This is a genomic window from Thalassovita mediterranea (assembly GCF_001458435.1).
Taxonomy (GTDB): domain Bacteria; phylum Pseudomonadota; class Alphaproteobacteria; order Rhodobacterales; family Rhodobacteraceae; genus Thalassobius; species Thalassobius mediterraneus.
Window position 1 is genome coordinate 111,666 of record NZ_CYSF01000012.1, and the last position, 114,577, is coordinate 226,242.

Here is a 114,577-nt window from a genome sequence, read left to right on the forward strand (position 1 = left end):
CCACCGAAGAAGCCTGTGCTGTCATTTCGATGGGTGGTGCGGCAGATGTGGACGCCGCAGTTGCCGCGGCCAAGGCGGCTTTTCCGGCGTGGATGAGCACCCCGGTTGAGGATCGAATCGCTCTTGTCGAGAAATTCGTCGAGATTTACCAGCGCCGCAACGACGAGCTGGGTGCAGCCATTTCCATGGAAATGGGCGCCCCGATTGATATGGCCAAAGCGTCGCAAGCGGCAGCTGGGTCCTACCACGCGGTGAACTTCCTCAAGGCGGCCAAAAACTTTGATTTCTTCAAACCGCTGGGCGATCACGCACCGAACGACCGCATCGCGATGGAAGCGGTTGGCGTTTGCGCGCTGATCACCCCGTGGAACTGGCCGATGAACCAAGTGGTGCTGAAAGTGATCGCCGCCGCGATCGCAGGCTGCACCATGGTTCTGAAACCGTCCGAGGAAAGCCCGCTGAACGCCATGCTGTTCGCTGAATTCATGGACGAGGCAGGCTTCCCCGCTGGTGTGTTCAACCTGGTGAACGGTGACGGTGTTGGTGTTGGCACCGCACTGACCGGCCACAAAGACGTGGACATGGTGTCCTTCACCGGGTCCACCCGCGCTGGTATCGCCATTTCGCAGAACGCCGCGCTGACGCTGAAGCGCGTGCACTTGGAACTGGGCGGCAAAGGTGCAAACCTGTTGTTTGCGGACGCAGATGAGCAGGCGGTGAAGCGTAGCGTCCGTCGCATGATGGAAAACTCTGGCCAAAGCTGTAACGCCCCCAGCCGTATGATGGTGGAACGCAGCATCTACGACCGCGTTGTCGAAGAAGCGGCCGAGGTTGCGGCAAACACCAAAGTGGGCAGCGCCCACGAAAGCGGCCGCCACATCGGTCCGGTCGTGAACGAAGCACAGTGGACCAAGATCCAAGGTCTGATCCAGAAAGGCATCGACGAAGGTGCCCGCGTGGTTGCCGGTGGTCTGGGTCGCCCCGAAGGTCTGAACAAAGGCTACTACGTGCGCCCCACCGTGTTCGCGGATGTGACCAACGACATGACCATCGCACAGGAAGAGATCTTTGGCCCCGTCATGGCGATCATTCCCTTCGACACCGAAGAGGGTGCCGTGGAAATGGCGAATGACACCGTCTATGGCCTGACCAACTACATCCAGACGCAGGATGGCGAACGCGCAAACCGTATTTCCCGTCAGCTGCGGTCTGGCATGGTGGAAATTAACGGCAACAGCCGTGGCGCAGGTGCGCCCTTTGGCGGGATGAAACAATCCGGCAACGGCCGCGAGGGTGGCACTTGGGGCATCGAGGACTTCCTCGAAGTGAAATCCATCGCGGGCTGGACCGAGGCGTAAGCTTTAGGTCAATGAGATACAGGAAACCGGGGCGGAAACGTCCCGGTTTTTTGTTGGCAAGGGGCTTGAAAAGGACTACGGGGTAACGAAATCTTCACTTTCTGCCGTAAACTACCTATATAATATAGCGTTAGGAGAGCAGCACACCCATGTATGACGCGAGGCAAATCGCAAACTGGTTTGTTGGCCGGTTCGCCCAAGAGGGTAAGAAAGCGTCGATTATGACGCTCCTCAAGCTTGTCTATATTGCGCATGGGTGGTTCTTAGAAACACGCCTGCGTCCAATGTTCCCGAACCAAATTCAGGCTTGGAAACATGGCCCCGTCATTCCCGATATCTATCGTGAGTTTCGATCGCAGGGCATTGATATAAAAAGTAAAATCCCCAATTTCGATGACTGTTCGATTGCAGATGAGGATGTGTGCCTCTTAGAGGATATTTTCCGCATCTACGGCTCTATGAGCCCGTTTGTGCTATCAGACCTTACGCACATTCCGGGCGGGCCTTGGGACATCGCAACGAAGCGCGGTGGCAACTACGCTGAAATTACCAACGATCTCATCTTGGCTCATTACCAAGCGAAACGCTCTGCTGCTCAGAAGGCGTCAGCTTAATGGCAACCGACGATCGGATTCCCGATTATGACCCAGATACTGAACTATCTGATTTCCTGAACGACGGATGGGATTATCGTTTCCAGAAAGCACAGTATGATAATCTTCTAGCGGAAACGGCCCTCGCAAAAGAGCAAAAGCGAGAAATCGGTCAGCGTATTTGGATACGTTGGCTGGCAGTTCTGCTTTCTACAGCCGTTATCGGAGCCATGTTCTGTGCATTTTACCACATCCTGCATCAGATTTTCGGGTTCCGTTACACGTTCATGCAGACAGGCGCCATGATTGCCCTTGTGGTGGCACCTGTCGTGTCCATCTCTGGTATAACCATCGCGCTGCTATTTGGGGTCTTTAGAGGATACAAAGATGCAGACGCTGCTGCCGCAAGTGCTGCAGTTGCAGCCTCCGTAACGGCAGCAAAAGGCAGCTAATCACTAAAACGGCGCCTTGGCCCTAAACGACATGCCCTTCCCACTTTCGGGATGGTTCACCCGCAGTTCTTCGGAGTGCAACATCAGGCGGGGGTGATCGGCGGCCTCGCCCGTCGCGTAAAGCGGATCACCTAGGATCACATGCCCCAGCGCCAGCATGTGAACGCGCAACTGGTGACTGCGGCCCGTTTTCGGCGTCAGGCGCACGCGGGTTTCCGTGTCCGATGCTTTCAGCACCCGCCACAGCGTCACCGCCTCTTTGCCCGTTTCATGGCAGACCATCTGGCGCGGGCGATTGGGCCAGTCGACGATCAAGGGCAGGTCAACGGTGCCTGTCTTCTCCTCGATCCGGCCATGAACGCGGGCGATATAGCTTTTCTTCGTCGTGCGCTTTTCAAACTGCATCGACAGGTTGCGCTGCGCATGTGGGGTGAGGCCAAAGATCATCACGCCGGATGTGTCGCGGTCCAACCGATGCACCAGCAACGCCTGCGGGAACACCGCCTGCACGCGGGTCAGCAGGCAATCGGCCAGATGTTCACCGCGCCCCGGCACGGACAGCAGGCCAGAGGGTTTGTTGACCACCACGATCTCATGATCCTCATGCAGGATCTCCAGCGGGTCATTTGGCGGGGCGTAGGGTGTGATTTCCATAGCCCGCTGATACGACGGCGCGCAGGCGCAGGCAAGTTAGCCGCGTGATTTACGCAAGCTGCGCACCATCGGAACGGTATAGACCACTAGCGCTGCCCAGATCAGCGGAAATGCGATCATTCGGGCCCGGTCAAAAGGTTCATCAAACAGGAAAACGGCCACAAGGAAGATCATCGTCGGGGCCACATATTGCAGGATACCGATGGTGGACAGCTTCAGCAGCTTTGCGCCGTTCGCATATAGCAACAGCGGCACTGCGGTAATGATCCCCAGCCCAAGCAACAAAGCGGTTGTGCTGAGGGATTCACCCAAATGCCCTTGCCCAGTCGCTGTCAGGTATCCCAGAAATCCCAGACCAAAGGGCAACAGGATCAGAACCTCCAGCAGGAAGCCTTGGTTGGGGCCGATGGGCAGGGATTTCTTGAAGAAAGCGTAGAACCCCCAGCTGACGGTCAAACCTACTGCAGGCCAGGGCAGGGTGCCGGCGTCATACCACAGTACGCCAACCGCAGCGGCTGCCAGCAGGATCGCAACCCACTGCGCGCGGTTCAGCGTTTCACCCAGCAGAACGGCGCCAATGGCGACGGAAAACAATGGGTTGATGTAGTAACCCAGCGCCGCATCCAATGCCCGATCTGCAGAGATGGCCCAGATGTAAATGCCCCAATTGGTCGAAATCAGTATGGCCGTCACGCAGGCCATTGCGAGCATACGTGGGGTGCGCAGGGCGGTGATGAGATCCGCAGTGCGGCGCCGATAGAACAGCAAGGCGGCGGCAACCGGCACGGCCCAGATCACGCGGTGCGCCACCACTTCGATCGCGGGGATATGGTCCACGGCCTTCATGTAGATTGGCAGAAAACCCCAGATGAAATAGGCGCCAAACGCATAGAGTAGCCCCTGCGGGGTATCGACGTTCTGTTGAGTGGGGTGTGCCATGGGTGGTCCTTTGCGCGGGCATGCTGACGGTGTCAGGCTGCCTATCGGCCTATCCCGTGTCCCCCAAAAAGAAAAGACCGCATCACTGCGGTCTTTTGCTGGATTTGATCAGGCTTCGCGGCGCCGGGTTGGGTGGCCTTTGATGCCGAAGGCTTTGCGCGCGGTGACCAGCCTCAGGTCGTCGGGATCCATGCCCATAGACAAGATGGTTTTCCGGTCAAAACGTTCTTTGGCGGTTTCGCGGTCATACGTCGTGCCAAACAGACGATCGATCCATCCCATGCCGAAGCTGACGTGGAATGTGGCCTCATGGTCGTTGAAGTGGTGGCGGAGGTGGGTGCGGGTGATGCGTTCCCCGAACCAGCCCTTGGGCACGTTTAGATGGGCCAGCGTGTGGCAGTATTCATAGAAGGCAAAGGCCGTGACCGACCCTACAGTCAGCGCAATGAACGGGAACAGCAGCGCCATCTGCCAGCCAACAAAATACCACAGCACGACAAAATGCACTGCCAACGATTGCGCGGCAAATTTCACCGGATACCAGTGTTGGTCGCCAGTGAAAAACTCGGGGTCGTTGGGAAATTCGTGGTGGCCGATGTGACTGCGGTACAGTTCATTGAACGGGCTTTGGTCGGTCGGAGGTTCGCGGTGCAGCAGGAAGCGGTGCATCGCATATTCGACAAAGAACTGCATCAACGCGCCATAGACAATCGCCAGCAGGAACCACGGTGTCCAGAACACCACGGTCAGAATCAGGCCAACAATCCACAAAGGCAGCAGCCGGTGCAGCGTGCCCATATTCATCAGTACACGTAGGGTGGGTCCCATGATCATTCCTCCTCTGATCATCTTCCTGGGGCCCATTTTAGCACGGTTGTGCAAACTGTCAGTGGGGGACCCCACGTAAAGCTGACGTGAACGTCAACGCGTAGCGCTTAGTGCTGTGAGCTGGGCAATAAAAAACGCCCTCTCCGGCAGGAGAGGGCGTTTCTGGATCAGAAAGATCCGAAAACCTTAGCGACGCAGGCCCAGACGTTTGATCAGGTCAGCGTAACGGGCTTCGTCTTTGCCTTTCAGGTAGTCCAGCAGCTTACGACGCTGTGCAACCATCATCAGCAGACCACGGCGGCCGTGGTTGTCTTTCTTGTGGGTTTTGAAGTGCTCGGTCAGGGTCGCGATGCGCGACGACAGGATAGCAACCTGTACTTCGGGCGAACCGGTGTCGCCTTCTTTGGTTGCGTATTCTTTCATGACGCGTGCTTTTTCTTCAGCAGTGATCGACATCGGGGATCTCCTAAGTCTAAGGGTTCAGGGCACAAGCCGGGATGTCGTCCAGACAAGGTCCTATGGAGGAATCGCTAGGGTTAGGCCCAAGCGATGTGTGCTGTTACGGGAAAATTCCCCAAAAGGAAAGGGGAAAGACCTGCTGGCATTGGTGGTCGGGTCTGTGGCCGCCGGATGGCTCTAGGTGCCGCGCATCAACGATATGCTGTCGGTACAATAGAAACCGGCGCAAGGGCCGAATGGGGCACAACCTGAATATCTGTGCCTGCGTCGTCGTTGATCCCGCGCAGCAATGCAACCTGCGTATCGTCAAGCCAGACCTCTAACCCACCGGCGGGGCCATCGCGATGGCGCAGGTCCAGTTCGGGCACACCACTGTCGAGGCTATCATCATAGATCAGGACCAGCGTGTCTTCTTTAACGTCGAAATCCATCACTTCAGCAGTTTCGGTATCTGTTGCGGCGATCAGTTGGTCTGCCCCATCGCCGCCAGTCACAACATCCAGTCCGCCGAAATGCACAATGTCATCGCCCGCGCCGCCGTTGAGGAAATCCTGTTCCGCGGCTGTTTCACCCACGGTTCCCTGTAGTACGTCATTCCCTAATCCACCGAACAGCACATCCTGCCCTGCGCCGCCGGTCAGTGTGTCATTCGCCAACCCACCTTGCAGCCGATCATTATCCTGCCCGCCCTGCAGATCATCATTGCCATCGCCACCAAAAAGCTGGTCCTCTCCTGCTCCGCCTACAAGGGTATCGTTATCGTTGTGGCCAAACAGTTGGTCATGTCCGCTGTCGCCCTGCAGCAGATCATCGTCTTCCTGCCCGTGCAGGGTGTCGTTGCCCGCGCCGCCAGCCAGCGTATCATGGCCAGTGCCGCCAAATAGATCATCCCGTCCGGATCCGCCCTCTATCAGATCGTCACCGCCATAGCCGTTTGCCTGATCGTCCCCGCCTTGGGCCAGAATGCTGTTATCGTCTGCGTCGCCAGCAATGACGTCGTCGCCATTGCTGCCGTTCAGAATGGCCGTCAGCGCGTCCCCCGGGGAAACCTCTGTTTCAGTTGCGGTGAGTGTTTCAATGGTGGCGTCGATGTCCTCAGTTTCAGAGGTGGGGTCATCAACATCCTCATCCAGTGGCATCGCAACCAGGCCCACCAGCGCAACACCGGCCATCATCGCCCCTAGCATTCCTGCCATCATCAACATCAGATCACCCGCCCGCGCTACCCAAACCAAACAGCGACACAAAACCACTAGACGGCGTGTAGTGTGCGCGCCTGATGTGATTGGGTCAAAGCAGATCGGTCGCTATGGTTAATGGGGGCGTTGCAGGGCGGTTAGTTTCCTGTGCTGGTGCCGACCGCGCGTTCAAATTCGTCGGACAGGATAACCATCCAGTCGCCGATCAGTGGCAGGAATTCGAACTGAGACAACCACCATCCGATCATCGAAACCAGTAGAGACGCGCCGATGACGGACCCTAGACCAAAAGCCAAACCGCGCATGAATTGGAACCCCAACAGGCGCCACCGTGAATTCTGTACTGCGATAAAACGGTGGTTGTTGAACCGTTCGACCTCTGCCGTCAGGCGACGGATCGCTTCTTCTTGGCTGTTCTGGGGGGCGGTTTGTGGTGTGTCCGTCTGTTGATCCATCAGGCATTCCCTTCTTGTGCTGGGATGTCCCACAATTCCGGCTGTTGGGTGTAGGCGATGTACAGCGGGTGTTTGGGGTGCCCTGCCTTGGTCAGACCCAATGCGTAGACCGGCTTGCCCGTGGCGCGCAGCAGGCTTGCGACGTGGGCGCCGTGGTTCAAGTGATCGCCATGACTGCCCCATGCGGCGATGATTTGATCAGCCCAGTCGCATCCTTCTAGGATCGCGGCGTCATTGGCGGGACCGATGGGGTCTTGTGCGGCGCGCATCGCCTTAGGGTCCGTGTCGCGCCAGGCAAAGATGTTGGTCACGCGAAACGCCCCAAACCCCAGCGCCCGTGCCCGCCGTTCGCAGCGTTCCACCGTTGGATCATTCTGCTCCTCTGTCGCCGTCGACGGGTTCAGCATCACAAACAGCGCCTTTTGCCCCCCCGAATCCCAGATTCGCGTCAGCTGATACCTGTAGCGTTCACAGTCAGAGTAGGTGGCGGTGGACAGGGCGTCGCCCTTTTGGAAATCGCGTGTGATCATCCGCTTTATTGGCCATATTTCTGACGTTAGTGCAATTGGTAGAGAACCTTTGCCTTATAAAACAGGGCGACACTGGACCTAGGTCCTGTTGGTGGCGCGTCATTCGTCGTCAGTTAGATGACTCATACCTCCCATAGGGATGTGCTAGGTTTATCCCATAAGTCGACCACGACTACCGATGTGAGGTTTAACGATGACACTCTTGATTTTGCTCAGCGCGATGATGGCCGGGACTTTGAGCTTGGTTGATACCAACGATGCAGATCAGGTTGATCAAGATGCCCAATCGGATGACGTGGATGCGCCAGAAACGGCTCAGCAGGACGACCAGCAAATCATGGGACTGGACGAACTGCTAAATGGCGGCCGTGGTGACGACGTTCTGGGTGGGGGCACCGGGAACGACACACTGTTTGGCGCTGACGGAGCAGATACGCTGAACGGCGGTCAAGGGGACGACCTGCTGTTCAGCGGCTCCAGCGACTATTTTTCTGATGATTGGAACCACCAGCCCGGTGAAATCAGCCTGACCGACAACGACGGTGACGTCATGAACGGCGGCGAAGGCGATGACACCCTGTATGTTGGCCCGAACGCCACGGCCACCGGTGGTGAGGGTGCTGATACCTTCAAAGCCTATGCAGACAACTACTTCGGCGACAATGAAGCCGCAGTGATTACCGATTTCACAATCGGTGAAGACAATCTGGAAGTGGACTATGCGCTGCATCAGGGCGTCTACACCACCGACTTTGACACGCAGGACGCGGTCGATACCTTCATGATCACCCATGACGCCGAAACTGATACTACCATTGTTGAATTGGATGGTGATGAGGTGCTGCGCATGAACGGTGACCAAACCGCGATGACCGTTGCGTTCTATGACGCCGAAACCAATGCCGACGCACCCGTTTGGCTGGATGTTGAAGGTAACGAAATCACCGCAGCAGAGGGCGAAGCTGCAGATCTGGTTCTGACCGCACGTCCGCTGGACGCTCTGATCGGTGAACGCAGCTGATCCGGATATCAAACGGAATTAAGCGAAAATTCATGTAAATCTGTTCTTCTCATAGCAATCAGGTTTGTTGTGTGAGGTTCTATCATGTCCCCTTGGTTGCTGTTGTTGCTGGCTGTCCCGCTGGCAATTGGTGTGTCGGTATCCCAATCCATATTGAGTTTTGTCGAAGATCTGGAAGCGGCCGCAGATCCGGATCGCACCGGTGGTGAGGGACGTGTGGATGATCCTGATGATGATGACCCGGTTGTGGTGGCTGTTCCGGACCCGACATACGATCTGTTGTCACTGGTGTCGTCCACGCCCTTAGCGGGGGCCGACACGTTGGCCGGTGAAGAGGAGATGGCAGGCGGGGCAGCGCTGGATCTGTTGCTCTCCAGCGAAGATGCGGAACAAGAAACGACGCTTTTGTTTGATTTAGACACTGATTCAGAGATAGAACTGCCCACAGATCAGCCCGTGGATTTTACCGCCGGAGAGGACCAGTTGACGATCTACCTGACCGAGGGAAAGACAGGCGCGGCACAATCAATGCTGCCAAAACTGATGTTCGACTATGATGGCGCGCAGGATCGCACGACGCTATCCGCGGGGGACCATCCGCTGACCACGCTGACGGGGAATCAACGGGGACTAAGCGTTGCGTTTTATGAGGCTGGAAATGGCCCCCTCTGGCAGGATTCACGAGGGGAAGAGTTGTCCTCAGAAGATGGGGAGGCGGCAGATATCATTCTGGCTCTCATCACCATGAAGGAGATGTCGCAGGCGGCATGAACCTGAGCGTGTTTGTCTGCGCGTGGCGGCTTTCGTCACGCCGCCGCCTAGATCATTTACACTGCGCCGCTTGTACTTTTTGGGCCCGATTTCCTAGCGTCGCTTCTTTTAGCGAAGCCTGCCAGAACCTCGTGGCGCTTGATTTGGTTTGCGTATCGAGAGCTTGCTGAGGGAAGGCGCCCCATTGGCACAGGGCCAGACTGCATTGAGCTGGCTCTGCGGATTGGGCAGGCGGTTGGCGGGCTCTTAGCCGCGCACAAAGACGCGGCTGGGGTGTAGTTCGCCTGCCTTGAATACGCCAACAGCAACCGCTTCGCCGTTCAGGCTGGCCCAGCATTCATCGCCGTATTCCACGTCCGTCGCGATCACCAGACCGGGGTTGCCGTTGCGCAGTTTTGCGGCGCCCTGTTCAGTGGTCTTGACCTCTGGCAGGTCAGCCAACCCCTGTTCCAGAGGTAGCAGATGATCGTCCAGTTCGGGGGTGCGTGCCAGCTCTTCGATCTGTTCATATGTCAGGCCATCCTCTGCCTCAAACGGGCCGGACCAGATGCGGCGCAGGTGCAGAACGTGGCCATGACATCCCAGTGCCGCGCCCAGATCGCGGGCGATGGAGCGGACATAACCGCCCTTGCCACAGACCATTTCCAGTTCGACATGATCGGCATCGGGACGGTCGGTCATCACCAATTCATCCACCCAGAGGGGGCGGGCGGCAATTTCAAAATCTTCGTCACCGTCGCGGGCCAGCTTATAAGCGCGCTCGCCGTCGATTTTCACCGCAGAAAACTTCGGCGGCACCTGCATGATGTCGCCAAGGAAGCCACCCAGTGCTGCTTTGATATCCTCATCGGTGGGACGGTCAGCGCTTTCGGCGATGACTTCGCCTTCGGCGTCGTCGGTGTTGGTTGCCTGACCCAGACGCACCACAAAACGGTAGGCTTTCAGCGCGTCGGTGATGAAGGGCACGGTTTTGGTCGCCTCGCCTAGGGCGACGGCCAGAACCCCGGTCGCTTCGGGATCAAGGGTGCCTGCATGGCCGGCCTTCTTCGCTTCCAGCGCCCAGCGGACCTTGTTCACCACCGCGGTCGAGGTTATGCCTGCCGGTTTGTCGACCACCAGCCAGCCCGAAATGTCACGCCCCTTGCGCTTGCGTCCCATGATGATCCCCAATCTGTCGTGAAAACTAGAGTGGCGCGCCAGTTACCGCAGCGGGGCGGGTGTGTCAAATTGAGCCTTTTAAATTGAGCCTGTCAAAATAGGATGGGGTCACTCTCCTAACGGCACCGTTACCCCGATCATCGGACCCACGGGAAACCCGATATCCGCGCGGCCCTGCGCGGGGATGTAGATGCGTGACACCTTCCCATCCAGAAATAGTGCGTTGGGCAGTTTTAGATGATCGCGGAACAACAGGCCGAAATCGTGAAAATTCACCCGCGCATCCGAAATCGCAAAGACCACACGCCGCCCGTCGGCAGAGGTGCCAACACCATTGCGCAGAAAGCGAGAAGTGCCATCGGGGATGAAGCGGGGATGCAACTGCCCGTCAATCACCAGCATCGGCCCTGATTGGGTGGCATAGCGGCAAATGGGCCGTTCATCGGCAAAGCGTAGGGTTTCCAGCACATCGGCGCGGCCATCGCGGATGCAGAACACGCCATTGGGCAACAGGCCAAAGTTGCCATCGCTGGCACCCGTTAACAGGCGGGTTTGTTCCACCCCATCCTCAATATACAGCCCGACAGGCGCGCGGTCGGGGTGATACATGCCGCCGTTCATCGCAAAGCTCAGCACGCGTCCCTCATTCGCCAGCATCTGATCAATGCGACCATAGCTGCCCAGCAGCCCACGGGAATCACTGTGAAACAGGCGCAGATCGTCAGAGGCAGGATCGACCTCACACACTGTATAAGGCGTGCCCAAATAAGAAAGGCGCTGGCAATCCAGCGCCCTTGCAGGGGATGCAATAACAGTGAGCGCCAGCATCAACAGGGGAAGAAACCGGCGCATCCCAGCTTAGCTTTCGTCTGCTTCGCCGTCAGTGTCGCTATCCGGCTTGTCCAGATCGCGGCGCACGTCTTCGCGGTTCAGCAGCGCGCGGGTTTCATCCATCCGGTCAAAGGAGGTGTCGACCTTGAACCGCAGTTCCGGCGCGTGTTTCAGGCCACATTTGCGGCCGATCAGGCGGCGCAACTCGCCCTGGTTGCGGGCCAGAATTTTGACCGCCTCATCCCCGTCTTTGCCGCCCAGTGGCAGCACATAACAGGTCGCGACGCGCAGGTCCGAGGTGATCTGCACCTCGCCCACCGTGATCGACATGCGGGCAAGCGCATCATCATGCACCTCACCCCGCATCAAGAGGTCAGACATCGTCCGGCGGATCAACTCGCCGACGCGCAATTGCCGGGTGCTGGGCCCGGCGCCATATGAATTTCCTTTGGCCATAGGCTGCATCTAAGGCGTCATGGCCCCTTTGCCAAGCGGGCAATGCTGGTCTATGCAGGCAAAAACCAAGTTTTCAGGAGTTTCGAAGTCATGACCAACTTGCCGGGAATCGTCATCACGGGTGCATCGGGCCGTATGGGGCAGATGCTGATCAAGACCGTGCTGGACAGCGACAAGGCCAAGCTGGTCGGCGTGGTGGAGCGCACTGGCCACGATTGGGTGGGCCGCGATGTTGGCGCTTGCATGGGTGGGGCAGACGTTGGGGTGAGTGTCACCGATGACGCGCTGGCGGCCTTTGCACAGGCGCAGGCGGTGATTGATTTCACCGCGCCTGCCGCGACGGTGGAATTTGCCGCATTGGCTGCGCAGGCGCGTGCGGTGCATGTGATCGGCACCACCGGTATGGACGACGAACACCTCGCCAAACTGAACGCCGCATCGCGTCATGCAACGATCATCCGCGCGGGCAACATGTCGCTGGGTGTGAACCTGCTGGTGCAGCTCACGAAAAAGGTTGCCGCCGCGCTGGATGAGGATTTCGATATCGAAGTGATCGAGGCGCACCATAACCAAAAGGTCGATGCACCCTCTGGCACCGCCTTGATGCTGGGTGAGGCCGCTGCCGAAGGGCGCGGCGTGGATCTGGCGGATGTGCGCGATTCGGGCCGTGACGGCATCACCGGCGCGCGCAAGAAAGGCGATATCGGCTTCACCGCGATCCGTGGTGGCGACATCGTTGGTGAACATGACGTGCTGTTTGCCGCTGCGGGTGAACGCATTGTGCTGCGCCATCTGGCCACCGATCGCGCCATTTTTGCCCGTGGGGCGCTGAAGGCGGCGCTTTGGGGGCAGGGCAAGGCGCCCGGTGAATATGATATGATTGACGTGCTGGGCCTCTGACCCACCGCGTACACAACTTGGCACAGATCTTGCGGGGTGGGGGCGATGTTCCTCACCCCGTGGTTTTTCCAAGATGCTGCGCACCTGCCTGTTTCTGCTAAGCTTTGTCCCCCTTGCTACCCTCGTGCTGCCGCCGGTGCCGCAGGCGCAGGCCGAAGGGTTCTTTACCATGAAGGACCGTGAGGATTTCCTGCTGCAAATGTCGGGGAAATATATCAGTCAGACCGGCCTATGGATGCGGTTTGACGATCTGGGGCAGGTGAAGGGTCGTGTTTGGGGGCGGCCTTTGCTGGGCAATTGGGAATGGCGCGACGGGCAACTGTGCAAGCGTGTGTTCCACGGCACCATTGATCAGGGCGAGACCTGCGGAATTGTGCGGTCTAGCGGCGCGACGCTGTATATCGTGCCAGACAAGGGACAGGGCGAGCGCGAACGCTATAGCATTGGGATGGATTGATCCCGATACGCCCTGCGCCAGCGATTAGAAATCGACCGCGATGCCCTTCTTTTCCCAGTCGCCATAGCGCACGGGTTCAGGGCCATCACGCCCACCCAGCTCTTTGGGCAGCGCCTCGGCTTCGGCGGCTTTCTTGCGGCGCTCTTCTGCCTCGGCCAGCGCGCGCTGGGCGGCGGGGGGCAGGTTTTTCTCAATCTCGCTCATGCATGCGTCCTTTCTAAGGAACTATAGCGCTGATATACGCCCCTCACGCGCCAAGGCAAAGAGGCCGAAGGATTATCATATGCCCAAACCCCCAGAAAACCGTCGCTCCGGCACTCTCACAAGCCGCCCTCAGGGCAAGGCTGCTGGTAAATCCCCCAGTAGATCTCCTGCCAAGACGTCCGGGAAAGGGCCCGGAAAACCCGGTAGACCTGTTGGCGACCCGTTTGGCAAACCGCAGGGGAAGCGGCCTGGTAAACCTCACGGTAAATCCATGGGTAAACCGATGGGCAAGTCCAGCGGCCGGCCGGGTAACCGGCCACAGCGCAAGCCGCAAACTGAGCGCGTTGAGCGTAGCGAGGGAATGGTGCCGACCTTTGTGGGCAAGCCAACGCCGCGCGCTGCTGCGCTTCACCTGCTGACGCAGATCCTGGGCGAGGGGCGTTTGCTGCCGGAACTGTTGGGCGCTGGCGCGCTGGACCGGTTGGAACCCGCAGATCGCGCTCGTGCCCAGCGTTTGACGCTGGAGGTGTTGCGCAATCTGGAACGGGCGGATCGTGTGCTGAAGAAACACCTGCGCAAGGCACCGCCGCTGCGGGTGCAGAATATCCTGCGCATCGGCGCGTTGGAATTGTGTACCGGCGGTGATGCTCACGGCGTGGTGAATGAGGCCGTGGCGCTGACCGCTGCGAACAAACGTACCCTTGGCCTGAAGGGTCTGGTTAACGCTGTCCTGCGCAAAGTCGCGGGCGAGGGTGAGGCCGAATGGGCCAAGCTGCGCACGCCGCGCCTGCCGCGCTGGCTGCGCGATCCCTTGGTGATGGCCTATGACGCTGAGGTGGTGTCGGCCATGGAGCGTGTGCATCTGACCGGTGCCCCACTGGATCTGAGCGCTAAGGGCGATGCGGCCCAATTGGCAGAGGCGGTGGGTGGTACGCTGTTGCCCACCGGATCGGTGCGGCTGGACAACGCGGGTCAGGTCTCGGCCCTGCCGGGGTATGAGGCGGGCGATTGGTGGGTGCAGGACGCCGCCGCCGCGCTGCCTGCGAAACTGCTGAATGCACAGGCGGGTGAAACCGTGCTGGACATGTGCGCCGCGCCGGGGGGCAAGACCATGCAGCTGGCCGCCGCTGGCGCCAAGGTCACGGCGCTGGACCTGTCGGAAACCCGCCTGGCGCGGGTTAGCGAAAACCTAGCGCGCACGGGACTGAGTGCTGAAGTCGTCGCAGGCGACGCGCTGGAACATCAGGGCAGCTATGACGCGGTATTGCTGGACGCGCCGTGCTCCGCGACCGGAACCATCCGGCGCCACCCCGATCTGCCGCTGGCGAAGGATGGGTCAGAATTCGGTGCGCTGATGGACCTGCAGGTGCAGATGATTGATCACGCCATGTCGTTGGTGAAACCGGGCGGACGGCTGGTGTTTTGCACTTGTTCGCTGCTGCCCGATGAGGGCGAATGTCAGGTCGAAGAGGCGCTGGAGCGGAACCCGGACTGGCAGGTGGACCGCAGCGCACTCGACCAGCCCGGCATCGACCCCAGCTGGATCACCGAAGAAGGCGGCCTGCGCCTGCGACCCGACTATTGGGCCGATCAGGGCGGCATGGACGGATTTTACATGGCCAGCCTGCGCCGCAAGGCCTGATCCCCTATTAATCGCATGAAAACAAAAGCCCCGCGTCGCAGAACCGACGCGGGGCTTTTTATTTGGCCTTTCGCGCTGGGCTTATTCGATCCCCTCGGGCTGACCAACAACTACAAAGGTTAGCGTGTCAGGGTCCAGCAGCCGTTTGGCCACGCGGTTTACATCCGCCAGCGTCACGGCATTGACCTTGTCGTTGCGGGTTTCGATGTAGTCCAACCCCAGACCCGAGGCCTGCATGCCTACCATGATGTTGGCGATGGAGGCGTTGCTGTCAAAACGCAGCGGGTAGGCGCCTGTCAGATAGGTTTGCGCATCGCGCAGCTCTTTCTCTGTGACGCCGGTCGCTGCCGCTTTGGCCCATTCATCGCGGATCACGTCGATCGCTTCGCCGACGCGGTCATTGGCTGATGCGACAGACCCCATCCACAACACCGCCTGATCTTTGTCCACCAAGAAGGTCGAAACGCCATAGGTCAGTCCACGTTTTTCGCGCACTTCCTGCATCAGACGGCTTTCAAAGGAACCACCGCCCAAAATGTGATCCAGCACAAAGGCGGCAAAGAAATCAGGGTCATCACGTTCGATGCCCGCCTGCGCAAACAGGGCCACGGATTGCGGCGTTTCAAATTCCACCACTTGCGCGCCGCCGGGCAGGTTGGTCGCCGCTGGCCCCGGCAGGGCAGTTTCGGCCTTTGGCAGATCCCCCAGCAGGTCATCCATCAATTGTGCCAGCTCCGGCGCGGTGATGTCACCAACCGCGGAAATATAGACGCGATCACGGGTCAGCGCATTTTTATGCGCGGTCAGCAGATCATCGCGGCTGAGGGCCGCAACTGTGTCCAAGGTACCCGATTGCGGCAGGCTGTAGGGGTGATCGCCAAACAGCAGTTGATCCATTTCACGGCTGGCAATGTCGCGCGGTGATTTCAGATCAGATCGGATGCCTGACAGCACCTGTTCGCGCACCCGTTCCACCGCATCCTCGTCAAATCGCGGCGCCACGAGGGATCCACGCAGCAGCGCCAGCGCCTCGTCCTTGTTTTCGCTCAGGAAACGGGCAGAGACGGTGACCGTATCGTCATAGGCGCCATAGTCGAAGGAGGCAGCCAGCCCTTCGACCGCGCGGGCAAAACCGCGGGCGTCCAGATCACCCGTGCCCTCCTCCAGCAGGCCGACCATCAGGTTGGTGGCACCGGTTTTGCCGGGCAGGTCCAGCGATGTGCCACCCTGAAAGCGTAGTTCCAGCGCGACAAAGGGGATCGAGGGCTCTTCGACCAACCAAGCGGTCAGGCCACCCTCAGAGGTCACAGGTTTGATGTTGACCGCTGCAGCAGCGGGGGTGACGAGGGCAAATGTTGTGATCAGGCTCAGCGTTAGTTTGCGCAGCATGGGTTCAACCCTCCTCTGCCATCAGCCATCCGGTAACGGATGTTTTGGGATTCAGCACTTTGCGGGCGGCTTCCATGACATCTTCGGCGGTGACCGCCTGTAGGATCTCGGGCCATGCCTGCACATCCGCAACCGTCAGCCCTTGGGTCAGGGCACGGCCGTAGCGGTTGGCCAGTCCCTGCACGTCATCACGGGCGTAGATTTCAGCCGCGCGGATCTGGGTTTTGATCCGCTCCAGATGGGCTGGATCAACGCCTTCGGTCAGGAAGTCCGCCAGTACGCGGTCCATCGCCTCCTCTGCCTCTTGCAGGCTTACACCGGGGGTGGGCACCACCACCATGTCGAAGGTCGTCGCATCCAGCGATTGCCCGTTGTAGAACGCGCCCGCATAAACGGCGGTCTGGGTGTCGAACTGTAGCTTTTCGGCCAGCACGGCGGTTTGTCCGCCGCCCAGAAGGTCCGCCAGAATGCGCAGCGCGGCGGCCTCTTTCTGATTGCCAGCGTTGCGTTCTGGCGCCAGATACGACCGGCTGACATAGGGCTGCGCCACACGCGGATCCGCAAAGGTCAAACGGCGTGCAGCGGTTTGCGGTGGTTCCTGACTGCGCAGACGTTCCTTTGGCAGGTCGGGGTTGGCGGGGATCACACCATAGTAGCGGTCCGCCAGCGCACGCACCTCATCAGGGGTGACATCGCCAGCGACGACCAAAATGGCGTTGTTCGGTGAGTAGTAGGTTTCATAAAATGACAAGGCATCCGCGCGGTCGAGGCTTTCCATCTCATGACGCCAGCCGATGATCGGCACGCCATAACGATGGTTCAGGTACTGCACGGCGCGTTTTTGTTCGCGAAACAGGGCGCTGGCGCTGTTTTCAACGCGTTGATTGCGTTCCTCTAGGATGACATCGCGTTCGGTGGCAATGTCTTCTTCGCTGAGGCGGATGTTGACCATGCGATCGCTTTCCATACGCATCATCAGTTCCAGACGATCGGCAGCAACACGTTGGAAATAAGCGGTGTAGTCAAAGCTGGTGAAGGCGTTGTCGCTACCGCCGTTTTGCGCCACGGTGGCGGAAAACTCGCCGGGGGCCAGGGTATCGGTGCCCTTGAACAGCAGGTGTTCCAGAAAATGGGCCACGCCTGACTGACCGACCGGTTCATCGGCGGATCCGGCGCGATACCACAGCATGTGAACAACGACGGGGGCGCGGTGGTCTTCGATCACCACCACCTCCAACCCGTTGTCGAGGGTGAAGTTACTGACGTGATCAGTCACATCCTCGGTTGCCGCCTGAACGGGGGCGCTGAAAACAACTAGGGCCGCCAGCGCGGCTGCGAAACGCTTCATCAAGCAATCCTCCTATGCTTGCGGTTAAGATACGCCGCAAACCCGCCACTGCAAGCGCGTGGCATTGCTGCTGACGCGGACGTGAGCCAGCGTCAGGTTAAAAATCTAGCAAGAAATCAGGTATGGATACGCCAGCTAGCTTAGTTGTTTGCTGGCGGTGCGGTTGGGGTCTGCACGCCAAATTCGCGCCATTTGCGTACTTCGACACTGGGATCGAGGGCAAAGTCACGATAGGCGCGGGCATAGCGGTCGGTTCTGACCAGCTTCAACTTCGTAAAGCGCGAGTTGAAGCGACGGAATTCTTCATCCTCGGCGGCCAGTACACCGCGGATGTCATCAGACATGCCATTGCGGCTGACGTGGTTCACCAGCGCAGAATCAACAGCTGGAATGCCATCGGCCTGTGCCAACGCAGTGGCGCGACCACCCAGAGCAGTGACGCCATCAGCCAACGGCGTGGCATCGGTCAGGTTGCTGCCGCCGGGCGTTGGGGTGGGCAAAGAGGCATAATCGGCAGGTTGCTGCAGCTCTTTGGACGGCAGCACCATAAATTCATCCGGTCCATCTGTGAACGAACGCAGATCACGCAGACCAATATCGCGGTTCTCACCCGAACACGCGGCCACGGTCAGTACAGCCATCAAACCTAGCAAAGCTCGCGGCATTGCCACCCTCCTGCAATTACTGTCCCTGTCTTAGCCGATGAAACTGCCGCCGTCACGTAGCCTTTTGTGAGCCACCCCAAAGGACCAGCCCAAAAGCGCCGATGAAAATGGCAATATCGGCAACATTGAACGCATAAGGGTTCGAAATCCCGCAGCATGTCATGTTGAGGAAGTCGGCAACCGCACCGTAAAGGAACCGATCCACCACGTTGCCCAGTGCGCCGCCGATCATTAGGCCAGCAGCGATCAAGCCCATGCGTCCCGGGCGATCTTTGTGCACCCAATAAAGCACGGCACCACATATCACAAAGGCCAGACCGATCAGCACCCATCGCGCCAGATCGCTGTTGCCGGACATCAGGCCGAAGTTGATGCCGGTGTTCCATGCCATGCGCAAATTCAAGAAAGGTGGCAGCACGTCGATCTCACCGCGCAGGCGCAGGTCGAGGTAATGAACCACGTAGTACTTGCTGGCTTGGTCCAGCAAAAACGTCCAGAAGCCCGTCCAAAATACGGTTGTCATCTGCCTATCCTCAATGTGGGGCCACTTTGGCGGGCCCTCTCATTTTCTATTTGTTTCCGGCAAGTGTACCACAAACCCGCCGGAAACAAGTGCTTTTTTAGCGTATACGTTTTTCCGCCTAAGGGGAATTTAGTGACGGAAGTGACGCATACCGGTCAAAACCATCGCCAAACCAGCCTCATCGGCGGCGGCAATCACCTCATCATCGCGCATCGAGCCACCCGGCTGGATCACGCAGGATGCACCTGCAGCGGCCGCTTCCAGCAGGCCGTCCGCGAAGGGGAAGAAGGCGTCAGACGCCACAGCGGAGCCTTTGGTCAGCGGTTCCGGCAGACCCATTGCGTCAGCCATACGCTCGGCCTTTTTCGCAGCGATCAGGGCACTGTCCAGACGGCTCATCTGACCGGCACCAACACCAACGGTCGCACCATCTTTGACGTAGACGATGGCGTTGGATTTGACGTGTTTCGCCACCTTCCACGCAAACAGCAGGTCGCGCATCTGTTCCGGCGTCGGGGCCAGTTTGGTCACAACCTTCAGGTCATCCATACCGATGAAACCGTTGTCGCGGTCTTGTACCAGCATCCCGCCCGACACCTGACGGTAGGCCAGACCTTTATCGCTGGTATCTGCCAGCGCGGGGGTGGTCAGCAGGCGCAGGTTCTTCTTCTTGGCGAAGATTTCACGCGCTGCGTCGTCGGCACCCGGGGCGATGACCACCTCGGTAAAGATCTCAGTGATCTTTTCAGCGGTGGCGCCGTCCAGCGGCTGGTTCAGGGCGATGATGCCGCCAAAGGCAGAGGTGCGGTCGCAATCAAACGCTTTGGAATAGGCCTCTTCCAGCGTCGCGCCGCGTGCGACACCGCAGGGGTTGGCGTGCTTGATGATCGCACAGGCGGGACCGTCTTTGGGCAGGAATTCCGACACCAGTTCAAACGCGGCATCGGTGTCGTTGATGTTGTTGTAGGACAGTTCCTTGCCCTGATGCTGCTGGGCAGCCGTAACGCCCGGACGGCCAGACCCATCGCTGTAGAACGCGGCACCCTGATGGCTGTTTTCACCGTAGCGCAGACCCTGCACGTAGGTGCCCGCGAACACGCGGCGGCGCGGGGTTTCTTCGCCAATTGCGCTGGCCATCCAGGTGGAGACAGCTGCGTCGTAGGCACCGGTGCGCGCATAGGCGATCTGGGCAAAACGCTGACGGAAGGCGTAAGTGGTCGCGCCGTCGTTGGCGTCCAGTTCCGCGATCAGATCGCTGTAATCTTCAACATCCACAACCGTGGTGACGAAGGCGTGGTTCTTGGCGGCGGCGCGGATCATCGCAGGGCCGCCGATGTCGATGTTTTCGATCATCTCGTCATAATCGGCACCACGGGCCAGCGCGGCCTCAAACGGGTAGAGGTTCACCACCAGCAGGTCGATGGCGCCAATGCCGTGTTCGTCCATCGCCGCCACATGCGCATCGTTGTCGCGCAGGGCCAGCAGGCCGCCGTGCACCTTGGGGTGCAGGGTTTTCACCCGACCGTCCATCATTTCAGGAAAGCCGGTCACATCAGCCACATCCACAACGGGGATGCCTGCGTCGCGGATCGCCTTGGCGGATCCGCCGGTGGACAGCAGTTCAACACCACGGTCGCTTAGCGCTTTGGCCAGGTCAATCAGACCGGTCTTGTCGGATACGGAAATCAGCGCGCGGCGGATGGCGTTGGGAGATGTCATAATTTGGGTAGCTCTCTGCTTGTTCAGGTCAGGTCCAGCTCTTCCCGGTTCAGATCGCGCACACTGATCGGCGTGTCTTGGGCCTTGGCAAGCGACCACCGGATGCGTGTCGCATAATCCATTGCGCGCCCAGATAAAACGATTTGTTTTGTTGCACGGGGCTTCAAACGCCCTTTTTCGAGGTAAACTGACGGTTCAAGCGCCATTTGTAGCGTGCCATCATGTCTGAACACCCACAATTCGCCGCTTTTCAGCGCGAGTGAGATTGCGCTGCCGCCCATGTCGACGGTTGCGTCTACTTCGGGATGCAGGTGGAACCGGATTTGGAACGGAATGCCCTGTAGGGTCACGCGATCCATTGCCTTATCAAATCGCTGTTTGTCGGCGCCTTCCAGCGCGACCAGCAGATCTTCTCCCGCCATGCCGCGACCATCAAAGGTCAGTTCAAGTGTGCGTGCATGGGTCAGGCCGTGGGTGCGGCCATAGCCGTCATGCCCGCCCTCGAACCGGATACCGTCCGGTGCCTGAGAAATTTGAACCGGTACACGGTTGGGCATCGCATCCAGCAGTTCTTCTCGGCCCGCGCGCGGTGCCAACCGTGAGGATGAGTATCCTTCGAGCGATAGGGTCGAATGACTGGGCGTTGCACGTCCGGCACGCCGCCAATCGCTGCCGAAGACGGCCCCTGATCCGCAGTTCACCACAAGCGGTCTGCGCCCGGAGGTGAGTTCCAGCGCCAATGTTGAAGCATGGCCATTGCCAGAGGCTTTGCCGTTTGGCGGTGGGGCTGCATCGACAATCACCGATGTGCGTCCGGCGCTAAGTCGGGCATAGCCCATCGAAAGGCCGTCGGGCATCCGTTCTTTGACACCAGAGGCAGCAAGCGCACCATCTAGCCGCCCGTCCAGCCCGCGTCCGCCACCGTGAAACCGCGCCAAACCGCCATCAGCATGTCGAAGGGTGCGCAGGGTTGGTGCGATGCGTTCGATGGCTGCTTGATGGTCTGGGTCGACAGGTTGCCCACTTTCCGAAAGTGCTGCTGCCGCCCAGCTGAGCAGGGTAAACACCTCCAGCAGTTCTTCGGGGTTGCGGGTCGGAATGCCGCCTTGTGCATCGACCTGTGTGCGGCATTCTTTGGCCAGCGCTTTAACTGCAGGGGCGACCTGTGCCTCCATCCCTTCGAGCGAGAGGCCTGCATATAGAAGTCCGGTCAATGCCTCAAACCGTGGCAAGCCGGGGGTGGTGGTGTGCCAACGGCGGCTGAGGAAAATCGCCTGATGGGCCAGTGTGCGGTAAAACGCCTCTGAGGCTTCGGCGTCCTGCCCGCGCAGTAGAAACAATGCGTGGTGTATCCAGCGTATGATCCGGCGGCCGGTCAAATCAGGTGTCCAGCCGGGGCCTGTGCCTTGTCCATAGGCGTCAATCCACGCCCAGACCCATTTAGCGGCCAAGTCACGGGTGCGCGGGTCGCCCACTGCGGCCAGATCATCCAGCCAGACACAGCCCTGCGTTTCCTCTTGCCACATTTGATCTGGGGGCGGGACGTCCCACAGTGTGGTGCCCTGCGCTTCGACAAGATGGCCTGCAAATAGGTAATTGCCAGCAAGCAGTTGTCGGCCACGTGCAAAGGTGCCGATGGTGCGCGGCTCGGGTTGGCTGACAAACCCTGTTGCGGGACGCGCGCGGGTTGCGCGGCGGGCATGCCAACGGTGCATCAACCGCGTATAGCGGGCGCCAAAACTTTGGGGGGGCTGGGATGTCGCCGCGTGCTGCTTTTGCGTCCGGTCGGACATGTGGTTTCTGCCTCTTGCGCCTCTGCCGTCACGAAGGTGGGGTCGTGAATTTTGCCTCACGATAACGCGCATTTGGCGCACCTGTCACCGCACAATTGCGTTTGATTGAAAAAGGGTGGGCAATCCGCCCACCCTGTTGATTTTTTGCCGTTTGCGAGTGCAGTCGGGTTTATTCGCCGTAAGGAATCCAGATGGTTTTCACCTCTGTCGCCGCCTCAAGGAAGGGTTTGCCCTGCCCGTCGGCGCCCAGCCAGTCGCGGCTTTCGCCGTTGTTGACCCAAGTGCGTTTGAGGTTGCTGGCACTTTCACGTTCCACCATTTCCGACAGGTCGGAGGAGGAGAAGCACCAGACAGCATCCACATCCATGTGCTTCGCCAGCGTGTCCGCCAGATCCGCGTGCGGGCCGGTCAGGATGTTGACCACACCACCCGGCACATCAGACGTGTCGAGGATCTGATAGAAATCCGTCGCCGCCAGCGGGAATGCCTCGCTCGCCGCTAGAACAACCCGGTTGCCCATCGCAATCGCCGGTGCCATGGCCGAGATGAGGCCCAGAAGAGGCGCTTCATCAGAACAGATCGCACCGATCACACCCACCGGTTCCTTCATCGACAGGGCGACACCACGGATCGGCACGCCTTTGGCCGCGCCATCGTATTTGTCGGCCCATGCGGCATAGGTGAACAGACGTTGGATCGACGCCTCCACCTCTTGCGCACCATCCTTGCCGCCGGTCAGATCGTTGATCCGTTTGGCAAACTCCTCAGAACGGGCGGAGAGGTTTTCGGCGATGTAATAGAGGATCTGCGCCCGCAGGTGACCGGTGGTTTTACCCCACGCCTTGGCACCACGCGCAGCCTCAACCGCGTTGCGCACGTCCTTGCGGCTGGCAATCGGCACCTCGCCCAGATGTTTACCTTGTTTGGACCAGATATCGCGGGAATAGCCGCTATCAGGACGTGCCTGCTTGCCACCGATATAAAGCTTCGCCGTGCGGTCCACGCCCATTGGGGCAACCTCGGATCCGGTGAACGCTTCGACCTTTTTCAGCGGTTTGGTTTTGCGGATCGGTTTGGTGTAGGCGCTCAGACCTTCCCAGCCGCCTTCACGGCCAAAACCACTTTCGCGCACACCGCCAAAGCCTGCGGCGGCATCAAACATGTTGGTGCCGTTGATCCAGACCACGCCAGCGGCCAATTTCGGGGCGATGTCTAGCGCAAGGTTCACGTTTTCGGTCCACAGCGTCGCCGCCAGACCGTAGCGGGTGTTGTTCGCCAGCTCGACCACCTCTGCCTGCGTGCGGAAGGTGGAGGTGACCAGAACGGGGCCAAAAATCTCTTCCTGCATCAGCGGATCAGCGGGGCTGAGGCCGGAGATGAGCGTCGGCGGATAATAACAACCGTTTGCAGGCAGATCACCCGTAGCGCGGTAAACCTCACCACTGTCGCAGGCATCAACCATCGACGTCACGGTCTGCAACTGCACCGGATCGGCCAAGGCGCCCATGTCGATGCATTTGTCCATCGGATTGCCAACGCGCAGCTTGTCCATCCGCGCCTTCAGCTTGGTATGGAACTGATCAGCGATGCCTTCCTGCACCAACAGGCGCGATCCTGCACAGCAGACTTGGCCCTGGTTAAACCAGATCGCATCCACCAGACCCTCGATCGCGCTATCAATGTCAGCGTCGTCAAAGACGATGTAGGGGGATTTTCCGCCCAGTTCCAACGTCAGACCCTTACCCTGCCCAGCGGTGGCGCGACGGATGTGACGGCCAACAGAGGTGGAACCGGTGAAGGCCACCTTGTCGATACCTGCGTGCGTGGTGATCATTTCGCCCACCGCGCCGTCGCCGGTCACGATGTTGACCACACCCTTGGGCAGGCCTGCCTTGCGGCAGATATCCGCAAAACACAGAGCGGTCAGCGAGGTGTATTCGGCCGGCTTCAGCACCACGGTGTTGCCCATCGCCAATGCCGGCGCGACCTTCCATGCCAGCATCAACAGCGGGAAGTTCCACGGGATCACCTGACCACAGACACCCAGCGCCTCACGGCCCGGCAGCTCATCCGCCATCAGCTGCGCCATGCCCGCGTGGTGGTAGAAATGACGCTGCACCAGTGGAATATCGATGTCGCGCGCTTCGCGGATCGGCTTGCCGTTGTCCAGCGTTTCTAGAACCGCCAGCAGGCGCGAATGTTTCTGCAGCAGGCGGGCAAGCGCATACAAATGCTTGGCGCGGCCATGGCCGCCCAGCTTGGCCCATTTCGGCTGTGCCTTGCGCGCAGCGGCAACGGCAGCGTCTACATCCGCTTGGGTCGCTTGGCTGAGCGTGGCAAGGGTTTCGCCGGTGGCAGGGTTCTTACTGTCAAACCCATCGCCCGGCGTGGTGAAGGTGCCGTCGATGAAGTGGCCAAAGCGGTCGCCCTGATCCACCAGCCATGCCAGCGCGTCAGCGGCGGATTCTGGGGCGGGGCCGTAATCCATGGTTTCAAAGATCTCTTTAACGGTCATTGTTGTGACTTTCTGTGTCGATCTGGGGCACGCGGCCCTTATGCCATTGCGTGACGGTTGCTGGCCGAATAGGCGCCGGTGACGTGGTGTTCCAACTGGCGTTCAATGTCGCCAAGGAGGGAGGAGGCGCCAAAGCGGAACAGGTCCGGTTGCAGCCAGCGATCGCCCAGCTCTTCCTTGATCAGGGCCAGATAGGTGATCGCGTCCTTGGCCTTGGAAATCCCGCCAGCGGGTTTGTAGCCCACGCGGTAACCAGTGCGGTCATAGTAATCACGGATCGCGCGGATCATTACCAGTGACACGGGCAGCGTCGCGTTAACACTTTCCTTCCCGGTGGAGGTTTTGATGAAATCAGCCCCCGCCATCATGCAAATGAGCGAGGCACGCGCAACGTTGCGCAGAGAACCTAGTTCGCCCGTAGCCAAAATTGCCTTCACATGCGCCTCACCGCAGGCTTCGCGGAAGGCCACCATTTCATCATACAGCGCCTGCCAGTTCTGGCTAAGGACATGACGGCGGGAAATGACGATGTCGATCTCCTTCGCGCCAGCCTTCACGCTTTCACGGATTTCTTCGACCCGCAGGTGGAACGGGGAAAGGCCAGCCGGAAAACCGGTGGACACGGCGGCGACCGGAATGCCGGTGCCTTTCAGGGCGGCAACAGCGCTTTCGATCATGTCGTGGTAGACGCAGACCGCACCGGTGGTGATGCCCTCAACACCCAGTTCATCCAGAATGTCGGCGCGTACTGGCGTTTTCGCCTTGGCACACAGACGGGCGACCCGGCCCACGGTGTCATCGCCGGACAGGGTGGTCAGGTCGATGCAGGTGATCGCCTTGAGGAGCCACGCGGCCTGATAGTCTTTCTTGACTGAACGGCGACCGGGCAGGCTGGCGCAGCGGCGTTCGATGGCAGAGGTGTTGGCCTGCACCCGCGCGACCCAATCAAGGTCAAGCGGCATGCCGGGGTTGCGGGGTTCATGCAGCTGCGGCAGTTGCGCATTGGACTGCGCGTCCAGCTGATCTGTGGTCTGTTCTTGAGCTGTTGTCACCTTGTCCTCCGTGGACTGCGGTTGGGGATCAATTCGGGAATAGGGTCTTTGGGGCGCTTAGCCGTCAGCGATTGCGCCGTTACAGGCGATCATGCCCTGTTGTTGCAGGTCGTGCAAATCACGGTGTTCCATCATCAGGTGCTGGCTGGCAAAGGCCGCTTTGTATGCGGTGCTGAGGGGACCTGTGGCAATCAGCGCCACCCGTTGGCCCAGCCAATACGGTCGTGTCGCCGCCAGTTCCGCGCCCAGCAAATGGCCCAGAGTGGCGGCGGCATCTTCGGCCACCTGTGCGCTGGACAGTTGCGTTGCCAACCGTTCGGGCCGTGACAGCGTGTCGCTAAGAGCATCAGTGTCGAGCGTTTCACTACCCTCTGCGCCAAGGCTGCGGGCGAGCGATGGGGTCAGGTAGCTTTGGAAACTCACCGCCTCATCGGCGCTGATCTGGACCCAGTGACTTTGATCGCCATCCACCACACAGGCGACGCCGTCAAAATCCTTGGCCGCGCGACACAGACCGGCCAGCGCCAACCGGCTGCTCATCGGCAATAGGCCAAGCGGTTGTGTCTGGCTCAGCGCGCCACCGGGGGCGGGGCAGATCACTTTGGCCGGAACCGGCTGGCTGGCCGCACCACCGAAGGTGATGATCTGCGGCGCAGAACTATCCGCGCGCGCCACCCCCTGCGGGGTATCGCCCGAAAACCGCCACGCGAGGCGGGTGTCGTGGTCTGCAACCACACCGATCCAGTCTGAATTCTCCATGTATCGCTCTTATGTTTTATTGACCAAAGGGTCAATGTTTGCGCTGCCAAACGGGCACGGGGCCGGAAAACCCCACACTCTACAATGACTTTTGTGTCGTCCAAATAACAGCTTGGCACGCGGCTGTTCGACGGCGAAAATTGCCTGTTGGCAGCGCCAGCTTAGCGGCTCGATGTCAGTTTCAGGAATACATCTTCCAGGTCTGCTTCTTCGATCCGCAGGTCGCGAATCTGGATTCCGGCAGAATGCGCGATGTTAAGGACCGCTTCGGCGCTGGTTTGTTTGGCATGATAAGACAGTGCCAGCGCGCCATCGGGGCGCAGTTGGGTAGTGACGTCGGGGTGTTCGGGCAGCGTGGTGATCGGCGCTTCTGGGTGGATCACCATGGTTTTGGCATCAATTTGGCCCATCAGGTTTGCCTTAGTATCGCGGGCAACCACTTCGCCCTGATTGATGATGGCGATTTCATCACACATCTCCTCGGCTTCTTCGAGGTAATGGGTGGTCAGGATGATGGTCATGCCCTGTTCATTCAGCTTGCGCACGTTGGACCACAGCATCTGGCGCAGCTCGATGTCTACGCCCGCAGTTGGTTCGTCCAGCACCAGTACATGCGGCGCATGTACCAGCGCCTTACCCAACAACAGTCGCCGTTTCATCCCGCCAGACAGGCTGCGGGCATAGGCGTTTGCCTTATCCTCCAGCCCGATCAGGCGCAGGATTTCGGCTGTGCGGCGTTCGTTTTTTGGCACACCATAAAGGCCCGCCTGCACCTCAAGCGAGCCGCTCGGGGTAAAGAATGGGTCCATGTTCAGTTCTTGCGGCATCACCCCGATAGAGGCGCGCGATTGTCGTGGGTTCACATCCTGATCAAAGCCCCAGATCGTCACCTGACCGGATGTCTTGGTCACCAGACCTGCCAGAATATTGATCAGCGTAGATTTGCCCGCACCATTCGGACCCAGCAGACCAAAGACCGACCCACGCGGCACGTCCAGATCAATGCCCTTCAGCGCGTGTTTCTCTGGCGCACCTTTGCTACCGCGATACGTCTTGGTCAGATTGCGGATTTCAATGGCGTTGTCGCTCATGGCTGGTCTTGCCCCTGCTGGTGGTATCGCTCATAACAGCACCTAGTAGTTTTGCAGCCAAAAGGAAACGTCCCCCATGACGACCCAAGCGCCAGAGACCAAAATCGTCGAAAAGTCCAAGATCGCCTGTGACGGCGGCGAAGGGGCATTGGGACATCCCCGCGTCTGGCTGCAAATCCCTGAGGCTGACGGTTACGTCGAATGCCCCTACTGCGACGCGAAATACGTGCTGAAAGGCGGCGCGGCTGATCAGGGCTAAGGTTCTGTTCACCCTGCGGCGCCTTGTCAGAGGAGGTGTCGCTGCAGCAGTTGCGCTTTGCTTCTGCGTCGTTGGTTATATTGCGGCAGCAATGATCGGTGGCGCAGTCACATGGCAAGCCCAAACAACGCCATCCGCTGCGATGGTTGGGCAAGATAGTGATGCGGTGACCATTGGTCTGGTTTCCGGTCCCATCCATAACGATTTCCTTCTGCCCCTCGACGATCAGACCCGCGATAGGTTTTCCGATCTGGCTGCGTTTCATGTGCCTATTGATCATCCGCAGGCGGAATGGCTGATGATCGGGTGGGGCGCACGTATGTTCTACACAACCGTTGGCGACTATCAGGACGTGAGCGTTCAGGCCGTGTTGCGCGGTGTATTTGGCGACCAGTCCGTGATGCGGGTTGAGGTGCTGGGACCTATCGGCAATCCAGATATGGTGTCCTGGGTGCAGGTGACATCGGCGCAATATCAGTCTCTAATTGCTGCAATAGACTCTGATTTTGGGCCCGAACGCCGCACCGTGAAAACAGATGGTGCGCTGCGCGGAACGTTTTTTGCCGCCAAGGATCGCTTTCACATCTTCAACACCTGCAATGTCTGGGTCGGGCGAAAATTGCGGGACGCTGGTGTGCAGTTCGGCGCGTGGACATCCCTGCCTGCTTCGATCAGTCTGTCAGTGTGGCGTTTCCATTCGCCATGAGTGAACGGCAAAATTGATCCCCGACCCCCTGTTCCCTGATCCCAATCCATGCGATCACGGCAGGTATAGAAAATGCCCAACCCTCAACGCGCGGAGAGTTCGTATGACCACCCAATTCGGCAAAGGCTGTCACCTGCATCTGATCGACGGGTCCGCCTTCATCTTTCGCGCCTACCACGCCCTGCCGCCGCTGACGCGCAAATCTGATGGTCTGCCGATCGGCGCTGTTTCGGGCTTCTGCAACATGTTGCAGCGCTATGTTGAGGGCAACACAGGCCCCGATGCGCCGACCCATGTGGCAGTGATTTTTGATAAGGGCAGCCATACGTTCCGCAATGATCTGTATGATCAGTACAAAGCCAACCGCGAAGCGATGCCAGAGGATCTGCGCCCGCAGATGCCGCTGACCCGCGAGGCCACCCGCGCCTTCAACATCGCCTGCAAAGAGATGGAGGGGTTTGAGGCCGACGATATCATGGCCACCCTCGCCCATCAGGCGCGTGATGCCGGTGGCCGTGTGACGATCCTGTCCAGCGACAAGGATTTGATGCAGCTGGTTGGCGACGGCGTGGAAATGCTGGACCCGATGAAAAACAAACGCATCGACCGCGATGGCGTGTTTGAGAAGTTCGGCGTGGGGCCGGAGCGGGTTGTGGATGTGCAGGCGTTGGCGGGCGATTCTGTCGATAACGTACCGGGCGCGCCGGGGATCGGGATCAAAACCGCCGCGCTGTTGATCAACGAATATGGCGATCTGGAGTCGCTCTTGGACCGCGCGGGCGAGATCAAGCAGCCCAAGCGCCGCCAGACCCTGATTGAAAAACGCGATCAGATCGAACTGTCCAAGAAACTGGTGCAGCTTGATTGTAACATGACCCTCGACTTCACCCTCGATGATCTGGAGGTGAAGGATCCTGTGGCCGAGGATCTGGTGGGTTTCCTCAGCCAGATGGAGTTTCGCACCCTGACCAAACGGGTCTCTGACCAGTTGGGGGTTGAGGCGCCGGCGATCAATGACACCCCGCAATCCGGCGGCGCGGCGGAGGCGGCAGAGGAACCCGCCGATCTGCCCTTTGACGCGGACGCCTATGAATGGGTGAAGGACGCCGAGGCACTGCAAACGTGGATCGATGCTGCCTACCGTCGTGGCTATGTGGCGGTGGATACGGAAACCACCGGCCTTGATGAAATGCGGGTGGATCTGGTGGGCATCTGCCTTAGCTCCAACGCGGGTCAGGCGTGCTATGTGCCGCTGGGACACAAGGCGGGCGCGGATGATCTGTTTGGCACCGACCAACTGGCCGAAGGCCAGATGCCGATGGATCAGGCGCTGGCGGTGCTGAAGCCACTGCTGGAGGATGAAAGCATCCTCAAAATCGGCCAGAACATGAAATACGATGCCAAGATCTTTGCCCGTTACGGCATTGAGGTGGCGCCGATTGATGACACCATGCTGATTTCCTACGCGCTGCATGCGGGCATGCACGGGCATGGCATGGACGCGCTGTCAGAACGGTATCTGAACCACACGCCGATCCCGATCAAAACCCTGCTGGGGTCGGGCAAATCCGCCATCACCTTTGACCGCGTGCCGATTGAAGATGCAGTGAAATATGCGGCTGAGGATGCGGATATCACCCTGCGTTTGTGGCAAAAGCTGAAACCGCAACTGCATCAGCAGCAGGTCACAACCGTCTATGAAACGCTGGAACGCCCGCTGGTGCATGTCCTGAAGGATATGGAAATGACCGGCATTCAGGTGGACCGCGATGTCCTGAGCCGGATGTCCAATGCCTTTGCCCAGAAAATGGCGGGCTATGAGGCGGAGCTGTATGAGCTGGCAGGCCACGAATTCAACGTGCAAAGCCCCGCACAGGTCGGCAAGATCCTGTTCGAAGAGATGGAGCTGGAAGGCGGCAAGAAGACCAAGACCGGTCAATGGTCCACCCCCGCCGACGTGCTGGAGGATCTGGCGGCAGAACACACCTTTGCCCGCCGCGTGCTGGATTACCGTCAGCTGCAAAAGCTGAAATCGACCTACACCGATGCGCTGCAGGACCACATCTACCCTGATACGGGCCGCGTGCATACGTCCTACCTGCAAAGCGGCGCGAACACGGGCCGGATGGCGTCGAACGATCCGAACCTGCAAAACATCCCCGTCCGCAGCGAAGAAGGCCGCCGCATCCGCGAGGCATTTGTGGCGGGTGAGGGCAAAGTCCTACTGTCGCTCGACTACAGCCAGATCGAATTGCGCATTCTGGCGGAAATGGCGGGCATTGATGCGCTGAAACAGGCGTTCAAGGATGGCCATGACATCCACGCCATGACCGCGTCCGAGATGTTTGATGTGCCGATGTCCGAAATGACGCCGGAAATCCGCCGTCAGGCCAAGGCGATTAACTTCGGTGTGATCTATGGCATTTCGGCCTTTGGTCTGGCGCGCAACCTGCACATTCCACGCGGTGAGGCGCAGGACTTTATCACCCGGTACTTTGAACGCTTCCCCGGTATCCGCACCTATATGGAAGAGACCAAGGCCTTTGCCAAGGAACACCTGTATGTGCAGACCCTTTTCGGCCGTAAAATCCACATGCCAGAGATCAACGCCAAAGGCCCGCGTGCTGGTTTCGCCCAACGTGCCGCAATCAACGCACCGATCCAAGGCACAGCGGCTGACGTGATCCGCCGCGCAATGATCCGGATGCCTGCCGCCATTGCGGGCCTGCCGGCCAAGATGCTGTTGCAGGTGCACGACGAACTGATTTTTGAGGTGGATGAGGCCGCCGCCGATCAGGTCGTGGAACGCGCCCGTGAGGTAATGGAGGGCGCCGCCGCGCCTGCGCTGCACATGTCAGTGCCGCTGGTGGTGGATGCTGGTCGTGGTGCCAACTGGGCCGAAGCGCACTAAGCTTAGACTCTATCCTTCGGTTCTGATCACAAGGGGCTAGGCGGCAACCGATCAGTTGCCGCCAAATATGCCGCGTAGCAGGTCATCAATACCTGTGCGGGTATCGTCGATGAACGGATCCGGTGCAGCATTGCGTGCAGGCCGCCCACCACGCAGCATGGGCAGCGGACGGGGTGTCATGCCCTGATGCACGCGGCGCATGGTTTCGTGCCAGATTTCAGCCGGTAGGCCCGATCCGGTCACGCCTGTCAGCGGTGTATTGTCATCATACCCCATCCAGACACCCGCCACATAATCAGCGGTGAAGCCGATGAACCACGCATCTTTGGCACGTTGCGAGGTGCCGGTCTTACCCGCCACTTCCCAGCCAGGGATGTTGGCGCGTCGGCCGGTGCCTTCGCTAGCAACCACATGCATCATCCACGTCAGTTCGCGCGCGGCGTCTTCGCTGATCACCCGTTCCCCAATGCCACCGGTGGAGGTCATCAGCGGATCACTGTCGCCCTGCATTTTCAGTTCTACCAATCCATAAGGCCGCACTGAGCTACCGCCGTTCAGGATGCCCGCATAGGCGCCGGTCACTTCCAGCAGGCTGGTGTCCGACGCGCCCAAAGCCAATGACGGACCCTTGGCCAGATCGGATCCGATGCCGAAATCAGTGGCGACCTTGCGCACGTTTTCCAGCCCCGCCTCTTGGGCGATTTTCACCGCTGGAATATTCAGGGATGTGCGCAAGGCCTCGGTCAGGGTGACCGTACCGTGGAACTTGCGGTCATAGTTTTGGGGCGACCAAGGCGAAGACCCAGGGATATTGATTGTGATAGGCTCATCGACAACCAGATCATTGGCTGACCAGCCCAGCTCCAACGCAGTGGCATAGACAAAGGGTTTGAACGCCGATCCAGTCTGACGTTTTGCCTGTACCGCGCGGTTAAAGGCGCCTGTCACCTTGGTCTTGCGACCGCCGACCATGGCGCGCACGGCACCATCGGCAGACATGACCACAATGGCTGCCTGCGCTTTCGATCCTTTGCGCACCTTTTCAGAGAAGATGTGGTTCATCGCATCCTCAGCTGCCTGCTGGATGCGTTGATCCAATGTGGTGCGGATGATCACATCAGAGGTCGAGTTGCGGGTGAAAAATTCGGGCCCCGATGACATGACCCAGTCAGCGAAGTAGCCGCCAGCGCGCGCCTGTGCGGCGGGCGACAGGGTTGCGGGGTTGGCGCGGGCATTGTCCGCAGCCTTGGACGACAGATAGCCCTGATCCTGCATCAGCCCGATGATGACACCGGCACGGTTCTGGCTGCGTTGCAGGTTGCTGGTCGGTGCCAGCGACGACGGTGCGGTCAGCAATCCGGCGATCATCGCCCCCTCTGCCGGCGACAGCGCGGCAGCGGGTTTGCCGAAGTAGCGTTGCGCGGCGGCCTCGGACCCATAGGCACCACCGCCCATGTAGGCGCGGTTCAGATAGATCGACAGGATCTCATCCTTGGAATACTTGGCCTCCATCGCCAGCGCATAGATCGCTTCTTTGCCTTTGCGCCACAAGGAGCCTTGGCGACAGTCCGCCTCGTAGGCGGCTTCGCTTTCCCATTGGGTTTCATCATAGACCACGCCCAGGCACAGCAGTTTCGCGGTCTGTTGGGTAATCGTTGACCCGCCGTGCCCGGACAATGGGCCGCGGCCTTCACGTAGGTTGATGCGTACTGCGCTGGCAATGCCGCGCGGCGACAGGCCGAAATGGCGATAGAAGCGTTTGTCTTCGGTGGCGACCACAGCGTTTTTCAGATGTGGTGACACGGTGTCGGCTGTCACGACGCCACCGAACTGATCCCCGCGCCAGGCAAAGACTTCTCCGCGGCGGTCGGTCATCACGACCGATCCGTTGGCGCGCCCATCCAAAAGGGCGGTGAATTCCGGCAGGGTGGAGTAGACGTAGCTGACCGCCAGACCCACAACGAGGCCCGCCATCAAGGCGATCCGCCAGGTAAAGGCCCAGATCAGACCGAACACCCAGCCAAAGATCGCCCGGAAAAAGCGCACAATTGGATTGCCGCCGCGCTTGGTCTTACTGCCCCTTGCTGTTGTTTTACGCGCTGCGGGTTTGCGAGCTGCGGCCTTTTTGGGCTTTGGTTTGGCTTTGGTCTTGGCTTTGGGTTTGCCCGCGGGTTTCGGGCCATAGCGACGATCTGCCACCAACGGCTGCGCCTTGCGACCGGATTTGCGCCCTGAATCACTCATATCAATGTCCTGCCCGAAACATGCTTTTCGTTAATCTTATCGTGCCACGCCCCGATTGTTGAGACGGTGATTCCGTCTCAGGCAGTTCTTTGCGCGACTATTTTTTGTGCAAATTTCACATAACGCTTAAATTTTGCGCAACGCCGTTGCGGAATTCCTGTGCAGTTGCAGCATTTCCTTCACCCAACACCCCACCCTGCTGTTGGTTGAACCCGTACTTTCGCGGGACAGCACGCCCTACTTAAGCGTCGCACCCCCGCTGGAATTCGACAGGTTACTGAAGGGGAACAAGGTGAAACTGATTATTGCAACGATCAAACCGTTCAAGCTGGAGGAGGTCCGCGAGGCGCTGACCGAAATCGGTGTACGCGGCATGATGGTCACTGAAATCAAGGGCTTCGGCTCGCAATCCGGGCACACTGAAATCTACCGCGGCGCTGAATACGCGGTGAACTTCGTACCCAAAATCAAACTGGAAATCGTGGTGAGCGCTGCAATGGTCGACCAGACCGTTGAGACCATCACCAACACCGCCCGCACCGGCAAGATCGGTGACGGCAAGATCTTCGTGCTGGACGTGGCACAGGCCGTACGTGTGCGTACCGGCGAAACCAACGACGACGCCATCTAAGCGCCGAGGGGGAAAGGACAATGCAAATGAAACGTATCACCAAACTGGGCCTCGTCAGCGCCGCCGCGCTGCTGCCGACCCTGGGCTGGGCCGAAGAGGCCGCCCCCGTTGCCGGCGTAGATGCCGCCAGCGACACCATCTTTATCCTGAACTCGCTGCTGTTCCTTGTGGGTGGCTTCCTGGTGTTCTGGATGGCTGCAGGCTTTGCGATGCTGGAGGCCGGTCTGGTCCGTGGCAAAAACGTAACCATGCAGCTGATCAAGAACATCTCGCTGTTCTCGCTGGCTGCGATCTTCTACTACCTGATCGGCTACAACCTGATGTACCCGCTGGGTACTTGGTCGGTTGACGGTATCCTGTCCGGCGTCTGGGGCCCCGGTGTTCTGGAAGCTGTTGGCGTTGGCCGTGATGGCGCTGATGACTATGGTTATGCTTCGACCGGTTCGGACTTCTTCTTCCAGCTGATGTTCTGTGCAACCACCGCGTCGATCGTTTCGGGCACCCTGGCCGAGCGTATCAAACTGTGGCCCTTCCTGATCTTCACCATCATTCTGACCGCTATCATCTACCCGCTGCAGGCGTCGTGGAAATGGGGCGGCGGTTTCCTGGATCAGGCTGGCTTCCTGGACTTCGCTGGTTCGACTGTTGTGCACTCCGTAGGTGGCTGGGCCGCTCTGACCGGCGCGCTGATCCTCGGCCCGCGTATCGGTAAATACAAAAACGGCAAAACCATTCCGATCCCTGGTTCGAACCTGACCCTGGCAACTCTGGGTACGTTCATCCTGTGGCTGGGTTGGTTCGGCTTCAACGGTGGTTCGCAGCTGGCCATGGGCACTGTGGGTGACGTTGCAGACGTAAGCCGCATCTTTGCCAACACCAACACTGCTGCCGCAGGTGGCGCCATCGCAGCGCTGATCCTGACCCAGATCATGTACAAAAAGCCTGACCTGACCATGGTTCTGAACGGCGCGCTTGCTGGTCTGGTGTCGATCACCGCTGAACCGCTGACCCCGTCGCTGGGTGCTGCCACCCTGATCGGTGCCGTAGGTGGTGTGATTGTGGTCTTCGCTGTACCGATGCTGGACAAGCTGAAAATCGACGACGTGGTTGGCGCCATCCCGGTCCACCTGATCGCCGGTATCTGGGGCACCATCGCAGTTGTGCTGACCAACTCCGACGCGTCGCTGGGCACTCAGCTGTACTCCATCGTAGTGGTAGGCGCCTTCACCGTGGTTGTTTCCGCAGTGGTCTGGTTCGTACTGAAAGCGATCATGGGTCTACGTGTCGATGAAGAGACCGAAATCAACGGTCTGGACATGGCAGAACTGGGCATGGAAGCATACCCTGAGTTCTCCAAGGGCTAAGCTCTAAGGAACCCAAGATGTAAAAGACCGGGGCCTTTCGGGGCCCCGGTTTTATTTTGCCTAGAAGTTCGGCTTGCAGCACAGATCTGCTAAGATCTCTGGTGTATCAGCTGTTGAGCCAGTTGCGCAGTTCATCCAGTGTTGCGCCCGCATCAACCACAGCGCCGCCGGTGAACTCTTCCAATGCCGTGATATTGGCACCGTTGACACCCACCAGTACCGGCACCTCTTTTTCCAGCGCCAACGCGATGGTGGAGCGGAAGCCGCGCCCGTCGGCCTCATGCTTGCCGAACTTGTTGATGATCACCAGTTTTGGCGACGCATCAGACAATTGGGCTTCGGTGATCCCCACCGCCTGTTCCAGCGCGACGGTATCCAGTCGGCAGCCGCGGGAATCCCTGCCAAGGTTCTGCGAAATGCGCACGACGGGGCCTGTGGGCAGAATTTGCAGGTCCATATCGCATTTCTCCTGCGGGGCGCATTCGATGTCGTGCTGTACAGCACCAGCCAGCGCGACGCCGTCAGCGGTCAGCTCTTCGGCGAAGGCAGCTAACAGGCGGTTTAGTTCACCGCGTTCCGCGATCCGTACATAGCCGATTTTCATCGCGGCTCTCCTTTAGCGTTTCTTCATCGCATCCATCAGTGCGGCACCCAGCGCGCCAGTGTCATTCCCTTTAGATTGGGGCTTGGCGCTGAATTTACCACCCTTGGGTCCTCTTAGTGTGCCACCTTTGGGACCGCCACGCGGCCCGCTCTTGGCATCACGATCCCGACCGCCAGCAGCCCCGCCGCCATCTTTGCGCATCGACAGACCGATGCGATTGCGCGGCACGTCCACCTCGGTCACGCGGACCTTGACCACATCACCTGCCTTCACCACCTCATGCGGATCTTTGACGAAGCGATCTGCCAATTGGCTGACATGGACCAGCCCATCCTGATGCACGCCAATGTCAACAAAGGCGCCGAAGGCCGCCACGTTGGTCACCGTGCCCTCCAGCGACATGCCGGGTTTCAGATCTTTGATGTCATCAATGCCCTCAGCAAAGCTGGCGGTTTTGAAATCGGGGCGCGGGTCGCGGCCGGGCTTTTCCAGTTCCGCCAAAATATCGCGCACAGTGGGCAGGCCGAAGGTGTCATCCACAAACTCCTCCGCCCGTATACGGCGCAGCTGGGCCTCATCCCCCATCAAATCGCGCAAGTCACGACCGCAGGCGGCAACGATCTTGCGCGCCACACCATACGCCTCTGGGTGAACAGACGACGCATCCAGCGGTTCCGCCCCATCCGCGATGCGCAGGAAGCCTGCACATTGCTCAAACGCACGCGGGCCAAGGCGGGAGACGTCCAGCAGATCCTTCCGCGTCTTAAACGCGCCATTGATGTTGCGGTGGCTCACGATTGCCTCGGCTAAGCTTTCCCCCAGGCCGGATACCCGCGCCAGCAGCGGGGCGGAGGCCATGTTCAGATCAACGCCAACGGCGTTCACCGCATCCTCAACCACTGCATCGAGCGAGCGGGCCAGTTGGAACTGATCCACATCGTGCTGATATTGGCCAACGCCGATGGATTTCGGTTCGATCTTCACCAATTCGGCCAACGGGTCCTGCAAACGGCGGGCAATCGACACCGCACCACGCAGGGAAACATCCAGATCAGGAAACTCCCGCGCCGCCAGTTCCGAGGCGGAGTAGACAGAGGCGCCGGCCTCACTAACAACCACCTTGGTCGGCTTCGCCCCCGGCAGTTCGCGCAGCAGGTCGGCAACCATCTTTTCGCTTTCACGGCTAGCGGTGCCATTGCCGATGGCGATCAACTCGACGCCATGTTCCTTGATCAGCTTCGCCAGTGTCACCTGCGACCCGCGCAGGTCATTTTTCGGCTGGAACGGATAGATCGTATCGGTCGCCAGCACCTTGCCCGTGGCATCCACCACCGCGACCTTGCAGCCGGTGCGGATACCGGGATCAAGGCCCAGTGTCGCCTTCGCCCCCGCGGGCGCGGCCAGCAGCAAATCCTTGAGGTTGCGGGCAAAGACTTGAATGGCTTCATCCTGCGCCCGTTTGCGCAGATCACCCATCAGATCCAGCATCATCGACAGCGACAGTTTCACCCGCCACGTCCACGCCGCCGCCTTGCGCAGCCATTGATCGCCCGCTCCATTGCCGCTGACGTTCAGCGACGCTGCCACCATATCAGGAGCGCGATCTGCATCCTCCTCAGCCGGTGCGATATCGACGCTCAACACGCCTTCATTGCTGGCCCGCATCATCGCCAATGCACGATGGCTGGGGGCGTCTTTCCATGCCTCTTGGTGATCGAAATAGTCCGAGAATTTGGCGCCTTTGGCTTCCTGTCCTTCGATCACCTTGGCCTTGATTAGCGCGTTTTTCTGCATGAAATCACGCAGGGATCCGATTAGCGCTGCATCTTCGGTCAGACGTTCAGCGACGATGTCGCGGGCACCGTTCAGCGCAGTTTTCACATCTGCCACAGCCTCACTCACATAGCCAGCGGCCAGCGCCTCTGGATCAGCACTACGATCCGACAGGATCGCATCCAGCAGCGGCTCCAACCCATTTTCACGGGCGATCATCGCTTTGGTGCGGCGTTTGGGTTTGTAGGGCAGATAGAGGTCCTCTAGCTGCGCCTTGGTATCCGCACCGGCGATGGATTTCGCCAGATCATCGGTCAGCTTGTCCTGCGATTTGATCGAGTCGAGGATGGTTGCGCGGCGCTGTTCCAACTCTCGCAAATAGGCCAAACGATCAGACAGGGTCCGCAGCTGGCTGTCGTCCAACCCGCCTGTCACCTCTTTACGATACCGCGCGACGAAGGGCACGGTTGCGCCCCCATCCAGCAGCGTCACCGCCGCGCCCACCTGACTGGCGGCAGCGCCGATTTCTTTGGCAATTGTCTGGTTGATGCGCAGATCGGTTTGGGGCGCCATCGGGATCCTCTCATTCTCAGGGAGGGTCACCATAGAAGCGGCTGCGCGGGAGGGGAAGGTGGAATTGCGCGCATATCGCCTGCTGGGCGCGCATCCGCACAGCCGGCGATGCGGCCTCAACAAACTGTCACCATTGCCCCCTACCGTTGGGGCGTCAGAAGTGGCATGTTGTGCCATTGTTTCGCGGCCGGAAGGAAAAGATGATGAGCACCAAACAGACAAGCACACTGTCAGATCGTATCGCACAGGGGCGCGGCGTCGCGCAGGCGGATCTGGTGCTGAAGGGTGGGCAAATCTTTGACCTGATGACGGGCGTTATGCTGTCAGGTGATGTGGCGATCTGCGGTGACCGCGTGGTTGGCATCTGCGCCGACTATGAAGGCAAGCGTGAGGTGGACGTGACCGGCAAGGTGCTGGTGCCGGGGTTCATCGACACGCATCTGCACATTGAAAGTTCGCTGGTGACACCGTTTGAATTTGACCGCTGCGTGCTGCCGCGCGGGGTGACCACCGCGATCTGTGACCCGCATGAGATTGCCAATGTGATCGGCCCCGACGGCATCCGTTACTTCCAATCCGCGTCAGACCGCACGCTGATGGATATCAAGGTACAGCTGTCCTCCTGCGTGCCCTCCACCGATATGGAAACTGCAGGCGCCACCATTCTGGCTGAGGATCTGAGGCCCCTGATGGGTCATCCCAGCGGCATTGGTCTGGCGGAATTCATGAACTTCCCCGGTGTGTTGCACCAATTGCCCGATGTGATGGAAAAACTGGCCCTGTTTGAGAATGCGCATATCGACGGCCACTGCCCGCTGCTGCGGGGCAAAGACCTGAACGGCTACATCGCCGCGGGTATCCGCACCGAACATGAGGCGACTACAGCCGAAGAGGCATTGGAGAAGCTGCAAAAGGGTATGCGGGTGCTGATCCGTGAGGGGTCGGTGTCCAAAGACCTGCACGCCCTTGCGCCAATCCTGAACGATGTGACCGCACCCTATCTGTGCCTGTGTACGGATGACCGCAACCCGCTGGACATCGCCGAACAGGGGCATCTGGACTATATGATCCGCACGCTGATCAGCCTTGATGTCTCACCTCTGGCTGCTTACCGCGCCGCCAGCCTGTCGGCGGCAGAGGCGTTTGGTCTGAAAGATCGCGGTCAGATCAGCCCCGGCAAACGCGCCGATATTGTGATCCTGAATGATCTGCAAACCTGCGATGTGGCCGATGTGATCTGCGGCGGCACTTGGGTGGATGAGGCGGCTTTCGCGGCCCGCGATGTGATTGATCCCGTCGGGCGCAATTCGGTCAATGCGCCCAAGGTCGGCCCGCAGCATTTCCGCACCGCTGGCAACCGCGAAGACACCGATGTGATTGGCATCCTAGAGGGCAAGATCATCACCGAACATCTGCATGAGGTGATGGCGATCGAGGATGGCGATAAACGCCCTGACCTTGAGCGCGACCTGATCAAGATCGCGGTGATCGAACGGCATGGCAAAAACGGCAACATGGCCACCGGATTTGTGCGCGGGTTCAACCTGCAACGCGGCGCGATCGCATCGACCGTGTGTCACGACCACCACAACATCGCTGTGGTGGGGGCAGATTACGACGACATGGCGCTGGCCGCGAACCGACTTGGTGAGATTGAGGGCGGTTTTGTCGTGGTCGAGGGCGGCAAGGTGCTGGCCGAACTGCCGCTGCCTGTCGCCGGTCTGATGAGCCTAGAGAGCCATGAGGTGGTGCATGACCAACTGGTCGCCCTACGTGCCGCCGCCCGTGATTTGGGCGTCACACTGGAGGAGCCGTTTTTGCAACTGGCGTTCCTTGCCCTGCCTGTGATCCCGAACCTGAAAATCACCGATCGAGGATTGGTCGATGTGAACAAGTTTGAGATCATTTCATAGAACACCTCCGACACGCGGCCATTGACCGGATCATATGTGCCGATCATAGTTTCCGTAGGGTCAACTCTTTCTGAGGGCACAAGACCCGTCCTCTCAAGATCGTTGATCCTGAAAACGGAGGGTAATATGAATATATTTCAAATATTTGGGGCGGCTTTGACCGCCGGTGTGCTGGCGGGCACTGCATTTGCTCAGGACCCCACACCAGAAGTTGGCTACGGCTGGGAAGATAAGGATTCGGTCATTGGGTCCAAATTCATGGTTTCAGCGGCAAACCCGATTGCAGCTCAGGCGGGTTATGATGTTTTGGCCAAGGGTGGCACTGCGGCGGACGCGATGATTGCGGTGCAGCTGATGCTGAACCTTGTGGAACCGCAATCTTCGGGCATCGGCGGTGGGGCGTTTATGCTGTACTGGGATGCGTCGTCCAAAACACTGAACACCTTCGATGCGCGGGAAAAGGCACCTGCGGCCGCGACGCCAGAACGGTTTCTTGATGAAAATGGTGAAAGGATCCCTTTCTCACGCGCGATTTCTGGCGGTCAGGCAGTGGGTGTGCCTGGTATTCTGCGCCTGATGGAAACCACCCATGCGCTTTACGGCAATCAGGATTGGGCTTCACTGTTTGAATCGACCATCCGTCAGGCAGATGCAGGGTTCGAAGTGTCGCCGCGCATGGCCAATTCGATCCAAAGCACGATTGACCGCGAACGCTATCTGGATGTCTTCCCCGGTGCGAAAGAGTATTTCTTTGATGCAGAGGGCAAGCCGCTGAAGGCGGGCACGCTGCTGAAGAACCCGGAATTTGCCAATACGTTGCGCATTCTGGCCACTGAGGGCGCGGATGCGTTTTACCATGGTCCGATTGCCGATGATATTGTGGCGGCGGTTGCGTCAACCTCGATGGTGGAAAACAACATCACCGCGCAGGATATGGCGGATTATCGGGTCAAAATCCGCCCGGCGGTTTGTGCCGATTATCGCGGCTATGATGTCTGCGGCATGGGCCCGCCGACCTCTGGCGGTCTGACGGTTGGTCAGATCCTGGGAATTTTGAACAACTTCGACGTTAAGTCGATGGGCTGGAATGCGGACTTTGCTCACCTCTATGGCGAAGCGGCGAAATTGGCCTATGCGGACCGCGCGCTGTACATGGCGGATTCCGATTTTGTGGATGTGCCGGTGAAGGGTCTGCTGGATCCTGATTACCTGAAGATGCGGTCAGAAATGATTGACCTGACGGCGGCTAGCGAAAAGCGCACCGCAGGTGAGCCACCGCATGAAGATGCGGCGCTGATGCATCCGTCGCAGAACCCAGATCGCCCCGGCACCAGCCATATCGTGATCCGCGACATGTATGGCAACGCCCTGTCGATGACCACAACGATTGAAACCTTCTTCGGTAGCCGTGTGTTTGTACGTGGTTTCCTGCTGAACAATGAGCTGACCGATTTTGACCGGCAGCCTGAGGTGAATGGTCGTCTGGTCGCCAACCGTGTGGAAGGTGGTAAGCGCCCGCGCAGCTCTATGTCGCCGACCATCGTGATGAAGGATGGCGCGCCTTATCTGTTGATCGGATCGCCCGGTGGTAGCCGCATTATCAATTATGTGGCCAAAACCATCATTGCCGTCCTGGATTGGGACATGGACCCGCAGGACGCGATTGAAACTGGCCACTTCCTGCACCGCAACACCAGCAGTATTGATGTGGAACAAAACACCGCCGCCGCCGAGTTCGAAGGGCGGCTGAGCGAGCTGGGCCACAAGGTCAGCGTTCGCGATCTGAACAGCGGCTTGCATGCCATTCTGATCAAGGACGGCCAGCTGATCGGTGCGGCAGATCCACGTCGTGAAGGCGTTGCGCTGGGCGAATAACCTAACGGAACGCAACGGAACATAGTTGCTGATAATGGCGCCGGAAGGCATCTGGCGCCATTATTTACTAGGCTTTGCGCTGGTCAGGGTGATTTTCAACCTAATGCCGCATGGCATAGCCACCTCTCAAATTATGGACGCAGAATCAATTCGGCCCTAGCCTACCCCCGAAACGGGGGCGCAGTTTTGCTGCGACCCTGTCCAAGCGCGACGTACAGGGACCAGCGAAATGTCTGAACAAACCGTTATCAACGACATGATCTCTATTGAACGGATCGGTGATATTGCCTTGATCTGCATTGATAACCCGCCAGTAAATGCCACTGGACAGGCCGTGCGACAGGGGCTGTTGACCGCGATCACCGATCTGAACGCAGCGGCGCAAGTGAGGGCTATTGCGATCTATGCAGCGGGCCGCACTTTTGTTGCTGGTGCCGATATCAAAGAGTTTGGCAAACCCTTCGTCGATCCATCGCTACCCGATGTTCTGGATGCGATCGAAGCGAGTGCGCTGCCGGTTATTTCTGTTTTGCACGGAACGGCCCTGGGCGGAGGTTTTGAGCTGGCACTGGCGACTCACGCGCGTGTTGGGATCAAAGGGCTGCGCATTGGTTTGCCCGAGGTTAATCTGGGCCTGTTGCCCGGCGCCGGAGGCACACAGCGTCTGCCGCGTTTGGCGGGGGTGGCCTTTACCTTGGATATGGCGTTGTCGGGCAAGATGGTCCCGGGCGCGGATGCGCTGGCGGCTGGTGCGATTGATCAATTGGTTGAGGGGGCGCCGCGCGATGTCGCCCTATCCGCCGCACAACAGGTGTTGGATGGCGCCCTGAAAACGCGGCCCACTGGCAGTCTGAATGTCGTGGCGGATGCCGCGCTATTGGAACAGACCGCGGACAAGCTGCGTATGACGCAGCCTCATTTGTATTCCCCTCACAAGATCGTCGAAGCTGTCGGCGCCGCCACTTTGCCGTTGTCGCAAGGTCTGCAAATTGAACGTCAGGCATTTATGGATTGCATGAACACCCCACAGCGGGCGGGCCTGATCCATGCATTTTTTGGTGAACGCGCAACATCCAATATCCCAGAGGCTAAAGGCGACGCGCGACCATTGGATCGAATCGGCGTTATCGGCGGTGGAACGATGGGATCGGGCATTGCCACAGCCTGTTTGTTGGCCGGATTGCCCGTGCAGATGATTGAGGTCGCGCAGGACGGACTGGATCGCGGAATGGCCACTGTTGCCCGCAATCTGGAGGGCGCGGTTAAACGCGGCAAAATGACCGAGGCAGCACGCGACGCGGCGCTGTCCAGTCTGTCAGGGTCGCTGCAGATGCAGGACCTTAGCGATGTTGATCTGGTGATTGAGGCCGCATTCGAAAGCATGGATGTTAAACGCCAGATTTTCACCCAGCTGGATCAGGTCTGTAAGGAAGGTGCGATCCTGGCGTCGAATACGTCTTACCTGAACATTGACGAAATCGCCGCCTGCACAAACCGTCCGCAGGACGTACTGGGGCTACATTTCTTCAGTCCGGCCCATGTGATGCGCCTGTTGGAAATCGTGCAGGGAGCGGACACCGCGCCTGACGTGCTGGCGACTGGGTTCTTGTTGGCGAAGCGATTGAAAAAGGTTGGCGTTCTTGCACAGGTGTGTGACGGGTTCGTTGGAAACCGTATTCTGGCGTTTTTCTCCAAGGCCGTGGGGTACATGGTGCTGGATGGCGCATCGCCCGCCCAAGTGGATCAAGCGTTGGAAGGGTTCGGCATGGCGATGGGTCTACACAAGGTGTTTGACCTGGCGGGCCTCGACATTGATTGGGCCGAGCGCAAGCGTCAGGCCGCCGGACGCGATTCCAGTGAACGCTACAGCGGCCTGCATTTGGACCGGATCTGCGAACAGGGTTGGTTTGGTCGAAAGACAGGCAAGGGACTGTATCTTTATGATGGCAAGCACCCTACGCCCAATCCTGATGCGCTGCGCATCATCGATGACGTGCGTGCCGAACTGGGTATCGAACCGAAAGAATTCACCGCCGAAGAGATCGTTGATCGCTACCTCACCGCCATGATTATCGAGGCGACCCGTGTTGTGGCAGACGGCACTGCTAAACGTCCTGTTGATGTGGATATGGCCTATCTGTTTGGCTATGGCTTCCCACGGTTCCGTGGTGGCCCCCTACATGAGGCAGATCAGATCGGTGCATCCGCATTGGTGGAACGGATCGAAGGGTATGCCAAAGAAGACCCCCATTTCTGGCAGGTTCCGCCGTTGCTGCGCGAGATGGCGAGCACAGGAAAAACATTTGCGGATCTCAATCACTGATCCGCAAGAGAAAAGGGCGGGTAAACCCGCCCTTTCTGAATAGATACCGGTAATCGGCTAAGGCAGATTTCAGCCTGCTTTTCTTAGGTCAGAGATCATCTGATCGATGTTGCCTTTGCGTTTGTCCAGCATGGCACCGATTTCTTCGCGTTCTGTCAGCAGCATGTTGATGCCCTCAATGTAGAGGTTGAAGAACAGATCTTTGCCGCTGCGGTCGGACACGTGAAAATCAACTTCGAACGGGGCTTGCGAGGGAACGCGCGCCATCGTGCGGACGCGGTAAAAGCTCTTCAATTTCTTGACGCCTTGCACCTCAAGGCTGCCACCGGCGAAGCTGCGGAATTGTTTGCCGTATTTGCGCGCAATGTAAGAGGTGAACGCCTTTGAGAAGGCCTTTTTCTGGCTTGCGCTGGCGCGACGACCGTCGACCCCCATCGCGTAGGCGGCGATGTAGGACGTGTCGCTATAGCGTTTGAAGATGCTTTCGAACTCGCGGATCATCGCGTTTTCGCTGCGGCCAGATGCAATCACGGCGTTGATTTCATTCACCAGGCTATTGATCAGCGCCTCGGCCTGCGAGGTGTTGAGCGCCCAGGCGGAACCCGGCAGTGCAGCGGTGGTAGCAGCAGCGCCAGCCCCCAGAAGGATTGCGCGGCGGTTCATAAGCGGGGTCATTTAGAAACCTTCGGTGTCAATGTCATTGGGATCTATGTAAGTGTCGTCTGCCTCAATTCCCAGTTCGAAGCGGCGGTTCTGCAGGTAAAGAAGTTGTGTTTGGCTGTAACTGTCGGCGCTTTCATACAGGACCGAGTCAATGGCATCGCCCAACTGCGCACGTTGGCCGACCCGGTCGGCGACGTTGATCCCGGTGCGGATCTGGCGTTCGTCAGTGTTCAGCACATGCGACAGCGGGTTCAGCACCACGTCTACGACGCGCCCTGTAGCATCACGGGTCGAGGACGGGCCCAACAGCGGCAGTTCCAGATAGGCACCTTCGCCACCACCCCATGCGTGCAGTGTTGTGCCGAAATCAGTTTCGTCCTCGGTGACGCCGAATTCTGCGGCCACGTCATAAATGCCGCCCAGGCCTACGGTAGAGTTGATAACGAAACGATATAGCGACTTGGCCGCGCCACCGACGTTGCCCTGCAAGGTGTGATTGATCAGGTTGCTGGGTTCACCCAAGTTGTCGCTTGCGTTCGAAACCATGGTCTGCACGTCATCTGGCACCACGGCGTCATACCCTTTGCTGACCGGGCGCAACACGGCGCGGTCTACGCCGACGTTGAACCGATGCACGGCGCGGTTGGTGTTTTCGAACGGGTCGTTAATACCAGTGAAATCGCGCGGCGTATCCTCGACTGTCGTGCATCCAGCTACGGCAATCGCTGTTGCGGAAAGGAAGACGGTTGCGCGTAGCGCAGATTTCATAGGAAATGACATCACGGAGTTTCACCAAAGGATAACGGTTAGCGCTTATCTAACCCAAGCAGCAGAGTTGCCCAGATCAGAAGCCGGGCGATGGCAATCGACGCAGCGGGATGTGGCAGATTTGAAACAACCGCTTCGCAGGCATCCAGTATATAGAGGGTGCATTCGGATAGGCAACGTGACCACTTGGGTTACGCGGCATACCATTGCAAGCGCGTATTTAACGCGCAAACTGCGTCATCCTGATCGGGCTTAGTTGATTTATTTGAAGGGAACACATGACCGCATCCGCGACATATCAGACCAAGGGGCGCGCCGAATTAAGCGAGGCCCGCCGCGAAAATCGTAGTCTTTTCTGGGCTGTGGCACTGTTTAGTGTATTTGTGAACCTGCTGATGCTGACTGGCCCGCTCTACATGATGCAGGTCTATGATCGTGTGCTTGGCAGTGGATCCGAGGCGACGCTGGTTGGATTGACCCTGCTGATCACGTTTTTGTTCCTGATGATGGGGATGTTGGATTTGGCGCGTGGCCGCATCATGGCGCGTGTTGGCGCACGGTTTCAGGCGCGGTTGGACCAGCGCGTTTTTGATGCAGTGATTCGCAGATCTGCGATGCGCCCTGATCAGCCGCCGGCCAGTGGGCTGCGTGATTTGGAATCTGTGCAGCGCTTTCTTGCGTCGCCCGCTTTTACCTCGATCTTTGATATTCCGTGGACGCCGCTGTTTCTGGTCGGGATCATGGTTTTTCACCCCTGGCTGGGGTATCTGGCGGTTTGTGGTGGTGCAATTTTGATCACCATTGCGGTCGCTAACCAGATTTTTTCGCGTGGGCCTTTGCTGGCGGCGGCGCGAACTTCTTCGCATGCGGATCACATGGCAGGCCAACTTCAGGGTGAAGCAGAGGCGTTGCAGTCATTGGGCATGCGCGATGCAGCATTCCGCCGTTGGCAAACGGCGCGTGATGCGTCGCTGGATCAACAGGTTGCCGCGGCGGATGCCGGGACTGGCTTTTCTGTTCTGACCAAAACCTTCCGCCTGTTTTTGCAGTCAGCGATGCTGGGGCTTGGGGCTTATCTGGTGTTGCAGGGACAAATGTCACCGGGTGCCATGATTGCTGGGTCCATCTTAATGGGGCGGGCTTTGGCCCCGATTGAGACGTTGGTGAACCAATGGGCGGTGGTGCAGCGCGCTTTGAAAGGGTGGGGGGCGCTTGCCGAATTGTTGGGGGAAGTGCCGCCAGAAGACGTACGCACACCGCTGCCAACGCCTGCTGCGCGCCTTGAGGTTCAAAGTTTGACCGTCGTGCCGCCTGGCGCCGCACAGGCCACACTGCGCATGGTGTCGTTTAAGTTGGAGCCGGGGCAGGCGTGTGGGGTCATTGGTCAATCTGGTGCCGGAAAATCCTCTCTGGCCCGGGCATTGACCAGTGCATGGCGTCCTGCCGGCGGCAAGATCCGCTTGGATGGGGCAACGCTTGATCAATATGATCCAACGGTTCTGGGGCAATTGGTCGGTTACTTGCCACAACGGGTCGAACTGTTTGATGGCACAATTGCCGACAATATCGCGCGCCTTTCTCCGAATTCTGATCCGGCCAAGATTGTGGAGGCGGCACGCCGCGCTGATGCACATGAGATGATTCTGAAATTGCCCGATGGGTACGACACGCAGGTGCGCGCGTCGGGCGGGCGTCTGTCTGGTGGCCAGATCCAGCGCATCGGGCTGGCACGTGCGATGTATATGGATCCGGTCATCCTGGTTCTGGATGAGCCAAATTCAAACCTCGATAACGAAGGATCCGAGGCCCTGAACCGCGCGATCCGCGCTCAGAAGGAGGCAGGGAAAAGCGTGTTGATTATGGCGCATCGCCCCGCTGCGATTAAAGAATGCGATACCCTGCTGATGTTGGAAAATGGTGCTGTGCGCGCCTTTGGCCCCAAGGATGAAGTGTTGCGCAATGTAGTGCAGAACCATCAGCAGATTGCGCGCAGCAAGGGCGCCGGAGGTGTGCAATGACACAGTCTTCTTCTGAAAACCGCTTTTCGGCGCGTGCGCCGATGATGTTGGGTGGGGTCGCGTTGGCCTTTCTGCTGGGTGGGTTTGGTCTTTGGGCCACTATGACAGAAATTGCAGGTGCTGTGGTCGCCAGCGGTCAGATCGAGGTGGATCGTAACCGCCAGGTTGTGCAGCATCCTGATGGTGGGGTTATTGCCGACCTCTTGGTCGACGAAGGCGATCTGGTGGCGCAGGATCAACTGGTGATGCGGCTAGATCCAACGGAACTACAGTCGCAATTGGCGATCACCGAGGCGCAGCTGTTTGAAATTATGGCGCGTCGCGGTCGATTGGAGGCAGAACAAAACTCCGCCGACATCCAGTTTGATCCGGAATTGTTGGCGGTTTCTCAGACCCAGCCAGAGGTGCGGGCGATGATGGACGGGCAGATCCATCTGCTTGAGGCGCGCAACGAATCCATTGCGCAGGAAACGCGGCAGCTGGAACGTCGACAGGAACAAATCCGCAGTCAGATTATCGGTATTCGCGCCCAGAAAGAGGCCTTGCGCCAGCAGTTGGAACTGATCCAACAGGAACTCAACAGTCAGCAACGTCTTTTGGACAGCGGACTGTCGCAGGCGACAAAAGTGCTGAATCTGCAGCGGCAACAGGCACGCCTAAGCGGTGAAGTGGCGGAACTGGACGCACAGCAAGCCCAATCCGAGGGTCGTATCACCGAGATCGATATCGAAGTATTGAAGCTGGAATCCAACCGTCGCGAACAGGCGGTGTCGCAATTGCGCGATCTGCAGTACCGCGAATTGGAACAGGCCGAGACTCGTCGTGCGCTTCAACTGCGGCTGAGCCGGATGGACATTCGCGCGCCGGTGTCGGGCATCGTCTATGCGTTGCAATTCACCACACCGCGTTCGGTCGTGCGCCCTGCTGATCCCGTTTTGTATTTGGTTCCGCAGGATCGTCCGCTGGTCATCGCAGCACAGGTGCCGACAACAGATGTGGATCAGGTTTACCCGGGGCAGAACGTTACATTGCGACTGCCTGCGCTGGATCAACGCACCACACCGGAATTGACTGGCACAGTGGCGCAGGTGTCGGCGGATGCCTTCACGGATGAGGCCAGTCGTGCCTCTTACTATCGCGCTGAAATCGCGGTATCGGCAGATGAACTGGCGAAGCTGCCCGCTGGTGTCACCCTGCTACCGGGTATGCCGGTAGAGGCCTATATTCGCACCGCTGATCGCACGCCTTTGGCCTATCTTGTCAAACCATTGTCAGATTACTTTGCTAGAGCCTTCCGCGAAGGGTGACGCGATCGTGTAAGGATGCGCCGCGCAGTGTCTAGGCATTGCGCAGGCGTTCTTGTAGCGTCGCGCCAAAGACCCGTCTGATTGGAGAAGTGAGATGACCGGACAATTTGAAACCCGCCTTGGTGAACTGGGCGTGACCCTGCCTGATGCACCTGCACCTGCCGCAAACTATGTGCCCTATGTGATCGTGGGCGATATGGTCTACGTGTCTGGTCAGATCTCGAACAACGGTGGCGATCTGATCACTGGGAAACTGGGCGACAATATGGACACCGCAGAAGGTGCCGCTGCCGCCAAAACCTGTGCGATCAGCCTGCTGGCCCAGTGCAAGGCCGCCTGTGGTGGCGATCTGGACCGTCTGGTGAAGGTGGTGAAGCTGGTGGGTTTTGTGAACTCCACCGCTGATTTCACCGAACAGCCGCAGGTGATCAACGGCGCGTCTGATTTCATGGTTGAGGCGCTGGGCGACACGGGCCGTCATGCACGCTCTGCCGTTTCCGCAGCCTCGCTGCCGCTGGGTGTTGCCGTCGAAGTCGAAGCGATTTTCCAGATCAAATGACCAAACTACCAGCCGCCTTTCTAAAGGCGCCGATCGCCCACCGCGCCCTGCATGATGTGACTGCAGGGCGTGCCGAAAACAGCCCCGCTGCCATTCAGGCCGCGATTGATGCCGGATATGGTATCGAGATTGACCTGCAACTGTCCAAGGATGGTGAGGCGATGGTGTTCCATGACTATGACATGGAACGTCTGGCCGGGGTCAAAGGGGTGGTTCAAACCCGAACGGCGGCTGAGCTGTCACAGATCCAGCTGTTGGGTGGGACCGACCGGATCCCGACCCTGTCGCAGGTTCTGGATCAGGTGGCCGGGCAGGTGCCCCTACTGATTGAGGTTAAGGATCAGGATGGCCAGATGGGCGCCAATGTTGGCCGTCTGGAAGCTGCCACCGCCAAGGCATTGGAGGGGTATCAGGGTGATGTGGCGCTGATGTCGTTCAACCCGAATTCTGTGCGCGTGTTGTCGGGCCTGTGCCCCGACCGTGCCCGTGGTCTGACGACGGCGGCCTACAACGTGACCGAATGGCCGATGCTGCCCAAGGGCACACGCGAAAAACTGGCGCGCATCCCTGATTATGACGCGGCCAAGTGTAGCTTCATCAGCCATGATGCGCGCGACCTGAACAGCGCGCGGGTGGCCGAGCTGAAACAGCGCGGAGCTCATGTGCTGTGCTGGACGATTACCTCTGCCGCGGCCGAGGCTGAGGCGCGCAAAGTGGCGGAGAATGTCACGTTTGAAGGCTATCTAGCGGCGCAGCCTGCAGCATAACTGCTTGATTAATATCCCTCACGCCCCAAATACTGCCCCTTAAGGGCAGGCGGGCGTGAGGACAGGATCATGACAGGGTCAGATCAGCAAACCATAGACATTCAGCTGTTCGGCTCACTCGACCAGATCGCGGCGGCTGATTGGGATGCCTGTGCCTGTCCCGAGGTGGCGGAAGGCCGTGCAATAGATCCCTTCACCACCTACCGTTTTCTGCATGCGTTAGAGGTCAGCGGATCCGTCGGTCCTGGCACGGGCTGGCAGCCGCAGTATCTGAGCGCCACACAAAACGGGCAGATGATTGCCTGTGCGCCGCTTTATGCAAAATCGCACAGTCAGGGCGAATACATCTTTGACCACAATTGGGCGCATGCCTTTGAAAACGCAGGCGGGCGCTATTATCCGAAACTGCAGATCGCCGTGCCCTTTACCCCCGCCACGGGGCGGCGGTTTCTGACCCGTCCGGGGTTCGAGATGGCGGGCACCTCTGCCCTGATCCAAGGCGCGGTGCAGGTGGCGGCGGAAAATGAGCTAAGCTCGCTCCACATCACCTTCTGCACCGAGGATGAGGCGCTGGCAGGCGGCCAGATGGGCCTGATGCAGCGTACAGGTCAGCAGTTTCATTGGGACAATGCGGGCTATGGCGATTTTGACGATTTCCTTGCCAGTCTCAGCAGTCGCAAGCGTAAGATGATCCGCAAGGAACGGCGTACGGCCAACGCCTTTGGTGGCGAGGTGTTGATGCTCACCGGCGATCAGATTGAGCCGTGGCATTGGGATGCCTTCTGGCGGTTCTATCAGGACACCGGCGCGCGCAAATGGGGCACGCCCTATCTGACACGGGGCTTCTTTGACATTGCGCATGAAACCATGCGCGATGATATGCTGTTGGTGCTGGCGATGCGCGACGGGCAGCCGGTCGCGGGGGCGCTCAACTTCATTGGGCGCGATACGCTTTACGGGCGCTATTGGGGCTGTGTCGAAGATCACCCCTGCCTGCATTTCGAATTGTGCTACTATCGCGCGATGGACTTTGCGATTGCGCAGAACATGGCCCGTGTAGAGGCCGGCGCGCAGGGCGAACACAAACTGGCGCGCGGTTATCTGCCGGTTACCACCCATTCACTGCATTGGGTTGGCCATCCGGGCTTTGCTGATGCTGTGCAACAGTTTCTAACGGCGGAACGGGCGGCGGTGGCAGAGGATATTGAAATCCTAACCGCCTACGGCCCCTTTCGCAAAGAACAGCGGGAGGAAAGAGAATGACCGAACTGCTTAGCGATACCGGACGCAAAACCATGCTGGCCCCTTTGCTCGAGGCAGGCTGGACTTTGGACGCGGATCGCGATGCGATCTGCAAAACTTACGTCTTTGATGACTTCACCGCAGCCTTCGCCTTCATGACCCGTGCAGCGCTTTGGGCTGAGAAGTGGAATCATCACCCAGAGTGGACAAACAGCTACAGAAAAGTGCATGTGACGCTCATAACGCATGATGTGGGTGGCCTTAGCGCATTGGACGCCAAGCTGGCCCGAAAGATGGATCAATTACTGACATGACACTTGCTGATATTTTGAAAACAGAGGTCTGGAATGGCCAGAGCCTCGCCAGTCTTTTGACTTTGGACGCGCTGACCGGCGCTGCGCTGTCGGTGACGGGCGCGGTGGTGATGCTGCTCCTTGGTTTTGTTGTGGGCGGCTGGGCCCGGCGGCGGATCACCAAGCTGGGGCTGCAATATGAGGCGCTGGATGACACGCTGTTCATCTTCCTCGGCAATATCAGCCGTTATGTGATCATCGGTTTTGCGCTGCTGTTCGTTCTGAACACCTTTGGCATTCAGACCACCTCGATTGTTGCGGTTGTTGGTGCGGCGGGTCTGGCTATTGGTCTGGCGTTGCAGGGCACGCTATCGAATGTCGCGGCGGGCGTGATGATCATTGTGTTCCGTCCGATCAAACTGGGCGATTTTGTTACCGTGGGTGGTCAAAGCGGCACGGTGAAGTCCATTTCGCTGAACTACACCGAACTGGCCAGCGCCGATAACGTGCAGACGATCATCCCCAACGCCAATGTTTGGGGAAATACGATCACCAACTTCTCGATCTACGAAACCCGTCGGGCAGAGTGGATTTTCGGCGTCGCCTATGATGCCGATCTGAAAAAGGCTGAAGAGGTTATTCGCACCACGTTGATGAGCGACCCGCGTGCGCTGCAGGATCCTGCACCTTATCTGCAGGTGAACAACCTCGGTGACTTCTCTGTCGATTTCTTGGCCCGTGTCTGGGTTAAATCGTCAGATAACTTTGCCTATCAGGCGGACATGAAACGTGCGGTCAAAGAGGCGCTGGATGAGGCAGGGATTGATATTCCTTTCCCAACCCAGACCCTGTTGCAGTCGAAGTAAGGTGCGACAGAACGGTTGAAACGAAAAAGGGACGCCTGAGGCGTCCCTTTTGTTTTGTGTGTTCTTTGGCGGATCAGTCGATCAGCCCAGCCTCGCGGAACAGCGCGGGCAGGTTTGCCTCTGGCCGCGCGCCGTAGTGGCCGATCACCTCGGCGGCGGCGACGATGCCCATACGGCCCGCAACCTCCAACGAGGCGCCGGTGGCGTAACCGTAAAGGAAGCCCGCGGCGAACTGATCGCCTGCGCCGGTGGCGTCAACCGGTGTCACCTCGGTCACCGGAACAGATACCTGTTCGTCGCCACGCAGCAGCACAACGTCATGACCGCCACGGGTGCAGACCACCATGCCCGCGTCCTTCGCCGCCAATTCCAGCGCGGTGGACAGATCAGTTTCATAGAGCGACGCCCATTCGTGTTCGTTGCCGATCACGTAGTCCAGCTCTTTGACCAACCGGCGGAAATCGTCGCGGTGGCGATCCACACAGAAGGGATCGGACAGCGCGATACCCGCTTTGCCGCCTGCGGCCTGACACAGCTTGGCCGCACGTTCAAACGCCTCTTTGCCCTTGGGCTTGTCGTAAAGGTAACCTTCGAGGAACAGGATCTCTGCCTCGCCCGCCACATCGTCGGACACGTCATCCGGCCCCAGTTCGGACGAGATGCCAAGGTAGGTGTTCATCGACCGTTCGCCATCCGGCGATACAAAGATCATCGAGCGCGAGGTGGGCAGTTCACCACCCTCAACCGGCGGGTTCACGAAGGTTGATCCGCCCTTGGCCATTTCATCGGCATAAAACCGACCCAGTGCGTCATCATGCACACGACCGATAAAGCCGGTGGTCAGACCCAGATTGCCGAGACCCGCCAGCGTGTTGGCAACCGATCCACCGGGCACCTGTTTGCGGTTTTCCATCGCACCATAGAGCAGCTCACCGCGCTCACGCTCAACCAGTTGCATGATGCCTTTCTGGATGCCCATCAGGTCCAGAAAGCTGTCATCGGATTGGCTGATCACGTCAACGATGGCGTTGCCGATGCCGACAACCTGATAGTCCTTCATGGGGTTTTATCCTCGAATTGGCACAGGTCACGGACGTGGCATGCGTTGCATTTGGGCTTGCGTGCTGTGCAGATATAGCGCCCGTGCAGGATCATCCAGTGATGGGCGTGTTGTTGAAAATCGACGGGAATGTGATCCTCGATCGCGCGTTCGACCGCAACCACATCTTTGCCCGGACAAACGCCCGAACGGTTGCCGAAGCGAAAGATATGCGTGTCCACCGCCTGTGCGGGGTACTGCCACCACATGTTCAGAACCACATTGGCGGTTTTGCGGCCCACACCCGGCAGGCTTTCCAATGCGGCGCGGCTGCAAGGAACCTCTCCGCCATAGTCATCTACCAAAATGCGCGACATCTTCATCACGTTCTTGGCCTTGTTGCGAAACAGGCCGATGGTTTTGATGTGTTCGATCAGCTGCTCTTCGCCCAGATCCAGCATTTTTTGCGGGGTGTCGGCGATTTTGAACAGCTCTGCCGTAGCCTTGTTCACACCCTTGTCCGTGGCCTGCGCAGAAAGTGCAACGGCGACCACCAGCGTGTAGGCGTTCACATGGTCCAGCTCACCCTTCGGTTCTGGCTCTGACGCCTGAAAGCGGGTGAAAATTTCGCGGATCGTGTGATAGTCGAGCTGTTTGGCCATGGCGGGTTCCGATGCGGTTGGCGTGTGGCTGGCTGGATCAGGGGTGAGGTTTCCCAGTAACCCCTTGGTCCCTGTTTTTCAACGGTCAGACAGCACGCGCAGCGCCTCCCATTCTGCGGGTGTTTCATCGCCGCCTTTGGCAAAGCTGGCAACGGTTTTGCCAGAGGATGGGAAATGCGCCACCAGATTGCCGGAAAACGGTCCTGCACCGGCGTGACCAATCGCCAGACCATGCGCCTGCGTATGGCCGATCATCAGGCCCAGACCGTAGCCTGTTGTTTGCCAGATCCGACCCTGGATCGCCTTTTCGTTCAGGGACAGTTCCATCATCTGCTGCCGTTCTGTTGCCGTCAGCAGATCGCCCTGCAACAGCGCGTGCAGCAGCCGCGCCGCATCTGCGGACGATCCCATCATACAGCCGTGATAGACCCAGCCGGGGTGATAGCCGTCCGCATCCCAATGCAAGCCTTCGAAATCCCCCCGCGTCATTGCCAGACGCGGCGTGCGCAGGGCCAAAGGTGCGATCAGGCGGCGATGGATGATATCGCCCAAAGGCGCGCCTTCGCTGACCTCTAGCGCAAAACGCAGGAACATATAGCCGATGTTGGAATAGCTCCACTTCGTCCCTGGCGCGCCAAGTGGATCGTCAGCGCGCGATGCCTCCAGCAGCTTGGCCACCGGCCACGGGTCTTCCCCCGCGGCGACCGCCTGATGGTAGGGGCCGACCGTGCCGTAGTCGCGCAGACCTGCGGTGTGGTTCATTAACTGGCGCAGGCTGTAGGCCCGCCCCGGCAATGCAGCATCCAAATCCATGAAGCCCTCACGCGCGCGGATCATCACGCAGGCGGAAATCAGGGTTTTGGTAAAACTCCACCACGGCAACAAGGCCGTCGGCGCGTCATCGCGGATCAGCGTACCATCCGCGTCTAGCGCGGCAGAGAGGAAACGATCGGTCATGTAACAGTCATGCGAAGATTGTGCCACTTGCGCAAGTTTCGGGTCGTCTGCACCCGACGGCCAATTTAAGGTCAGTGCAGTCAATATAGGGGCGCACAATGTCAGACGTCGATCAAAGCTACCACTACCAGGTTATGCGCCGCGCCATCGCGCTGATTGATGGGGGATCACCAAACCAGAGCCTTGGCGATCTGGCCGCCCAGCTGGACATGAGTCCCGCCCATTTCCAGCGGCTGTTTTCCCGCTGGGTCGGCGTGTCGCCCAAGCGCTATCAGCAATACCTGACGCTGGATCACGCGAAATCCCTACTGCGCGATCATATGACCACGCTGGAGGTCAGCCATGAAGTGGGCCTGTCCGGCACGGGCCGTTTGCATGATCTGTTTGTCCGCTGGGAAGCGATGAGCCCCGGCGATTACGCCAAAGGTGGCGATGGGCTGACCATCTATCAGCACTGGTTTGACAGTCCGTTTGGTCCTGCGTTGGTCATGGGCACGGATCGCGGCATGTGCGGTCTGGGCTTTGGCGCGGAAATGGGGGCCGAGGCCTCGGTCGCGGATCTACAGGGGCGGTGGCCCAAGGCGCGGTTTGTGGACGATGCCGTCCCGTTGCAGCCTTGGGTCGATACTGCCTTTGCGGAACAGGGGGAAACCCGCCTGCATATGATTGGCAGCCCGTTACAGATCAAAGTGTGGGAGGCGTTGCTGCGCGTGCCTGCAGGGCAGGTGACGACTTATTCTGAAATAGCCCAATCCATCGGCAAGCCCCGTGCGGTGCGCGCAGTGGGAACCGCTGTGGGTCGAAATCCGGTTAGCTGGCTGATTCCCTGCCACCGCGCGCTGCGCAAATCCGGCGCGCTGGGCGGGTATCACTGGGGTTTGCCAGTAAAACGGGCGCTGTTGGCGTATGAGGGCGCGCGATCTGATGTGCGCGAGCAAGAAAGTGCTGCCTAGCCTGCCTCCGCCAAGATGTTCACGTAGCATTGAGCGGAACCCTGCCTAGTTTTTCCCCCTTATCTGGCCTTTCCCTGCTAATATAAGTCTATGATACCGCCATCCCGCACGGGCCATAATCCAAAGGCGGAGAAAAATGAGGCATAGACCATGATCAGAGCATCGAAATTGGCGCTGTTTACTGCCGGCGCATCCCTGTTGACCATGACCGCATGTATGGACACCCGTTATTTGGGGGAAGATGATCCCAACAAGCGCACCCGCGAAGGCGCCATTATTGGCGGTCTGGTCGGTGCGGTGTCTGGCGCGATCATCGCAGACGACAACAAAAAAGGCGCGATCCTGGGTGGCATCGCGGGTGCAACAGCAGGCGGCCTGATTGGTCAGCGTCTGGATGCACAAGAAGCAGAGCTGCGTCAGAGCCTGGATAACCGTGTCAGCATCACCAACACAGGTGATCGTTTGATCGTCACCATGCCGCAGGACATTCTGTTTGCGGTCGACAGCACCTTTGTTTCGGGCGCGTTGCGTGACGATCTGGCCGCTGTTGCGACCAGCCTGAACCGTTACCCCGAAAGCACCGTGCAGGTGCTGGGCCATACCGACAACACTGGGTCGGCGGAATATAACCTCGACCTTAGCCAGCGCCGTGCAAATTCGGTTGCAGCTATTCTGGTGGACAGTGGCGTCAGCGATTACCGTATCCGTCCCATTGGTCGCGGTGAGGATCAGCCGGTGGCGTCCAACCTGACGCCTGAAGGTCGCGCACAGAACCGCCGCGTGGATATCGTGATCCTGCCGAACTAAGGCAAAGATATTAAACGAGAAGGGGGCGCTGCCCCCTTCTTTGTTTTCTATTTGTGCATTCTTGCACAAATCTGTTGCGATCATGCCTGTTTATTTTCATTATCGAACAGTTCATCTTCACCTCAACGCGAAACGCTTTGTAGGAGAATACGATGACCGTCCTGACCATTTCTGGCGCCCTGCGCCGCGACAGTGAAAACCGCAAACTGGTGGCCGAAGCGGCTGTGATCTATGGCGGTGACGTTGTTGAGGCGGACCTGAACTTGCCGCTTTACGACGGTGATCTGGAAGCGGCAGAGGGCTTGCCGCAATCCGTTGTCACGCTGGCCGATCAGATTCTGGCAGCAGAGGCGGTGCTGATCTCCACCCCTGAATACAACAAGGCCCCTCCGGGTGTGCTGAAGAACGCGCTGGATTGGCTCAGCCGTGACAGTCGTGGCGTACTGGCGGGCAAACCTGTTGCCGTTATGTCGGCAGCTGCGGGCCGCACGGGTGGTGAAACCGCGATGTTTGTTTTGCGCCACTTCCTCGCACCCCTTCGCGCAAATGTCGTGGCTGGTCCTGCGGTGAATGTCGCTGCGTCCTACAATGAATTTGACGAAAACGGCAAGCTGACCAACGACCGCTACCGCGCCGGTCTGGAAGAGCTGGTTGCGCTGCTAAAGGCGACTGCGCAGGGTTAATCCTGCGTACTCACCTCAATCAGGTTACCATCAGGATCACGAATATAGATCGAGGTGATGGCGCCGGTGGCCCCGCTGCGGGCGATCGGGCCGTCCTCGATCTCGACGCCTTGTGCAGCCAGATGTGCCTGCCAGTCGGCCAGCGGCGTGGCGGTCAGAAAACATAGATCCGCCGTTCCGGGGCCGGGATGGCGCGCCTTGGGATCAAATTCGGCGCCCGCTTGATGCAGGTTGATCTTCTGCTGTCCAAAATACAACGCCCAGCGGTTGCTGCCGTCAGTTGCGCGAAAACGGCGCACCTCCATCCCCAGTACTTCGGTGTAGAACTTAACGGTTTCGGACAGGTCCGCGACGGTCAGCACTAGATGATCCAATGCGGTCAGTTTTCGTGTCTGCGATGGCATTTTGGCTTACTCCGTCCGGTTCGCACGCCTATGCTGCGTCTATGACTGATACTGGCATAGATGCCCAACAGGGCGAAACCCGTCAAACCGATATGATGGATCCCGCGCGCGCACAGGCGCTGCTGGCGACCTTGGGTAGGCCTGCGCCCGTTCACATGGGCGATGCGCTGCCGCCGTTTTTTCATCAGATCTATTTCTGGCAGTCCCTGCCGCCTGCTTCATTGGGGCGTGACGGGCATCCGGCTAAGGGCGACGGATTGATCCCTGATCTGAGCCTGCCACGTCGTATGTGGGCGGGCGGCCGGTTGGAATTTCACGCGCCACTGCATGCAGGCATCGCGGCTGAGAAGAGGACACGCGTCGCAAATGTCACGCGTAAAGAAGGGCGCAGTGGGCCGCTGGGGTTTGTCACCTTGCAGCATGATATTATGCAGGACGGTCACCTTACGACGCGCGAATATCAGGATCTGGTCTATCGCAATGACCCCGAGCCAGATGCACCCACTCCGACGCCGCCACAGGCACGGCAGGATGAAACCCTGTCTGAAACGGCAGCGTTCGATAGCACGATGCTGTTTCGCTATTCTGCGCTAACCTTTAACGGGCATCGCATCCACTATGACGAAGCCTACGCCCGTGACGTTGAAGGATACGATGGCCTTGTCACCCATGGGCCGCTTTTGGCGCAGTTGTTGATGTTGCTGGCGGATCGTCAGTTGGGTGGGCTGGGTCGGTTCAGTTTCCGCGCCTCATCCCCGTTGATGCACCATGAAACGGCAGAGTTGTGTTGGCGCAAGGATGGCACTTTGTGGATCAGAGCGGCGGACGGTCGCCAGATCATGAGTGCCATGGCAGAACGCGCCATCCCTTAAACGAAACAGGCCCCGAACCTAAGTTCGGGGCCCGGTGTCAGAGAGAGGATCAATCGCCTAGTTTGGCGTGAACCTCATCCAGATCAATCTCGCCAATGGGCATCTTGTTGCCCGGGTTTTCGAAATCGTATTTGAACAGATCGAAATCGCGTTTGTAGATTTCGTAGACCAGATGCATCGACAGATCGTCGAAGTAGTCTTCGACCGGATGGGCGCGTTTGGGGCCGTGACCTTCAGATTCGTTGAACCGTGGGATTTGGTTTAGGTCCACTTCAAACGGCGTTTCGATGTTGTCCAACACCTCTTGCATGCCGCCATTGAAATCCTCGGTCCAGAAGATCTTATCATAGCGCCCGCCATTGGCGATGAAGGTCGACACATGGCCCGACATAGCCGACCAGTGGATGTCAGGATCCATCGGCTTGCGCCAACGGATGGTGTCGCGGGCAAACAACAGGAAGCGGCGGAAGCTGGCGATTTGGTCAAACTCTTGCTTGCCATCATCACCGCCGACCTCGATCCCGTATTTCTGAATGAGCAACGGCACCAGATTGCCGCGATAGCGACGCCCGTTGCGCTGAATGCCGCAGATCTTGTCAAAGAAGCTAGAGAGGATGCGAGTGTAGGGGTTCCGAACGCAGGTAAACGCGTAGGAACGCTGGCTTTCTACGTTTTCGGTGATGGGGCCGTGGCTTTCCTCGAACGCCCATTTGTGCATGCCCGATTTAGCGTCATGAATGTCGCCATCAAAAAACTCGCCATGATCGGAATAAAACATGATCTGCCCGATGGTCGAACAGGCGCATTTGGGAACCACGCGATACACAACACTTTCGCTCTCGGTCATCCAGGTGCCGGGAAAACCCATTTTGCTCTTGCCTCCTTGGCGGTGCCCCAGTTTGGGGGGAACTTTATGCTTTTGTTCACAAAACCAAAGTTAACTGGTTTATTCAATCTCACTTCCGCCGTATCTATGTAAACAATCAACCAGTAACGAGGCGATCGTTTCCAAAAATGGCAAGAATTGCGTTCATCCTGCTGTGTCATAAAGACCCAGAGGCGATCATCCAACAGGCTGAACGTCTGACTGCGGCAGGGGACTATATGTCGATTCACTTCGACGGACGGGCCAAGCCGGAACATTTTCAGCAGATCAAGGATGCGCTGGGCGACAATGCCAATGTCACCTTTGCAAAAAAACGCATCAAGTGCGGCTGGGGGGAATGGTCGCTGGTGCAGGCGTCATTGAACGCGATTGAAACCGCTTTGGATGCCTTTCCACGGGCAACACATTTTTACATGCTGTCCGGCGACTGCATGGCGATCAAATCGGCGCAGTACATCCATAGCTTTCTGGAAAACAACGATCGCGACTATATCGAGAGTTTTGATTTCTTCGAGAGTGACTGGATCAAAACCGGTATGAAAGAAGAGCGGCTGATCTACCGCCACTATTTCAACGAACGCACACAGCCAAAACGCTATTACTGGTCTTATAGCTTGCAAAAACGATTTGGTCTGGAACGCGAAATTCCGCATGATCTGCAGGTGCAGATCGGCAGCCAGTGGTGGTGTCTACGGCGGCGCACGATTGAGTCGATTGTTGAGTTCACCAAGGCGCGCAAAGATGTCATGGCATTTTTCCGCACCACTTGGATCCCGGATGAGACATTTTTCCAGACCCTTGTGCGCCATCTGATTCCAGAGGCCGAGATTGAAACGCGCACGCTGACTTTCTTGATGTTCACGGACTATGGGATGCCGGTGTCGTTTTATAACGATCACTACGACATGCTGCTTAGCCAAGATTTCCTGTTTGCGCGTAAAATTAGTCCAGAGGCGCGGGAATTGCGCGCCCGCCTTGGTGCGCTTTATGCCGCCGAGGGGGTGGATTTCAAAATATCGGGCGAAGGGCGCAGCCTGTTCAAGTTCCTGACAGGGCGGGGCCGCGTGGGGCGTCGTTTTGGTCTGCGGTTCTGGGAAACCGAAAGTTCGCTGGGCCGTGAACGTGAATTGCTGATCGTGATCTGCAAGAAGTGGCACGTCGCCAAACGTCTTGTGGAACAGATCCGCAAACACACAGATATTCCGGCGATTGAGTATTTGTTCAACGAGGAAAGCACCCCGCTACCCGATTTGGGCGGCATTCAGAAAACCATTGGCAAACGCCACCGCCACCGCCGCGCCCTGATGCGGATGTTGTTTGACTATTTTGACACCGATCGCCTGATCATTTGCCTAGATCCAGAGGCGCTGGATCTGATGCGCGATTTCTGTGGTGATCGGTCAACGACGCGGCTGTTGGAAATCGACGTCAACTTTTCCGAGGATTACCTGAAAGGCCACGCCATGCGCATTGGTCTGGCGGGCGAACAAACACCTCTTGAAACGTTGGAACGCCTCTTGCCGACGATCCGCCACGATCTGGCCTTTGAAAGCGATCAGATCCGCGATTCGAACTTTGGCAATCACGACTACCTGCGTGAATACGAAACCCGTGATGACCATGCCCGCGCGGTGTCGCATTTCCTTGCCATTCCTGAGGCCAAGGCGCATGACATTGTGGATATCGACTACCTGTTTTCCGACTGAGGTGCCCCATGGCTTATGTCTATGACGACCAAAACATCTTTGCCAAAATCCTGCGTGGTGAGATCCCGAACAAAACCGTTCTGGAAACCGAACATGCGCTGGCTTTCCATGACATCCAGCCACAGGCGCCGGTGCATGTCCTGGTGATCCCCAAAGGTCCCTACGTTTGCTACGACCACTTCGCATTAGAGGCGTCTGATGCCGAAATCGTCGGTTTCACCCGCGCCGTTGGCGAAGTGTGCAAGATGATGGACGTGCAACCGGGCGAAGGCGGCGACGGGTTCCGCGCCATTTCCAACGCGGGTGAAAACGGCGTCCAAGAAGTGCCGCATCTGCATGTGCACATCCTTGGTGGTCGCTGGCTGGGCCGGATGCTGGCAAAAGCGGACTAACATAAACCACTACCGTAACCACAAGAGGCCCCGGATCATGGTCTGGGGCGCGTCGCGCTGAGTGTGAAGACCCCGCCCCGGCCTCGTGCCGGGGCCTCTTGTGTACGGTAGGTTTACAGTTCCAAGATCGTGATGGTCGTATCCCCGTAGCGGCGTTCATCCAGATAGGTCAGCGCCTCTGGTGCGGTGATTGCAGCGCTTTCTTCCCAGACGATCAGCGCACCGTCGGCAACCCAGCCACTTGCCAGCGCCGCCTCCAGCGCCTGTTCGCCCAGACCCTTGTCATAGGGCGGATCAAGGAAGATCAGGTCATATGGTGCGCCTGTGTTTTCCGGCAGTTTGCGGGCATCGCGGCGGATCACCTGAACCTCGCCCCGCGCGTCGCAGATGCGGATGTTTTCCTTTAGCAGCGCGTTGGATTTACGCCCGTCATCCACAAAGGTCACGTGCGCGGCGCCACGGCTCAACGCCTCTAGCCCCAGCGCACCGGTGCCGGCAAACAGGTCCAGTACGCGGGCATCCTCAATCGGATCGCCAAACCGCCCGCCGCCCAGCATGTTGAACAGGCTTTCACGGGTGCGATCCGTGGTCGGGCGCAGGTGGGCCCCGGGATCCCCCTTGCCCACCGCCGCCAAGGCGCGGCCTTTGAACCGTCCGGCAACAATCCTCATGCGCGCAGCAGGGATTTAAGGTCGGTTTCAGGATCCGCCAACAGATCTGGTGCGGGCGACTTGCCGCCGTCAATCAGACGTTTGCCGACCATATAGGCGCGGGGATCATTGGCAGCGTCTACCGCTAGCAGGGTATCGCCCTGATAATACCAGAAGGACACCGCGCCCTCTTTGTCCCCCGCACGGGTGATGATGCGATCATAACCTGTGGACAGCCCTGCGATCTGTAGTTTCACGTCATACTGATCCGACCAGAACCAGACCTGCGGCACATAGGCCTTGCCCGCGCCCAGCAGGTTTTCAGCGACACATTCCGCCTGATCAATGGCATTTGGCACCGATTCCAGCCTCAACCGGCCATCGCGATAGGGGAAGGATGCACAATCCCCCGCCGCCCAGATCGCTGGATCGGATGTGCGGCCCTCGGCATCGGTCTTGATACCGTTGTCAATCTCCAGCCCCGCAGCTTCGGCCAAGGCGGTGCCGGGGGTGATGCCCACACCAACGATGACAAAATCCACATCCAGCGTGCTGCCATCGCTCAACTCCGCACCACTGACGCGCCCCTCACCGATCAGACGGTTCAGGCCAACACCTTCGCGAATCTCCACTCCGTGCGCGGTGTGCAGCGCGCGGAAATAGTCGGAGGTTTCGGGCGCTGCGACCCGTTGCAGGATGCGATCTGCCATTTCGACCAGCGTGACCTTCAGACCCTTTTTCGCGGCAACCGCTGCTGCCTCCAGCCCGATGTAGCCGCCGCCGACGATCAATACGGATTTACCGGCCTGAAACTCAGGCTCCATCCCGTCCACATCCGATAGGCCGCGCACCACATGCACGCCCTCCAGCGTGCCGCCGATACTGGCGGGCAGATAACGCGGCGCTGATCCTGTGGTCAGAACCAGCGCGTCATAATCCAGCACCTCATCACCAACACGTACCGTCTGCGCGGCAGGGTCAATCGCCGTCACCTCCGTGCCGAGGCGCAGGTCGATGTTGTTGTCGGCGTAATAGCTTTCAGGGCGCAGAAACAGCCGTTCTAGCGTCATGTCGCCTAGCAGATAGGCCTTGGACAACGGCGGGCGTTGATAGGGCGGCACAGCTTCCGCGCCGATCAGGGTGATCTGCCCGTCAAACCCCAATGTGCGCAGTTTCGCCACCAGCGACGCGCCGGCCTGCCCGGCCCCGACCACAACAATCTTTTGCATCCCACACCCTTTCTGCGGAAAACTCTGGCTGCATTTGGGGGCGACCCTATATGACAGAAACAGAGAAACGCAATCAGGGAACCCAAGCGATGACATTGAGTGTAGGTGATAAACTGCCGGACGTAACTTTTCCGATGATGGGCGCAGAAGGGCCTGAGGCGCTGACGCTGTCCGATCGTCTAGCAGGGCGTAAAGTGGTGATCTTTGCGCTGCCCGGTGCATTTTCGCGCACCTGCGATGCGGCACACATGCCGAGTTTTATCCGCACCAAGGATGATTTTGCGGCCAAGGGCGTGGACGAAATTATGTGCCTGTCCGTCAATGATCCCTTTGTGATGAAAGCGTGGGGCGCAACCACTGGCGCGGATGACGCCTCCATTACTATGCTGGCAGACGCCGAAGGTGCCTTTACCAAAGCTGTCGGGATGGAATTTGACGCCCCTGTTGTTGGGTTCTACGGCCGCTCCAAACGCTATGCGATGGTCGTTGAAGACGGCGTGATCACGCATCTGAATGTTGAACCGGAACTAGGCTGCACCGTTTCGGGCGGTGAGGCACTCTTGGATGCAATGGCATAAGCCGGTTTGAATTGAGGATCGGGCCATAGGTTTGGCCCGACCCTGACAGCTTTTAGGTGCCGGACACAATCAGCCCGCCAGCATACGCGCTTGCAGTGCTGCTTGCCTGCGGGCGCTGTCGCGACTGAGGTTTTCCAGAGACAGCGCTGTTAGCTTTGGCATCCCGCGCTGCGGATCAAAGCCGCGCGGCAGGTCCAGCAGCATTTCGGTGCTGCCACAGCAGTGCAGTGATAGCGATTCGATTAATGGCAGATCCGATGCCAAAAGGTGGTCGAGCGATTGCTGCGACAGCGTCGCCTCGGTTGCTGCGACGGGGTCGATCTGCACGTTGATTTCCCTAAGTTTGAAATGACGCACAGGTCGCGATAGGCAAAACGGCCCGTTCAGGTCCAGAATTTCCAACCTTGGGGCGGCTTCGAATATCGGGGTTATGTCCCCTAATGCACACCCCCGCAGATAGGCCGCAGTGCTACCAGCACCGAAAGGATAGCAGTCCCCTAAGGACAGCGATTTCAGTCGCGGCAGGCGCTGACCTTTGAACAGGCTTAGAACGGTAGACATATCAAAGCCATACAGTGCATTTTCCGATGCGTGATAGGCAGGTGTGATACCGATCTGTAGATGGTGAACCCGCTGCGATTCGGGAGAGTTCAGAAAGGCACTGATCAATTCGACCTGGTTCGGGCCGGCCATAAAACCGACCGCACCTGTGAACTTTGGCAGGTGTTTGATGCGTGAGTACAGGCCCTTGGTGGGGCGTACACCAACCAGCAGCGCTTGTTGAAAAACACTGCAGCGGCTCAGGCCATAGGTGCGCAGCGCTGTGCTGAAGCGCGAATATGAAGCCGAGGCGCCGCGGTTGCGAAAAGGTAGGACACCAAAGAAAGACTTAGACGTAATCGAATTCAAACGCATGCTGTCCTCGCACATCTTTAATCAAAGAGTATATGTCAAAATGTGCAGGTATATTAGGAAGTTTTCGCCCTTTTATCTACTCCAGGTTGCTATGGTGGTTTTGGTGCCTATCAAAGGGGCTCTTTTACACGCAAATTAAACAGTTTCCGCCGTTCCGCCGTTTGTTTCTTTAGGAAATGGTATGTTTTGGAATGGAGTGCGGCGATGCATGTGTCCTCTTCGGGAACAGTTTCAAGTCAATTCAGCGCAGTGCAGGTGAGTGCCCGCTATACGAGTCACAACAGTCAGTCGGTGGTGCGACAGGACGTTAGCCCCGCCAGCGATGTGCAGCAGCTGCGCCGAGGTGAAGCGCGCGTTGAAACGAGCGTAAGTATCAGTCTGAGTGAAGCACGCGAAAGCATCGCCGAGCAGCGCGGTGGGCGCGGGATCGGTTGGGCCTATGGCCGACATGCAGGTCCGATGAAACACGGGCACGCAAAGCACGATGATGCCGTCGAGCAGGGTGGTCAGATGACGGCACGTGATCTGCGCAATCAGCTGCGTGCGGATCGACAGGCACCAATTGCGGCCGAACCGCAGGCCGAGGCAGGTAGTGCCAGCAGTGTCGCACAGATCGCCAGCCAGCAGGCCCTGTCACTAGTGTCGGCGACTTCCGTCAGTATCAGCATTGCAGCCGCCTCGTTTGAAAGCTCTGCCAGCTTTGGTGGGACTGTTTCAGGGGATTTGACCCAGCCCGAGCAATTGGCAGCCCCAGCGCCTGAGTATCAAAGTGTGAATGAGGATACGCCAAGCGCCGCAATGTTGGAACTGGCCCGCATTCAGGCTGAACAAGCGGCTGAGGCCGAGGTGGACACGCCTGATGACAGCCCCGAGATCGAGGATCTGGGCGATTTGTTCGAGTTGGCATTCAGCGGCGAACTGGTTGAGATGGATCCGATGGATGTCATTGAACAGGTGGCCGCACTGTTCGGGGTCGAAATGGACTTCGGTGGCCCTGAAGAGAGTGGTGATCCAATGCAGATCGGTGCCCTGTCTGGTGAGGTCGGGGGGAGCTTTGCTGCCTCTGAGGCTTCGCTCGCCGCCTTCAGTCTAGAGGCCAGCATGACCACCGCAACCTTTGCGGATGGCAGTACTGTAACCTCAATGTCGGTGAATTTCAGCGCGATCGCGGCCTATTCCCGTACGATGGAATATAGTGTCTAGAAGCTGGCCTCGGGGCGGAAATCATCGGGGATCTGATCTACGTCGTTCAGGATCAGGTCGGCCATGACCTCTGCCACCTTGGGCGCCATGCCAAAGCCGATTTTAAATCCGCCGTTGGCAATAAGCTGTCCCTGATGGATCGGGTGTTCCCCCAGCACCGGTGCGCGTGAGCGGCTGCGCGGGCGCACGCCGGCCCAGCGGTCGATCACCTCTGCCCCTTGCAGAGCGGGCACTGCGGCGATGGCGCGGTCAATCACGGCGTCCAGCTGTTCATCCGTTGATTTCGGGTCGCCATAGTCGCGTTCGCTGGTCGATCCAATCGCCACGGTGCCATCCGCGTGTGGCACGATATGCACCGTGTCGGCGAACAGTTGCGGCGCGGCTGTCAGGTCCATATCCACCTTTAGGGACGCGCCCTGACCCTTCACACCCGCGCCAAACATACGGGGGCGTATGGCGCTGATCGCCTCCAGATCCGTAATGCCAGTGGCCCACAGGGTGCGGCCTTCATCTGCGGCCTCGGTCACAATCTCCGCGCCCTTGGCGGTGATCGCAGCGACGAGCGCGGCACAGGCGCGGCGGGGGTGCATGCGGGCGGTCAGCGTGTCGCGGATCAGGAACCCGCTGGGGCTGTGCGGTGCCCAATCGCCTGCCTCGGTCGCAGGGATCACTTGCCACGTCGCATGTCCCTGCCATAGATCAGCAGCGGTTCCCGCCCGACCTTGGGCCAATTCCAGCGCATGGTCATCAGCGATGGGTTGCAGTCGCCCCGTGCGTCCATAGCCGGAAGAGACACCGCCAGCGGCTTCTACCCCCTGCCAGAACCCTTCGGCCATGATCAGGCTGTCGAACTGGAACGCCTTCTTGCTGTTCCAGTTTTCCGGCACATGCGGGGCCAGTGCGCCAACGACGCCGCCGCTGGAGCCCGCGCCGGGACCAAAGGGATCCACCACCCGTACCTTGGCGCCACGCGACAGGCAGGCCCATGCGATCGACAGGCCAAAGATGCCTGCACCGCGTATCGTTACATCTGCCATTGCCATTGCGCCGTTCCCTCTGCATTGTCGGCCAGACTTTCCGTTTCCATAAGGCAATCTTTGATGCAAGACCAGCAGCCCCAGCCTCATGCCCAGCTGGAGTGGCGGGAGGATGCAATCCCCGTCTCGACCCAGTTTGATGATCCTTATTTCTCGCTGGAAAACGGGCTGGCGGAAACGGGGCATGTGTTTTTGGCGGGCAATGACCTGCCCGATCGGTTCTGCGATGGGTTCCATGTGGCAGAGCTGGGTTTTGGCACCGGCCTGAACCTTTTGGCTGCGCTGAAACTGTGGCGGGCTTCGGGCGTGGCGGGCAAGCTGCATTTCACCACGTTTGAGGCGTTTCCAATGCGCCCCGCCGAGATGTTGCGCGCGCAAGCGGCATTTCCAGAGATTGCAGAGGTCGCGGCCGATCTGGCGCCGCATTGGTCGGATGATCTGCACCGGATCAGCCTGCCGGATCTGGAATTTGAGATGGTGCTCGGCGATGCGCGTGAAACTCTGCCAACGTGGCAAGGTGCGGCAGATGCGTGGTTTCTGGACGGGTTTTCACCGGCCAAGAACCCTGAACTATGGTCGCCAGAATTGATGGCGGCTGTGGGTGACCATACGGTCGCGAATGGAACGGCGGCGACCTATACGGCGGCGGGGTTCGTGCGCCGTGGTTTGGCAGACGCAGGGTTCACTGTTGAGCGGGTGCCGGGATACGGGCGCAAACGGCATATGACCGTCGCGCGCAAAGGCGCGGCATGAGCGTACACGGACACAACACCCGCCTTGGCATCATGCTGATGGCCGCCGCGACGCTGGTGTTTGCGTTGCAGGACGGCATCTCCAAACACTTGGCGGCGGAATATAACACCATGATGGTGATCATGGTGCGCTACTGGTTCTTTGCGCTCTTTGTGATCGCTTTGGCGGCGCGGCAGTCGGGCGGCATCCGGCAAGCCGCGCGCACCCGTCAACCTGTACTGCAAAGCATCCGTGCGCTGCTGCTGGTGACAGAGATTTGCGTTGCCGTTTATGGCTTTACCCTGCTGGGTCTGGTGGAAAGTCAGGCGGTTTTTGCGGTCTATCCGCTGCTGGTCGCGGCGCTCAGCGGGCCAGTTTTGGGCGAACGCGTCGGTTGGCGGCGCTGGGCGGCGATTGGCACCGGGATGGTGGGTATTCTGATCATCCTGCAACCGGGCAGTGGTGTGTTTCAAACCGCGGCTTTGGTGCCTTTTGCCTCTGCCCTGTTGTTTGCGATCTATGGTCTGCTGACCCGCTATGCAGCGCGCCAGGATAGCGCCGGAACGTCGTTTTTCTGGACCGGCACAGTGGGGGCTCTGGCGATGACATTCGCGGGCGTATGGTTCTGGCAGCCGATGGTGGGCGGCGACTGGGGCTGGATGGCGGTATTGTGCGTCACTGGTGCGCTGGGGCATTACCTGCTGATCAAATGCTACGAGGTGGCAGAGGCCAGCGCCGTACAGCCCTTTGCCTATCTGCATCTGGTGTTCGCCGCGATCCTTGGTGTCACCGTCTTTGGTGAGGTGATCCGCTGGAACGTCGCACTGGGCGCGGGCATCGTTGTGGCGGCGGGCCTGTTCACCCTAGCGCGAGAGCGGGCGAACGCTTGATCCCTTCAGTTCCGCTGAAAACGGCTGCGGCAGCGCGTCTTGCCCCAGTCGGGCGCGATAGACGGGCAGGCTTTCTGCAACGCGCATCACGTAGTTGCGGGTTTCATTGAACGGAATCAGCTCGATCCAGTCGATGACATCTACGTTGCTGCGGCGCGGATCGCCGTTGTCTTTCATCCAGCGTTCAGGCCGTTTGGGGCCAGCGTTGTAGCCTGCCGAAACCAGTAGGATATTGCCGTCAAACTGTTCGCCCAACTGCGCCAGATAGGCTGACCCCAAAATGGCGTTATATTGCCAGTTAGTCAGCATCGCAGCGGGATCGTGATCAATGCCAAGGCGCCCCGCGACCAGTTTGGCGGTGGCGGGCATCACCTGCATCAATCCTTCGGCGCCCGCATGGGACACGACGGTTGGGTCAAATTCACTCTCGCGTCGTGCGATGGCGAGGGAGAGTTCTGGGCGCGCGGCCAATTTCATATCGCGCAGGGGGTGCAGCGCGTAATAGGGATCGGCAATGGTCAGCCCACGTTGCGCGGCCTGCTTGCCTACCATCACCGACAGATGCGGTTGGTTAAGATCGGTCAGCAGGGTGCCCAGCTGGTTCAGCTCTGCCTCCGGCAGGGTTTCAGCCATGTGCCGCAGGAAGCGTTCCGCCAATGCCAAATCACCCGCGTTTAGCAACAGCAGCGCCGCCTCGAAATTGCTGTTGCGGGCAAACCCCGCCTGCCGCCAGCCGGGATAACGGCGCGGGTTGGCCAGCGCTGGGTCAAAGGACAGCCCCGCCTTTTCAGCGGCCAGCAGACCGTAGAAGCTGGTTTGATAATCCGCGCCGAACGCATAGCCAGACAATGCGCCGTGGCTGTCGCCCCGTGCCTCATGCGCGCGGCCCAGCCAATAGCCTGCGCGGCCCAGCGAAATAGGGGTAAACACCGCATCGCGGAAGCGTTCAAAATGGGTAACGGCGCGGTCGGCGTCGTTCAGAAACCGCAGGGCAAGGAAGCCGGACAGCCATTCCAGATCGGCGTAATGGCTTCCCTCGCTCAGCCCGTGGTTTGATGCGAGCGTGTAGGCCTGTCGCACTTCCCCCGCGCGCATCAGGCGGCGTGCCAGATCACGGCGGGACCGACCCCACGCTTCTGCCTGACCCAGACCTTTCGGGCTGCGTTCAACCAACAAGGCAATCGCATCTTCGCGCCGCCCCTTGCGCAGACGCCATTGGAAGCGCTCATAGGCGAGGCCCGCATCATCTGACAGCGATTTGGGAACCGCTGCGATCAGTGCATCCACCCCATCGACTGAGGCCCGCAGGCCCAGCCGCGCCTTGGCGAGTGCCTGCCACCCTGCATTGACGAGGGGCAGCATATCGCGGCTGTTTTGCCGCCATCCCTTCCACAGCGCCATATCAAGGCGTGCGGTATGATGGGGACGCAATGTATCGCCGTAGCGTTTGATCAGGGCTGCGTGGTCTTTGGTATCTAGCGCCAGCGTTGTCCACCCTGCGATCAAGGCGGTTTGTGCGTTTTGCGATTGCCCGTTTTGTTCCAGTGCGCGCACATAGCTGCGCAAGCCAATACCTGTTTGGGGCGGTTGGTTCGCGTAAAATTCTAGGACGGCACTGCGGCTCGCACCTGCCATCGTTTCTTCGGATCGTTTGCGCAGCAATTTCAGACCAGGCCAGTCAGAGCGCCGCTCCAAAAAGGCGCTGACTTGCGCGGGATCGCCTTCTCCTGCGCGCAGTTTATGCCATGTGATCAGGTCGGCTGCGACAGGGCCACCGGCGCGCGCAGCTAGCATTTCAGCCTTGGACCAATCCTTGGCCGTGGCGGCCTGCAAGGCGGCGGCCAGTGGCTTTGGTCCTGCTGATGCCCCTGATTCGGGCTGCGTGGATTGCGCTGAGGCGCCAAAGGACAAGGAAATGCTGACTGAAAAGCACAGAAGCAGGGGAAAGAGGCGCATGATGACTTGCGTTTCCAAAGGAACCGAGGATAGACAACCTCAGCTTATGCTGGGTGGCGCACCGGGGCAAATCACGAGGGCGGCATTCCGCCGCAACCCTGCACCACATTTCTGGCAGAGCCAGTTTAATCTCCCGGGCCTGTCGCCCGCCAAAACGTAGAAGGAGCGTGTCATGTTCAAAGGATCTTTTCCTGCTTTGGTCACGCCGTTCAAGAACGGCGAGCTGGATCTGGAGACGCTCAAGAAATTGGTCGAATGGCACATCGGCGAGGGCACCAACGGTTTTGTTCCCGTTGGCACCACCGGTGAAAGCCCGACCCTGACCCACGAAGAGCACGAAACCATGATCGAAGAGGTGGTGAAAGCCGCCGCAGGTCGTGTGCCGGTGATCGCGGGTGCAGGCAGCAACAACACCCTTGAAGGCATCCGTTTCATGAAACATGCCGAAAAGGTTGGTGCCGACGCGGCGCTGGTTGTGACGCCTTATTACAACAAGCCGACCCAACGCGGCCTGATCGCGCATTTCACCGCGCTGCATGACTGCTGCGAACTGCCGATTGTGATCTACAACATCCCCGGCCGTTCGGTGGTTGATATGACGCCTGAGACCATGGGTGAGTTGGCCAAACTGCCGCGCATCATTGGTGTGAAAGATGCAACTGGCGATATCGCCCGTGTCAGCCAGCAACGCGCGTCCTGTGGCCCTGATTTCTGTCAGATGTCGGGTGAGGATGCGACCGCTCTGGGCTTTAACGCGCATGGTGGTGTGGGCTGTATTTCGGTCACCGCGAACGTCGCGCCGCGCCTGTGTGCAGAATTCCAAGCGGCCACTCTGGCCGGTGATTTCGCCAAAGCGCTGGAATATCAGGACAAGCTGATGCCGCTGCACGAAGCGATCTTTATCGAACCGGGTCTGGTTGGCGCGAAATACGCCATGTCCAAACTGGGCCTGTGCAGCGATGAGGTCCGCCTGCCACTGACCGGCCTGAACGACAGCACCAAGGCCGCGCTGGACGCCGCATTGGTTCACGCGGGTCTGCTGTAAACTGCTCGCTCAACGCTGAATTTTAGACCCGGCGCAGCACTGCGCCGGGTTTTTGCTTTTGGGCGTTAGGATGACGCTTTCCCGCGCCACAGGATGAACAGGCCCGACAGCACGATCAGGCAACTGCCTAACCCCATGTAGCGGTCAAATCCTTCGTCGAAAAACACCACCCCGATGCCGACACCGAACAGCAGGCGGGAATAGCGGAACGGGGTGACGGCAGACACCTCACCTGTGCGCATTGCCTTCATCAGGGAACTGTAAGCGCAGACGCCAACGGCCACGACCAGGCCCAGAACCGGCAGGTCGGCAGTGGCGGGGCGCATCAAGGGCTGACCTGCCCATATCTGATAAAGCAGCCCGGCAAAGGCCAGCGACAGAAACCCGTAAAGCCCCAGCATCGAGGTGTTGAGCGTCGCAGGCGCCATCCTGCTGGCCAGATCACGTCCGGCAAATCCTAGCATGCCCAGAACAGCCAGCACCGACAGCATCGTGAAACTGTCGCCTGTGGGGCGCAGGATCACCAAGACGCCGCAAAGGCCGATCAAAATCGCCACCCATCGCCGCCAGCCGACCTTTTCCCCAAACAGCACCGCTGCCGCGCCCACCACGACCAGCGGTGTGGCTTGTAGGATCACTGTTGCTGAGGACAGCGGGGCCAAGGCAATGGCCAAGACGTAAAACAGCCGGCCGAACACCTCAAACAGAACCCGAAACCGCATCGGGCGCGATAGGACGTCAGGATGATAGAGGCCTTCACCGTTGATCAGCAGATGGCCGGCAAACAACACCGCCCCGCCTAGGCCAAGGGTCATCATCGCCTGCCCCACAGGCAGCGAGCTGGCGGCCTGTTTCAGCAGCGCATCCTCAATTGCAAAGAGGATCATCGCCAGCACCATCCATAGGGCGCCGACCAGATTGGCCGATGTGGCCTTGGTGGAATTTAGGTGTGTCATGCCGCAGTGGCATCACAGATTCCCCCAAGGCGCAAGCGCTGGCGTGGTTTCGGTTATTCTGCCGCATCCCCCGATTGTTGTTGATCGCAGGCCTCAGCGTGGTTGGTCAGGGCGCAGACTGCATCGTAATGCGACAGGAATACCTCACCGCTTAGCGCGTCCAACAGATGACTGCGTTTCAACTTGTCCATCACCGGGCCTTTCACCTCTGACAGGTGTAGCTTGATGTTCAGATCCTGTAGGCGGTGGTTAATCTGTTCCAGACTTTCCAGCGCCGACATGTCGATTTCATTTACCGCGGAACACAGTAGAACGATATGCTCGATCGGTTCCTCACAGGCGATGCGGTCATAGATGTAATCCTCTAGGAAGCGCGCATTGGCGAAATAGAGGCTTTCATCGATGCGCAGGGTGACCACCTCAGGATGGGTTTCAACTTCATGCCGTAGGATATTGCGGAAATGCTGGGTGCCGGGCACCAGCCCCACCTCCGCAACATGCGGGCGGGATGTTTTGTAAAGGAACAAGAGGATCGACAGGATCACACCGGCTGAGACGCCGATTTCGACACCCATCAACAGGGTCAGAGCGATGGTGGTGGCCACGGCGGCGAAATCTACGCGCGAATAGTTCCAAGTGCTGCGCAGGATGCTGAGGTCAACAAGGCTGAGGACCGCGACGATGATGGTTGCTGCCAGCGTTGCTTTGGGGAGGAAAAACAACAGCGGTGTCAGGAACAGGGCAGCCAGCAGGATGCCAATGGCCGTGAAGGCACCAGCAGCAGGGGTTTCGGCGCCCGCGTCATAGTTCACCACCGATCGGGCAAAACCACCGGTGACGGGATAGCCACCGCTCAGCGCCGCCGCGATGTTCGAGGTGCCAAGGCCGATCAGCTCTTGGTCAGGAACAATACGCTGGCGTTTCTTGATCGCTAGCGTCTGCGCGACAGATACAGATTCGACAAACCCGATGATCGAGATGAGCAGCGCTGACATAAACAGCGCGCCCCATAGGTCAGGGCTGAACGATGGCAGGCTGAAGGGTGGTAGACCTTTGGGCACATCGCCCACAATGGCCACGCCCCGCGCGCCGAGGTCGAAACCCCAAGTCGCCAGTGTGGTTGCGGCGACGGCAAACACGGGCCCCGCTTTGGTCAAGGTATCCGCCAGACGCGGCGGCAGGCCTAGTGACAACAAAAGCGGTTTCATCCCTTTGCGCACCCAGAACAGGAAGGCAACGGTGCTGATGCCGATAACGGCGGTGATCGGGTTCAGATCTGCCAGATGCGCGGCCAGCGAGGTCAGCAGCTCCACCATGTTGTGACCGTGCGCCTCAACCCCGGCGATATGTTTAAGCTGTGAGGTGGCAATCAGAATGCCGGAGGCGGTGATAAACCCCGCAATCACCGGATGGCTGAGGAAGTTGGCCAGAAACCCCAACCGGAATATCCCCATGACCAGCAGGATTGCACCGGACATGAACGCCAGCGTGATCGCCGCCAGTGCATATTCCGCCGTGCCTTGCAGCGCCAGATTGCCCACTGCGGCAGCGGTCATCAGCGACACCACCGCCACAGGTCCGACGGCCAAGGCGCGACTGGTGCCAAAGATCGCATAGGCCACCAGCGGCAGGATCGACGCATAGAGCCCCATTTCCGCAGGCAACCCCGCCAGCAGCGCATAGGCCAGTGATTGCGGGATCAGCATGATTGTCACGATCACCGCGGCCAGCATGTCATTGGTTAGCGTGCCACGGTTGTAGTCTGTGGCCCAGTCAAGGATCGGCAGATTGCGCCGCAGGGAAGGGGGCAGTTGCATGTGTCTTATGTCCTGTCGCGTTGGTTCGGCACCTATATATTCAAAATATTATATATGAAAGATCGAATATTTTTCACCCCCTGCCTGCGCGATCTCTGCTTGCCGATCCTATGACTGTGGCAGGTTTCAGCGTGTCATGCTTGAAAAAAGCGCTGTTGAAACCGATCTGACACAGGCGCACAGCATGGACAGTTGCGCCCATGCGCAGTAGGACAGCCCCATGGCACAGAACAAAAAAGCAGATCCGAATTACAAAGTGGTGGCCGAAAACCGGCGCGCCCGGTTTGACTATGCCATCGAGGATGACATCGAATGCGGTATCATCCTGCAAGGGTCCGAGGTGAAATCACTGCGCGAAAACTCTGCCAACATTGCTGAAAGCTATGCTGCGGTTGAGAACGGCGAGTTGTGGCTGGTGAACAGCTATATCGCACCCTATGAACAGGCCAAGACTTGGGGCCATGAAGAACGTCGCCGCCGCAAACTGCTCGTCAGCAAGAAAGAGCTGGCGCGCATGTGGAATGATACCCAGCGCAAGGGCATGACGCTGGTGCCGATGGTCCTCTACTTCAACCACAAAGGTCTGGCGAAGCTGAAGATCGGCATCGCCAAAGGTAAAAAGTTGCACGACAAGCGCGCGACCGAAGCCAAACGTGATTGGGGCCGCCAGAAACAGCGTCTGCTGCGGCACGGCGAATGATGTCGCCCCTGATGGGGCAATTTCGAAACACTGGGAACGGTTTCGCCTGCCGCAGCGGGTTGCGGGGCGCTGCGGTCTTGCCCTTATCGCCCTTGTTCTATAGGTCGGTTGTGAACTGATCGATGGGGGTGGCGATGGCCTATGATGATCCCAAAACGCTGGTGTCTACCGAATGGTTGGCCGCGCATTTGAAAGATCCCGATCTGCGCATTTTGGATGCCAGTTGGTACATGCCTGCCGAGGCCCGCGATGGCCAGGCAGAGTTTGACAAGGCGCATATTCCGGGCGCCCGCTTTTTCGATATTGATGATGTATCCGACAACCGGTCCGACCTGCCGCACATGGCGCCTCCGGTGGAAAAATTCATGTCACGCCTGCGTGCAATGGGTGTGGGTGATGGCCATCAGGTTGTTGTCTATGATGGCGCCGGAATTTTTTCTGCTGCGCGGGTGTGGTGGCTGTTCAAGCTGATGGGGCAGGACAATGTCGCAGTGCTGGATGGCGGCTTGCCGAAATGGCAGGCCGAAGGGCGGCCTGTCGACGATCTGCCACCAGTGATCCGTGATCGCCACATGACTGTGCGCCGCCGTCCTGAGATGGTGAAGGATGTGACGCAGGTATCGTCTGCGGCTAAGTTGGGCGATTACGTGATTGTCGACGCCCGCGCGCCGGAACGGTTCCGTGGCGACGTGCCGGAACCGCGCGAAGGACTGCGTGCCGGTCATATTCCCGGATCGCGCAACGTGTTTTTCAAGTCGCTGCTTAATGGCGATCAGACCATGAAATCCCCGGCCGAGATCACCGCGATCTTTGAGGCTGCGGGCGTTGACCTTTCGAAACCTGTGATCACCAGCTGTGGCTCCGGCGTGACCGCCGCAGTGCTAAGTCTCGCACTGGAGGCCACGGGCAAGACCGATCATTCGCTTTATGACGGATCCTGGACGGAATGGGGGGCCTTCCCCACCGTCCCCGTCGCCACTGGAGAAGCCTGAGACCATGTTCAGCAATCTGAAACAACAACCCGCCGATAAAATCCTGGCCCTGATGCAGGCCTTCCGCGAAGATCCGCGCGACACCAAGATCGACCTTGGTGTCGGGGTCTACAAAAACGCCGAAGGTGTCACCCCGGTGATGCGCGCCGTGAAGGCCGCTGAAAAACAGCTGTGGGAACAGCAGGAAACCAAGGCCTACACCGGTCTGGCCGGCGATCCCGGCTTTTCCGACGCGATGATCGATCTGGTGCTGGGTGACAGCGTTGCCCGTGACAGCATTTCCGCCGCAGCGACCCCCGGTGGCACCGGCGCCTGCCGTCAGGCGTTTGAAATGATCCGCTGGTCGAACCCAGAGGCGCGCGTGTTCGTGTCGAACCCGACCTGGCCGAACCACCTGTCGATCCTGAAATTCCTGAACATGCCTGTGGTGGAATACCGTTATTTCGACGGTGAAACCCGTGGTGTGGATTTCGACGGCATGATCGCTGATCTGAAACAGGCCAAAAAGGGTGACGTTGTGCTGCTGCACGGCTGCTGCCACAACCCCACCGGCGCCAACCTGAACATGGCGCAGTGGCAAGAGGTTGTTGCTGTTCTGCTGGAAACCGGCGCAGTTCCAATGATCGACATCGCCTATCAGGGCTTTGGTGACGGTTTGGAAGAGGATGCGCAGGCAACCCGTCTGGTGGCCTCCTCGGTGCCGGAATGTCTGATCGCGGCCAGCTGCTCGAAAAACTTTGGTGTGTATCGTGAGCGGACCGGTATCCTGATGGCGATTTCGCAGGACACGTCGCTGGTCGGCCTGACCCAAGGGTCGCTGAACTTCCTCAACCGTCAGAACTATTCCTTCCCGCCGGATCACGGTGCGCGCGTTGTGACCATGATCCTGCAAGATCCTGCCCTGCGTGCCGATTGGGCCGCAGAGCTGGAAGAGGTACGCCTGTCCATGCTGGGTCTGCGTGAACAGCTGGCCGGTGAATTGCAGCGCCTGTCGGGGTCGGACCGTTTCGGTTTCCTGGCCCAGCACCGCGGCATGTTCTCGCGCCTTGGCACCACGCCGGAACTGGTTGAGGTCATGCGCAAAGAGCACGCGATCTATATGGTTGGCGATTCCCGTATGAATATTGCAGGTCTGAACAAAACATCGGTGCCGATTTTGGCGCAGGCGATCATTGACGCTGGTGTGTGATCGGGCCTGACCCATCTCTGAATGTTTTGAAAGGGCGTCCTGCGGGGCGCCCTTTCTTATGTGGGTGAACGTGGCGTCCAGTGCCCTGCTTACGGAGTTCTGCGGACTTGCGGCGATCGGATAAATCGCATCCAATGCAGGATCACACAGTCAAAGGCACCTGAAATGAGCACCCAGACACCTGATCTTACCCGTTGGCTGCATGATCTGTTGCAGGTCGAAGCGGTTGAGGAAAACTATTTCCGTGGCATGGCAACGCCACAGGGGCGCGGGCGTAGTTTTGGCGGGCAGGTGATCGGGCAGGCGTTGATGTCGGCGATCAAAACCGTGGGCGAGGATCGTCCGGTGCATTCGCTGCATGCCTATTTCATGCGCCCCGGCGATGCGACGAAACCCGTTCTGTATCATGTGGAACGTGACCGTGACGGTCGCAGCTTTGCCACCCGTCGGGTGATTGCCGTGCAGTCGGGCAAGCCGATCCTGAACCTTGCGGCATCGTTTCATGACCGCGAAGTTGGGCTATCGCAGCAGGCGGATATGCCGGATGTCGTCGGGCCAGAGGGGCTGGAAAATCAGGTGCAGCTGGGCGAACGTTACGCGGATCAGTTGCCCGAAGCCTATCTGAACTGGCTGCGCTTGCCCCGCCCGATTGAGCTGCGCCCGGTAGAGCTACGGCCGCCGTTCAATCGCGAACCCCGCGCGCCTGTGCAGCACGTGTGGATGCGGGTGCATGGCGATCTGGGCGATCAGCACAGCATGCACCGCGCGGCGCTGTCGTATGTATCCGACTTTGGCCTGTTGGGTACGGCAGTGCTGCCGTGGGCCAAGACGTTCATTGATCCCGATATGCAGTTCGCTAGTTTGGACCACGCGGTCTGGTTCCATGATGATTTCCGCATGGACGAATGGCAGCTGTATGCGATGGATAGTCCGTGGACCGGCGGCGCACGCGGGTTCAATCGCGGCCAGATTTTCAGCCGCGATGGTCGTCTGGTGGCCAGCACCGCCCAAGAGGGGCTGGTGCGGCAGGTCACGCCAAAAGACTAAGCGGTGGGGGAGGGCGCTTAGCCCTCCAGCTCTGCCGAGGGGATGACGGGGAAAAACTGCCCGCCGGACCACAGGCCGAACCAGCTGGTTCCGTCGCGCTCTTCGTGCGCGCCAATTTCAACCAGCCGATAGAAACTCTTGCGGTCGATCAATGCTTCTAGGTTGCTGCGAACCCGCACATAGGGCGACGGTTCGCCGGTCTCAGCGTCGCGCACCACGCGGATCGGCGCGTCAGCACTGGCCGTGGTTTCGTCACCAAGATTGGTGAAAAAGTGCAGCGATTGATCTTTGCCCGTGCCTTCGACCGTGAAATCAACGGCCACGAATGGCGCGTCATCGACGGTAATGCCAACCTTTTCGACCGGGGTGACTAGGTAATATTTGTCATCGTCTTTGCGCAGGATTGTTGAAAACAGCCGCACAAGTTCCGGCCGTCCGATCGGTGTGCCGAGATAAAACCATGTGCCATCTCGTGCGATCCGCATGTCTAGATCGCCGCAGAAATCAGGGTTCCACAGATGAACCGGTGGCAGCCCTTTGCTGTTCTGGGCAGCTTTGGCCGCTTTGGCGATGCCGTCGGCGGAAGGAATCTCACGCATTTGTTTCCTCATTCTTTTTGCCATTTGCACATGCTGCGATAGGCTTATCATAAAGATAGGGCCGACAGTGGAGATTGACCATGACCGACGCAAAAGATCTGGTCGCAGACATCGAAGCGGTGGAGGAAAAGCTGGCCGAGGCCAAGCGTTCCATCATGCGCCGGTTTATCGGACAAGAAGAAGTTGTCGATCTGACGCTAACTGCCTTGCTGTGCGGTGGGCATGCCTTGCTGGTTGGGTTGCCGGGGTTAGGCAAAACACGTCTGGTCAGCACATTGGGGACGGTGATGGGTCTTGCAGACAATCGCGTGCAGTTTACGCCGGATCTAATGCCGAGCGATATCTTGGGATCCGAAGTGCTGGATATGGATGACAGTGGCAAACGCGCGTTCCGTTTCGTGCCGGGGCCGATTTTTTGTCAGCTGTTGATGGCGGATGAGATCAACCGCGCGTCACCACGTACCCAATCAGCGCTTTTGCAGGCAATGCAGGAAAAGATGGTCACCGTGGCGGGCGAGGATAGGCCGCTCGATGCGCCATTTCATGTGCTGGCAACGCAAAACCCCATCGAACAAGAAGGCACCTACCCCCTGCCCGAGGCGCAGCTGGACCGGTTTTTGCTGCAGATTGATGTGACCTATCCAGACCGTGCGACCGAACGCGATATTCTCTTGGCAACCACTGGTGCCGAAGAGGCCGCAGTGCATGCGGTGTTTAACGCGGATGAATTGGTACGCGCTCAGGCATTGCTGCGACAAATGCCGGTAGGCGACAGCGTGCTAGAGGCTGTGTTGGATCTGGTGCGTGCGTGTCGCCCCGATGATGCCAGTGCTGACGCGCACGTGAAAGAGGTGGTCGCCTGGGGCCCGGGACCACGCGCGGCGCAGGCGTTGATGCTGTCTGTGCGGGCACGGGCGATGTTGCAAGGACGACTGGCGCCTTCTGTTTCAGATGTTGCAGCGCTGGCCTTGCCGGTGTTGCGGCACCGGATGGCGTTGAATTTCGCGGCCAAGGCCCGTGGTGATAGCCTGAGCGACTTGATCACTGCCATCGTTGAACGCGCCCTCCCGCAGGAGCGGGTTGCGTGAGCGACGTTGCAACAGCGACCCTGCGCGCCGCCGCCGAACGCGAAGCGGCCGCACTGCCGCCGCTGTTGCTGCGGGCTGAACATTTGGCAAACACGGTTCTGTTGGGCACTCACGGTCGCCGGCGGGCAGGCCTCGGGGATGAGTTTTGGCAATACCGGCCGTATCAGCAGGGGGATAGTCGCAGGATGATCGACTGGCGTCGGTCGGCGCGTGGGGATCAACAGTTTGTCCGGCAGCGGGAATGGCAGATCGCTCAGACAGCGACGCTATGGGTCGATGTCGCAGCGTCGATGCGGTTTTCATCTCAGGGGGCACTGCCACAGAAGGGGGATCGCGCGCAGCTTTTGGCGTTGGCGCTGGCGGCACTGTTGTTGCGTGGCGGTGAACCTGTCGGGCTGGCAGGGGTGCATTTGCCGCCGCGGCGCGGACGGGCGCAATTGCTGCGGCTGGCCCAGCACTTTGCCGGTGGGTCGGCTGTGCCAGCCACTGCTGATGCTGGGCTGACCGACTATGGCCTGCCCGAAGCACGCGCGATGTTGCCACGGGCCAATGCAGTGTTCGTGGCTGATTTCCTTGGGGATACCGCACCGTTAGAGGCGGCGCTGGCCAAGGCGGCGGAGCGTGGCGTGCGTGGTGTTCTGTTTCAGGTTCTAGATCCCGCCGAAGAAGCCTTTCCTTATCAGGGGCGCGTCACATTTGAGAGCGTCGCCGGTGCCCTGCGCCATGAAACGCGGCAGGCGGGCGGGTTACGTGACCGCTATCTCCAGCGATTGGCAGAGAGGAAAGATCATCTTAGCCACCTCGCCCGTGCGGCGGGCTGGCAATACCATTGTCACCACACCGATCAGCCCGCGCAGGCGGCGTTGATCTGGATCTGGCAGGCGCTTGGCGCCGATCAGGGCAGGGGGTGATCATGGGGGGGCTATCGCAGGTCAGTTTTGTGACGCCAGCCTTGCTATGGGGGCTGCTGCTGTTGCCTGTTTTGTGGCTATTGCTGCGCGCTGTGCCTCCCGCGCCGGTGCGGCGACAGTTTCCGGCAGTGATCCTACTTTTGGGTTTGCGCGATGAAGACAGTAGCGCTGATCGCACACCTTGGTGGTTGCTGTTGTTGCGCTTGCTCGCAGTGGCTTTGGTGATCGTCGGGTTCGCAGGGCCGCGGCTGGGAGGTGTTGGTTCCGTCACGACGGGGCAGACACCGCTGCTATTGGTCATGGATGCCAGTTGGGCGGGATCCGCTGATTGGGCGGATCGGCAGGCGCTGGCGGATACATTGTTGCAAGAAGCAGAGGCCACAGGCCGCCCAGCTGCGTTAATGGTTTTGAGCGAATTAAAACCAGTGCGTTTCCAGCCAGCGGCGGAGGTTAGGGGGATCGCGGCTGCATTGGTTCCCCATCCTTGGCACCCCGCGCCGGACGAACTGCGCCGAGCGATCGCCGCCCTTAGCAATGTGCCAAATCGGGTCGAGGTTGCGTGGATTTCGGACGGAATATCGTACCGCGGTCAGGATGAACTGCTCTCTGTCCTGCAGCAAAAGGGTGGTGTGACGGTGTATCAAGGTGAGGCGCCAGTTGTGGCGCTACAGGGCGTAGATCTGACAGAAGGCAATGTCACTGTGCGCGCTGCTCGTAGTGCATCGGATGTTATGGGCGCGTATCGGGTGCAGGCGCATGGGCGTACGCCTGATGGTGGGGCGCAGGTGCTTGCCGTTGCGCCGTTACGATTTTCGCTGGACGAGGTATCTGCAGAGGCGTCCCTGCAATTGCCACCAGAGGTGCGATCACGGATCACCCATTTCCAGATCGCAGGATACGGCAGTGCAGGTGCCACTTGGTTGGTAGATGATCGTGTGCGCCGCCGAGAGGTCGCCTTGATCGAGCCGCGCAGTGAGGGTGACATTCCTCGTTTGTTGTCGCCGCTGCACTATCTTGAACAGGCGCTGGCCCCTTCGGTCGACCTGTTGCAGGGGACGCTGACGGATATGTTGCCCGCAAGTCCAGACGTGGTGATTTTACCTGATGTGGCGGCAATACCTGCGGTCGAAAAAGCGGCGTTGACCAGTTGGGTGGAAAAGGGTGGCGTTTTGTTGCGCTTTGCTGGTCCACGTTTGGCGGGTAGCGATTTGGCGCGACTTTATGATGAACCGCTTATGCCGGTGCGGCTACGTGCCGGTGGGCGGCAGGTTGGCGGCGCGATGAGTTGGGGCAGCCCCAAAGCGTTGGCTCCCTTTGGGCCGGACAGCCCGTTTTATGGTCTGCGAATTCCATCTGATGTAGAGGTGCGCGCGCAGGTTCTGGCGCAGCCTGATCCTGATCTGGCCCGTCGGGTGATCGCTAACCTCAGCGATGGTACACCGTTGATAACACGCAAGGCGCTGGGTCAGGGGCAGGTTGTGTTGGTGCATGTGTCCGCTGATGCAGAATGGTCCACTCTACCCCTGTCGGGGTTGTTTGTTCAGATGTTGGATCGCTTGGCGATTTCCACTGCGCATCGCAGTCCTGATCCGGCGGCGTTGGCGGGGACGCAGTGGCGCCCTGTACAGGTGCTTGATGGATTTGGTGGGCGTCAGCCTGCCAGCACGCAAACCGCTGTCGCTGGCGAAGACCTTTTGACTGCGCCACTGGGCGCGGGGTTGCAGCCCGGACTGTATGAAACAGGGTCAGCGGGACAGGGGCGACAATTGGCGCGAAATACGCTGGCAGGTGATCAAAGCCTGACACCTGCTGTCTGGCCGGAGGGCGTGCGCCTGCAGAATTTGCAGCGTCCAGCACCGCAGGATTTATCAGGTTGGGCTTTGGCTTTGGCTGTTTTTGCGTTGGGTTTGGATGTCTTGGCAACGCTGGCTCTCTCGGGGCAATTGCTGTCACGGATCCGGCCGATCGCCGGTGTCTTGGTATGTGGTGTGGCCTTGTTCGCGGCGGGCGAACTGCGCGCTCAAGATGCGGGAGAGGACACGCGCACCTTGCCGCCGCCAGAGTTTCAGCGCGCGGCATCTCAGCTGTTGCTGGGGTATGTGCAGACGGGTGATCCTGCGGTTGATGAGATGTCGGCGGCGGGTATGCGGGGACTAAGCCGCGCGTTGTATGCGCGTACTTCTGTTGAACCGGGGGCGCCCGTCGGGGTGGATCTGTCGCGTGATGATTTGGCGCTTTTCCCGTTTCTTTACTGGCCTGTGACCGCGGATCAACCGCTGCCCGATACCACAGGATATGAGCGCTTGAATCGCTATCTGGCGTCTGGTGGGATGATCCTGTTTGACACCCGCGATGGGGATATTGCGGGCCTAAACGGGGTCAGCGCAGCAGGCCGACGGTTGCAGCAAATCGCGCGTCCGCTGGCGATCCCTGCGCTGGAACCGATCCCAACGGATCATGTGCTGACGCGCAGTTTCTATCTGCTACAGGATTTCCCCGGCCGTTATCGTGGCCGCGCAACCTGGGTCGAAGCCGCCCCTGCCAGTGCCGAGCAGATCGAAGGCATGCCATTCCGCACCCGCAATGATGGCGTGACGCCTGTGGTTATTGGTGGCAACGACTGGGCAGCTGCATGGGCTGTAGATGACCGGGGGGCGCCTATGGTGCCGATTGGGCGGGGTTTCGCAGGTGAACGGCAGCGGGAACTGGCGTTGCGTTTTGGTGTTAACCTGATCCTGCATGTTTTGTCCGGCAACTATAAATCCGATCAGGTGCATGTTCCTGCTTTGCTGGAAAGGTTGGGACAATGACGGGACAGCTGATCTTCGACCCTTTGGTGCCACTTGCCCTGATTGTCGTGTTGGCGGGAATGGCCGTGGTCCTGGCGGTGCTGGCTTGGCATCGCGGTATGGCTGGGTGGCCGTTCCGTTTCGGTGCGGCGCTGGTCTTACTCGGGGCCTTGGCCGGACCTGTTTGGCAACAGGCAGAAGAGCGCGCGCTGCCCGATGTCGTGGTGATGGTGGTGGATCAGTCATCCAGTCAAACGCTGGGCGATCGTCAACGTCAGACTGCCGAGATGGTCGCGCAGTTATCAGAGGAACTGGCGGCGCGCGATGGAACTGTGTTGCGCCGCATTGATGTTGAGGATGGCACAGATGATCAGGGCACGCGACTGGTGACAGCGTTGCGAGATGCGTTGGCTGACGTCCCGCCAGATCAATTGAGTGCTGGCTTTATCCTCAGTGATGGGCGGGTGCATGACAGTGACCTTGCCCCTTTGGCAGCGGGGGCGCCTCTACATCTACTGCTGAGCGGTACGACAAATGAGTGGGACCGGCGCCTGCGGCTAGAAGCGGCGCCATCCTTTGCCATTCTCGGTGAACCGGTGCGGCTGACCCTATGGGTCGAGGATCAGGGCGTCGCCTCGTCTGGTGCGCCCCCGACTATGGTTGAACTTTCACTGTCTGTTGATGGGGAGCAGCCGTTTGCCGTTGAGGTGCCAGTTGGGCAGCGGATTGAGGTGCCCGTCACTCTGACCCATGCGGGTCGCAATGTGATCCAGTTTTCCGTGCCCACAGCTGAAGGAGAGCTAACCGATCGCAACAACAGCGCGTTGGTGCAGATTAATGGCGTACGTGATCGGTTGCGGGTTTTGTTGGTCAGTGGCGAACCACATCCGGGTGCGCGTACATGGCGGAACCTGCTGAAGTCTGACAGTTCTGTCGATCTGGTGCATTTCACAATTTTGCGGCCCTCAGAAAAGCAAGACGGCACGCCTGTGTCCGAACTGTCATTGATCAGTTTCCCCACCTATGAGCTGTTTCAGGAGAAGATCGACGATTTCGATCTGATCATTTTTGATCGCTACAAACTGCGGGGTATTCTGCCCACGATCTACCTGCAGAACGTGGTTGGATATGTCGAACGCGGTGGTGCCGTGCTTGTTGCAGCAGGGCCAGCCTTTGCCACGGCGGAATCGATTTTTCATTCACCCCTTGGCACAATTTTGCCAGCTGCTCCTACAGCCCGTGTTCTGGACCAAGCATTCCGGCCTGAGGTCACGGAACTGGGGGAGCGCCACCCTGTCACGGCGGGCCTTGCGGAAAATAGTGCAACCGATGACGCACAAGGCGCGCCTTGGGGGCGCTGGCTCTCGCAGGTTGATCTGGTCGATCACAGCGGTGTGGTTGTCATGCGTGGTGCGGATGAGGCGCCGTTGCTGACGCTGGATCGTGTTGGGGATGGGCGCATCGCATTGCTCGCCTCCGATCAGGCTTGGCTGTGGGATCGCGGGTTTGACGGTGGTGGCCCACAGGCAGAGCTGCTGCGACGGTTGGCGCATTGGATGATGAAAGAGCCCGAACTGGAGGAAGAAGCGCTGATTGCAACCGCCATTGGTAACGATATGCGGATCGAACGCCGAACATTGGATGAAGACGTGGGCGAGTTGACCTTGATCACGCCTGATGGGACGCGGCAAACCCTACCACTTGTCCAGTCTGCGGCTGGGAAATTCACCGGCGGTTATACAGGGGAAACGCTTGGCCTTTATCGGTTGCAGCAAGACGGGCTGGAAACGGTGATTGGGCTGGGGCCAGCCGCACCGCGCGAATTTGAGCAGACTATCGCTAGCGCTTTGGACCTGCAGCCAATGATCGATGCCACGGGCGGTGGTGTGTTACGTATGAATGACGGGGGCGTACGCCTGCGGGATGTGGCCCCCGGGCGGCCTACCTCGGGCCGTGATTGGTTGGGGCTGGTGCAGCGTGGGGCAACAGAAACACTGTCGCTGACACGTCTGCCGCTGCTGCCGCCTTGGCTGGCTGCTATAGGTGTTGGCGCGCTGATCCTGGCAGGATGGCTGCGTGAGGGACGTCGGCGGTAGGTCGCGTTTGAGCGCGACCATTTGGGTTTGCCGGTTGTGGTCAGCGACCTGAAAGCATTTTGCGTCAGTGCGTCAGTGCGTCAGTGCGTCAGTGCGTCAGTGCGTCAGTGCGTCAGTGCGTCAGTGTGACGGCCACGGTTTGCTCGCTCCAACCGCTTTGGGAACAACTGGCGCGAACATATACAACGCGCGTTCCGTCGGGCACCATCACCGAATTCAGTGAACGGGTGAAGGGCTGTTCCTCAACATGGGGATGGGCCAGTTTGCGCAGGCCCAAACGGTTGCCGTCCTTATCCAAAACTTCCCACGCGTCGGCATAGTGGTCCCAACCGGTGTCATCGTGTTGCACCGTGACATCAAATCGCCAGCCTATGCCTGATTGCTGCGCCTTGACCGCCACAACCTGTGCATCATCGGCCAGGGCTGCGCCGCCAAACATCGCGGTGAGTATCAATGAAAGAATGGTGGTGTGTCGTGCAGGCTTGTTCATGTCTGCACTATAACAACACCCTCACCCTATATGGGTCACGATGCCGTGTGATGTATTTCACGGGCTTTGGGTGTGATCCATGCCGTCCGTTGCGGCCAGAATGATGGCCCGTGACCGCGACGCAAAATCACGCCGCCACAACACGCCGAAGGTCACAAGCGTTGCCAGGATAAGCGCCAGCGGCCCGATCATCCATGCGGTTGTCGCCAGTGCAAAATAGATCGACCGCAGGCCTTGGTTATAGCTGCGGGTGCCGGTGATGTTGATCTCTGCCGCTTTCAGCGCGCGGGGAATTGCGGCGAGGTCATCGGGATCGTTGGGCACGGATCCCATCATAACGGCACAGTAGCCAAACAGGCGGTGGGACCAGACGAATTTCAGGAAAGCGTTGGTGAGGAAGAAGAGAACCACCAGCAGCTTGGCCTCAAACACGATGCGGGGATCGTTGTTCAGGGACAGATCACTGGCCACGCCAATCAGCTGATCCACGTTGCCAATCGCCGCCAGCGCTGCACCAATGGCCAGCATCGCGGCAGAGGCAAAGAAGGACGTGCCTTGTCGTAGGGTGGTCAGGGTCTGGGCGTCAAAGATGCGTGGATTGCGATGCACCATCTGGCGCATCCATTCGCGCCGATACTCTGCCATCAGAAGCGCCACCGATGGGCGTGATTTCGGCGGATTTTGGATCAGCCAGCCGATCAGCAGCCATGCCAGAAACAGCCCTGCCAGCGCGATCATATCCATCTGGTCAAACAGGGCAGCAATGTCATGCAGCGACATAGGTAGGTCGATCATGTTGTCCAGCATCGCGCGTCCTCAGAACGGTTTGACGACGACAACCCACAGGATTGCGATGACGCCAAAAACGCTCACCTCGTTAAAGATGCGCAGGAACATCTCACTTTCATCAAAGGTGCCGCGCCGCGCTTTGATCACCATTTTGCCGGTCCAGATATAGTGCAGTGCCAGCGCCCCGACGAGGGAGAGTTTCAACCAGACCCAAGCGGCAAAATCCCATTGCCAGCCCAGCCATAGGCCGGTCGCCAGTGCGATTACCCCTAATCCGGCGGAGAATCGGTAAAGCCGGATCGTCAGATCCCCAAGCGGTCCAAATTCGCCCAGTCGGTCGTATTCACGCCGCCAGTAGATCAGCGCGCGGGGGACGGCAAAGATGCTGGTCATCCAGCCCATGACGCAAAGAATGTGTATGATTTTAACCCAATCCATAGCCCTGTTGTGCCTGTTTTTCGCCACGCGGCACAAGGGGGCTTGCACGGTTCTGTAAAAAGAATTGCCGCGCCGGAATTTTGGTTATATAAGTTTACCAATTCCAGGGAGGTGCCACATGGAAATGCCGAAACCCAACCCAGAACTGTTGGCTATTAAGCCCACATTGGTCAAAAAACTGCAAGGGGTTCTGCCCCTTGACGCTGTCATTCATGAAGAGGCCGAGACGCGCGCCTATGAATGCGATGCGCTGACCGCATATCGCTGCCCGCCGCTCGCTGCCGTCTTGCCGCGCAACACCGAAGAGGTCGCAGCGGTGCTGAAGATTTGTCATGACATGGGCGTTCCCGTAGTGCCGCGCGGGGCCGGCACATCGCTGGCAGGCGGATCGCTGCCCACCGCGGATTCGGTCATCCTTGGCGTGGCGCGGATGAATGAGGTGCTGGAAACCGATTACGACAACCGTTTTATCCGCGTGCAAACCGGGCGCACCAACCTCAGCGTTTCCGGCGCGGTGGAGGAAGAGGATTTCTTCTACGCGCCTGACCCGTCGTCGCAGCTGGCCTGTGCGATTTCGGGCAACATTGCGATGAATTCCGGCGGGGCGCATTGCCTGAAATACGGTGTCACCACCAACAACCTCTTGGGTGTCACTATGGTGCAGATGGATGGCACCGTGGTTGAGATCGGCGGCGCCCATTTGGATGCAGGCGGTCTGGACCTGCTGGGCGTGATCTGCGGATCTGAGGGGCAACTGGGCGTGGTGACAGAAGCGACCCTGCGTATCCTGCGCAAACCCGAAGGCGCCCGCCCCGTACTGATGGGTTTTGACAGCAATGAGGTGGCCGGCGAATGCGTCAGCGACATCATGAAGGCGGGTGTTCTGCCAGTAGCGATCGAGTTTATGGATCGTCCTTGTATTCGCGCGACCGAGGCCTTTGCCGGTGCAGGCTACCCTGATTGCGAAGCGCTGCTGATTGTTGAGGTCGAGGGCAGCGATGCTGAAATCACCGAACAGTTGGACAAAATCCTTGCCATTGCCCGGTCGCACAATCCGGTGGAACTGCGCGAAAGCACCAGCGCCGATGAAAGCGCCCGTATCTGGCTGGGCCGTAAATCGGCCTTTGGCGCGATGGGGCAGATCAATGACTACATGTGTCTGGATGGCACCATTCCGGTAAACCAGCTGCCCTACGTCCTGCGTCGCATTGGTGAGATGAGCGCAGAATATGGTCTGGGTGTTGGCAACGTGTTCCACGCCGGCGACGGCAACATGCACCCGCTGATCCTGTTCAACGCGAACAAACCCGGTGATCTCGAAAAATGCGAAGCCTTTGGTGCGGATATCCTGAACCTCTGTGTTGAGGTGGGCGGCTGCCTGACCGGCGAACATGGTGTGGGGATCGAAAAGCGTGACCTGATGGTCAACCAATTCACGCCCGAAGACATGGAAGCACAAATGGCGGTCAAAGACGTCTTTGACCCCAAGTGGCTGCTGAACCCCGCCAAGGTTTTCCCGCTGGCGACCAGCGAAACTCGCCGCATCGCGGCAGAGTGATCGCGTCCCAGTGCAGAGATATGAAAGCAGGAAATATGAGACCTGAGACAGAGGCCGAACTGGCCGAGATCATCAAAGGTGCCGATGGCCCCTTGTCCATTCGTGGCGGCAACAGCCGTAGCATGGCGCCTGCAGGCGCAGTGCTGGAAACCGGCGGATTGTCGGGGGTGGAACTGTATGAACCCGGCGCTTTGACGTTGGTGGTGAAGGCGGGCACGCCCGTGGCTGAGGTAGAGGCACTGTTGGCGTCCGAAGGGCAACGCTTGCCGTTTGAACCGATGGATCACCGTGCGCTTTTGGGGACCACAGGGGAGCCGACCATTGGCGGTCTGGCTGCGGCCAATATTTCGGGGCCGCGCCGTGTGCAGGCGGGCGCGTGTCGGGATTATATGCTGGGCGTACGCTTCGTCGATGGTAATGGCGTGGTGCTGAAAAACGGCGGCCGCGTGATGAAGAACGTGACCGGCTATGACCTGGTGAAACTGATGGCGGGCTCCTACGGCACGCTGGGTGTGCTGAGTGAGGTTAGTTTCAAGGTGCTGCCGCAGCCAGAGGCGGCGGCGACCGTGCTGATCGACGGGCTGGATGATGCGACGGCGGTGCAGGCCATGTCTGCCGCGTTGGGATCGCCTTATGATGTGACTGGCGCCGCGCATGCGCCGGTGGGTGTGGATGGCACACCTGTGACAATGGTGCGCATCGAAGGGTTCGCCGGATCTGTCGCCTACCGGACTGAGCAGTTGCAGGCGCAGCTGGGCAAGTTTGGCGACGTGCGTGTGGAAACCAATGCAGTCAATTTGGCCGCAGGGTGGAAATGGATTCGTGATGTCGAAGGCCTCGCCGCGCAAGAGGGCGATGTCTGGCGGATTTCGGTAAAACCGTCGGATGGCCCGCGCGTGGCGGCTGCGCTGAACGCCCGTGGGGTGATGTATGACTGGGGCGGTGGCCTTGTCTGGGCTTTGACCGATCCGGGGCAGGACATTCGGTCCTTGCTGGCGGGTATTGATGGTCACGCCACGCTGGTACGGGCCAGTGCCGAGACGAAGGCGCAGATTGCCATGCTGCAGCCTGAACCTGCGCCCATTGCCGCACTGACAGCGGGCATTCGTCAGAAATACGATCCGCGCGGGATCCTAAACACTGGGCTGATGGGGTAAGACATGCAGACGACATTTACCGAAGAACAGCTGAAAGATCCGGGCATCCAGCGGGCCAATGAAATCCTGCGGGCCTGTGTGCACTGCGGGTTCTGTACCGCGACCTGCCCGACCTATCAGGTTCTAGGCGATGAACTGGACAGTCCCCGTGGCCGGATCTACCAGATCAAGGATATGCTGGAAAACGAGCGTGTGCCGGATGAAAAGACGGTGAAACATGTGGACCGCTGCCTTAGCTGTCTGGCCTGTATGACCACCTGTCCGTCGGGGGTGCATTATATGCACCTCGTCGATCATGCGCGGGAATATATCGAAAATAACTACAAACGCCCATTCACTGATCGCGTGTTGCGCTGGGTGTTGGCGCAGATCCTGCCCTATCCCATGCGCTTCCGTCTGGCGCTGATGGGGGCCAAGATTGGCCGCCCCTTTGCCCGCTTGATGCCCGATGCGCGTCTGCGTGCAATGCTGGAAATGGCGCCGAAACACATCCCGCCGGTCAGCCGCAATGACGACCCGCAGACCTTTACGTCTGAACAACCGCGCAAGATGCGTGTGGCGCTGATGACCGGCTGTGCGCAAAAGGCGCTGAATACAGACATCAACGATGCGACCATCCGTCTGCTGAAACGCATGGGCTGTGACGTTGTGATCCCCGAAGGCGCGGGGTGCTGTGGTGCGTTGACCCACCACATGGGCAAAACCAAGAACAGCCATGATGCGGCGGCCAAGAATATTCGATCGTGGATCCGCGAAATGGATGGCGAAGGTCTGGATGCGATTGTGATCAACACCTCAGGCTGCGGCACGACGGTGAAGGACTACGGCCATATGTTCCGCAACGACCCGCTGGCAGCGGATGCGGCGCGGGTGTCCGCCATCGCGATGGATGTGTCCGAAGTGTTGATGAAGCTGGATCTGCCGGAAGGTGAGGACAAGGAATTGACCATCGCCTATCACGCCGCCTGTTCGTTGCAGCACGGTCAGAAGATCAAGACCTACCCCAAAGACTTGCTGAAAAAGGCAGGCTTCACCGTGGTGGAACCAGCAGACAGTCACCTGTGCTGTGGCTCGGCTGGGACCTATAACCTGATGCAGCCCGAAATCTCGGGTCAGCTAAAACAGCGCAAGGTGCGGACGTTGGAAGCAAAGAACCCTGATATCATCGCTGCGGGCAATATTGGCTGCATGATGCAGATCGGATCCGCCACAGAGGTGCCGATTGTGCACACCGTGGAACTGCTGGATTGGGCCAACGGTGGCCCGAAACCGCCAGCGCTGGACGCGGAGCGTGGTGCCCGCGAACCGGCGGTGCCGATCCTGCGTTAAGTCCGTGAATACGGTCTGAAATGGGGCGTCTTGGCGCCCCATTTTTGCCCCAAGCAGCGACTAGACAGAGCCTGACGAAAGGATTCTGTATGCTGCGTTTTATTGTTCTGGCCCTTGGTCTTGTGATTTCCCTTCCGCTCACTGCGCCGTCCGCATCGGCACAGGACAGCCGCTTGCGCCGTTTGGATACGGGTGAGCAAAGCAAGGGTTGGGAAGCCGTCGGGCGGCTGGATCTGGCAGGACGCGGGTTTTGCACCGGTGCCTTGATTGCACCTGATCTGGTGCTGACCGCCGCGCATTGCCTGTTCGACAGTAAAGATGGATCACGTTTCAACACCTCCGACATCGAATTCCAGGCCGGTCTGCGCAATGGCCGCGCCGAAGCCTACCGTCAGGTGCGCCGTGTGGTCATGCACCCGTCCTATCGGTTTGAGGGTCCGATCACCGCTGAACGTGTGCGCAATGATTTGGCACTGTTGCAACTGGCCCATCCCATCCGCAACGGATCCATCGAACCCTACCGTGTAATGCGCGACGCGGGGGCAGGGGACCGCGTCGGCGTTGTCTCTTACGCTCATGATCGGGCAGAGGCGCCATCGGTGCAGGACATCTGCGCGGTAAAGGGCCAGCAGCAGGGCGTGTTCATACTGACCTGTGACGTGGATTACGGATCCTCCGGCGCACCGGTCTTTTCGATGAGTGGCGGCGTGCCGCGGATCGTCTCGGTCATCTCGGCCAAGGCTGAGGCCGAGGGAGAGAAGGTCGCGCTGGGCAGTCAGCTGGATGCTTCGATCGAACTGCTACGCGCGCAGTTGAAATCCGGCGTTGGTGTGGCCCGTCCGGTGGTCAAACGCGGCAACAGTGCTGCGCAGAAAACCAGCGCGGGAACCGGTGCCAAGTTCATTTCCGTTGGTGACTGATTGCTGATCAGCATTTTGCGCTTACATCGGGTCTTGAAACGCTGAAACCCCCTCCCCACATCTGATGCATCAGGACGCCAAAGATGGGTCCTGACCACCGCCTGTCCAGAATGGAAGGCACCACATATTGGTTTCGCTCAGATGGAGGATACCCCATGCGCTCTTTTGATTTTGCACCCCTTTACCGTGCATCCGTTGGTTTTGACCAAATCGCTGACATGATGGACCGCGTGTTCACAAACGACGCGCCGCAGCCCAGCTACCCCCCTTACAACATCGAAAAGACAGACGATAACGCCTACCGCATTTCCATCGCTGTCGCCGGTTTTTCCGAGACGGACCTGACCGTTGAGGTCAAGGAAAACGCCTTGATCGTCGCTGCCCGCAAAGGTGAGGCTGAGGGCGAAACCCCGCAATACCTGCACCGTGGCATCGCCACCCGCGCGTTTGAACGCCGCTTTACCCTTGCCGATCATGTGCGTGTCACGGGTGCCAGCCATGTCGACGGCCTCTTGCACATCGACCTGACCCGCGAAGTGCCTGAGGCACTGAAACCGCGTCGCATCGCGATCTCCTCCGGCAAAGCGGTGGAGAAGGATGTGCTGGACGCCAAAGCGGTGAACTAACGCCGCGACCATACCCTTCCCCTAGCCGATGCGTCCCAGTCGGCCGAAAGGGCAGCGTTTCGGCGCTGCCTTTTTGCTTTGGTGTGACCATTCCTCCAACAGAAAAGGGCGCCCGTTTTGGGCGCCCTTCGTTTGCTCTATGTATCGTCTAGATCACAGCTGACCGATGGAGAAGAACAGCGTTTCACCCGAATGGTCATCCACACCGTCGTTGTCGGTGGACACAAACGCCTGACCGTTCGGCAGGATCGCCAGACCTTCGACTTTGTCCTGCACGTAGCCGTTCAGCTGTTGCAGATCAGGCAGTAGATCGCGCACCTCTTCTTTGCTGACCACGGGCAGTTCACCGCCCAGCGGCGCAGGTACCATGTCTGCGGCGGGGATGCGGTAGATCTTCTTGGTCACAGCGTCGGCGCCGATCTGGTTGTCGCGTTCGATCACGTAGACGTAATTCCCATGCGCGACGATTTCCGACAGGCCAACCCAGCCTTTGGCAGGCTCGGCCTTGGGATAGTGGACCGCGCCCCATTCCTTGGTTTTGGTGTTGTAAGCGACCAGTTTGACGTGGTTTTTGGGATCATCTTTCCATTCACGCTGCACGGCCATCCACAGGGTGTCACCGATGCGGGTGATACCTTCAAAGCCGAAGCGTTTTTCAACGGCCATCAGTTCGGCGGGCAGGCCAAACTCTTGCTTGTGGCTCTTGATCAGGCCATCGCTGTTCACGTGGTAGATCGCATGCGGGATGGCGCGGTCGGTGCGCCCTTCGGACGCCAGCCAGAAACCGCCTTTGCCGTCCAAAGCAATACCTTCCAGATCCAGTTTTTGCGCGGGCTGACCGTTGGCGCGGTGTACGCGGATTACATCGACGATGCGGGCAGGCGTCTGGCTGGGATCAATTTTGAAGATCGAGGGCTGGAAGCCATAGAAGCTGTCGTTGACCGCATAGATCATGCCGTCCGCATCCGCCACCATGCCAGAGATTGCTCCCCAGCCGATCAGTTCCTCTGCGCCGGCGGAGGTCAGCATCGGGTATTGCGCGGGCGCTTCCTGATATTCGTAGATCATCACGTGGCTGCGTGGGCCGTTGTCTTCGATCAGGTCCTTTTCGTTGGCGGAAATCAGCAGGTTGCGCTCGGGGATCGCAACGTAGCCTTCCGGTCCAACGCCCGAGGGCAGGATCTGGGTCAGCTCAGGCGTGGCTGGGTTGGTCACGTCATAAACGCCCACAGCCGATCCGCGTTCAGAGCCGACGAAGATCATCGGCGTGCCGCCGAATGTGGCGGTTTCGATCGATTCCGGCTCTACGCCTTTGCTGTCCGAACGCTTGTCAGGGTAGTGGCCGATTTGTACCAGCGCGTGTTCAAAGCTGACGCCGCTTTCATAGACAACGCTGCCGTCTTTGTTGAACAGGGTCCAGCCGCGCGACCCACCGTCCATGTCGCCTTCGTTTGCGGTGGCGAAGTGAGCATCGTCCAGCCATTTCACCGCGTCGGGTTCACGCACAACGGCGCTGAGAGAGTCGGTGAACAACAGCGCGCCGCGCTCGTCCTTGGTGTCGATCCCATCCAGATCCACCGCCCCGGCGGAGAAGTGGTTCAGGATGCTGCCATCACGGCCCACAACGACCATGTGGTTGTTTTCCTGCAGCGAAACGACAACCTCACCTTTGGTGTTGATGTCAACGAACTCGGGCTCAGGATCGTGACCGTCAACAGCGGCCAGACCGGTCAGGTCTACGGCGCGCACGGTGCCACAATCGGCAACACCGTCTTTGATCTCAACCAGTGACAGGAAGCCTGCAGGCAGCTGGCCGGTGCGGCCATCGCCCAGATCCTCATCTCGCTCATTCTCAATCGCAATCGCGGCAAAGCTACCATCTTTGGCAACCGCGACGCTGTCAGGCTGACCGCCCAGGTCACAGCGGGCCAGTTCGGCCTTGGTGGTCAGGTCAATCACCGAGAGGTGGCCCGAGGGGGCGGTGTAGCTCTCGGACGTATTCACACCAACAAATGCGGTCTGACCGATGATCGCGACCGAGGTGGGTTCCCCATCCAGTGCGATATTGCCCAAGGGCTGCGGGTTCTTCGGATCACGAATGTCGATCAGGCCCAGCACGCCCAGCGGGCTGTCGGTGTAGGCCAGCGTCATGCCATCGGCGGTGGCGGCGATGATCTCGGCTGAGGTTTCGCGCGCGCGGTCCTCACCGGCCGCCATGTTCAGCGGTGTGGCGAAAGAGGCAATGCGGTTGAAGTTCTGCTCTGCGGCGGCGTGGCCTGCCAGCAGGGCTATCGCCGAGGTCAGGCAGATCGAGCGAAAGGTCATGGGTCTCTCCCCGTGGGTATCAATGTGTTGGACGGCCCTGCCTTGCCGCGCGGGTGTGACAGGCGAGTGACGCTTTGATGAAGGCTTTGGAAAGATCACGAATTATGTCAGCTATATTGACTTACCCAAAGGTACAGAACATGGTCCGATGAAATGGAGGTCGCCCTGATGCAGATAGATTCGTTCTTTGCCGCCCGTAATTCGCGCATGAAAGCGTCGGAGATTCGTGAGCTTTTGAAACTATTGGATCAGCCGGACGTGATTTCCTTTGCTGGTGGCATCCCCGATCCGGCACTGTTTCCGGCGGAAAAGTTCCGCGATGCGATGGCAGATGCGCTGTCGGATCAGAACCAGGGGCTGTCGCTGCAATACTCCACTTCCGAAGGGTATCCGCCGCTGCGGGAATGGTTGGCGCAGCGGATGACGCAACTGGGCGTGCCGTGTGGGGCGGACAATATCCTGATCACATCGGGGTCGCAGCAGGCGCTGGACTATCTAGGCAAACTGTTCCTGTCGCCCAACGACACCGCGCTGGTGGGCTGGCCCACATACCTCGGCGCGTTGGGGGCGTTTAACGCTTATGAGCCGCGGTTTGATCGACTGGACCCGATGGGCAACCGAGCTGCCGCCGATGTGCAGGCGGACGCAGCAGCGGCTGGTGGCAAGGTTAAGTTTAGCTACCTGTCGCCCGATTTTGCCAACCCCACCGGCATCACCCTGTCGCTGCAGGAACGTCAGCAGGTTCTGGCACAGGCCGAGGCGTTGGACTGTATGGTGATTGAGGATGCCGCCTATCAGTCCCTGCGCTATGAGGGCGAAGAGATCCCGCCGATCCTGTCGCTGGAATTGACTGAAAAGGGTGATCTGGATCAGTGCCGCACGATCTATTGCGGGTCGTTTTCCAAAACCCTGTCGCCGGGACTGCGCATCGGGTGGGTTTGCGCGGCGCGCCCGGTGATTGATCAGTTGGTGTTGCTGAAACAGGCAGGTGATCTGCACACTGCGACGCTCAACCAGATGGCGGTGGCCCATGTGGCGGCAGATGGGTTTGAGGATCACACCCGCCTGCTGTGCGCGCATTACAAGGCGCGGCGGGATCGGATGCTGGCGGCGCTGGATCAGCACATGCCAAAGGGGGTGGAATGGACGCGCCCCGAAGGTGGGATGTTCGTCTGGATGACCCTGCCCAAGGGGATGGATGGGGCGGACCTGTTGGCAGCGGCGCTGCGCGATGAAAAGGTGGCCTTTGTCCCCGGTGGCGCGTTTTACCCCGACGATGATGGGCGCAACACGCTGCGGCTCAACTTCTCTAGCCCAAATCAGGCGCAGATTGATGAAGGTATCAAGCGCCTTGGCCGCGTGCTGCGCGCCGCGATGAGTTAAACGGACTGGAAAACGGCCCCAGACGCCACGCGGGGCCGTTTTGATTTAGGACCGTTTTGATTTAGGTATGCGGCGATCAGCTGGCATCTGCCAGCAGCGATGCGTTGCCACCTGCCGCAGTGGTGTCGATGCAGATATGGCGTTCCATATGGCAACGATCGCCAAAGTCCTCTTCGGTCATCAGCGGGATCAGGGCACCGGTGCGTTTGGCCAGCGCCGTACGAAGCTGGCGCAGTGTTGCCTCCTCCGCCCAACTGACGACGCCCTCAAACCCTTGCAATTGCTCCAGCATCGCGGGGGGCAGGGTTCCGTTAACTTCGCCGACGCCATCAGCCCCGTCGGCGATGACCAAGGCCGTGCAGCCATGGGCGCGGGCAATTTCGGCCTGAGCGCGCGCAGCCTCCAGTGTTGGTCCAAGGCAGAGGAACAGGCCGCGGCCATAGGTGGACAGGATGTTTGATTCCCCTGTTGGGCCGGGCAATTCCTGTTGCAACAGTGTCGTGCGGGCCGGATGTGGCGCAGCGGCAAGCGCGGCCTCTACAGTGGTCTGGTCGATCTGCGAGGTGGCGGCCGGCGTGGCCAAGACCTGTCGCGTCGCGGCACGGGCAAAGCGTTTTACGTAGGCTGGGCCACCCGCTTTGGGCCCAGTGCCGGACAACCCTTCGCCCCCAAAGGGCTGGGATCCCACGATGGCGCCAATCTGGTTGCGGTTGATATACATGTTGCCCACGTTCAGTCGCGACGTGACCTGTTCGATCCGGTCATCAATGCGCGAGTGCATGCCAAAGGTCAGGCCAAAGCCGCTGGCGTTGATCGCATCCACGACCGTGTCCAGCTCAGCCGCCTTGAAGGTTGCGACATGCATCACGGGGCCAAAAACTTCTTTCTCCAGCGCGGCGATACCCGATACGCGCAGCACGCTTGGCGCGATGAAGGTGCCTGCGTCTGGCGTCGCCAGTTCCTTCAACACGCGGCCTTCATTGCGGGCGGCGGCGATATAGGCGCTGATCTCGTGTTGTGCATCGGGCGTGATCACCGGCCCGACGTCTGTGCGCAGATCCCATGGATCACCGATGACCAGTTCATCCATCGCTCCATAGAGCATTTGCAGGAACGGCTCTGCCACGTCCTCTTGGACGTAGAGGATACGCAGTGCCGAACAGCGCTGGCCTGCGGATTGGAAGGCCGAGGCGACGATGTCCTTGACCGCCTGTTCCGGTAGGGCGGTTGAATCGACGATCATCGCGTTCAGGCCGCCTGTTTCAGCGATCAGCGGTGCCTCGGGCGCGATATCGGTGGTCATCGCGCGGTTGATGGTTTGCGCCGTTTGGGTCGATCCGGTGAAGCAGACGCCGTTCACACGCGGATCAGATGTCAGCGCGGCCCCAACAACAGATCCACGACCGGGCAGCAGTTGCAGCGCGGCGTGTGGAACGCCCGCCTCATGCAACAATGTGGTTGCCAAGGTGGCAGTGATCGCCGTCGGTTCTGCCGGTTTTGCAATGACGCCGTTGCCAGCAGCAAGCGCCGCCGCGATCTGTCCGGTGAAAATCGCCAGTGGAAAGTTCCACGGTGAAATACAGGCGAATACGCCCCGCGCGGGGGCCGACAGTTCCTGTCCACGGGCGGCGTAGTAGCGCAGAAAATCCACCGCTTCGCGCAATTCGGCAATTGCATCCATCGGGGTTTTGCCTGCTTCGCGGGTCAGGACTGCAAACAGCTGGCCAAAATTACGTTCATAGAGGTCTGCAGCGCGATTGAGTGTGTCAGCGCGCGCGTTCGCATCCGCGTCCCATGGACGCGCGGCGGAGAGGGCGGTTTCCACATCCTCTACCGACGCTTCGGCCACCGTGCCGACCACATCGTCGTGGCGCGCAGGGTTCAGAACCGTGCGCGCGACGGTGTTTTGCGCCGTGCCCTCGATCAGTGGGGCGACCGCCCATTGATGGGACCGGAACGGCCCACGGGCCTGTTCGATGGTGTCCAGATCATCCAGATCATGTAGGTCCCAGCCGGTCGAGTTGACCCGTTCCTTGCCATAGAGGTCGCAGGGCAGTTTCACCGCCGCATTGGTGGGCGTGTTTTCCAGTGTCTCAAACGGATCGGCGGCGACGATATCAGGCGCAACGCTCTCATCGACGATCTGGTTCACAAAGGAGGAGTTGGCGCCGTTTTCTAGCAGACGCCGCACCAGATAGGCCAAGAGGTCACGGTGCGCGCCCACAGGGGCATAGATCCGGCAGCGGGTGGCGTTTTGCTTCAGCACGATGTCATGCAGGCTGTCGCCCATGCCGTGCAGGCGCTGAAATTCAAAGGCGTTGGTGTCCGTGGCCAGTTCCAGAATGGCGGCAACAGTATGGGCGTTGTGGGTGGCAAATTGCGGATAGATGCGATCGGTCATCTGCAACAGTTTCCCCGCGCAGCAGATGTAGGACACATCCGTTGCCGCCTTGCGGGTGTAGACAGGGAAGCCTGCCAAACCTTCGACCTGTGCGCGCTTGACCTCGGTGTCCCAGTAGGCGCCCTTTACCAGCCGGACCATGATTTTACGATCCAACTCTGCCGCTAAGGAATGCAGCCAATCCAGAACGTCGCCGGCGCGTTTGCCATAGGCCTGCACCACGACGCCAAACCCGTCCCAGCCCGCAAGCGACGGATCGCGCAGCACCGCTTCGATCACATCCAGCGACAGGTCCAGACGGTCCGCCTCTTCGGCATCGATGTTCAGCCCCATGTTTGCGGCCTTGGCCTGCTGCGCCAGTTGCAGCGTCAGGGGAACCAGTTCCTGCATGATACGCTGTGTCTGCCCAACCTCATAGCGCGGATGTAGGGCCGACAGCTTGATCGAGATGCCGGGGTTTTCACGGATGTCCTGCGACCGGCATTCCTTGGCCAGCTTAGTGATGGCATCGCGGTAGGCATCGAAGAAATTCTGTGCATCCTGCGCGGTCAGGGCCGCTTCGCCCAGCATGTCGTAGGAATAGGTGTAGCCCGCGCGTTCCTGTTCGGCGCCCCGTTTGACGGCTTCTTCAATTGTTTGACCCAGCACGAATTGCGCGCCCATTTCCTTCATCGCCCGGCTGACTGCGGCGCGGATCACCGGTTCGCCCAACCGTTTCAACGCTCCCTTCAGCGTGGCGGTGATACCAGTGCCATCCTGCAAAACCTTACCCGTCAGCATCAGTGCCCAAGTGGATGCGTTGACCAGCGAAGAGGAAGATTGCCCAAGGTGCTGCCCCCAAGCGGAGGGGGCGATCTTATCCTCAATCAGGGCATCAATGGTTTCCGCATCAGGCACCCGCAGCAGCGCTTCGGCCAGACACATCAGGGCGACGCCTTCGTTGGTGGACAGACCGTATTCCGCCAGAAACACCTCCATCAGGCCCGGATCACTGTCATTGCGAATCGAGGAGACCAGCGCGGTTGCGCGGTTCTTGATCACAGCGCGGGCGGCTGCGCCGGGGGCATGATGTGTGGTCAGGTCACCCAACACAGCGTGTTCATCACGCAGGTGGTTGCGGCGAAGGTTCTGGCGGATGGTGTGCAATGCGGTCATGAGCGTCCCCTGATGCGTCGATGAGCCTATTTTACCATATGAGCCTTGGTCTTTCTGTCTATAGTGAAGTTATATGTGTATATGACGGACTTATTTTGGGTCCGAAATTGGGTGATTTGATTATGAAAATCGAACAAAATAGTCATCTTGACCGATATGACACGGAAATCCTGCGCGCGCTGGCTGTGGATGGGCGTATGCCGGTGACCGAATTGTCCAAGAAGGTTGGCTTGTCCAAGACGCCTTGTCAGTTGCGGATGAAACGGTTGATCGCCGAAGGGTACATACGTGGCTTTCAGGCGGTGCTGGACCCGATGAAGCTGGGCATGGATCAAGTCGTGTTCGTCGAGGTCAAACTGAAGCGTACTGCCGAAGATGCACTGCATGATTTCAACGAAGCAGTGCAAACTGCGCCAGAGATTGAGCAATGCCATATGATCGCAGGCGCGTTTGACTATCTGCTGAAATTGCGCACCAAGGATATGCAGAACTACCGTGAGGTGCTGGGGCGCGTCGTATCGACGCTGCCGCATGTGGACAGCACGTCAACGCATGTGTCGATGCAGTCCGTAAAGGACTGATGTATCACTTATGGCGCCCCGAGCTTTTGTTTGTTGGACTTAATACGCGGCCTGATAAATCTGCCTGAAGTCCGCTTGCCCCAGCGGAACAGCATTCTTCTGACTAGAAGACGCAGAAGCGGCAGTTTCGAATTCGTCAAAGGCGGGCTTGCCTTCGGCATAGTCACGTAGGCGCGGGACCCGGTGTTGGGCCAGCCAATTTGTGAACCCAGACAGTCCGTCTTCGTCGGAATCGCTTGGGAAGGTTTCCGCCAATGCTTCGATACTGTTTTCAATTTTGCGGAACGCCTGCGATCCGATGTCTGCGATGGATCGATTCTGCGTCAGTACCGGTGCCAGTAGGCGCCCACACAACAGCCCGTGCGGCGCATTGTGTCGCTCTCCCAGAACAGATGCCATCCCATGTGCTGCCCCAAGTCCACCATTGGCAAGCGCGAGTCCGCTGCTCAGGCTGACCCAGCACATTTCCGTCCATGCCGCGTCATCCCCACGTTCGATAATTCCCCTCAGCGCGCGGGCGCCCCGGCGCAGGTTGGGTTCTGTAATGGCGTCGGTGTAGGGGGTTGCTTGGCAGGATGTGTAGGCTTCGATGGTTTGGGTCAAGGCATCAAGCCCCGCGCCAATGGCAACGGTTTTTGGGGCGGATTTCATCAAAGCTGGATCAACCAGAGCGACAGACGGGAAAAGAAAATGACCGCGCAGGCTCACCTTTGCGCAAGAGGTGCCCAGTACAGCATTGCTCGTGACCTCTGCCCCGGTTCCGGCTGTCGTCGGAACCGCGATCAAGGGCAGGGTCGCTGCCGCGTGTAGCGTGGTTTGATCAACAACGGCGAAATCGTCAGGCAGCCCCTCGTTACGTTCCAAGCAAAATCTGAGCGCTTTCGCCGTGTCCAGCACCGATCCGCCACCGCAGGCAATGATGGCATCCGGAACGCTATGTGCAGCCTGTGCAAAGGCTGCGTTGACGGACTGTATGGTCGGTTCGGCTGGGACGACAATCTGTTGAACAGCGATGCCCTCTTGTTCAAGGCGATCGGCCATTGGCAACGCATGGGTTCCAGATGATCCACGCACCAGCAAAACAGACGCGGCGTCTTGCGGTAGTACCGAACGCAGCCGTTCGGCAGTGCCTGTACCAAAGTGAATGGCGGTCGGGGTCGAGATGGTGAAGTTTGCGATCATTTTAGAATGCCAGTGTGCAATCAACGGCACGTTTCCAAGCCGCGCATTTTTCGACACGGGTTGCAGGGGCCATGTGTGGGGTGAATTGGGTGTCCAAAGCCCAGAGTTTGGCAAATTCATCCTGTTCGGGCATCGCGCCAACATGCATTCCAGCCAGCCATGCCACCCCAAGAGCGGTTGTCTCTAGGATCTGAGGCCGATCCACGGGGCCGTCAATGATATCGGCCAGAAACTGCATCGCCCAGTTTGATGCGCTCATGCCGCCGTCGACGCGCAATACTGCATCCTTGGCTTGAGACCCCATATCGGACTTCATGGCTTCTAGCAGATCCCGTGTTTGGAAACTGACACTTTCAAGTGCAGCCTTCGCCAGTTCGTTCGGGCCAGAGTTGCGGGTGAGGCCGAAGATCGACCCGCGACAATCGGGTTTCCAATAAGGTGCGCCCAGCCCGGTAAAGGCGGGGACAAGGACCACGTTTTGTGTAGGATCGGCCTGTTCGGCCAGCGCCTGTGTTTCTGCTGCGTTTTGAATGATCTGCAGTCCGTCGCGCAGCCACTGCACCACTGCACCAGCAATGAAAATCGACCCTTCCAACGCATATGTCGGTTTACCGTTGAGTTGATAGGCGATGGTGGTCAGCAGGCGGTTTTGGGATTGGACGGGTGTGTCGCCTGTGTTCAGTAGGGCAAAACAGCCGGTGCCGTAGGTTGCCTTCAACATGCCCGGCTTGAAACAGGCCTGCCCTAGTGTGGCGGCTTGCTGATCGCCTGCAACGCCACAGATCGGGATTTCTCGACCAAACAGATCGGCGCGGCTGGTACCGAAATCGGCGGCGCTGTCTTTGACCTCTGGAAGCATGTCCATCGGAATATCAAACAGGTTGCAAATTGTGCTGCTCCAGCGGCCTTTGCGAATGTCATATAGCATTGTCCGGGCTGCATTGGTGGCGTCGGTTGCATGGACCTTGCCCCCAGTGAGTTTCCAGATCAGGAAGGTATCTACTGTTCCAAACAACAGGTCGCCGCGCCGCGCGCGTTCCCGCGCGCCCTCGACGTGATCAAGGATCCATTTCAGTTTGGTCGCGGAAAAATATGGGTCAATCAGCAGTCCGGTGCGATTTGCAAACATATCGCTATGACCTGCGCTGCGCAGCTCTTCACAGTAGTCTGCGGTGCGCCGGTCTTGCCAAACGATCGCATTGTATACGGGCTGCCCGGTTGTTTTATCCCACACGATGGTGGTCTCGCGCTGGTTGGTAATCCCGATTGAAACGATGTCCTTGGGGCTGATGCCCGCCCGTTCAATCACCGCGCGGCAGGTGCCAGCGGAAGAGGCCCACAGGTCATCAGGGTTATGTTCGACCCATCCCGATTGCGGGAAATGTTGTTCGAATTCGTCCTGTGAAGTGGCAATTGGGGTGAGCTTTTCATCAAAGACAATGGCGCGCGTCGAGGTCGTGCCTTGGTCAACAGCGAGTACGTATTTCATCGGGCACTTTCCTCTGTCGATTGGCTGCAAGAATGGGGAGCGGTTTTGACACCGCCCGGCATTGGCCCGTCACGGCCATTAGAATTTTGGGGATTTGATCAAGATGGTGCGAGGCGTCGTAACGCCTCGCACCGGGAGAAGATCCGGCTTACTGCCAGGATTTGATCAGCTCGTCATAGGAAACGGTGATCGGCTCTTCGTCTTCGTTTTCCAGCTTCGCATAGGGCGCGCCCGGCTGCGAGAACCAGTAGTCTGCGTCCTGCTCATCGTTCAGGACCGGACCCAGGTCACCCTGTACGCCGGCACGCTGCAGGCGCGACAGAACACGTTCTTGGTCGGCACACAGTGCATCCAGTGCTTCTTGCGGGGTTTTGGCGCCGGACATTGCGTCACCGATGTTCTGCCACCACAGCTGTGCCAGCTTGGGGTAGTCAGGAACGTTGGTGCCGGTGGGCGACCACTGAACACGCGCGGGCGAACGGTAGAATTCTACCAGGCCACCCAGTTTGTCGGCGCGATCGGTGAAGTGCTGGCTGTCGATGGTCGATTCACGGATGAAGGTCAGGCCAACGTCCGATTTCTTCAGGTCGACAGTTTTGGACACAACGAACTGTGCGTAGAGCCATGCGGCCTGTGCACGATCCACCGGGGTGGATTTCATCAGGGTCCAGGAACCAGCGTCCTGATAACCAATCTTCTGGCCTTCTTTCCAGTAGGCGCCATGCGGCGACGGAGCCATACGCCATTTCGGCGTGCCGTCTTCGTTCATGACCGGCAGGCCGGGCTCAACCGTTGCGGCGGTAAAGGCGGTGTACCAGAACATCTGCTGGGCCACGTTGCCCTGTGCGGGGATCGGGCCAGCTTCGGAGAAGGTCATGCCGGCAGCTGCGGGCGGCGAATACTTCTCCAGCCATTCGATGGCTTTGGTTACAGCGTAAACTGCGGCAGGTGCGTTGGTTGCACCACCACGGGCCACACAGGAACCGGTCGGCTGGGATTTTTCGTTTACACGAATGCCCCATTCATCAACGGGCAGGCCGTTCGGCTCACCCGAGTCGCCCATGCCAGCCATGGACATCCACGCATCGGTGTAACGCCAGCCAAGGCTGGGGTCTTTCTTGCCGTAGTCCATGTTGCCAAAGACTTCGCCATCAACGCCCATGTGGCTCAGGTCGCGGCCGGTGAAGAACTCGGCGATGTCTTCGTATGCCGACCAGTTGACCGGAACGCCCAGATCGTAGCCATAGGCGGCTTTGAAGTCGGCCATGTTTTTGGGATCGTTGAACCAATCGTAGCGGAACCAGTAAAGGTTCGCGAACTGTTGGGTCGGCAGCTGGTAGAGTTTGCCGTCAGGACCAGTGGTAAAGCTGGTGCCGATGAAATCTTCAACGTCCAGCGTGGGCAGGGTAACGTCTTTGCCTTCGCCAGCCATCCAGTCGGTCAGGTTGCGCACCTGCTGGTAGCGCCAGTGAGTGCCGATCAGGTCGGAGTCGTTGATGTAGGCGTCATAGATGTTTTCGCCCGACAGCATTTGGGTCTGCAGCTTTTCCACCACGTCGCCTTCGCCGATCAGGTCGTGGGTCACCTTGATGCCAGTGATCGCTTCGAACGCCGGTGCCAGTACTTCGCTTTCGTACTGGTGGGTGGTGATCGTTTCCGACACAACCTTGATTTCCATGCCAGCGTAGGGCTTGGCTGCATCGACGAAGAACTGCATTTCTGCTTCTTGATCGGCGCGGCTCAGAACCGACAGATCGCCGATTTCAGTGTCCAGGAAAGCCTTTGCTGCATCCATGTCGGCAAGGGCGGGCGCCCCCGACATAGCAAGCGCGAAGACAATCGCCGTGCTTGATTTTAGCGTGAAGTTCATCATTTCCTCCCTAAATATTGGAAACTTCAGATTTTGTTTGGCACCCTGTCGATCCGCTAAAACCGCGGGGTGTTGACCACCTCGTTTACACCCAGCGAAAAACCGCAATTGCGTAAACCAGACAGACGATCAGCGCATACGGTTGGTGCGCGCCGACAAGTCCCAGCCAAGCCAGATTAATGAAAGCCGAGCCGAGAAGTGTGATGAAGAGACGATCGCCACGGGTCGTCTCCATTCCCAAAACACCTTGGCGCGGCGTTTCGGGAAACTTGATTGCGAGGATCGTGAAGACGACAAGTGTCGACGCGATGATGATGAAGAACACGGCCGTCGGCCAGGTCCAAGCCATCCATTCCATAACGTTTCTCCTTTAATCCTTAGACGCGGCCCAGGGCGAAGCCCTTGGCGATGTAGTTGCGAACGAAGTAGATAACCAACGCACCGGGTACGAGGGTCAGAACACCCGCTGCGGCCAGCACGCCCCAATCGATGCCTGCTGCACCTTGGGTTCGTGTCATGATTGCTGCGATCGGTTTTGCGTCGACAGTTGTCAGGGTGCGGCTGAGCAGCAGCTCGACCCACGAGAACATGAAACAGAAGAACGCTGCGACACCGATGCCCGACGAGATAAGCGGCATGAAAATCTTTACGAAGAATTTGCCGAAGGAATACCCGTCGATGTAAGCGGTTTCGTCGATTTCTTTGGGCACGCCACGCATAAAGCCTTCGAGGATCCAAACCGCCAGCGGTACGTTGAACAGGCAATGTGCCAAAGCAACAGCGATGTGCGTGTCAAACAGCCCAACAGATGAATACAGCTGAAAGAACGGCAGCGCGAACACTGCCGGCGGTGCCATGCGGTTTGTCAGCAGCCAGAAGAACAGGTGCTTGTCACCAAGGAAGGTGTAGCGGCTAAACGCGTAGGCTGCGGGCAGGGCAACAGCCAGGCTGATCACTGTATTCAGCAGAACATAGATCAGCGAATTGACGTAGCCCATGTACCACGCAGGATCGGTCAGGATCGTTGCGTAATTGTCGAAGGTCAGGTTCTGGGGCCATAGAGAAAACGAGTTCAGGATCTCTGTATTGGTTTTCAGGCTCATGTTCAGCAGCCAGTAAATTGGCAGCATCAGGAACAGCAGATACAGCCCCATGACGATGGTCGAGCTTTTGATGCGCCGCCGTGGAGCGGCGCGGGATTTTGTCAGAGTTGCTGATGCGGTTGCAGTGGTATCGGCCATCGGTCAGCCCTCCTTTTTGTCCATGTTGGTCATCACGGTGTAGAACACGTAGCTGATGGTCAGGATCACGAGGTAGTACATGATCGAGAACGCCGCCGCGGGGCCGAGATCGAATTGACCCAGTGCCAGTTTGACAAGGTCGATGGACAACAAAGTGGTCGAGTTGCCAGGGCCGCCACCGGTCACAACGAACGGTTCCGTGTAGATCATGAAGCTGTCCATAAAGCGCAGTAGGATCGCGATCATCAGAACGCCCATCATTTTGGGCAGTTCGATATAGCGGAACACATTCCAGCGGCTGGCCTGATCGATTTTAGCTGCCTGATAATAGGCATCCGGGATCGATTGCAGACCTGCATAGGCCAGCAGCGCCACAAGAGAGGTCCAGTGCCAGACATCCATCACGATGATGGTGATCCACGCCGCCAACGGGTCCGAGGTATAGTTGTAATCGATGCCCAGCGACGACAGCGTATAGCCCAGCAGGCCAATGTCGACGCGGCCGAAGATCTGCCAGATGGTGCCCACAACGTTCCACGGAACCAACAGCGGCAGGGACATAACCACCAGACAGAAGCTGGCCCAGAACCCTTTCTTGGGCATGTTGAGCGCAACAAAAACGCCGAGCGGCACCTGAATGCACAGGATGATCGCCGAGAACATCAACTGGCGCCAAAGGGCATCCCAGATGCGATCATCATTGATCAGCTCGTCGAACCATTCGAGGCCAGCCCAGAAAAACTGGTTGTTCCCGAACGTGTCCTGCACAGAATAGTTCACCACGGTCATCAGGGGGATGACCGCAGAAAATGCCACCAGCAAAAGCACTGGCAGGACAAGGAACCATGCCTTTTGATTGAGTGTCTTGTTCATCAGGCTGCCTCCCCCTCTTTGAGCCAGTCATTCACGTAGATGTTGACCTTTGCAGGGTCGAAAACGATGCGGTTCATATCCGGTGAAATGGATGTGCCTTCGCTCTCTACGATGTTGATGTCGTTGCCAAACAGCTCCGCTCGTACGATCTTGTGTCGGCCCACATCTTCGACGCGTCGCACTTTGACCGGCAGGCCTTCGCCGTCGGTTAGTGATACGAATTCAGGACGCACCCCCAGCTCCACCTTGCCGTTCAGGGATGTGTATGACTGCGAAAGCGTGACAGATGCGCCGTGCACTGTGGCGATGTTGTTTTCGACCTGCGCCGGGATCACGTTCATGCCGGGTGACCCGATGAAGTAGCCGACAAAGGTGTGCTGTGGCTTTTCGAACAGTTCCTCGGGGGTGCCGATCTGCACAACGCGGCCGTCATACATCACAACAACTTTGTCAGCGAAGGTCAGTGCCTCCGTCTGATCGTGGGTCACATAAATCATTGTGTGACCGAATTCGTGGTGTAGCGATTTCAGCTGCGTGCGCAGCTCCCACTTCATATGGGGGTCGATCACTGTCAGTGGTTCATCAAACAACAGCGCGTTAACATCTTCACGCACCATGCCACGCCCAAGAGAGATCTTTTGTTTGGCATCCGCCGTCAGGCCACGCGCGCGTTTGTCTAGCTCGGCTTCCATGCCGATCATGGCGCCGATCTGCTGGACGCGCTGCGCGATATACTGAGCGCTGGCGCCGCGGTTCTTCAACGGGAACGCCAGATTGTCCCGCACGGTCATGGTGTCGTAGACCACTGGGAACTGGAACACCTGCGCGATGTTGCGGTCTGCGGTGCTGGCCTGAGTGACATCGACATCATCAAAGAGAATGCGCCCCTGGCTGGGGGTCAGTAGACCAGAAATGATGTTCAACAATGTCGACTTGCCACAGCCGGACGATCCCAGCAGTGCGTAGGCTTCGCCATCGGCCCACACGTGGTTCAACTCTTTCAGCGCAAAGTCATCTTCGGACTGAGGCGAAGGGTTATAGGAATGCGCCAGATTATCGAGTGTAATTTTTGCCATTTTTCAGCCTCCTCAAGCGGCCAGCGCGTAAGCTGCGGGGGTCACAAGGTCGCCGTCTTCGCTGAAGATGTAGACGTGGCTGGGATCAAGGTAGACCTTTAGCGGTGCCCCCAGTTCCAGATCATGGATGCCGTGGATCAGACCCACCCAGGCCTCGCCGTGGTGATCAAGGTGAACAAAGGTTTCGGAGCCTGTCAGTTCGGTCACCATCAGTTTGGTGTGAAACTCCATCGAGTGATCACCATGCGACAGAATTTCAACGTGGTTCGGTCTGAACCCGGCTTGATACCGTCCGTCTGGCAGATCCTGCATCGCGCCTGCGGCCGGGGCGGATTGTCCGTCACCGAACATGATCCTGTTGCCAACCTTGCTGACCGGCAGGAAATTCATTGGCGGATCGCTGAACACCCGTGCGGTGGTCGCATCAACGGGCTGTCTGTAGACAACGGGTGTCTGGCCGAACTGTGTAATGCGGCCTTCCCACAGCGTTGCGGTGTTGCCACCAAGCAGCAGCGCCTCCTCGGGTTCGGTCGTCGCATAAACGAAAATCGCCCCCGACTCTTCGAAGATCTTGGGGATCTCGATACGCAGCTCTTCGCGCAGCTTGTAGTCAAGGTTGGCAAGGGGTTCATCCAACAAAACCAGACCCGCATCTTTGACCAATGCGCGCGCAAGGGCGCAGCGCTGTTGTTGTCCGCCGGACAGTTCCAGCGGCTTGCGGTCCAGCATCGGCGACAGCTGCATCAGTTCGGCAGACTTGCGTACTGCCTGATCGATCTCATCCTTGGTCTTGCCTAATAGCTTAAGGGGGGACGCAATGTTGTCGTACACGGTCATCGACGGGTAGTTGATGAACTGCTGGTAGACCATCGCGACGTGTCGGTCTTGGACTTTGACGTCTGTGACGTCGTTGCCTTCCCAGAAAACTTTGCCCGTTGTCGGTTTGTCGAGACCCGCCATCAGCCGCATCAGAGAGGTTTTGCCCGACAGGGTGGGCCCCAAGAGAACGTTCATCGTTCCTTTTTCGAGGACCAGATCCGTCTCAAAAATATGCGTCTGGCCATTCACGACCTTGGAAACGCCTTTTAGTTCAAGCGACATAAGCCAAACCCCCTCCTTTATTCTGCGGCGGCCGAAGACACGGTCGTTAACCATGTGGCCATCCAAGTGTCCAGTGTTTCTATTTGTTCCGGTGTCATCCGAAGACCTAATTTGCTTCGGCGCCAAACGATGTCTTCTGCACGTTGTGCGTATTCATTGTCCATGAGCCATTTGACTTCAGCTTCGGTCAAAGTGGCCCCAAAGTCTTGCCCCAGATCGCTGGCCTGCGCGGCACCGTTGAGTACCTCGAATGCGTCGGTGCCATAGGCGCGCACCAGACGCCGGGCCCAGCGGGCGTCGAGGAAAGCAAACTGTGCGCGCAAAGAAGCGATCAGGTCGTCTACCCCATCCACAGGGAAGTCGCCGCCCGGCATCGCGACGCCTGCGGTCCAGGGCTTGCCGGAAATGGGCAGCTCTTTGGCGATCTCTTCCAGAGCGCTTTCCGCGAGGCAGCGATAAGTGGTGATCTTGCCACCAAAGATATTCAGGGCCGGCGCGCCGCGCGACGTATCGGTTTTCAGAACATAGTCGCGGGTTGCCGCCGTCGCGCTATCTGCACCGTCGTCATAAAGCGGTCGCACACCGGAATAGGTCCAGACGACGTCATCTTTGCTGATGGGTTTGGCGATGTACTGATTGATGAAGCCTAGCAGATAGTCGCGTTCCTCGTCGGTGCATTCCGGTTTCTGGGACGGGTCAGTGTGTTCTACATCTGTCGTGCCGATGAGGGTGAAATCCGTTTCATAGGGAATGGCGAAGGTGATCCGCCCATCTGTCCCTTGAAAGAAATAGCATTTGTCGTGGTCAAACAGCTTCTTGGTGACAATATGGCTGCCGCGCACCAATCGCACGCCGGCAGAGCTGTTGCTTTTCAATGTGCCGCGCAGAACGTCACCGACCCATGGGCCAGCGGCGTTCACTACCATTTTCGCCGTGCGTTTGGTTTGTTGGCCTGTGGTGGTGTTCTGCGATGTGACGGTCCAAATGCCATCGGTCACGTCCGCTGAGATGACCTTTTCGCGCGTAACGATGTCGGCGCCACGTGCTTCGGCATCGCGTGCGTTCAATACGACAAGGCGCGAATCTTCGACCCAGCAGTCGGAATATTCGAAGGCGCGCTTAAACTTATCCTGAAGTGGGGCACCCTCGGGTGCGGTGGTCAGGTCTATGTTGGTGGTGCCCGGCAGGATTTTTCTGCCGCCCAGATTATCGTACAAAAATAGTCCAAGGCGGATAAGCCATGCGGGGCGTCGGCCCTTCATCCACGGCATAAACGTGCCGAGCAATCGGGACGTTGGCGTGCTTGTGTCGAAGCGCATTTGTGCGTGATAGGGCAGGACAAAACGCATCGGCCACGAAATGTGCGGCATCGCGGTCAGCAACACTTCGCGTTCGATCAAAGCTTCGCGGACCAGACGGAATTCAAAGTACTCAAGATAGCGCAGGCCGCCGTGGAACAGTTTGGTCGACGAGGCAGAGGTTGCACCGCCCAAATCGTTCATTTCCAGCAAGCAAACGTTGAGGCCACGGCCCGCAGCATCGCGCGCGATTCCGCACCCGTTGATACCACCACCAATGACCAAAAGATCATAGTCTGCTTGCATTGTTTTCCTCCCCGAGCGGTCTGGAACGCCGTCAGCAGCCCTCAGAACACGCCACTTTTGAACAGAAACCGCGCGCAAATGGAAGTAAATTTTTTTCGTTTCAATTCGCTTTTGCCTAACGAATTGACAGAAAATGGAAAATTTTTTGCGCTTTTTTCGTTAAAAGTGCACAAGCGAACGTAAAGATGGGGGGACCGAATCTAAAACGCGCGTCACTGGTTGCGAACCGGTCTGAACGCTTTATGGTCAAAAGAAACTGGGAGGCATATTTGGTTCAGACCCTGCGAAAGCCTGAAATAATCGAGATTGCCCGGCGCGAGGGGAAAGTGACCGTCGATATGTTGGTGGATCATTTCGGTGTCACGCCACAAACTATTCGGCGCGACCTGACAGAGTTAGCAGAGTCGGGGCAGCTAGAACGTGTGCATGGTGGTGCGATCCTGCCATCTGCGACGGTGAACATCGCTTATATGGAACGTCAGGAGCTGAACCTGTCATCCAAAGTCGACATCGCCAGAGCCTGCGTGAAGCATATTCCAAACGACTGTTCTTTGTTTTTGAACATCGGAACCACGACCGAAGCAGTCGCCGCGGAGTTGCACCGCCATACGGGCCTGCTCATCGTGACGAACAACCTGAACATCGCCAATAATCTGTCTCATACCTCCGAAGCGGAGGTGGTGGTCACCGGCGGCGATTTGCGACGTGCAGACGGGGGATTGGTTGGTGCAGTGGCCAGAGAAACGGTTTCACGTTTCCGGTTTGATTATGCCGTGATCGGTTGTTCGGCGCTGCATCAAGAGGGCGATATTCTGGATTTCGATACCCGCGAAGTGGGGGTCAGTCAGGCGATTATCAGCCGTAGTGATAAAATCATTCTGGTGGCGGACACGTCGAAATTCGAACGCAAAGCGCCCCTGAAAATTGCGGGCCTGTCTGAAATTGACACTTTCATTACCGATGCGCAGCCGCCCGCCGAATTTGTTGTGGCATGCAAGAGTAGCGGCACAGAAATTATTGTCGCCTGACGGCACATGGCCCACGCATCACTGGGCCGGTTTATTCAATCTGGCGCGCGACGGATTGTTCAAAATGGACTGCACATCGTAAGGGGCTTTGAGGGTTCTCAAAGCCCCTTAATCGTTTAGCTTACACGGACATGCAGACGTATTTCATTTCCATGTAGTCTTCCATCCCGTGATGGCTGCCTTCGCGTCCAAGGCCGGATTGCTTGACCCCGCCAAAGGGCGCCATTTCGGTGGAGATGATGCCGGTGTTCACACCAACGATGCCATATTCCAGCGCTTCGGCCACTTTGTAGACGCGGCTCAGATCCTTGGCGTAGAAATAGCTGGCAAGGCCGAAGATCGTGTCGTTGGCCAGCTCGATCACCTCATCCTCATCCTTGAAACGGAACAAGGGTGCCAGCGGGCCGAAGGTTTCATCGGTGGCGAACTGCATGTCCTTAGTGGCGCCGGTCACGATGGTCGGGGGCAGGAAGTAGCCTGCCTCTTGCGTCGCGTCCGTGTCGCCAAGGATCACGGTCGCGCCTTTGGCTTTCGCATCCGCAATATGTTCCTGCACCTTGGCAATCGCTTTGTCGCTGATCAGCGGGCCCAGATCGGTGCCGGCCTCCAGACCGTCGCCCACTTTCATCTGTTCAACGGCGGCCTTCAGCTTGGCGGCGAAGGCGTCATAGACACCGTCCTGCACATAGATGCGGTTGGCGCACACGCAGGTCTGACCGTTGTTGCGGAATTTGCACATGATCGCACCAGCGACCGCTTCA

104 protein-coding genes (2 of these 104 only partly in view) are annotated in these 114,577 nt (G+C 58.9%); 50 read left to right on the top strand and 54 right to left on the bottom strand.

All coding sequences use genetic code 11. The features are described 5' to 3' along the window. From TM5383_RS11735 to TM5383_RS11745, 3 genes are all read left to right on the top strand, one after another. Nucleotides 1–1,358, top strand: the 3' portion of a protein-coding gene (locus TM5383_RS11735) for an aldehyde dehydrogenase family protein (protein WP_058319230.1). The gene continues 82 nt to the left of window position 1, outside the view; the window shows 1,358 of its 1,440 coding nt (coding positions 83–1,440); the start codon falls outside the window, past its left edge; the stop codon is at nt 1,356–1,358. A 221-nt stretch (nt 1,359–1,579) separates the two neighbouring features. Beyond that, complete coding sequence (locus TM5383_RS11740) at nt 1,580–1,972, top strand: Panacea domain-containing protein (RefSeq protein WP_159438568.1); 393 nt, start codon at nt 1,580–1,582, stop codon at nt 1,970–1,972. Next, nucleotides 1,972–2,403, top strand: a complete 432-nt coding sequence (locus tag TM5383_RS11745) for a hypothetical protein (protein WP_058319232.1) — start codon at nt 1,972–1,974, stop codon at nt 2,401–2,403. Before TM5383_RS11740 ends, TM5383_RS11745 begins: the two co-directional genes overlap by 1 nt. Before the next feature lie 3 nt (nt 2,404–2,406). On the opposite strand, the gene TM5383_RS11750 is transcribed toward TM5383_RS11745, so the two are convergent. The 7 genes from TM5383_RS11750 to TM5383_RS11780 all read right to left on the bottom strand — a co-directional run bounded on the left by TM5383_RS11750 (nt 2,407) and on the right by TM5383_RS11780 (nt 7,467). Next, nucleotides 2,407–3,057, bottom strand: coding sequence for an RluA family pseudouridine synthase (locus TM5383_RS11750; protein WP_197407401.1), 651 nt, complete (start codon nt 3,055–3,057; stop codon nt 2,407–2,409). A gap of 36 nt (nt 3,058–3,093) precedes the next feature. Then, nucleotides 3,094–3,996, bottom strand: a complete 903-nt coding sequence (rarD, locus tag TM5383_RS11755; RefSeq protein WP_058319233.1) for an EamA family transporter RarD — start codon at nt 3,994–3,996, stop codon at nt 3,094–3,096. A 108-nt stretch (nt 3,997–4,104) separates the two neighbouring features. After that, on the bottom strand, nt 4,105–4,824 hold the full coding sequence (locus TM5383_RS11760) for a sterol desaturase family protein (protein ID WP_058319447.1): 720 nt from the start codon (nt 4,822–4,824) through the stop codon (nt 4,105–4,107). A 186-nt stretch (nt 4,825–5,010) separates the two neighbouring features. After that, nucleotides 5,011–5,280 carry a 30S ribosomal protein S15 gene (gene rpsO, locus TM5383_RS11765; protein ID WP_058319234.1) on the bottom strand — a complete coding sequence of 90 codons (270 nt, stop codon included), beginning with the start codon at nt 5,278–5,280 and terminating at the stop codon, nt 5,011–5,013. 194 nt (nt 5,281–5,474) lie between these two features. Beyond that, entirely contained in the window at nt 5,475–6,488 is a 1,014-nt protein-coding gene (locus TM5383_RS11770; protein WP_058319235.1) for a calcium-binding protein, read from the bottom strand. 131 nt (nt 6,489–6,619) lie between these two features. Further along, nucleotides 6,620–6,937 (bottom strand): DUF5665 domain-containing protein, encoded by a 318-nt coding sequence (locus TM5383_RS11775; RefSeq protein WP_058319236.1) that lies wholly within the window; start codon nt 6,935–6,937, stop codon nt 6,620–6,622. Then, the gene (locus tag TM5383_RS11780; RefSeq protein ID WP_058319237.1) at nt 6,937–7,467 is read right to left on the bottom strand and encodes a DUF1643 domain-containing protein; all 531 of its coding nucleotides are present in this window, start codon (nt 7,465–7,467) and stop codon (nt 6,937–6,939) included. Before TM5383_RS11780 ends, TM5383_RS11775 begins: the two co-directional genes overlap by 1 nt. A 193-nt stretch (nt 7,468–7,660) precedes the next feature. Here TM5383_RS11780 and TM5383_RS11785 point away from each other — a divergent pair, with 193 nt between their 5' ends. Both TM5383_RS11785 and TM5383_RS11790 read left to right on the top strand, forming a co-directional pair. Beyond that, nucleotides 7,661–8,488, top strand: coding sequence for a calcium-binding protein (locus TM5383_RS11785; protein ID WP_058319238.1), 828 nt, complete (start codon nt 7,661–7,663; stop codon nt 8,486–8,488). Between the two features lie 84 nt (nt 8,489–8,572). Then, nucleotides 8,573–9,259 carry a hypothetical protein gene (locus TM5383_RS11790; RefSeq protein ID WP_058319239.1) on the top strand — a complete coding sequence of 229 codons (687 nt, stop codon included), beginning with the start codon at nt 8,573–8,575 and terminating at the stop codon, nt 9,257–9,259. Between the two features lie 246 nt (nt 9,260–9,505). On the opposite strand, the gene truB is transcribed toward TM5383_RS11790, so the two are convergent. From truB to rbfA, 3 genes are all read right to left on the bottom strand, one after another. After that, nucleotides 9,506–10,417, bottom strand: a complete 912-nt coding sequence (gene truB, locus TM5383_RS11795; RefSeq protein WP_058319240.1) for a tRNA pseudouridine(55) synthase TruB — start codon at nt 10,415–10,417, stop codon at nt 9,506–9,508. A 108-nt stretch (nt 10,418–10,525) separates the two neighbouring features. Further along, nucleotides 10,526–11,269 (bottom strand): phosphodiester glycosidase family protein, encoded by a 744-nt coding sequence (locus TM5383_RS11800; RefSeq protein ID WP_058319241.1) that lies wholly within the window; start codon nt 11,267–11,269, stop codon nt 10,526–10,528. Nucleotides 11,270–11,275: 6 nt separating this feature from the next. Continuing rightward, complete coding sequence (rbfA, locus tag TM5383_RS11805) at nt 11,276–11,704, bottom strand: 30S ribosome-binding factor RbfA (protein WP_058319242.1); 429 nt, start codon at nt 11,702–11,704, stop codon at nt 11,276–11,278. 90 nt (nt 11,705–11,794) lie between these two features. Between rbfA and dapB the strand changes: the two genes are divergently transcribed. Both dapB and TM5383_RS11815 read left to right on the top strand, forming a co-directional pair. After that, nucleotides 11,795–12,604, top strand: coding sequence for a 4-hydroxy-tetrahydrodipicolinate reductase (gene dapB / locus TM5383_RS11810; protein ID WP_058319448.1), 810 nt, complete (start codon nt 11,795–11,797; stop codon nt 12,602–12,604). Between the two features lie 73 nt (nt 12,605–12,677). Beyond that, nucleotides 12,678–13,061, top strand: a complete 384-nt coding sequence (locus TM5383_RS11815) for a hypothetical protein (RefSeq protein ID WP_058319243.1) — start codon at nt 12,678–12,680, stop codon at nt 13,059–13,061. A gap of 24 nt (nt 13,062–13,085) precedes the next feature. On the opposite strand, the gene TM5383_RS11820 is transcribed toward TM5383_RS11815, so the two are convergent. Further along, nucleotides 13,086–13,265 carry a DUF1674 domain-containing protein gene (locus TM5383_RS11820; RefSeq protein WP_058319244.1) on the bottom strand — a complete coding sequence of 60 codons (180 nt, stop codon included), beginning with the start codon at nt 13,263–13,265 and terminating at the stop codon, nt 13,086–13,088. A 361-nt stretch (nt 13,266–13,626) separates the two neighbouring features. On the opposite strand from TM5383_RS11820, the gene TM5383_RS11825 reads away from it, so the two are divergent. Further along, nucleotides 13,627–14,907, top strand: a complete 1,281-nt coding sequence (locus TM5383_RS11825; RefSeq protein WP_058319449.1) for an RsmB/NOP family class I SAM-dependent RNA methyltransferase — start codon at nt 13,627–13,629, stop codon at nt 14,905–14,907. Nucleotides 14,908–14,988: 81 nt separating this feature from the next. Here the strand turns inward: TM5383_RS11825 and TM5383_RS11830 are convergent, their stop codons facing one another. The 10 genes from TM5383_RS11830 to TM5383_RS11875 form a co-directional block, all read right to left on the bottom strand. Then, entirely contained in the window at nt 14,989–16,296 is a 1,308-nt protein-coding gene (locus TM5383_RS11830; RefSeq protein ID WP_058319245.1) for a M16 family metallopeptidase, read from the bottom strand. A 4-nt stretch (nt 16,297–16,300) separates the two neighbouring features. Next, nucleotides 16,301–17,644: a M16 family metallopeptidase gene (locus tag TM5383_RS11835; protein WP_058319246.1), complete on the bottom strand. Its 1,344-nt coding sequence runs from the start codon at nt 17,642–17,644 to the stop codon at nt 16,301–16,303. 140 nt (nt 17,645–17,784) lie between these two features. Beyond that, nucleotides 17,785–18,309: a DUF3035 domain-containing protein gene (locus TM5383_RS11840; RefSeq protein WP_058319247.1), complete on the bottom strand. Its 525-nt coding sequence runs from the start codon at nt 18,307–18,309 to the stop codon at nt 17,785–17,787. 52 nt (nt 18,310–18,361) lie between these two features. Further along, nucleotides 18,362–18,832: a signal peptidase II gene (gene lspA, locus TM5383_RS11845; protein WP_058319248.1), complete on the bottom strand. Its 471-nt coding sequence runs from the start codon at nt 18,830–18,832 to the stop codon at nt 18,362–18,364. Nucleotides 18,833–18,961: 129 nt separating this feature from the next. After that, on the bottom strand, nt 18,962–20,551 hold the full coding sequence (purH, locus tag TM5383_RS11850) for a bifunctional phosphoribosylaminoimidazolecarboxamide formyltransferase/IMP cyclohydrolase (protein WP_058319249.1): 1,590 nt from the start codon (nt 20,549–20,551) through the stop codon (nt 18,962–18,964). A gap of 23 nt (nt 20,552–20,574) precedes the next feature. Next, on the bottom strand, nt 20,575–22,266 hold the full coding sequence (locus TM5383_RS11855) for a heparinase II/III family protein (RefSeq protein ID WP_082645480.1): 1,692 nt from the start codon (nt 22,264–22,266) through the stop codon (nt 20,575–20,577). Nucleotides 22,267–22,513: 247 nt separating this feature from the next. After that, nucleotides 22,514–24,859 (bottom strand): aldehyde dehydrogenase family protein, encoded by a 2,346-nt coding sequence (locus TM5383_RS11860; protein WP_058319251.1) that lies wholly within the window; start codon nt 24,857–24,859, stop codon nt 22,514–22,516. 38 nt (nt 24,860–24,897) lie between these two features. Then, complete coding sequence (gene deoC / locus TM5383_RS11865) at nt 24,898–25,878, bottom strand: deoxyribose-phosphate aldolase (RefSeq protein WP_058319450.1); 981 nt, start codon at nt 25,876–25,878, stop codon at nt 24,898–24,900. 90 nt (nt 25,879–25,968) lie between these two features. Then, nucleotides 25,969–26,670 carry a 2-dehydro-3-deoxygalactonokinase gene (locus TM5383_RS11870; RefSeq protein WP_058319252.1) on the bottom strand — a complete coding sequence of 234 codons (702 nt, stop codon included), beginning with the start codon at nt 26,668–26,670 and terminating at the stop codon, nt 25,969–25,971. A gap of 161 nt (nt 26,671–26,831) precedes the next feature. Then, nucleotides 26,832–27,761: an ABC transporter ATP-binding protein gene (locus TM5383_RS11875; RefSeq protein ID WP_058319253.1), complete on the bottom strand. Its 930-nt coding sequence runs from the start codon at nt 27,759–27,761 to the stop codon at nt 26,832–26,834. A gap of 76 nt (nt 27,762–27,837) precedes the next feature. On the opposite strand from TM5383_RS11875, the gene TM5383_RS11880 reads away from it, so the two are divergent. The 3 genes from TM5383_RS11880 (at nt 27,838) to polA (ending at nt 31,637) form a co-directional block, all read left to right on the top strand. After that, entirely contained in the window at nt 27,838–28,020 is a 183-nt protein-coding gene (locus TM5383_RS11880) for a zinc-finger domain-containing protein (RefSeq protein ID WP_058319254.1), read from the top strand. A 79-nt stretch (nt 28,021–28,099) separates the two neighbouring features. After that, nucleotides 28,100–28,726, top strand: a complete 627-nt coding sequence (locus TM5383_RS11885; RefSeq protein ID WP_268807766.1) for a TIGR02117 family protein — start codon at nt 28,100–28,102, stop codon at nt 28,724–28,726. A gap of 103 nt (nt 28,727–28,829) precedes the next feature. Further along, nucleotides 28,830–31,637, top strand: a complete 2,808-nt coding sequence (gene polA / locus TM5383_RS11890) for a DNA polymerase I (RefSeq protein WP_058319256.1) — start codon at nt 28,830–28,832, stop codon at nt 31,635–31,637. Nucleotides 31,638–31,688: 51 nt separating this feature from the next. On the opposite strand, the gene TM5383_RS11895 is transcribed toward polA, so the two are convergent. Continuing rightward, a complete protein-coding gene (locus TM5383_RS11895; protein WP_058319257.1) occupies nt 31,689–33,881 on the bottom strand; it encodes a transglycosylase domain-containing protein in 2,193 nt (730 codons plus the stop codon). A gap of 292 nt (nt 33,882–34,173) precedes the next feature. On the opposite strand from TM5383_RS11895, the gene TM5383_RS11900 reads away from it, so the two are divergent. After that, on the top strand, nt 34,174–34,512 hold the full coding sequence (locus tag TM5383_RS11900; RefSeq protein WP_058319258.1) for a P-II family nitrogen regulator: 339 nt from the start codon (nt 34,174–34,176) through the stop codon (nt 34,510–34,512). Nucleotides 34,513–34,538: 26 nt separating this feature from the next. After that, nucleotides 34,539–35,876 (top strand): ammonium transporter AmtB, encoded by a 1,338-nt coding sequence (amt, locus tag TM5383_RS11905; protein WP_058319259.1) that lies wholly within the window; start codon nt 34,539–34,541, stop codon nt 35,874–35,876. 106 nt (nt 35,877–35,982) lie between these two features. Here amt and TM5383_RS11910 read toward each other — a convergent pair whose 3' ends face one another. Both TM5383_RS11910 and TM5383_RS11915 read right to left on the bottom strand, forming a co-directional pair. Further along, nucleotides 35,983–36,480 (bottom strand): DUF2478 domain-containing protein, encoded by a 498-nt coding sequence (locus TM5383_RS11910; RefSeq protein ID WP_058319260.1) that lies wholly within the window; start codon nt 36,478–36,480, stop codon nt 35,983–35,985. 12 nt (nt 36,481–36,492) lie between these two features. Further along, the gene (locus TM5383_RS11915) at nt 36,493–38,826 is read right to left on the bottom strand and encodes a Tex family protein (RefSeq protein ID WP_058319261.1); all 2,334 of its coding nucleotides are present in this window, start codon (nt 38,824–38,826) and stop codon (nt 36,493–36,495) included. A gap of 203 nt (nt 38,827–39,029) precedes the next feature. Between TM5383_RS11915 and ade the strand changes: the two genes are divergently transcribed. From ade to TM5383_RS11930, 3 genes are all read left to right on the top strand, one after another. After that, nucleotides 39,030–40,739, top strand: a complete 1,710-nt coding sequence (ade, locus tag TM5383_RS11920; protein WP_058319262.1) for an adenine deaminase — start codon at nt 39,030–39,032, stop codon at nt 40,737–40,739. Between the two features lie 126 nt (nt 40,740–40,865). Next, on the top strand, nt 40,866–42,614 hold the full coding sequence (gene ggt, locus TM5383_RS11925; protein ID WP_058319263.1) for a gamma-glutamyltransferase: 1,749 nt from the start codon (nt 40,866–40,868) through the stop codon (nt 42,612–42,614). 229 nt (nt 42,615–42,843) lie between these two features. Then, nucleotides 42,844–44,937, top strand: a complete 2,094-nt coding sequence (locus TM5383_RS11930; protein ID WP_058319264.1) for a 3-hydroxyacyl-CoA dehydrogenase NAD-binding domain-containing protein — start codon at nt 42,844–42,846, stop codon at nt 44,935–44,937. A 69-nt stretch (nt 44,938–45,006) separates the two neighbouring features. On the opposite strand, the gene TM5383_RS11935 is transcribed toward TM5383_RS11930, so the two are convergent. Together TM5383_RS11935 and TM5383_RS11940 are read right to left on the bottom strand one after the other, a co-directional pair. After that, nucleotides 45,007–45,600 carry an MlaC/ttg2D family ABC transporter substrate-binding protein gene (locus tag TM5383_RS11935; RefSeq protein ID WP_058319451.1) on the bottom strand — a complete coding sequence of 198 codons (594 nt, stop codon included), beginning with the start codon at nt 45,598–45,600 and terminating at the stop codon, nt 45,007–45,009. Nucleotides 45,601–45,612: 12 nt separating this feature from the next. Beyond that, nucleotides 45,613–46,368 carry an MlaA family lipoprotein gene (locus tag TM5383_RS11940; RefSeq protein ID WP_058319265.1) on the bottom strand — a complete coding sequence of 252 codons (756 nt, stop codon included), beginning with the start codon at nt 46,366–46,368 and terminating at the stop codon, nt 45,613–45,615. A gap of 278 nt (nt 46,369–46,646) precedes the next feature. Between TM5383_RS11940 and TM5383_RS11945 the strand changes: the two genes are divergently transcribed. From TM5383_RS11945 to TM5383_RS11975, 7 genes are all read left to right on the top strand, one after another. Further along, entirely contained in the window at nt 46,647–48,386 is a 1,740-nt protein-coding gene (locus TM5383_RS11945) for a type I secretion system permease/ATPase (RefSeq protein ID WP_058319266.1), read from the top strand. Further along, nucleotides 48,383–49,693: an HlyD family type I secretion periplasmic adaptor subunit gene (locus TM5383_RS11950; RefSeq protein WP_058319267.1), complete on the top strand. Its 1,311-nt coding sequence runs from the start codon at nt 48,383–48,385 to the stop codon at nt 49,691–49,693. The genes TM5383_RS11945 and TM5383_RS11950 overlap by 4 nt, the downstream gene beginning before the upstream one ends. 94 nt (nt 49,694–49,787) lie before the next feature. Further along, nucleotides 49,788–50,252 (top strand): RidA family protein, encoded by a 465-nt coding sequence (locus tag TM5383_RS11955; protein WP_058319268.1) that lies wholly within the window; start codon nt 49,788–49,790, stop codon nt 50,250–50,252. Further along, nucleotides 50,249–51,019, top strand: coding sequence for a glycerophosphodiester phosphodiesterase family protein (locus TM5383_RS11960; protein WP_058319269.1), 771 nt, complete (start codon nt 50,249–50,251; stop codon nt 51,017–51,019). The genes TM5383_RS11955 and TM5383_RS11960 overlap by 4 nt, the downstream gene beginning before the upstream one ends. A 69-nt stretch (nt 51,020–51,088) precedes the next feature. Beyond that, nucleotides 51,089–52,282 carry a GNAT family N-acetyltransferase gene (locus TM5383_RS11965; RefSeq protein ID WP_058319270.1) on the top strand — a complete coding sequence of 398 codons (1,194 nt, stop codon included), beginning with the start codon at nt 51,089–51,091 and terminating at the stop codon, nt 52,280–52,282. Then, the gene (locus tag TM5383_RS11970; RefSeq protein ID WP_058319271.1) at nt 52,279–52,575 is read left to right on the top strand and encodes a 4a-hydroxytetrahydrobiopterin dehydratase; all 297 of its coding nucleotides are present in this window, start codon (nt 52,279–52,281) and stop codon (nt 52,573–52,575) included. Before TM5383_RS11965 ends, TM5383_RS11970 begins: the two co-directional genes overlap by 4 nt. After that, nucleotides 52,572–53,420, top strand: a complete 849-nt coding sequence (locus TM5383_RS11975) for a mechanosensitive ion channel family protein (protein ID WP_058319272.1) — start codon at nt 52,572–52,574, stop codon at nt 53,418–53,420. Before TM5383_RS11970 ends, TM5383_RS11975 begins: the two co-directional genes overlap by 4 nt. Nucleotides 53,421–53,493: 73 nt before the next feature. Here TM5383_RS11975 and TM5383_RS11980 read toward each other — a convergent pair whose 3' ends face one another. From TM5383_RS11980 to TM5383_RS11990, 3 genes are all read right to left on the bottom strand, one after another. After that, nucleotides 53,494–54,480, bottom strand: coding sequence for an adenosine kinase (locus TM5383_RS11980; protein ID WP_058319273.1), 987 nt, complete (start codon nt 54,478–54,480; stop codon nt 53,494–53,496). Next, entirely contained in the window at nt 54,477–55,121 is a 645-nt protein-coding gene (gene nth / locus TM5383_RS11985) for an endonuclease III (RefSeq protein ID WP_058319274.1), read from the bottom strand. Before nth ends, TM5383_RS11980 begins: the two co-directional genes overlap by 4 nt. A gap of 78 nt (nt 55,122–55,199) precedes the next feature. Continuing rightward, nucleotides 55,200–56,078 (bottom strand): serine hydrolase domain-containing protein, encoded by an 879-nt coding sequence (locus tag TM5383_RS11990; RefSeq protein ID WP_058319275.1) that lies wholly within the window; start codon nt 56,076–56,078, stop codon nt 55,200–55,202. A gap of 98 nt (nt 56,079–56,176) precedes the next feature. Here TM5383_RS11990 and TM5383_RS11995 point away from each other — a divergent pair, with 98 nt between their 5' ends. The 3 genes from TM5383_RS11995 (at nt 56,177) to TM5383_RS12005 (ending at nt 58,521) form a co-directional block, all read left to right on the top strand. Further along, nucleotides 56,177–57,031: a methylated-DNA--[protein]-cysteine S-methyltransferase gene (locus TM5383_RS11995; protein ID WP_058319276.1), complete on the top strand. Its 855-nt coding sequence runs from the start codon at nt 56,177–56,179 to the stop codon at nt 57,029–57,031. A gap of 150 nt (nt 57,032–57,181) precedes the next feature. Continuing rightward, nucleotides 57,182–57,838 (top strand): YiaD family glycine zipper/OmpA-like lipoprotein, encoded by a 657-nt coding sequence (locus tag TM5383_RS12000; protein ID WP_058319277.1) that lies wholly within the window; start codon nt 57,182–57,184, stop codon nt 57,836–57,838. Nucleotides 57,839–57,990: 152 nt separating this feature from the next. Then, nucleotides 57,991–58,521 carry an NADPH-dependent FMN reductase gene (locus tag TM5383_RS12005; protein WP_058319278.1) on the top strand — a complete coding sequence of 177 codons (531 nt, stop codon included), beginning with the start codon at nt 57,991–57,993 and terminating at the stop codon, nt 58,519–58,521. Here TM5383_RS12005 and TM5383_RS12010 read toward each other — a convergent pair. Continuing rightward, entirely contained in the window at nt 58,518–58,925 is a 408-nt protein-coding gene (locus TM5383_RS12010) for a VOC family protein (RefSeq protein ID WP_058319279.1), read from the bottom strand. The genes TM5383_RS12005 and TM5383_RS12010 overlap by 4 nt on opposite strands. 41 nt (nt 58,926–58,966) lie before the next feature. Here TM5383_RS12010 and TM5383_RS12015 point away from each other — a divergent pair, with 41 nt between their 5' ends. Then, on the top strand, nt 58,967–59,797 hold the full coding sequence (locus tag TM5383_RS12015; protein ID WP_058319280.1) for an HTD2 family dehydratase: 831 nt from the start codon (nt 58,967–58,969) through the stop codon (nt 59,795–59,797). Nucleotides 59,798–59,846: 49 nt separating this feature from the next. On the opposite strand, the gene TM5383_RS12020 is transcribed toward TM5383_RS12015, so the two are convergent. Beyond that, on the bottom strand, nt 59,847–60,665 hold the full coding sequence (locus tag TM5383_RS12020) for a sulfotransferase family protein (RefSeq protein ID WP_058319281.1): 819 nt from the start codon (nt 60,663–60,665) through the stop codon (nt 59,847–59,849). A gap of 146 nt (nt 60,666–60,811) precedes the next feature. On the opposite strand from TM5383_RS12020, the gene TM5383_RS12025 reads away from it, so the two are divergent. Together TM5383_RS12025 and TM5383_RS12030 are read left to right on the top strand one after the other, a co-directional pair. Then, on the top strand, nt 60,812–62,389 hold the full coding sequence (locus tag TM5383_RS12025) for a DUF5928 domain-containing protein (protein ID WP_058319282.1): 1,578 nt from the start codon (nt 60,812–60,814) through the stop codon (nt 62,387–62,389). Between the two features lie 8 nt (nt 62,390–62,397). Beyond that, nucleotides 62,398–62,781: an HIT domain-containing protein gene (locus TM5383_RS12030; protein WP_058319283.1), complete on the top strand. Its 384-nt coding sequence runs from the start codon at nt 62,398–62,400 to the stop codon at nt 62,779–62,781. A 113-nt stretch (nt 62,782–62,894) separates the two neighbouring features. Here TM5383_RS12030 and rsmD read toward each other — a convergent pair whose 3' ends face one another. Beyond that, nucleotides 62,895–63,452: a 16S rRNA (guanine(966)-N(2))-methyltransferase RsmD gene (rsmD, locus tag TM5383_RS12035; protein WP_058319284.1), complete on the bottom strand. Its 558-nt coding sequence runs from the start codon at nt 63,450–63,452 to the stop codon at nt 62,895–62,897. Then, the gene (locus TM5383_RS12040; protein ID WP_058319285.1) at nt 63,449–64,660 is read right to left on the bottom strand and encodes an NAD(P)/FAD-dependent oxidoreductase; all 1,212 of its coding nucleotides are present in this window, start codon (nt 64,658–64,660) and stop codon (nt 63,449–63,451) included. The genes rsmD and TM5383_RS12040 overlap by 4 nt, the downstream gene beginning before the upstream one ends. A gap of 89 nt (nt 64,661–64,749) precedes the next feature. On the opposite strand from TM5383_RS12040, the gene TM5383_RS12045 reads away from it, so the two are divergent. Next, complete coding sequence (locus TM5383_RS12045; protein WP_058319452.1) at nt 64,750–65,238, top strand: peroxiredoxin; 489 nt, start codon at nt 64,750–64,752, stop codon at nt 65,236–65,238. Between the two features lie 69 nt (nt 65,239–65,307). Here the strand turns inward: TM5383_RS12045 and TM5383_RS12050 are convergent, their stop codons facing one another. After that, nucleotides 65,308–65,931: a hypothetical protein gene (locus TM5383_RS12050; RefSeq protein WP_143570244.1), complete on the bottom strand. Its 624-nt coding sequence runs from the start codon at nt 65,929–65,931 to the stop codon at nt 65,308–65,310. Between the two features lie 477 nt (nt 65,932–66,408). Between TM5383_RS12050 and TM5383_RS12055 the strand changes: the two genes are divergently transcribed. After that, on the top strand, nt 66,409–67,356 hold the full coding sequence (locus TM5383_RS12055) for a hypothetical protein (RefSeq protein ID WP_143570243.1): 948 nt from the start codon (nt 66,409–66,411) through the stop codon (nt 67,354–67,356). Here the strand turns inward: TM5383_RS12055 and TM5383_RS12060 are convergent. Next, nucleotides 67,353–68,393: an NAD(P)/FAD-dependent oxidoreductase gene (locus tag TM5383_RS12060; RefSeq protein ID WP_058319453.1), complete on the bottom strand. Its 1,041-nt coding sequence runs from the start codon at nt 68,391–68,393 to the stop codon at nt 67,353–67,355. The two genes, TM5383_RS12055 and TM5383_RS12060, sit on opposite strands and share 4 nt — an antisense overlap. 63 nt (nt 68,394–68,456) lie before the next feature. On the opposite strand from TM5383_RS12060, the gene mnmC2 reads away from it, so the two are divergent. Beyond that, entirely contained in the window at nt 68,457–69,146 is a 690-nt protein-coding gene (gene mnmC2 / locus TM5383_RS12065; RefSeq protein WP_058319288.1) for a tRNA (5-methylaminomethyl-2-thiouridine)(34)-methyltransferase MnmC2, read from the top strand. Continuing rightward, nucleotides 69,143–70,015, top strand: coding sequence for a DMT family transporter (locus TM5383_RS12070; protein WP_058319289.1), 873 nt, complete (start codon nt 69,143–69,145; stop codon nt 70,013–70,015). The genes mnmC2 and TM5383_RS12070 overlap by 4 nt, the downstream gene beginning before the upstream one ends. On the opposite strand, the gene TM5383_RS12075 is transcribed toward TM5383_RS12070, so the two are convergent. After that, on the bottom strand, nt 69,989–71,971 hold the full coding sequence (locus tag TM5383_RS12075; RefSeq protein WP_082645483.1) for a lytic transglycosylase domain-containing protein: 1,983 nt from the start codon (nt 71,969–71,971) through the stop codon (nt 69,989–69,991). The genes TM5383_RS12070 and TM5383_RS12075 overlap by 27 nt on opposite strands. Before the next feature lie 172 nt (nt 71,972–72,143). Here TM5383_RS12075 and dapA point away from each other — a divergent pair, with 172 nt between their 5' ends. Next, entirely contained in the window at nt 72,144–73,016 is an 873-nt protein-coding gene (dapA, locus tag TM5383_RS12080; RefSeq protein ID WP_058319290.1) for a 4-hydroxy-tetrahydrodipicolinate synthase, read from the top strand. Nucleotides 73,017–73,081: 65 nt separating this feature from the next. On the opposite strand, the gene TM5383_RS12085 is transcribed toward dapA, so the two are convergent. Further along, on the bottom strand, nt 73,082–73,972 hold the full coding sequence (locus TM5383_RS12085) for a DMT family transporter (RefSeq protein WP_058319291.1): 891 nt from the start codon (nt 73,970–73,972) through the stop codon (nt 73,082–73,084). A 53-nt stretch (nt 73,973–74,025) separates the two neighbouring features. Further along, complete coding sequence (locus tag TM5383_RS12090; RefSeq protein WP_058319292.1) at nt 74,026–75,789, bottom strand: SulP family inorganic anion transporter; 1,764 nt, start codon at nt 75,787–75,789, stop codon at nt 74,026–74,028. Between the two features lie 220 nt (nt 75,790–76,009). Here TM5383_RS12090 and smpB point away from each other — a divergent pair, with 220 nt between their 5' ends. From smpB to TM5383_RS12110, 4 genes are all read left to right on the top strand, one after another. Continuing rightward, a complete protein-coding gene (smpB, locus tag TM5383_RS12095; RefSeq protein ID WP_058319293.1) occupies nt 76,010–76,489 on the top strand; it encodes an SsrA-binding protein SmpB in 480 nt (159 codons plus the stop codon). A 134-nt stretch (nt 76,490–76,623) separates the two neighbouring features. Then, nucleotides 76,624–77,481: a 3-mercaptopyruvate sulfurtransferase gene (gene sseA / locus TM5383_RS12100; protein WP_058319455.1), complete on the top strand. Its 858-nt coding sequence runs from the start codon at nt 76,624–76,626 to the stop codon at nt 77,479–77,481. Nucleotides 77,482–77,485: 4 nt separating this feature from the next. Continuing rightward, on the top strand, nt 77,486–78,670 hold the full coding sequence (locus TM5383_RS12105) for an amino acid aminotransferase (RefSeq protein ID WP_058319294.1): 1,185 nt from the start codon (nt 77,486–77,488) through the stop codon (nt 78,668–78,670). A gap of 165 nt (nt 78,671–78,835) precedes the next feature. Beyond that, on the top strand, nt 78,836–79,717 hold the full coding sequence (locus tag TM5383_RS12110; protein ID WP_058319295.1) for an acyl-CoA thioesterase: 882 nt from the start codon (nt 78,836–78,838) through the stop codon (nt 79,715–79,717). A gap of 17 nt (nt 79,718–79,734) precedes the next feature. Here TM5383_RS12110 and TM5383_RS12115 read toward each other — a convergent pair whose 3' ends face one another. Then, on the bottom strand, nt 79,735–80,316 hold the full coding sequence (locus TM5383_RS12115) for a DUF1285 domain-containing protein (RefSeq protein WP_143570242.1): 582 nt from the start codon (nt 80,314–80,316) through the stop codon (nt 79,735–79,737). Nucleotides 80,317–80,396: 80 nt separating this feature from the next. On the opposite strand from TM5383_RS12115, the gene TM5383_RS12120 reads away from it, so the two are divergent. From TM5383_RS12120 to TM5383_RS12135, 4 genes are read left to right on the top strand one after another with little or no spacing between them, the layout of a single operon-like run. Beyond that, complete coding sequence (locus TM5383_RS12120; protein ID WP_058319297.1) at nt 80,397–81,404, top strand: AAA family ATPase; 1,008 nt, start codon at nt 80,397–80,399, stop codon at nt 81,402–81,404. After that, nucleotides 81,401–82,315, top strand: a complete 915-nt coding sequence (locus tag TM5383_RS12125; RefSeq protein ID WP_058319298.1) for a DUF58 domain-containing protein — start codon at nt 81,401–81,403, stop codon at nt 82,313–82,315. The genes TM5383_RS12120 and TM5383_RS12125 overlap by 4 nt, the downstream gene beginning before the upstream one ends. A 2-nt stretch (nt 82,316–82,317) precedes the next feature. Next, nucleotides 82,318–85,125 carry a DUF4159 domain-containing protein gene (locus tag TM5383_RS12130; RefSeq protein ID WP_058319299.1) on the top strand — a complete coding sequence of 936 codons (2,808 nt, stop codon included), beginning with the start codon at nt 82,318–82,320 and terminating at the stop codon, nt 85,123–85,125. After that, nucleotides 85,122–87,200, top strand: a complete 2,079-nt coding sequence (locus TM5383_RS12135) for a hypothetical protein (protein WP_058319300.1) — start codon at nt 85,122–85,124, stop codon at nt 87,198–87,200. The genes TM5383_RS12130 and TM5383_RS12135 overlap by 4 nt, the downstream gene beginning before the upstream one ends. Nucleotides 87,201–87,312: 112 nt before the next feature. Here TM5383_RS12135 and TM5383_RS12140 read toward each other — a convergent pair whose 3' ends face one another. The 3 genes from TM5383_RS12140 to TM5383_RS12150 are packed head-to-tail and all read right to left on the bottom strand — an operon-like array spanning nt 87,313 to nt 88,917. Beyond that, nucleotides 87,313–87,690: a hypothetical protein gene (locus TM5383_RS12140; protein WP_058319301.1), complete on the bottom strand. Its 378-nt coding sequence runs from the start codon at nt 87,688–87,690 to the stop codon at nt 87,313–87,315. A 57-nt stretch (nt 87,691–87,747) separates the two neighbouring features. After that, complete coding sequence (locus TM5383_RS12145) at nt 87,748–88,497, bottom strand: DUF599 domain-containing protein (protein ID WP_370695972.1); 750 nt, start codon at nt 88,495–88,497, stop codon at nt 87,748–87,750. Nucleotides 88,498–88,506: 9 nt separating this feature from the next. Then, nucleotides 88,507–88,917 (bottom strand): CopD family protein, encoded by a 411-nt coding sequence (locus TM5383_RS12150; protein ID WP_058319302.1) that lies wholly within the window; start codon nt 88,915–88,917, stop codon nt 88,507–88,509. 118 nt (nt 88,918–89,035) lie between these two features. On the opposite strand from TM5383_RS12150, the gene TM5383_RS12155 reads away from it, so the two are divergent. The 5 genes from TM5383_RS12155 to TM5383_RS12175 all read left to right on the top strand — a co-directional run bounded on the left by TM5383_RS12155 (nt 89,036) and on the right by TM5383_RS12175 (nt 94,507). Continuing rightward, nucleotides 89,036–90,475, top strand: a complete 1,440-nt coding sequence (locus TM5383_RS12155; protein ID WP_058319303.1) for an FAD-linked oxidase C-terminal domain-containing protein — start codon at nt 89,036–89,038, stop codon at nt 90,473–90,475. Nucleotides 90,476–90,510: 35 nt separating this feature from the next. Then, on the top strand, nt 90,511–91,632 hold the full coding sequence (locus tag TM5383_RS12160) for an FAD-binding protein (RefSeq protein WP_058319304.1): 1,122 nt from the start codon (nt 90,511–90,513) through the stop codon (nt 91,630–91,632). Nucleotides 91,633–91,635: 3 nt separating this feature from the next. Next, nucleotides 91,636–92,961, top strand: coding sequence for a glycolate oxidase subunit GlcF (glcF, locus tag TM5383_RS12165; RefSeq protein ID WP_058319305.1), 1,326 nt, complete (start codon nt 91,636–91,638; stop codon nt 92,959–92,961). Nucleotides 92,962–93,050: 89 nt separating this feature from the next. Continuing rightward, nucleotides 93,051–93,881, top strand: a complete 831-nt coding sequence (locus TM5383_RS12170) for a trypsin-like serine peptidase (RefSeq protein ID WP_058319306.1) — start codon at nt 93,051–93,053, stop codon at nt 93,879–93,881. Between the two features lie 155 nt (nt 93,882–94,036). Then, nucleotides 94,037–94,507 carry an Hsp20 family protein gene (locus TM5383_RS12175; protein WP_058319307.1) on the top strand — a complete coding sequence of 157 codons (471 nt, stop codon included), beginning with the start codon at nt 94,037–94,039 and terminating at the stop codon, nt 94,505–94,507. A gap of 153 nt (nt 94,508–94,660) precedes the next feature. On the opposite strand, the gene TM5383_RS12180 is transcribed toward TM5383_RS12175, so the two are convergent. Next, nucleotides 94,661–96,832 (bottom strand): esterase-like activity of phytase family protein, encoded by a 2,172-nt coding sequence (locus TM5383_RS12180; protein ID WP_058319308.1) that lies wholly within the window; start codon nt 96,830–96,832, stop codon nt 94,661–94,663. Nucleotides 96,833–97,000: 168 nt separating this feature from the next. Between TM5383_RS12180 and TM5383_RS12185 the strand changes: the two genes are divergently transcribed. Beyond that, nucleotides 97,001–98,215 (top strand): aminotransferase-like domain-containing protein, encoded by a 1,215-nt coding sequence (locus TM5383_RS12185; protein ID WP_058319457.1) that lies wholly within the window; start codon nt 97,001–97,003, stop codon nt 98,213–98,215. Between the two features lie 76 nt (nt 98,216–98,291). On the opposite strand, the gene putA is transcribed toward TM5383_RS12185, so the two are convergent. Further along, nucleotides 98,292–101,771, bottom strand: a complete 3,480-nt coding sequence (putA, locus tag TM5383_RS12190; protein ID WP_058319309.1) for a bifunctional proline dehydrogenase/L-glutamate gamma-semialdehyde dehydrogenase PutA — start codon at nt 101,769–101,771, stop codon at nt 98,292–98,294. Between the two features lie 122 nt (nt 101,772–101,893). Between putA and TM5383_RS12195 the strand changes: the two genes are divergently transcribed. Continuing rightward, nucleotides 101,894–102,352 carry an Lrp/AsnC ligand binding domain-containing protein gene (locus TM5383_RS12195; protein ID WP_058319458.1) on the top strand — a complete coding sequence of 153 codons (459 nt, stop codon included), beginning with the start codon at nt 101,894–101,896 and terminating at the stop codon, nt 102,350–102,352. A gap of 39 nt (nt 102,353–102,391) precedes the next feature. On the opposite strand, the gene TM5383_RS12200 is transcribed toward TM5383_RS12195, so the two are convergent. The 9 genes from TM5383_RS12200 to glpD all read right to left on the bottom strand — a co-directional run bounded on the left by TM5383_RS12200 (nt 102,392) and on the right by glpD (nt 112,788). Then, the gene (locus TM5383_RS12200) at nt 102,392–103,534 is read right to left on the bottom strand and encodes an iron-containing alcohol dehydrogenase (protein WP_058319310.1); all 1,143 of its coding nucleotides are present in this window, start codon (nt 103,532–103,534) and stop codon (nt 102,392–102,394) included. A 1-nt stretch (nt 103,535) separates the two neighbouring features. Continuing rightward, complete coding sequence (glpK, locus tag TM5383_RS12205; protein ID WP_058319311.1) at nt 103,536–105,023, bottom strand: glycerol kinase GlpK; 1,488 nt, start codon at nt 105,021–105,023, stop codon at nt 103,536–103,538. 148 nt (nt 105,024–105,171) lie between these two features. Beyond that, nucleotides 105,172–106,893, bottom strand: coding sequence for an ABC transporter substrate-binding protein (locus tag TM5383_RS12210; protein WP_058319312.1), 1,722 nt, complete (start codon nt 106,891–106,893; stop codon nt 105,172–105,174). Between the two features lie 85 nt (nt 106,894–106,978). Next, complete coding sequence (locus tag TM5383_RS12215) at nt 106,979–107,251, bottom strand: DUF2160 domain-containing protein (RefSeq protein WP_058319313.1); 273 nt, start codon at nt 107,249–107,251, stop codon at nt 106,979–106,981. Between the two features lie 19 nt (nt 107,252–107,270). Next, nucleotides 107,271–108,134, bottom strand: coding sequence for a carbohydrate ABC transporter permease (locus TM5383_RS12220; protein ID WP_058319314.1), 864 nt, complete (start codon nt 108,132–108,134; stop codon nt 107,271–107,273). A 3-nt stretch (nt 108,135–108,137) separates the two neighbouring features. Next, the gene (locus TM5383_RS12225) at nt 108,138–109,007 is read right to left on the bottom strand and encodes a carbohydrate ABC transporter permease (protein WP_058319315.1); all 870 of its coding nucleotides are present in this window, start codon (nt 109,005–109,007) and stop codon (nt 108,138–108,140) included. Further along, nucleotides 109,007–110,083 carry an ABC transporter ATP-binding protein gene (locus TM5383_RS12230; RefSeq protein ID WP_058319316.1) on the bottom strand — a complete coding sequence of 359 codons (1,077 nt, stop codon included), beginning with the start codon at nt 110,081–110,083 and terminating at the stop codon, nt 109,007–109,009. The genes TM5383_RS12225 and TM5383_RS12230 overlap by 1 nt, the downstream gene beginning before the upstream one ends. 12 nt (nt 110,084–110,095) lie before the next feature. Continuing rightward, a complete protein-coding gene (locus tag TM5383_RS12235) occupies nt 110,096–111,184 on the bottom strand; it encodes an ABC transporter ATP-binding protein (protein ID WP_058319317.1) in 1,089 nt (362 codons plus the stop codon). Between the two features lie 17 nt (nt 111,185–111,201). After that, complete coding sequence (gene glpD, locus TM5383_RS12240; protein WP_058319318.1) at nt 111,202–112,788, bottom strand: glycerol-3-phosphate dehydrogenase; 1,587 nt, start codon at nt 112,786–112,788, stop codon at nt 111,202–111,204. Nucleotides 112,789–113,057: 269 nt separating this feature from the next. On the opposite strand from glpD, the gene TM5383_RS12245 reads away from it, so the two are divergent. Continuing rightward, nucleotides 113,058–113,816, top strand: a complete 759-nt coding sequence (locus TM5383_RS12245) for a DeoR/GlpR family DNA-binding transcription regulator (RefSeq protein ID WP_058319459.1) — start codon at nt 113,058–113,060, stop codon at nt 113,814–113,816. A 121-nt stretch (nt 113,817–113,937) separates the two neighbouring features. Here the strand turns inward: TM5383_RS12245 and TM5383_RS12250 are convergent, their stop codons facing one another. Next, nucleotides 113,938–114,577: the end of an NAD-dependent succinate-semialdehyde dehydrogenase gene (locus tag TM5383_RS12250; RefSeq protein WP_058319319.1), read on the bottom strand. It continues 842 nt past the right edge of the window; only the last 640 of its 1,482 coding nucleotides appear in the window; its start codon lies off the right edge, out of view; its stop codon occupies nt 113,938–113,940.

Excerpts from the sequence above, each read along its gene's own strand:
- TM5383_RS11945 (WP_058319266.1), top strand. The coding sequence starts at position 46,647 with ATGACCGCATCCGCGACATATCAGACCAAGGGGCGCGCCGAATTAAGC.
- TM5383_RS12225 (WP_058319315.1), bottom strand. The coding sequence starts at position 109,007 with ATGAACAAGACACTCAATCAAAAGGCATGGTTCCTTGTCCTGCCAGTG.
- truB (WP_058319240.1), bottom strand. The coding sequence starts at position 10,417 with ATGGGACGCAAGCGCAAGGGGCGTGACATTTCGGGCTGGCTGGTGGTC.
- ggt (WP_058319263.1), top strand. The coding sequence starts at position 40,866 with ATGAATATATTTCAAATATTTGGGGCGGCTTTGACCGCCGGTGTGCTG.
- rbfA (WP_058319242.1), bottom strand. The coding sequence starts at position 11,704 with ATGGCCAAAGGAAATTCATATGGCGCCGGGCCCAGCACCCGGCAATTG.
- TM5383_RS11915 (WP_058319261.1), bottom strand. The coding sequence starts at position 38,826 with ATGGCGCCCCAAACCGATCTGCGCATCAACCAGACAATTGCCAAAGAA.
- TM5383_RS11965 (WP_058319270.1), top strand. The coding sequence starts at position 51,089 with ATGACAGGGTCAGATCAGCAAACCATAGACATTCAGCTGTTCGGCTCA.
- TM5383_RS11950 (WP_058319267.1), top strand. The coding sequence starts at position 48,383 with ATGACACAGTCTTCTTCTGAAAACCGCTTTTCGGCGCGTGCGCCGATG.
- TM5383_RS11740 (WP_159438568.1), top strand. The coding sequence starts at position 1,580 with ATGACGCTCCTCAAGCTTGTCTATATTGCGCATGGGTGGTTCTTAGAA.
- TM5383_RS11980 (WP_058319273.1), bottom strand. The coding sequence starts at position 54,480 with ATGAAGGACTATCAGGTTGTCGGCATCGGCAACGCCATCGTTGACGTG.
- TM5383_RS12090 (WP_058319292.1), bottom strand. The coding sequence starts at position 75,789 with ATGCAACTGCCCCCTTCCCTGCGGCGCAATCTGCCGATCCTTGACTGG.
- TM5383_RS11785 (WP_058319238.1), top strand. The coding sequence starts at position 7,661 with ATGACACTCTTGATTTTGCTCAGCGCGATGATGGCCGGGACTTTGAGC.
- dapA (WP_058319290.1), top strand. The coding sequence starts at position 72,144 with ATGTTCAAAGGATCTTTTCCTGCTTTGGTCACGCCGTTCAAGAACGGC.
- TM5383_RS12235 (WP_058319317.1), bottom strand. The coding sequence starts at position 111,184 with ATGTCGCTTGAACTAAAAGGCGTTTCCAAGGTCGTGAATGGCCAGACG.
- dapB (WP_058319448.1), top strand. The coding sequence starts at position 11,795 with ATGACCAACTTGCCGGGAATCGTCATCACGGGTGCATCGGGCCGTATG.
- TM5383_RS11955 (WP_058319268.1), top strand. The coding sequence starts at position 49,788 with ATGACCGGACAATTTGAAACCCGCCTTGGTGAACTGGGCGTGACCCTG.
- polA (WP_058319256.1), top strand. The coding sequence starts at position 28,830 with ATGACCACCCAATTCGGCAAAGGCTGTCACCTGCATCTGATCGACGGG.
- TM5383_RS12030 (WP_058319283.1), top strand. The coding sequence starts at position 62,398 with ATGGCTTATGTCTATGACGACCAAAACATCTTTGCCAAAATCCTGCGT.
- TM5383_RS12120 (WP_058319297.1), top strand. The coding sequence starts at position 80,397 with ATGACCGACGCAAAAGATCTGGTCGCAGACATCGAAGCGGTGGAGGAA.
- TM5383_RS12145 (WP_370695972.1), bottom strand. The coding sequence starts at position 88,497 with ATGCTGGACAACATGATCGACCTACCTATGTCGCTGCATGACATTGCT.
- TM5383_RS11880 (WP_058319254.1), top strand. The coding sequence starts at position 27,838 with ATGACGACCCAAGCGCCAGAGACCAAAATCGTCGAAAAGTCCAAGATC.
- TM5383_RS11815 (WP_058319243.1), top strand. The coding sequence starts at position 12,678 with ATGCTGCGCACCTGCCTGTTTCTGCTAAGCTTTGTCCCCCTTGCTACC.
- TM5383_RS11995 (WP_058319276.1), top strand. The coding sequence starts at position 56,177 with ATGTCAGACGTCGATCAAAGCTACCACTACCAGGTTATGCGCCGCGCC.
- TM5383_RS12185 (WP_058319457.1), top strand. The coding sequence starts at position 97,001 with ATGCAGATAGATTCGTTCTTTGCCGCCCGTAATTCGCGCATGAAAGCG.
- TM5383_RS12010 (WP_058319279.1), bottom strand. The coding sequence starts at position 58,925 with ATGCCATCGCAGACACGAAAACTGACCGCATTGGATCATCTAGTGCTG.
- TM5383_RS11775 (WP_058319236.1), bottom strand. The coding sequence starts at position 6,937 with ATGGATCAACAGACGGACACACCACAAACCGCCCCCCAGAACAGCCAA.
- TM5383_RS12040 (WP_058319285.1), bottom strand. The coding sequence starts at position 64,660 with ATGCAAAAGATTGTTGTGGTCGGGGCCGGGCAGGCCGGCGCGTCGCTG.
- TM5383_RS12050 (WP_143570244.1), bottom strand. The coding sequence starts at position 65,931 with ATGGCCGGCCCGAACCAGGTCGAATTGATCAGTGCCTTTCTGAACTCT.
- TM5383_RS12105 (WP_058319294.1), top strand. The coding sequence starts at position 77,486 with ATGTTCAGCAATCTGAAACAACAACCCGCCGATAAAATCCTGGCCCTG.
- sseA (WP_058319455.1), top strand. The coding sequence starts at position 76,624 with ATGGCCTATGATGATCCCAAAACGCTGGTGTCTACCGAATGGTTGGCC.
- rsmD (WP_058319284.1), bottom strand. The coding sequence starts at position 63,452 with ATGAGGATTGTTGCCGGACGGTTCAAAGGCCGCGCCTTGGCGGCGGTG.
- TM5383_RS11780 (WP_058319237.1), bottom strand. The coding sequence starts at position 7,467 with ATGATCACACGCGATTTCCAAAAGGGCGACGCCCTGTCCACCGCCACC.
- TM5383_RS11750 (WP_197407401.1), bottom strand. The coding sequence starts at position 3,057 with ATGGAAATCACACCCTACGCCCCGCCAAATGACCCGCTGGAGATCCTG.
- TM5383_RS12160 (WP_058319304.1), top strand. The coding sequence starts at position 90,511 with ATGAGACCTGAGACAGAGGCCGAACTGGCCGAGATCATCAAAGGTGCC.
- TM5383_RS12045 (WP_058319452.1), top strand. The coding sequence starts at position 64,750 with ATGACATTGAGTGTAGGTGATAAACTGCCGGACGTAACTTTTCCGATG.
- TM5383_RS11970 (WP_058319271.1), top strand. The coding sequence starts at position 52,279 with ATGACCGAACTGCTTAGCGATACCGGACGCAAAACCATGCTGGCCCCT.
- TM5383_RS11910 (WP_058319260.1), bottom strand. The coding sequence starts at position 36,480 with ATGAAAATCGGCTATGTACGGATCGCGGAACGCGGTGAACTAAACCGC.
- TM5383_RS12215 (WP_058319313.1), bottom strand. The coding sequence starts at position 107,251 with ATGGAATGGATGGCTTGGACCTGGCCGACGGCCGTGTTCTTCATCATC.
- TM5383_RS12015 (WP_058319280.1), top strand. The coding sequence starts at position 58,967 with ATGACTGATACTGGCATAGATGCCCAACAGGGCGAAACCCGTCAAACC.
- TM5383_RS12005 (WP_058319278.1), top strand. The coding sequence starts at position 57,991 with ATGACCGTCCTGACCATTTCTGGCGCCCTGCGCCGCGACAGTGAAAAC.
- glpK (WP_058319311.1), bottom strand. The coding sequence starts at position 105,023 with ATGAAATACGTACTCGCTGTTGACCAAGGCACGACCTCGACGCGCGCC.
- TM5383_RS11875 (WP_058319253.1), bottom strand. The coding sequence starts at position 27,761 with ATGAGCGACAACGCCATTGAAATCCGCAATCTGACCAAGACGTATCGC.
- TM5383_RS12220 (WP_058319314.1), bottom strand. The coding sequence starts at position 108,134 with ATGGCCGATACCACTGCAACCGCATCAGCAACTCTGACAAAATCCCGC.
- TM5383_RS11830 (WP_058319245.1), bottom strand. The coding sequence starts at position 16,296 with ATGCTGCGCAAACTAACGCTGAGCCTGATCACAACATTTGCCCTCGTC.
- TM5383_RS11760 (WP_058319447.1), bottom strand. The coding sequence starts at position 4,824 with ATGGGACCCACCCTACGTGTACTGATGAATATGGGCACGCTGCACCGG.
- TM5383_RS12075 (WP_082645483.1), bottom strand. The coding sequence starts at position 71,971 with ATGCGCCTCTTTCCCCTGCTTCTGTGCTTTTCAGTCAGCATTTCCTTG.
- TM5383_RS12180 (WP_058319308.1), bottom strand. The coding sequence starts at position 96,832 with ATGACCTTTCGCTCGATCTGCCTGACCTCGGCGATAGCCCTGCTGGCA.
- glpD (WP_058319318.1), bottom strand. The coding sequence starts at position 112,788 with ATGCAAGCAGACTATGATCTTTTGGTCATTGGTGGTGGTATCAACGGG.
- TM5383_RS11790 (WP_058319239.1), top strand. The coding sequence starts at position 8,573 with ATGTCCCCTTGGTTGCTGTTGTTGCTGGCTGTCCCGCTGGCAATTGGT.
- TM5383_RS12195 (WP_058319458.1), top strand. The coding sequence starts at position 101,894 with ATGAAAATCGAACAAAATAGTCATCTTGACCGATATGACACGGAAATC.
- TM5383_RS11770 (WP_058319235.1), bottom strand. The coding sequence starts at position 6,488 with ATGTTGATGATGGCAGGAATGCTAGGGGCGATGATGGCCGGTGTTGCG.
- TM5383_RS12140 (WP_058319301.1), bottom strand. The coding sequence starts at position 87,690 with ATGAACAAGCCTGCACGACACACCACCATTCTTTCATTGATACTCACC.
- TM5383_RS11895 (WP_058319257.1), bottom strand. The coding sequence starts at position 33,881 with ATGAGTGATTCAGGGCGCAAATCCGGTCGCAAGGCGCAGCCGTTGGTG.
- TM5383_RS11960 (WP_058319269.1), top strand. The coding sequence starts at position 50,249 with ATGACCAAACTACCAGCCGCCTTTCTAAAGGCGCCGATCGCCCACCGC.
- TM5383_RS12110 (WP_058319295.1), top strand. The coding sequence starts at position 78,836 with ATGAGCACCCAGACACCTGATCTTACCCGTTGGCTGCATGATCTGTTG.
- TM5383_RS11940 (WP_058319265.1), bottom strand. The coding sequence starts at position 46,368 with ATGAAATCTGCGCTACGCGCAACCGTCTTCCTTTCCGCAACAGCGATT.
- TM5383_RS11800 (WP_058319241.1), bottom strand. The coding sequence starts at position 11,269 with ATGCGCCGGTTTCTTCCCCTGTTGATGCTGGCGCTCACTGTTATTGCA.
- TM5383_RS11855 (WP_082645480.1), bottom strand. The coding sequence starts at position 22,266 with ATGCACCGTTGGCATGCCCGCCGCGCAACCCGCGCGCGTCCCGCAACA.
- smpB (WP_058319293.1), top strand. The coding sequence starts at position 76,010 with ATGGCACAGAACAAAAAAGCAGATCCGAATTACAAAGTGGTGGCCGAA.
- TM5383_RS11935 (WP_058319451.1), bottom strand. The coding sequence starts at position 45,600 with ATGAACCGCCGCGCAATCCTTCTGGGGGCTGGCGCTGCTGCTACCACC.
- TM5383_RS11870 (WP_058319252.1), bottom strand. The coding sequence starts at position 26,670 with ATGGAGAATTCAGACTGGATCGGTGTGGTTGCAGACCACGACACCCGC.
- TM5383_RS11990 (WP_058319275.1), bottom strand. The coding sequence starts at position 56,078 with ATGACCGATCGTTTCCTCTCTGCCGCGCTAGACGCGGATGGTACGCTG.
- nth (WP_058319274.1), bottom strand. The coding sequence starts at position 55,121 with ATGGCCAAACAGCTCGACTATCACACGATCCGCGAAATTTTCACCCGC.
- TM5383_RS11840 (WP_058319247.1), bottom strand. The coding sequence starts at position 18,309 with ATGCCGCGAGCTTTGCTAGGTTTGATGGCTGTACTGACCGTGGCCGCG.
- TM5383_RS12170 (WP_058319306.1), top strand. The coding sequence starts at position 93,051 with ATGCTGCGTTTTATTGTTCTGGCCCTTGGTCTTGTGATTTCCCTTCCG.
- TM5383_RS12060 (WP_058319453.1), bottom strand. The coding sequence starts at position 68,393 with ATGGCAGATGTAACGATACGCGGTGCAGGCATCTTTGGCCTGTCGATC.
- putA (WP_058319309.1), bottom strand. The coding sequence starts at position 101,771 with ATGACCGCATTGCACACCATCCGCCAGAACCTTCGCCGCAACCACCTG.
- rarD (WP_058319233.1), bottom strand. The coding sequence starts at position 3,996 with ATGGCACACCCCACTCAACAGAACGTCGATACCCCGCAGGGGCTACTC.
- mnmC2 (WP_058319288.1), top strand. The coding sequence starts at position 68,457 with ATGCAAGACCAGCAGCCCCAGCCTCATGCCCAGCTGGAGTGGCGGGAG.
- TM5383_RS11835 (WP_058319246.1), bottom strand. The coding sequence starts at position 17,644 with ATGAAGCGTTTCGCAGCCGCGCTGGCGGCCCTAGTTGTTTTCAGCGCC.
- TM5383_RS11820 (WP_058319244.1), bottom strand. The coding sequence starts at position 13,265 with ATGAGCGAGATTGAGAAAAACCTGCCCCCCGCCGCCCAGCGCGCGCTG.
- TM5383_RS12135 (WP_058319300.1), top strand. The coding sequence starts at position 85,122 with ATGACGGGACAGCTGATCTTCGACCCTTTGGTGCCACTTGCCCTGATT.
- TM5383_RS11930 (WP_058319264.1), top strand. The coding sequence starts at position 42,844 with ATGTCTGAACAAACCGTTATCAACGACATGATCTCTATTGAACGGATC.
- TM5383_RS11745 (WP_058319232.1), top strand. The coding sequence starts at position 1,972 with ATGGCAACCGACGATCGGATTCCCGATTATGACCCAGATACTGAACTA.
- TM5383_RS12210 (WP_058319312.1), bottom strand. The coding sequence starts at position 106,893 with ATGAACTTCACGCTAAAATCAAGCACGGCGATTGTCTTCGCGCTTGCT.
- TM5383_RS12070 (WP_058319289.1), top strand. The coding sequence starts at position 69,143 with ATGAGCGTACACGGACACAACACCCGCCTTGGCATCATGCTGATGGCC.
- TM5383_RS12150 (WP_058319302.1), bottom strand. The coding sequence starts at position 88,917 with ATGGATTGGGTTAAAATCATACACATTCTTTGCGTCATGGGCTGGATG.
- TM5383_RS12000 (WP_058319277.1), top strand. The coding sequence starts at position 57,182 with ATGATCAGAGCATCGAAATTGGCGCTGTTTACTGCCGGCGCATCCCTG.
- rpsO (WP_058319234.1), bottom strand. The coding sequence starts at position 5,280 with ATGTCGATCACTGCTGAAGAAAAAGCACGCGTCATGAAAGAATACGCA.
- purH (WP_058319249.1), bottom strand. The coding sequence starts at position 20,551 with ATGACATCTCCCAACGCCATCCGCCGCGCGCTGATTTCCGTATCCGAC.
- TM5383_RS11860 (WP_058319251.1), bottom strand. The coding sequence starts at position 24,859 with ATGACCGTTAAAGAGATCTTTGAAACCATGGATTACGGCCCCGCCCCA.
- TM5383_RS12130 (WP_058319299.1), top strand. The coding sequence starts at position 82,318 with ATGGGGGGGCTATCGCAGGTCAGTTTTGTGACGCCAGCCTTGCTATGG.
- TM5383_RS12020 (WP_058319281.1), bottom strand. The coding sequence starts at position 60,665 with ATGGGTTTTCCCGGCACCTGGATGACCGAGAGCGAAAGTGTTGTGTAT.
- TM5383_RS12175 (WP_058319307.1), top strand. The coding sequence starts at position 94,037 with ATGCGCTCTTTTGATTTTGCACCCCTTTACCGTGCATCCGTTGGTTTT.
- TM5383_RS12155 (WP_058319303.1), top strand. The coding sequence starts at position 89,036 with ATGGAAATGCCGAAACCCAACCCAGAACTGTTGGCTATTAAGCCCACA.
- TM5383_RS11975 (WP_058319272.1), top strand. The coding sequence starts at position 52,572 with ATGACACTTGCTGATATTTTGAAAACAGAGGTCTGGAATGGCCAGAGC.
- TM5383_RS12025 (WP_058319282.1), top strand. The coding sequence starts at position 60,812 with ATGGCAAGAATTGCGTTCATCCTGCTGTGTCATAAAGACCCAGAGGCG.
- TM5383_RS12200 (WP_058319310.1), bottom strand. The coding sequence starts at position 103,534 with ATGATCGCAAACTTCACCATCTCGACCCCGACCGCCATTCACTTTGGT.
- ade (WP_058319262.1), top strand. The coding sequence starts at position 39,030 with ATGAGCACCAAACAGACAAGCACACTGTCAGATCGTATCGCACAGGGG.
- TM5383_RS12230 (WP_058319316.1), bottom strand. The coding sequence starts at position 110,083 with ATGGCAAAAATTACACTCGATAATCTGGCGCATTCCTATAACCCTTCG.
- TM5383_RS12115 (WP_143570242.1), bottom strand. The coding sequence starts at position 80,316 with ATGCGTGAGATTCCTTCCGCCGACGGCATCGCCAAAGCGGCCAAAGCT.
- lspA (WP_058319248.1), bottom strand. The coding sequence starts at position 18,832 with ATGACAACCGTATTTTGGACGGGCTTCTGGACGTTTTTGCTGGACCAA.
- TM5383_RS12085 (WP_058319291.1), bottom strand. The coding sequence starts at position 73,972 with ATGACACACCTAAATTCCACCAAGGCCACATCGGCCAATCTGGTCGGC.
- glcF (WP_058319305.1), top strand. The coding sequence starts at position 91,636 with ATGCAGACGACATTTACCGAAGAACAGCTGAAAGATCCGGGCATCCAG.
- TM5383_RS11825 (WP_058319449.1), top strand. The coding sequence starts at position 13,627 with ATGGTGCCGACCTTTGTGGGCAAGCCAACGCCGCGCGCTGCTGCGCTT.
- amt (WP_058319259.1), top strand. The coding sequence starts at position 34,539 with ATGAAACGTATCACCAAACTGGGCCTCGTCAGCGCCGCCGCGCTGCTG.